This is a genomic window from Kribbella italica (assembly GCF_014205135.1).
In the GTDB taxonomy this organism is placed as follows: Bacteria; Actinomycetota; Actinomycetes; order Propionibacteriales; family Kribbellaceae; genus Kribbella; species Kribbella italica.
This window is the reverse complement of the sequence record NZ_JACHMY010000001.1, coordinates 5399423-5514765: the sequence shown is the minus strand read 5'-3', so window position 1 is coordinate 5514765 and position 115343 is coordinate 5399423. Positions and strand designations below refer to the sequence as shown.

Below are 115343 nucleotides of genomic sequence, written 5' to 3'. Positions count from 1 at the left end.
CGATCGGCTGCAGCGAGCCGATGGCCAGCCGCTTCATCGAGCAGTACGAGACCGAGCACGACCTGGTCTCACAGAACTAGTTCTTTTGTAGTGCTGAGGAGCCCGCGCCGGTTGGCGCGGGCTCCTTTCAGTGTCCGAGGTTGACCGGGAGTTCGGCGAGGCCGCTGACCAGGACTCTGCGCCATTCGAGTTCTTCGGCGGGCTTGGCCAGTGACAGCTTCGGGAAGCGGCGGAGCAGGGCGAGCAAGGACTCCTGGAGTTCGATGCGGGCCAGCTGGGCGCCGAGGCAGAAGTGCGGGCCGAAGCCGAAGGAGAGTTGCTGGTTCTCCTTGCGGTCCAGCCGTAGCTCGTCGGGATCGGTGAACACCCGCGGGTCCCGGTTCGCCGAGTTGAGTGCGGCCATCACCCCTTCACCGGCCTTGATCTGTACGCCGTGCAGCTCGAGGTCCTCGACCGCGACGCGCAACTGACCGACCTCCGAGAAGCGGTTGAAGCGCAGCAGTTCCTCCACCGCCGACGGCACCAGCGCGTGGTCGTCGACGAGCCGCGCCCAGTTCTCCGGCCAGCGCAACAACGTCGCGACGCAGCTGGAGATCTGGTTCGCCGACGTCTCGTGCCCGGCGACCAGCAGGTTGACGCCGAAGGCAATCAGTTCCTCCTGGCTCAGCCGGTCGCCCTGCTCCCGCGCCCGGACCAACTCGTCGAGCAGGTCCTCGGCCGGCTGGTCCGCGGTCGCGAGCTTCCGCTCGACGAGCGCTTCGATGTACGCCGTCAGCTCGGTCATCGCGTTCTCGACGAGGTCCTTCTCGGCCATCTTCATGCTGTAGCCGAGCTCGGTCCACTCACGGAACTGCTCGCGGTCCTCGTACGGGACACCGAGCAGCTGGCAGATCACCTGGATCGGCAACGGCAACGCGACCAGCTGCCGAATGTCGGCGCCGTCCCCGGCCTTGGCGACGTCGTCCGCAAGCTGCGCCGACAGCTCCGCGACCCACGGCCGGGTCCGCTCGATCCGCCGGTGCGCGAACGTCGTCGACACCAGCTTGCGCAGCCGGCTGTGCTCGGGCGGGTCGGTCGTGGTCAGGCTGTTCGGCATCGGCTTGGCCAGCGCGACCCGCGGCGCGCCCTGCTTGACCACCGCGGCCCGCGAGAACCGCGGGTCGGCCAGCACGAGCTTCACGTCGTCGTACCGGGTGACCAGCCAGACCTCGGCCCCGGCCAGCGTCCGCACCCGCGCGACCGGACGGTTCTCCCGCAGCTCCGCGAAGGTCGGTGAGGGGTCGAACCGGAACGCGTCGTCGAACGGGATGTTCAGCACGGTCTCCGTCATGCTCCCGACCCTACGGACTGAGGTAACCCTTCGCTCGCCGGGTCAGCGGGTCGCCGGGCGGCCGACGCCGTGCAGCAGGGTGTCGATCAGCTGGGTGGCGATCGTGTCGATGTCGGCCTCGTCGAGCCGCCCGGCGCTGACGTCCTGACAGGCCTCGTGGATCAGCGCGTAGTACACCCGGCGGGCCCAGACCGGGTCGACGTCGGCCCGCAGGTCGCCGGTGTCGCGCAGCTTGGCGAAGAGCCGGTCGCAGGCGGCCTGTACGCCGGCCTGGATCGCGGCCACTTCGTTGCCCTGGGCAAGGTTCACGTTCATCGAGAAACCCCAGGAGATCTTCACCCGGAGCACGTTCACGGTCGCCTGGTACAGCGCGACCATCGGCGGGCTGGTGTCGGGCCGGGCCTGCTCGACGGCGGCCGCCAGCTGCTGCGACGCCCAGGTCGCCAGCGCGAGGATCAGCGCCTCCCGGGTGGCGAACCGGCGGTGCACGGTCGTCCGGGCGACCCCGGCGGCCGCGGCGATCTCCTCCATCGTGGCGGCCGGATCGCGCCCAAGGGTCCGCTCGGCCGCCTCCAGGATCGTCCGCACGGTCCGCTCGGCGTCGGCGCGCAGCGGGCGGGCAGAGACGTCGGTCATGTCCCGAATACTACAGGAGCGTCGCTGTTGACCAGCTACTTGCGTCAGAAATGATGCAAGTAGTACGGTTTCGAGGTCAGCAACGACGCAACTAGCGAAGGTGTGACCATGGATCTCCAGTTGAAGGACAAGACCGCGCTCGTCACCGGAGCCAGCCGGGGGATCGGGCTGGCCGTCGTCGAGCAGTTGGTCGAGGAAGGCGTTCGGGTGGTCGCGGCGGCCCGGACCAGTACGCCGGAACTGCGGCAGACCGGCGCGTACGTCGTACAGGTGGACCTGGCGCAGCCCGACGGGCCCGCGCGACTGGTCGAGGAAGCGCTCCGGGAGCTCGGCGAGCTCGATCTGCTGGTGAACAACCTCGGCGGTGGCGACGGGGAGGTCGCGGGCGGATTCCTCGGGTTCGACGACGCGACCTGGGAGCAGGTCTTCGCAGTGAACTTCTTCGCGACCGTGCGCGCGACCCGGGCGGCGCTGCCGAGCCTGGTCGGCCGGCGCGGGGCGATCGTGAACGTCTCGTCGAACAGCGCGCGGATGCCTACCGCCGGGCCTGTTCCCTACACGACGGCCAAGGCCGCGCTGACCGCGTTCGGCAAGGCGCTGGCCGGCGAGTTCGGCCCGCAGGGCGTCCGCGTCAACACGGTCTCACCGGGCCCGGTGAGGACAGCGCTCTGGGAGTCCTCCGAGGGGTACGGCGGTCAGCTCGCGCGCCAGCTCGGCGTACCGCAGGAGGACCTGCTCGCCGGACTCCCCGCCCAGCAGGGCATGCTCACCGGCCGCCTGATCGAGCCGGCCGAGATCGCCGACCTGATCGTGCAGCTGTGCTCACCGCGCGCCGCCAGCATCGTCGGCGCCGACTACCTGATCGACGCGGGCATCGTGAAGAGCGCCTGACCCGGACCGGATCGTCGGGAGGCCGTGGGGGCTCGTGAGTTTCAGGTGCCGCGTTGGGTGATCAGGACGGCGAGGCCGTCGAGGATGCGGTCGATGCCGAACTGGAGGGCGTTGCCGGTGTGGCCGGCGGTGGCTTCCTCGGCGAAGGCGGCGGTGGCGGCGGGGTAGAGGTGTCCGACCTCGGCCATCGTTTCGGCGAGTTGGGTCGAGTAGGTGTCGGGGGACGCGTTGGGCGGGGCGAGTTGCTCGACCAGGCTGCGGACGTGGCCGTTGAGCAGGACGATCGTGTCGAGGCGCTCTGAACCGGTGAGCCCGGTGCCGGCCAGGGCGGTGAGGGCGGTTTCCATCCAGCCGAGCTCGTTGGGGCCGACGTGGCGTTGGCCGGTGGTGAGGTCGATCGTCCAGGGGTGAGTGCTGTAGCGGGCGAAGATCGTGTCGGCCCAGATCTGCAGGCCGGCGCGCCAGTCGGGGGTCGGGGCGGGCGGCGTACCGATCGCGGTGTCGAGCATCAGCGCGGTCAGCTCGGCCTTGCCGGGGACGTACCGGTACAGCGACATCTTGGTGAAGCCGAGCCGCTCGGCCAGCCGCTGCATCGAGAGGTTGGCCAGCCCTTCCGCGTCGGCCAGCGCGATCGCCTCCCCGACGATCCGTTCCAGGGACAGCGCGGGCTTCGGTCCCCGCCGGGCGCGCTGCTGCGTGCCCCAGAGCAGTTCGACCGCCGTCGGTGCCGGCATCGCGGGCCTCCTCGAATCACTGTTGACGTCGAACTGTGTCTACCATACTCTAATTCGTGTCCACCGGAAACAGATTCCATCAGACACAGTTCCAGAGGAGGCCGCCATGTCCCAGTCCGTCCTGATCTCCGGCGCCAGCATCGCCGGACCCGCACTCGCGTACTGGCTGAACCGGTACGGGTTCGACGTCACCGTCGTCGAGCGTGCGCCGGAGCTGCGCCGCGGCGGCCAGGCCGTCGACTTCAAGGGCCGCACCCACTTCGCCGTGCTCGAGCGGATGGGCATCCTCGACGCGGTCCGGGAGCGCCGGACCGGCACCACCGACACCGTGTTCGTCGACGAGAACGACGAGCAGCTGATGGTGATGTCCGGTGACTTCACCGGCGGCGACCTGGAGATCCTGCGCGGCGACCTCTCGGAGATCCTGTACGAGCGGACCGCCGGCGACTGCGAGTACCTCTTCGGCGACTCGATCAGCGCGCTCACCGACACCGAGGACGGCGTCGAGGTCGCCTTCGAGCACGGTCCGGCCCGGACCTTCGACCTCGTGATCGGTGCCGACGGCATCCACTCCCGCGTCCGGAAGCTCGCCTTCGGCCCCGAGCGGGACTTCGTGAAGTACCTCGGCCACTACTACTGCGTCGCCGGCGCGAGCCCGTGGAGCGGCGCCGGATCGCGCGACCGACAGGTTGCCCACGGCCACAACGCGCCCGGCAAGCTCGCGGTCACCGGCGGCTCGAAGGCCCAGCAGCTGTACATGTTCGCCTCGCCGGAACTCGACTACAGCCGCGACGACACCGCGGCGCAGCGCGACATCCTGCGCACCGTCTACGCCGACGTCCGGTGGCAGGTCCCGCGGATGCTCGACGAGCTGGACGGCTTCGACGACGTCTACCTCGACTCGCTCAGCCAGGTCCGGCTGAACGGCAGGTACACCAAGGGCCGGGTCGCGCTGGTCGGCGACTCGGCGTACGGGAACACTCTCGGCGGGTTCGGCACCGGGCTCGCCGTCGTGGGCGCGTACGTCCTGGCCGGGGAACTGGCGGTTGCTCAAGGCAACCATAGCCAGGCCTACGCGCAGTACGACGAGATCATGAAGCGCTACGCCAAGATCGCCGGCAACAGCAATGCCGGCCGCTTCCTCGCCCCGAGGACCGCGACCGGCATCAAGCTGCGTAACTGGTTCCTGGGCTCGCGGATGTTCCAGCTGATGACCAAGTACGCCGACAAGGCCGCCAACGACATCGAGCTCCGCGACTACCCGGCTGCGTCTTCGGTGGATCGCGCGAACGTCCGGCGATAGCGGCTCGGCGTGGTGCTGAGCACGCGGGCGAAGTGCTGGCGCAGGATCACCGGACTGCCGAATCCGGCGGCCGCGGCGATCTGGTCGACGCTCAGGTCTGTCGTCTCGAGGAGTTCGCGAGCACGGTGGAGGCGCTGGTTGATCAGCCACCGCAGCGGTGTGGTGCCGGTCTGGGCGCGGAACCGCCGGCTCAGGGTTCGGGTGCTCATGGAGGCCTGGGCAGCCAGGGTGGCCAGGGTCAGAGGTTCGGCCAGGTGTTCGGTCATCCAGTCCTGTAAGGGATTCAGCGATTCGTTGCCGGAGACAACAGGCGCGGGAACGTACTGCGCCTGGCCGCCCCGTCCAGGACGCCGGCCGCGCCGGGCACGAAGGCGCCGGTGCAGATCGAAGCGATCCGTACGCCGCACCGATGCGCCTCGCGGATCACCGCGACCGCCTCGGAGGCCGGCTCATGGGCAGCCGGTACGACGATGGTGTCCGCGCTCAATGCGGCCGTCAGCCCGTACGGCGCCTCAGCGCGGAAGACGGGCCGGTCGTAGGCCAGCACGCTGGTCCCGTCGCGATCGCCGCACACGCGGACGTCGTACAGGCGCTCCCCGCGGACCGGACCGGCCGCGGTGGCGAAGATCTGGCAGGCGCCGGTGAGTTCGAGACCGATCACGCCGTCGAGCGCGAGGATCGCCACGGTGTGCATGGCTCGAATCTAGCCAATGCTGTCTCTCCCGCGACTGGGTTTCGCTGCTCCGCCGGAACGACGATGGCCAGATGCGGATCGACGTACTGATGTTCGAAGGAGTCGCCGAGCTCGACGCGCTGGCGACGTACACGGTGTTCGCCAATGCTCGGCGGCGCGGGCTGGCGGTGGAGCCGTACCTCGTGACGGCGGACGGCCGCACCCAGGTGACCGGCTGTTACGGGACGACGTTCGGGGACCTGGTGCCGTGGTCGCCGGAGACGGCCCGCGTGCTCGCGGTGTCCGGCGGCTGGATCGTGGAGGAGATCGCGAGCGGGGTCATTCCCCGGCAGCTGGCCGAGGCGAAGGCCGTCGGTGGGGACCGACTCGTCCTGGCGGGGATCGACTCCGGCGCACTCCTGCTCGGCGCGGCCGGGCTGATCGCCGGTCGGCCGGCGACCACCCATCGGGTGGATCTCGAGCGGCTGGCCGAATGGGCCGAGGTGATCGACGCGCGGGTCGTCGACGACGGGGACCTGGTCACCTGTGGCACCGGGTGGTTCGCTGGCGTCGACCTTGCGTGCTGGCTGCTGGAACGCGAGCTCGGTGCGGCCGCCGAGGTGGTGGCGCTGGAACAGTGGATCGGCCGGGACCGGCAGGGCACCGTCTGGCGCCGATGACGGATCGGTTGCCTCATGAAGCGCTGCGCCAAGATCGTCGGCAACAGCGATGCCGGCCGCCTCCTCGCCCCGAGGACTGCGACCGGCATCGACATCGAGCTCCGCGACTACCTGGTCAAGGTGGGCGCCTGGCTCACCGCGGCTCGGCGTCGGCCGTGCAGTGGTAGTCGCGCTGCGGGCGTTCGCCGGTGGTGAGGAACGTCGTCACCGCGTGATTCGCGCACCGGTTCTTGCCCAGCGGGTAGACGCCGTGGCCGCCCTGGTCGGCGGTGACCATCACGGCTCGGTCGCCGAGGGCCTTGCGGAGTTGCTTGGCTCCGGCGAGCGGGGTGGCAGGGTCGCGGAGGTTCTGGACCATCAGGACGTTGGACGGGCCGCGGTCGGTGATCCGGACGGGCTTCTCGGCCGGGTCGGGCCAGTAGGCGCAGGGGGTGATGTTGGCGCCGGCCGCGCCGAACAGCGGGTACTTGATCCGGTCGACGGCGACGTTGCGCTGGTAGGTCTTGACCGATTGCGGCCAGCGGGAGTCGTTGCAGATCATGTAGTAGCGCCCGGAGATGAGGCTTTCGGCGCCGGCGGGGTCGCCGGGCAGTGGGGGCGGCGGCTGGTTCGCGTCGACGGCTTTCCAGATCCCGGCCAGGAGCGGGGCCTGGGTGGGGCCGTAGAGGAGCCCGAAGTTGATCAGCCGGAACGCGATCGCGTCGAACGGGCCGTCCGGTGTCTGGATCGGGTTCTTCTCCAGCCGCGCGGCGAGTTCGTGGAATTTCGCGGTCACCTGCGCCGGCGTACGGCCGAGACCGTACTCGCGGTGGTTCGCCGCGGCGAACTTGGCGAAGTCCGGGAAGCGGTCCTGGACACCTTGGGACCAGAGCCTGTTGCTGGGATAGTCCCAGCCGCCGGGGCCGAGGTTGCTGTCCAGCACGATCCGGTCGCTGTGCTGGGGGAACATCGTGGTGTAGACCGCGCCGAGGTAGGTGCCCCAGGAGGCGCCGGCGTAGGAGATCTTGGACTCGCCGAACGCGATCCGGATGCTGTCCAGGTCGCGGGCGGTGTTGGCAGCGCTGATGTGCGGCAGCATCCACGCGGTCTTCGAGGTGGCGCACTGTTTGGCGACCTGCTGCATGACCGCGGCGTGCTTGGCCACGTCCGCGGCGTTCTTCGCGTACGGCGGGATGTTGCCGGTTCCCAGCTGGCTCGGTGTGAGATCGCAGGTCACCGGGGTGCTCTTGCCGAGGCCACGGGGGTCCATCCCGATCACGTCGTAGCTGTCGCGCACGCTCTGCGGGAGACCGGTCGCGACCAGGAAGGCCGGGTAGTTCTGCCCGGCGCTAGGGCCGCCGGGGTTGGTCAGTAAGATGCCGCGCCGCGCGCCGGGTTTCGTGCTGGGCAGGCGCGAGACGGCGAGGTCGATCTTCCGGCCGTCGGGCTTGCTGTAGTCCAGCGGAACCTTCAGCGTGCCGCACTGCATCCCTTCCGGGATCGGCACGGGCGCGATCTCGGGCGGACACTTCTCCCACTGGATGCCACCAGGTGGTGCCTGCGTCGCGGCGGAGCTCGCGGGCGAGATTCCCGGGACCAGAGCGACCGCCAGCGAGGCGACGGCGACGGTCAACGGTACGGCTGTGCGTTTCATGGGTCCCTCCGGACGATTCTGTGGACGCGACCAACTCTTCGCGAACCACACCCTCCGGCACGTCCCCCGGGCGGCCCTTTCCCCGTCCACCGAAAGTTGCGGCCCCGGGACCCGCGCGAGTCCCGGGGCCGACGGACTACTTGGTGCCGAAGGAGTAGATCGTGCGGGTCGAGTAGGTCTGGCCGGGGCGCAGGACCGTCGACGGGAAGTTCGGCTGGTTGGGGGAGTCGGGGAAGTGCTGGGTCTCGAAGGCGAACGCGTCGCCCTGGCGGTAGGTCTTGCCGCCGATCCCCTGGAAGGTGCCGTCGAGGAAGTTGCCGCTGTAGAACTGCGCGCCCGGCTCGGCCGTGCGGACCGAAACCGTCCGGCCGCTCCCGGGATCGGTGAACCGGCCGGCGAACCGCAGCCCGTCGTGGCCGGCCTTGCCGCCGAGCACGAAGTTGTGGTCGTAGCCACGCCCGATCACCAGTTGGGGGTGGTCCTCGCGCAGCCGCTTGCCGATCGCGGTCGGCCGGCGGAAGTCGAACGGCGTACCGGCCACCGGCGCGATCTCGCCGGTCGGGATCAGGCCCGAGTCCACCGGCGTGTACGACGGTGCGTTCAGCTCCAGCACGTGGCCCTCGATCGAGCCGCTGCCCTCACCGGCCAGGTTGAAGTAGACGTGGTTGGTCAGGTTCAGCACGGTCGGCTTGCCGGCGACGGTCGCGTGGTAGTCGATCCGCAGGTCGTCGTCGAAGTCGAGCGTGTAGGTGACCGTGGTGGTCAGCGTGCCGGGGAAGCCCATCTCGCCGTCCGGGCTGACGTAGGTGAACGCGACCCCGACGTGCGACGAGGTCTGCACGACCTTCGCCTTCCAGACCTTCTTGTCGAAGCCGAGGGTGCCACCGTGCAATGCGTTCTCGCCGTCGTTGACCGGGATCTGGTACTTGTTCCCGTCGATCGAGAACTGACCCTTCGCGATCCGGTTGCCGTAGCGGCCGATGGTCGCGCCGAAGTACGGACTGAGCTTGGCGTAGTCGGGCAGGTTGTCGAAGCCGAGGCTGATGTTCTCGGTGCGGCCCCGGCGGTCCGGGGTCTCGACCCGCTGGATGGTGGCACCCCAGGTCAGCATCGAGACGGTCACTCGACCGTTGGAGAAGGTGTACACGTCGACGCCGGCCCCTTCTGGGGTGGTGCCGAACGGGTCCTTGCGGATGGACAGGCGGCCGTGGTGTGAACCCATGGACGCGACTGTAGTAGCCGCCGGTTCGGCGCCGGCGGGGCTGGTCAGTGCCCCGGCCGTGACGGCGCCGAGTCCGAGGGCGCCGGCGGTTCGCAGGACGTGGCGACGAGGCAGGTGGTCGGTCATGAAGTCCCCTCAGTCGGTTGGGCGGGTGGGCGGCGAGAGCGTTCTCACACCGCCTCGGGCACTGTAAGCACCGATGTCCGATGTTTGGAACAGTTCGTAACCGTTCGGATTCGTCCGATGACTGACGGCGTCGTGGCGTGATGGCCGATGGGTTGACCGGATCGGTCCGCCGCGGGTCGCGATGTTGCCTGTCGCCGCGAACGCCGTACAAGCAGGCTGGGGGTATGACACAGACAGCGCTGATCGTGATCGACGTCCAGGAGTCCTTCCGGGTCCGCCCGAACTGGCAGGCCGTGAACCACCCCGACATCGCCGACCGCGTCAACCGCCTGGTCGACGCCGCGCGCGACCGCGGCGACCTGGTCGTGTGGGTCCTGCACACCGAGCCCGGGACCGGTGGCGCGTTCGACCCGGCGAACGGGCACGTCCGGCTGATCGAGGGGCTCGAGCCTCGCGACGGCGAGCCGGTGATCCGCAAGACGTCGCACAACGCCTTCACCACCACGAATCTGCAGCAGCTGCTCACTCAGCACGGGATCCGCGAGCTGGTGATCAGCGGGATCCGGACCGAGCAGTGCTGCGAGACGACCACGCGGGTCGCGTCCGACCTCGGGTACGACGTGGTGTTCGTCACCGAGGCGACCGCGACGACGCCGCTGCCGCACTGGACGCTGCCGTGGGACACCTCGCTCGACGAGGTGCTGGCCGACCCGCGGACGCTGATGCCGGCGGTCGTCGTGGAGCGGACCGAGTACGCGCTGGCGGGACGGTTCGCCACCATCCGGACGCTCGACGAGCAGGCCGGCGTCCTTGTGGGATCCTGACCGGATCATGCGCAAGGTCGTCTTCTTCCTGGTCCCACGGCTGCACCTGCTCGATCTCGCCGGGCCGGCGCAGGTCTTCTCCACTGCCGCCGACCTCGGGTACGGCTATCAGCTGTACTACGTGGCGGAGACCGAGGAGGTGTCGACGGCGCAGGGGGTGCCGGTCAAGGCCTCGTTGGCGTGGCCGGAGCTCGGGCGGGACGACCTGATCGTCGTACCGGGATGGCGGTCGCCGCGGTTGTCGCCGTGGCCGCCGATCTCGGCGCGGTCCAAGCAGGTGCTGCGGACGCATCATGCGTCGGGTGGGTCGGTGGCGAGTGTCTGCTCGGGAGCCGACGCGCTCGGTGCCGCCGGGCTGCTCGACGGGCGGCGGTACACGACGCACCACGACCTGACCGAGGAGCTCGCGGCGCGGTACCCGAAGGCGAACATCGTGCGCGACGTCCTGTACGTGATGGACGAGCGGGTGATCACGTCGGCGGGGATCGCGAGCGGGATCGACCTCGCGCTGCACCTGGTCGCCGTCGAGCACGGCGCGGTCGCCGCGGCGCGGATCGCGCGCGAGATGGTCGTCTACGCCCGCCGCAACGGCGACGAGCTGCAGGAGAGCGCGATGCTGCGGCACCGCGGTCACCTCAGCGATCTCGCCCACCGCGTCCAGGACGTCATCGACAGCCGGTACGCCGACCGCCTGCCGCTGGCCGACCTCGCCCGCGCCGCCGGCGTCAGCGAACGCACCCTCACCCGAGTCTTCACCGCCGCCACGGGCCTCACCCCGCTCCGCTACCAGCAACTCCTGAGACTGGAACGAGCCGAACACCTGATAGCCCACGGCACCACCGTCGAATCGGCGTCGAGGGTAGTCGGCTTCGAAGACCCCAGAATGCTCCGCCGCCTCCGCTCCCGCACCCCCGCCGCCACGGCCTGACTCCCTGTACTCCGGGGTGGACTTTCCTCTACCCCCCTTGGGGAGTTGCGTCTCCTGAGAACCCTGCCTTTTGCCGACAGTCTCTTGGTAAGCGGGCAGAGAGCCCGGGCGGGGTTGGCGAGAGGGCAGCAATATGAGCAGGGGATCCGTGACCGTGCGGGCCGCGCGGTGGAGTGCTACCCATCCTTGGCGGGCGATCGGCTTGTGGCTGATCCTCGTCGCCGTCGCGGTCGGGTTGTCCGTGATGGTTCCGAAGCAGACGACGAAGGCCGCCGACACCTGGGTCGGGCAGTCCGGCCAGGCCGCGGAGCTGATTCAGCAGGCCGGTCTCGACGGCAAGCCGAGTGAGACCGTTCTGGTCACCGACCCTGATGGGCCGCTCAACCGCACCGAGGCGACCACCGCTCTGACGCAGCTGAAGCAGAAGCTGACCGCGCTCGACTCGGTCGCAGGAGTCGGCGAGCCCGTCTGGGCCGAGAACGGCAAGGCGGCCCTGCTCCCGATCGAGCTGAAGGGCAGTGCCGACGACGCCGCGGACAACGTCGAGAAACTCGTCGCCGCCACCGCCGACGTACAGCAGAACAACCAGGGCCTGAGCATCCAGCAGACCGGTGGCGCGTCTCTCGACGCCGGGATCTGGAAGCAGGTCGGCAGCGACCTGGCCAAGGCCGAGAAGCTCAGCCTGCCGATCACCTTCGCGTTGATGCTGCTCGTCTTCGGCGCCCTGATCGCGGCCGGAATCCCTGTCCTGCTGGCGTTCTCGGCCGTCGGCGCGGCGCTCGGCTTCTACGCGCCGCTGTCCTACCTGTTCCCCGACGGCGGCTCGGTCGCCAACGTCGTGCTGCTGATCGGCATGGCGGTCGGCGTCGACTACTCCCTGTTCTACCTCAAGCGCGAACGCGAGGAACGCCGTCGCGGCCACAGCACGGTCGACGCCGTCGAGATCGCCGCGGCCACGTCGGGACACTCGGTGGTTGTCTCCGGTCTCGCCGTCATCGTCTCGATGGCCGGCCTGTACGTCGCCCAGGACCCGGTCTTCTCCTCGATGGCCACCGCCACCATCGTCGTCGTCGCGGTCGCGGTGCTCGGTTCGCTCACCGTCCTGCCCGCCCTGCTGGCCAAGCTCGGTCACCGCGTCGACCGTCCCCGCGTCCCGCTCGTCTGGCGGCTCAACCGGCGGATCGGTCCCGGCGGCATCAGCCGTCGCCTGGTCGCTCCGGTCCTGCGCTTCCCGAAGGTCGCGCTGCTGCTGTCGGCCGTCGCGGTGGTCGCGCTCGCCGTACCGGCGCTCGGCCTGAAGACCGACCCGGGTGGCCTGAACACGCTGCCGGACAGCATCCCCGAGGTGAAGACGATGCAGCAGCTGCAGGCGAACTTCCCGTCCGAGGGCATGGCGTACGACGTCGTGGCGAAGGCCGACGGCAAGGCGCCCGTCGAGGCCCTGGCCACCCTGCAACGTGAAGCGGTCGCGAGCAAGCAGTTCGTCGTCCCGCCCGGCCAGGCCGTCCGGACTGCGGGCGACACCGCCGTACTGACCCTGGTCTCGGTCCTGCCGGACACCAGCGAGGACGCGAAGGTCGCGCTCAACCAACTGCGGGACACGCTCGTGCCGCAGGCGTTCGACACGATGCCGGGAGCAACCTGGGCGGTCGGCGGTGAGACCGCGAGCGGCGTCGACTACGGCGCGAACCAGCGCGACAAGCTGCCGTACGTGATCGCGTTCGTGCTCGGTCTGACGCTGCTGATGATGCTGTTCACCTTCCGCAGCCCGGCGATCGCGATCGTCACGACGCTGCTCAACCTGGCCTCGGTCGCGGTCTGCTTCGGGGCGCTGTCGCTGGTCTTCCAGCACACCTGGGCCGAGGGTCTGCTCGACTTCACCTCACCCGGGTTCGTCATCTCGTGGATCCCGCTGTTCCTGTTCGTGATCCTGATCGGGCTGTCGATGGACTACCACGTGTTCGTGCTCGGCCGGATCCGCGAAGCCGTGCAGGACGGGCTCGCCCCGGCCGAGGCGGTTCGCCGCGGAATCACCGAGTCGGCCGGTGTGGTGACGAGTGCGGCCGCGGTGATGGTCTCGGTGTTCGCGCTCTTCGCGACGCTCGGCATGATCGAGATGAAGCAGATGGGCGTCGGCCTGGCGGTCGCGGTCCTGGTCGATGCCACGCTGGTCCGGATCGTGATGCTGCCGGCCATCCTGGTCCTGCTGGGCCGGAAGGCCTGGTGGCCCAACAAGTTGCCAGTAGCAACAGCGGAACCAGAACGCGAGTTGGTCGCCGTCTGAGAAGTGGGGCCCGGCGCGAGCCGGGCCCCACTTTCTTGTCCTACTTCAGCTTGTACGCCGCCGCAAGCTTGGCGATCGCACCACCGAGATCACCGGTCAGCGCCAGGTGCTCGGCGTCCGCGGTGAGCTTGGACACCGCAGCGTCCAGGTTCTGCCCGATCTCGTCCTGCGCGATCCAGCGGGCCGCCGCGACGACCGCGTCGTCCTCGGCGAACCCGTCGACCCGGCTGCGCTGCAGCGCCTTGCCGGCCGCGGTGAGCGCGGCCAGCGCGGTCGTCGCCTGCGGCCCGGACCAGTCCTTCACGTGCAGCGCCACGTCGATCGAGATCGCCGCGATCAGCACGTTCGGGTCCAGCAAACCCTTGCGCAGCAGGGAGATCTTCGCGTCCAGCAACTTCTGCCGCGCCGCCGCCTGCGTCGTCAGACCCCATCCGTACGGGTACTGCGGGTCGTACGACGCGTCGCCGACGTTGATCGGCTGCTGCGTCTCCGCCTTCGGCCAGGTCACCGGGAGCCGCCCGCTGAACGGCTTCTTGCCGAACAGCACGTCCGCGACGCCGGCGCCCTCGGTACCGGGCAGCCACGACGCGACCAGCGCGTCGATCTCGCCCAGCTGGTCCGCGACCACCTGCGGGCGGCCGGAGACGACGAGGACCGCGCACTTCATCGCCGCGCACACCTTGTCGACCGCGGCCTTGTCGGCGTCGCTGAGCAGCAGGTCGTGACCGTTGCCGACGTCACCGATTCCTTCGGCGTACGGGCGTTCGCCGACCACCACGACACCGACGTCGTGGCCTTCGAGCGGAGCCGACGCGTCCTGGCTGAAGGTTGCCGTCGGCACGTTCTGCTTGATGCCGTCGAGGATCGTCGTACCGGTCGTGGTCGCACCGGAGCCGCCCTGCCAGCTGATACTCCAGCCGCCGAGCTGGTTGCCCAGGTCGTTCGCGTTGCTGCCGGCAACGTAGACCTTCGCGCTCGACTTGAGCGGCAGCACGTTGCCGTCGTTCTTCAGCAGCACCTGCGACTTGGCCGCCGCCTCACGGCCGACCGCCCGGTGCTTCGCGCCACCGATCTCCGCCAGCTTGCTGGTGTCGGAGTACGGCTTCTCGAACAGGCCGAGCTTGAACTTCTGCTCCAGGATCCGGCGCACCGCGTCGTCCACGCGGGACTGCGCAACGCGGCCCTCGGTGACCTCGGTGGTCAGGCCCTGGGTGAACTCCTGGTACCGGGTCGGCACCATGATCATGTCCAGCCCGGCGTTGATCGACGTCCGGATGTCGCTGTTGTAGTCGCCCGGCAGCTGGTCGATCGCCTGCCAGTCCGAGATCACGAAGCCGTCGAAGCCCATCCGGTCCTTCAGCACGCCGTTGATCAGCTCGGCGTTGCCGTGCATCTTCACCGCGGGCTTGTCGTCGCCGATGATGTCGACACTCGAGTACGACGGCATCACGGTCCCGACGCCCAGGTCGACCGACGTCTTGAACGGGTCGAGGTGGATCGCCTCGAGCTGCTGCTTGGTCACCTCGGTGACGCCTTGGTCGATCGTGTACGAGCCGGTCGTCGACGACCCGTACGTCGTACCGCCGTCGCCGACGTAGTGCTTCGCGCTCGCGAGCACGTGGTTGTTCTGCTTCAGCTGGCTGCCGTCGGCCTTGCCCTGCATGCCGGTGATCACGGTCGCCATCGCCTTGACCAGCGCCGGGTCCTCGCCGAAGCCCTCGTACGAACGGCCCCAGCGGTCGTCGCGCACCACGCAGACGCACGGTGCGAAGTCCCACGGGATGCCGGTCGCACGGACCTCGGTCGCGGCGACCTCACCGGTCCGCCGGGACAGATCCGGGTCGCGGGTGGCGCCGAGGCCGATGTTGTGCGGCAGGATCGTCGCGCCGATCACGTTGTTGTGCCCGTGCACCGCGTCGACGCCGTAGATCAGCGGGATCTGCAGGCGGGTGGCCTGCGCGTTCAGCTGGAAGCTGTCGATCATCGCGGCCCACGAGGCCGGGGTGTTCGGGGTCGGCACCGAGCCGCCGCCGGACAGCAACGAACCGAGCGCGTACGTCGCGATGTCGGACTTGGTCCGGACCGCGTTCCGCTCGGCCTGGGTCATCTGTCCGACCTTCTCGGCCAGCGTCATCCGCTTCAGCAGGTCGTTGACCCGCGTCTTCACCGGAAGCTTGGCGTTCAGGTACGGCAGGTCGTGCGCGTTGATCACGACGACCGGCTGGGTCGCGGGCGCCTTCGCGCCGGTGACGGTCAGCTCGACCGGGATCGTCTCGGCGGCCTCGGCCGACCGGTCCTTGCGGGTCGCCACCTGCACGGTGTGCGACGTACCGGACGGCGTACCGACCGGGAAGGTGAACGCGCCGGAGACCGGGGCGTAGTCGTCTGCTCCCGCCGTACCGGTGCCGCTGCGGTAGTCGACCGTGACCGGCTCCTCCAGAGGGACGCCGCCGGTGGTGGTCAGCCCGATCTTGACCGCCGCGGTGCCGCCCTCCTTGACCGGGTAGACGCCGGCGTCGGTGACCACGCTCGCCTTGAGCGCCGGGTCGGCCTTGCCGTAGATCTCGATCTGGTCGATCGCGAACTCACCAGGAGTCCCGACCGGCATCGTGAACGCGTAACCCCACATCTGGGTCAGGTTGAGTATCTGGTCGATCCCGCCGACCGGCTGGTAGTCACCGCGGTAGGCCAGGTCACTGAACGGGATCTCGACCAGGTGCCAGCCCTGCCAGTCGTCGGTGAAGCTGGTGTTCCACAGCTCCGACGCCTCGGCGTTCGCGCCGCCGTCCTTGATCTCGAAGAAGATCCGCTTGCCCGATCCCGGCGGCAGCGGCGCGGTGTTCTGCCCGTACCACCAGAACCGGATGCCCTTGTACGCCGACCAGTTGCCCGGGTTCTGGTCGAAGGTGATGTTGTGGCTGAACCCGCCGTACCCGCTGATGTCGTAGGACCCGTGCAGCACTTTGTCCCCGGCCGGGGCGTCGTCCCGGTCCTGCAGCTGCATCGTCGGTGAGTCGTCGGCATCGCTGCCGAACCCGAAGATGCCCGGGCCGGGCGGCGCGGCGAACGGCTCGGCTCCCTCGAAGGCCGCCAGCACCGTGGGTACCGGGTCATCCGCGGCCGCCTGCGACGCCACTCCCAACGGCAACAGTCCCGCGACCACCGCGAGAACCGTCACCCCGACCGTGCGACGCCGACGACGAATTCCTGGCCACCTGGGCATTGGCGACTCCCTGACTGTCCGCACAGGTGCCACGCACCCGTGTCGGGGCCGATGCTCAGTCCTTCCACTCTCCGGGTCAAGAGCCCACCGGTTCCGGAACTAGAGCGCTCTCACGGCACCGCCTCGGACCAGGGCGTCAGGTGAACGACTCTCCGGTATTCCTTGGGCTCGGTAGAAAAGCTCCCTAAGCTACCTGGCATTGGCCAAGGAGCCGGCGACGGGAGGGACCGACCGATGGGCGGGGCCCCAGGGAGCTCGCGAGGATTCCGGCTGCTGCTGACCGGCTACGCGGTTTCGTCGTACGGGAACTACCTGAATCTCATCGCGCTGGGACTGTTCAGCTACCACCTGACCGGCAGCTCGTGGGCGACCGGCATCGTGATGGCCGTCCGGCTGGGCGCCGGGTTCGTCGCCGGGCTGGGATCGGGGCGGGTGCTCGGCCGGTTCGGGCGGCGGCCGCTGCTGGTCGGCCTGGATCTGGTGCAAGCGGCGGCGATGGTGGCGCTGGTCGTTCTGCCGAGTCTGCCGATGCTGCTGCTGGTCGCCGTGGTGCTCGGGGTGGGAAACACGACGCTGGTCGTCGTACTGCGCAGTGGCGTGCCGGACCTGGTCGGCGAGGACGAGCGCGGACGGGCGAACGGCCGGCTGGTGACAGCGCGGTCGTTGGCGACCGTGCTGGGGTTCGGGTCGGCCGGCCTGGTGATCGACCTCGGCGGGTACGACGCCGCGTTCCTGCTGAACGGCGGGTCCTTCCTGGTGTCGGCGCTGGCCTTGTCGTTCGTCACCTGGCCCGATCAGGCAGAGCCGGTGGCGGACGAAGGCGGCCAACGGATCAGGGCGGTCTGGCGACTCGTGCCGTTGCTGGTGCTGGGCATGGTGGTGGTCCGGGGACTAGACGCGCTCGCGTCGGCGGGGCACAACGTGGCGTTGCCGATCTTCGCGACCGAGACGGCGCCGGCGAACCCGGCCGCGGTGATGACCCAGTTCATGACGGCCTGGGCGATCGGCAGTCTGTGCGCGCACCAACTCGTGTCCCGGCTGGTGAAGACGGTCGACCACCGCCTCTTCGCCGTGGCGACCTGTGTGATGTCGGCGGCCTTCGTACTGGCGTTCACGGGTCTGCCCGCGGGCTGGCTGATCGCTGTCTCGCTGCTCGCGGGAATCGCGGACGGCGTCTCGGAGATCGGCTACGTCTCGACGCTGCAGACGCTGCCGGCCGAGCGACGGACCCGTCTGTTCGGCCTGTCCGCGAGCGTCGAGACCTCGGCGTTCGGCGGCGGGATGGTGCTCAGCGCCGGACTGCTCGACGTCCTGCCGGTGCTGGTGGTGGTCGGTGGTCTGCACGGGGTCGCGGTGGCCGGCGTACTGGTCTTTCTGTTGCTCTCGAGGAGGAGAACACCCGATGGCGAACTCGTCGCTCACGCACGGTCCCCAGCTGACCCTGACCGGGGATGACCCGGCCGACGCGGTCGCGGCCCTGGTCCGGGCCGCCGCGGACTTCCCGGCCGCGGGCGTCCGGACCCCCGCGGGGCTGCTCACCTATCCGGACCTGCTCGACCGGGCGCGGCGGATCCTGACCGGACTCCGTGCCGCGGGGGCGTCCAGCGGGGATCGGGTGATCGTGCAGGGCCTGTCCTTGGACGACTTCTTCCCGGCGTTCTGGGCGTGCCTGCTCGGGGGCATCCAGCCGGCGGTGGTCGGTGAGCAGGTCTCGCCCGGATCCCCGGTCATGGATCGTCTCCGGCACACGTGGGACCTGCTCGACGCACCGATCGTGCTGACGGACCGCGCCGGAGCCGCCGTACTGGACGGTGACGGCTTCCTCCTCGCCGTGGTCGAGGATCTCCTCCCACTGCCACCTGCCGACGAGCTGCACCGACCCGGTCCGGGCGAGGTCGCGCTGCTGATGCTCTCGTCGGGCAGTACCGGCGCGCCGAAGGCTGCGGCGCTCACCCATCGCGGTCTGGCCGAGTTCGCCGCCGGTTCGCGGCGGCTGCTGGACGTGCGGCCGGGGGAGACGATGCTCAACTGGCTGCCGGTCGACCACAGCGGAGCCCTGTTGCTGTACCACGTCCTGCCGGTGTTCACCGGGTCGACCAATGTGCACTTGCCGACGGCCGACGTTCTTGCGAATCCCCTGCTGTGGTTGGAGAAAGCAGCCCAGTACGGCGTCGCGCACGCCTGGTCCCCGACGTTCGGGCTGCAGCTCTCGGCCGAGGCGCTGGCGGCCCGGCCCGACCTCGTACTGGACCTCGGCGGTGTTCGCTCGTTGGTGTCCGGCGGCGAGCAGATCGTGCTGCCGGTGGTCGACCGGTTCTTCGCCGCCACGGCGCGCGCGGGACTCGATCGGGAGAGTTTCCGGCCGGCGTGGGGGATGGCCGAGACGGTCACCGCGATCACGATCGGCAGCTTGACCTCGGACGGCGGAGTGGTCCGCGTACTCAAGTCCTCGGTGAGCGGTGAGCTGGTTGTCGCCGAACCATCGGTTCCGGACGCGGACTGTACGACGTTCGTCGCGGTCGGCCCGCCGGCTCCCGGGGCCACGGCCCGCATCGTCGACGCGGATGACCAGGTGCTGCCCGAGCTGCGGATCGGACGGCTGCAGCTCAAGTCCGCGCGGGTCACCGCCGGGTACGTGAACAACCCGTCGGCGACCGCGGCCGCGCTGCCCGATGGCGAGTGGTTGCGCACCGGGGACCTGGCGTTCGTCGCCGCGGGCCAGGTCGTCGTCACCGGCCGGGAAGGCGACACGGTGGTGCTCAACGGGCACACGCTCTTCTGCCACGAGATCGAGGAAGTCGTCGGTGGGGTCGAAGGGCTCAGCTTGCGGGGAGTTGGTGTCTGCGGGGTACCTAACTCGGCGACTGGGACCGAGGATCTGGTCGTCTTCTTCGAGGACTCTGGTCTGTCGGACGACGTGGTGCCGGCCATCCGCGCTGCGCTGTTTCGGCGGCTGCGGCTGACCGCTGGTGAAGTTGTCCGGGTGCCGGCTGGAGAGTTTCCGCGGACGGCGAGCGGGAAGGTTCGCCGTACGGAACTCCGCAGGCTGCACGAGGCTGGTCGCTACAGCGCGACGGACGTCCGGTCCGCGGGGGATCCGGCTGAGGGGGAAGCTCCGTCTGCGGCGGGGGTCGGCGTGGTGGTGCGTCGGGTGGTGGGGGAGCTGGTCGGGCGGCCAGTGGTGGGTGACATGCCGTTCTACGAGCTGGGGCTGACCTCGATCACGATCGCTCGCCTGCGGGCGCAGCTGGCCGGGCACTTCGGGATCGACGTACCGGCGACGGTGCCGTTCGAGCACCCGACGGCGAACGCGCTGACGAACTGGCTCGTCAGCCACCTCGGCGCCGAAGCGAACCTGCGGCCGGACACGGGTGAGGCGGTCACGCAGGAGTCGCCGCGGGTTGAGGTGAGGGCCGCGGGCGGTGAGGCGAAGGCCGTGGGGTTCGAGGTGGGAGCCGTGGATCGGCGGGTCGCTGTGGTGGGGATGGCTGCTCGGTTCCCGGGGGCGCGGACGGTGGCGGAGTACTGGGCGAACCTGACGGCCGGAGTGGACAGCGTGTCCACCTTCGATGTGGCCGGTGGGCCGGATCAGGTGGGCGTGGGTGGGGTGCTCGAGGACGCGGAGTGCTTCGACGGGGAGTTCTTCGGGTTGTCGCCGAAGGAGGCGGCGCTGACCGACGCGGCGCACCGGCAGTTCCTGGAAGTGGCGCACGAGGTGCTGGAGCACGGCGGGTACGCGTCTGCCGACCCCGGCCTCCGGATCGGCGTGTACGCCGGAACGGGGATGAACCTGTACGGTCATCAGGACCAGCTCGTCGGTGCGCCGGTGACCGACGTCCCGACGGCGATGCAGGCGACGATCGGTGCCACGGCGGACTTCCTCGCCACACGGGCGGCGTACCGGCTTGGGCTGACCGGTCCCGCGATCGGTGTTCAGACGGCGTGCTCGACGTCCCTGGTCGCGGTTCATCTCGCCGTCCAGGCGTTGCTCGACTCGGATGCCGATCTCGCGATCGCCGGCGCCGCGGCGGTCCGGTTGCCGCAGGAGGCCGGGTACCGGCACGTGCCCGGGTCGATCTTGTCGCCGACCGGCCGCTGCCGGCCGTTCGACGCCGCGGCGGACGGGACGGTCGGCGGCAACGGCGTCGCCGCCGTACTGCTGAAGCGGCTCGATCGTGCGCTGGCCGACGGCGACACTGTGCACGCCGTGATCCTCGGAAGCGCGGTCAACAACGACGGCACCAGCAAGGTGGGCTTCACCGCGCCGAGCGTCTCCGGCCAGGTCGACGTCGTCAGCCGGGCCCTGGACCGGGCAGGTGTCGGGCCGGAGACGATCTCGTACGTCGAAGCGCACGGGACCGGCACCGCGCTCGGCGACCCGGTGGAGTTCGAGGCGCTGTCGCGAGTGTTCGGGACGGCAGGGCGGACGGCCAAGTGTGCGCTCGGCTCGGTCAAGGCCAACGTCGGGCACCTGGACTCGTGTGCGGGAATGGCCGGGCTGATCAAGACGATCCTGATGCTCCAGCACGGCCGGTTGGTGCCGACTCTCAACCTGCAGCAGCCGCACCCCGAGTTGCGGATCGACGACAGTCCTTTCGAGCTGACCACGGCCGCCGGTCCGTGGACGGCCGGCGTACGGCGTGCTGGTGTCAGTGCCCTTGGCGTCGGTGGAACGAATGCGCACCTCGTCCTCGAACAACCTCCGCTGGTCGCCGCGAGCGCGGAGCCGGTCGAGGCCGTGGTGGTTCCGGTGTCGGCGAAGTCCGCCGAGGCGCTGGCGGAGCTGAGCGACTCCCTGCGATCGCATCTCCTGGACCGTCCTGAGCTGGCGGCCGTCGATGTCGCGACGACCATGGCGCGCGGGCGACGCCACTACACGCATCGCCGCGCGGTGGTCGGTGCCGATGCGGCGGACCTGGCCGAGGCCCTGGCCAAGCAGCCGGAGCAGACGGGCAGCGGACCGCTCACGTTTGCCTATACCGGGCAGGGGAGTACCTATCCGGGGATGTCCGACTGGTTGTACCGGAGGTTCGACCCGGCCCGGCGAGTGTTCGACGAGATCGAACGTGCGCTGGGCGTCCCGGTGCTGGAAGCCGACGGCGAACACGCGCAGGTCGCGCTGTTCGCGAACCAGGCCGCGTGGACGGAGGTCTGGCGATCGCTCGGGGTCGTCCCCGACTTCGTCGTCGGGCACAGCGTCGGCGAATACGCCGCGATGTATGCGGCAGGCGTGCTGTCGCTGGTGGACGGCGCTTCGCTGACGGCCCGGCGGGGTGAACTGATGTACGCCGGAGTGCAGCCAGGGGTGATGGTCGCCGTCGCGGCGGATCTCGCCCTGGCCGAGCGGATCGCTGCCGAGTCCGGAGTGGAAGTTGCTGCGGTCAACGGTCGCGACCGGGTGGTGCTGTCGGGGGCGGAGGACGCGATGGCGCGGGCGACCGGCGTACTGGATGTGGCCGGGCTGACCTGGCGGCGGATGGGAGTGGATCGCGCGTTTCACTCGGCGATGGTCGAGCCGATGCTGGACGAGTTGCGGGCTTGGGCGGACGGGGTGTCGTTCGGCGCGCCGCGGCTGCCGGTTTTCGGTGGGGTGGATGGGGCGTTGCTGACTGCTGTGGATGGTCGGTACCTGGTCGATCATGCGCGGCGGGCAGTGCGCTTCGACCTGGTGGTGGGAGCGGTCGGTGAGCGGGGAGGGAGCCGGTTCCTCGAGGTGGGGCCGGACGCTGTCCTGTCGGCGTTCGGGCGGCGCGCGTTGCCGGGCAGCACGTGGGTCGCCAGTCAGCGCAAGGAATCGGACGAGCAGTTCGCGCAGGCGTTGGCGGCCTTGTACGGCGGCGGCAGCGACGTCGACTGGTCGATGGTGTCTGCCGGGCGCCGCATTCCGCTTCCCGGTCACCCACTCGTTCGACGCCGGTATGACGGTGGGTCGGCGCAGCGCCCGGAGCCGGTCCAGGTCGCGGCTGCGAAGCCGGTTCTGGTCGAGGGGGTGGCTGTGCTGGATCGCGTCAAGGAGTTGGTGGCGCCGTCGCTGGGCATGGCGCCGGCCGAGGTCCCGGCGGACTCGACCTTTCTGAGTCTCGGCGCGGACTCGCTGTCGCTGATGCGCCTGGTCGGCGAGCTGGACGAGGTGTTCGGTGTGGCTGTTCCAGTTCGGCGCCTCTTCAGTGATGCCGATACTCCGGCCAAACTCACCGCGCTACTCGACGGGTCACCAGCGGCTGCTGCCCTCGCCCCCGCACCAGCCCCTGCGCCGGCCCCCGCTCTCACGCCGTCCCCTGCCCTCGCGCCTGCGGCGGCCCCGGCTGCTGCACTCGCTCTGACCCCCGCTCCGGCTCCGGCCACGAAGTGGTCGACGGCGGTGGCGTCGTCGCCGGTCGCGGCGACGCGCGGTGCGTGCGACTTCAGCTTGTACTTCTTCGGCGACTACCCCGATGCCGCCGCGCACGACAAGTACGGGCTGATCCTGCGCGCCACCGAGTTCGCCGACGAGCGCGGCTTCCACGCCGTCTGGCTGCCGGAGCGGCACTTCCACTCGTTCGGCGCCCTGTTCCCCAACCCGTCCGTCCTGGCCGCGGCGCTGGCCACCAGGACCCAGCGGATCAGGCTGCACGCCGGATCGGTGGTGCTCCCGCTGCACCACCCGATCCGGGTCGCCGAGGAGTGGTCGGTCGTGGACAACCTGTCCGGCGGCCGGGCCGGTATCTGCGTCGCCAGCGGCTGGCACGCGCGCGACTTCGTGTTCGCGCCGGACAGCTACGGCAAGCACCGCGAGCAGATGTACGAGCACCTGGACACCGTCCGCAAGCTGTGGGCCGGAGGAGCGATCACCGCGACCGCCGGCAACGGCGAACTGACCGAGGTTCGACTGCACCCGAGCCCGCTGCAGGACGAGCCGCCCTTGTACGCCGCGGTGGTCGGCAACCCCGAGTCGTACAAACTTGCCGCACGCAACGACATCGGCGTGGTCACCAACCTGATGGCGCAGTCGGTCGAGGACCTGGCGGCCAACATCGCGCTCTACCGGGCGACCCGCGCCGAGCACGGTCTCGACCCCGAGGCCGGCCGGGTCGTCGTCCTGGTGCACACCTACCTCGGCGACGACCTCGACGCGGCCCGCGAAGCGGCGTACCAGCCGTTCTGCGACTACCTCCGCTCGTCGTTGTCGCTGTTCGGCCAGGTCACCAACAGCCTCGGCTTCCAGATCGACCTCGACAAGACTCCGGACGACGACGTCGACTTCCTGCTCGGACAGGCCTATCAGCGGTACTGCGAGTCCCGCGCTCTGATCGGCACCGCCGACAGCTCGCGGCCGATCGTCGACGCCCTGCTCGCCGCCGGCGCGAACGAGGTCGCCTGCTTCGTCGACTTCGGGCTCTCGCCCGAGCAGGTGATGGAGAGCCTGACCGCCGTCGACGCGCTGCGCGAGGAGTACGGCGCCAAGCCGGTGGCGGACGATCCGGGCCGCGCGCTGACCCCGCCCGAGCGGCGGATCTGGTTTCTGGAGCAGCTGAACCCAGGGGCCAACACGTACCACGAGCCGAAGGCGATCGAGCTGCACGGACCGCTGGACCCGATCGCCTTGCACGGCGCGCTGCAGAAGGTGGTCGATCGGCATCCGGCCCTGCGGACGACCTTCCGGGAGGTCGACGGGGAGCCGCGAGCGTTCGTGGCCGAGGAGGTGACCATCGAGTGCCCGGTGGCCGAGGGCAACGACCTCGAGAGCGTGCTGCGCGACGTCAGGCTGGGGGACCTCGATCCGGCCGCCGGGCCGCTGGTACGCGCGCAGCTGGTGCGGCTCGCCGAGGACCACCACGTACTCCTGCTGGTGGCCCACCACATCGTCTTCGACTCGCCCTCGACCCCGGTCCTGGCGCGCGACCTGGGCGCCTTCTATCGGAGCTGGCCCCAGGATCCCGATCTCCCGCCCGCCGTCGACGGCCTGACCGTCACGAGCCCCCAGAGCACTGACGTGGACTTCTGGGTCGAGCACCTGGCCGGTGCGCCGGAGCTGCAGTTGCCGAGCGATCGGCTGCGGCCGCGAAAGCGCAGTGGACAAGGCCGATCGGCGACCCACGATCTGGATCGCCGGTTGACCGAGCAGGTCACCACGTTCTCCGGCCGGACCGGTGTCACCGTTTTCAGTACGCTGCTGGCCGGCCTGTCCGTCGTACTGGCGCGGTTCAGCGGTCAGAGCGACTTCGTCCTCGGCACCGGGGTCTCTGGTCGCGGCAAGCACGCCGCCGACTCGATCGGCATGTTCGTCGACACCCTCCCGCTGCGGGTCCAACTCCCGGCGAACGGCCAGTTCGCGGCCTTCACCCGCGACCTCGGACTCGCCCTCATGGATGCTGTCGACCACCGCGACCTGCCGTTCGAGGACATCGTCGCGGCCCTCAATCCCGACCGCTCGGCGGGCCGCAACCCGCTGTTCGGGGTCGCCGTCGAGTTCGAGAGCGGCAGCGAGCAGGTCTCGTTCGCACCGCCGACGGTGGCGGCGACCCTGCTCGACCTGCCGAGCGAACGCGCCCCGCTCGACCTCGTGCTCTACCTGACCTACCAGGCCGGCGGGATCAAGTGCGTCGTCGAGTACGACACCGACCTGTACGACGAGACGACGGTCAGGCGCCTGCTCGACTACTTCGAGACCACCCTCGACCTGGCCACCACCGGACCTGCGGTGCCGATCACGGACCTGGCCGTGCTCACCGCCGGCGACCGGCGGTTGCTCGCCCAGCTCGAGGGCGAGTCGGGCGAAGCCCCGACGATCTGCCTGCACGAACTGTTCGAGCAGCAGGCAGACCGTCAGCCGGAAGCGATCGCGATCACCGGCGCGTACGGCGATTCGACGTACGCCGAGCTCGAGCAACAGGCCAACCGGATCGCGGCGGAGCTGCTCAACCGCGGTGTCCGCCCCGGGCAGCTCGTGGCGATCTGTCTGCCGCGAGGACCGGGCCAGATCGCGGCGCTGCTCGGCGTACTGAAGTCTGGTGCGGCGTTCCTGCCCCTCGATCCGGCCGTGCCCACGGAGCGTTTGCGCTTCCTCGTGGACGACGCGGGAGCCGTCGTTGTGGTGACGGCCGAGGGAATGCCGGAGCTCGGCGACCAACTGCGCATCGACCGGCTGGACGGCACCTCGGACCGGCCGGTGACCGGCGTCACCGCCCACGACCTGGCCTACTGCATCTACACCTCCGGCTCGACCGGCACTCCGAAGGGAGTCCTGGTCCCGCATCGCGGCACGGTCAACCATGTGCTCCAGTACGTCGCCAAGCACCCGGGAACGACCACGCTGCAGTGGGCCTCACCGCAGTTCGACAGCAGCCTGCACGAGATCTTCACGGCGCTGGCGGCGGGACAGGCGCTCGTCCTGATCGAGGACGCGACCCGGTACGACGTGGAGGTGCTGGCCGCGACGATCGACAAGTACCAGGTGCAGCGGATCGTGATGCCCTTCAGTGCGGTGCACTCGCTGCTCGCGGCCAAGCCGTCGTTGCCGTCGCTGCGGGAGATCTACGCCGCCGGCGAGGCGACCACGCCGACCGCGACGGATCACGAGTTCCTCGCCGCCCATCCGGACTGCGTTCTCTACAACGGGTACGGGCCGACCGAAGCCTCGGTCGGGGTGACCGAGCATCGCAGCGGGACCGGCGAGACCGCACCGCCGATCGGCCGGCCGATCCCCGGCGTACGGCTTCGGCTGCTGGACGGCGACCGGCGCCCCGTGCCGGTCGGTGCCGTCGGCGAGATCTGTGCCGAGGGCAACTGTGTGACGGACGGGTACCTGAACCGGCCCGCGGAGACCGCGGCCGCCTTCTTCGCGCCGGACAGCTACGCCACCGGCGACCTCGGGCGCTGGCGGGCCGACGGTGCGCTGGAGTTTCACGGTCGCCGCGACGACCAGGTGAAGATCCGGGGTGCCCGGATCGAGCCCGGTGAGATCCGCGCGGCGGTGCTCGACCACGCGCTGGTGACGGATGCCGCGGTCCTCGCGATGGACGGTGAACTGGTCGGGTACATCGTCGGGCCGGTCGGCTTCGCGGAACTGACCGAGCACCTGTCGGCGCGCCTGCCGCAGTACTTGGTGCCCCGGCGATGGGTCCGGCTCGATCGGTTGCCGTTGGCAAGTACCGGCAAACTGGACCGGGCCGCGCTGCCGGCTCCGGACCGGCCGCGGGGGAGTGCGGCACCGAGTACGCCGACGGAGCACGCGCTGCATGCGGTGTGGTGCGAGGTGCTCGGGGTGGACGCCGTGGGGGTCGACGACTCGTTCTTCGCGCTCGGTGGGCACTCGCTGCTCGCCGTACGACTGCTCAACGGCGTACGGGAGACGACCGGAGCCGAGCTGACCTTGACCGAGTTCTTCCGCGAACCGACCCTGCGCGCCGTCGCCAGAGCCGGAGTGGAACCGTCGCCGCGCGAGGAGGCGGTTGTGCGGTCGGAGGAAGCCGGGCCGTTGACCTTCGCGCAGCGACGGGCGCTTGGTCGGCACCGGGCGCGCACCGACGCGACGGTCTACAACGGCATCACCCGGGTCGACGTGACCGGGGACCTCGACCCGGAAAGACTCCGAACGGCCCTGCAAGCCCTGACCGATCGCCACACCGCCTTACGAACAAGGGTTTTCGACGACCAGCAGATGGTGCTGGCGACCGTTCCCATCGCGTTGCCGGTCCACGACCTGCCCGACGACGAGGAGCAGATTCAGGCCTGGTGCGTCGCCGCCGCGCAGCCGGCGATGGATCCCGAACAAGCGCCGCTCTGGCGAGTCCGTATCGGCCGGGTGTCGGCGGATCGCTGGGTGCTGGTGGTCGTCGTCCACCACCTCGTCTACGACGGCTGGTCGTCACGTCTGTTCTGGCAGGAGCTGAGCGCCCTGTACGCCGGCGACGAGCTAGCCCCGGCGACCGCCCAGTTCACCGACTACGCCCGCTGGGAGCGCGACACTCTCACCGGGGAGACCAGGACCCGCCTGGAGACGTTCTGGCGCACCACACTGGCCGGTGCAACGCTCCGGCCGAACCTCCCGCTCGACCACTCCCGCCCCGCCGCCCTGTCAGGCGAAGGAGCAACCCACCACGTCACCCTCCCCCACGAACTGGCCGCCCACCTCAGAACAAGAGCAGCCCAGGCCGGCACCACGCCGTACGTCGTCATCGCCGCCGCTTTCGCCCGCTGGCTGGGCGGAATCTCCGGGGACGACGAGGTGGTCCTGCCCGCCTCCAGCGCCCGCCGCAGCCGCCCGGAGCACGACGGCGTCATCGGCTACCTCGGCGAAGCCGTCCTGGTCAGAGTCCGGCTCGACGCCCCGGACCTGCTCACCGAAACAGCCGAAGCCCTGTACGCCGCCCTCGACCACGAGGCGCTACCTCTCTCAGAGGTCGTCCGCACAGCGTTCCCGGACCAGACGACGTCGCCGTACCCAGCCGTCCTGTTCACCGTCATCACCACGCCACCCGCGACGCTGACCCTGCCGTCGGGCGAGTTCCAGACCCAAGGCCTGAACGTCCCGGGCCACGCCCGGACGGAGCTCTACGTCGTCTTCACCCTCACCGACGAGTCCTTCACCCTCGACATCGAGTACGCCACCGACCTCTTCACCCCCACCACCATCGCCACATGGGCAGCCGCGCTTGTCGCCACCCTCACCAACCAGTAACCACCGCCTGAGATCATCGGCGGGTGAGAGTCCTGGTCACCGGTGCGTCCGGATTCGTCGGGTACGCCGTGGCCCGTCGCTTCGCCGAGGTCGGTCATGAGGTCCACGGCCTGACCCGTCGTGCGTCCGGGCTGCCGGTCGGTGTCGAGCGGGTCGACGGCGACCTGCTCGATGAGATCTCGGTCCGGAAGACGGTGGCACAGATCGAGCCCGAGGTGGTGTGCCACCTGGCCGCGGTCGTGCGGGTTCGCGAGTCCCGGACCGATCCGGTGAAGTACTGGCGGACCAACGTCGGCGGAACGTTGGCTCTGCTCGACGCGCTGGCCGAGACGAGAACGCCGTCGAAGGTGATCCTCGCGTCGACCTGCGCGGTGTACGGCGAACCCGCGCGACAGCCGATCCGGGAGGATGCGCGCCCCGAGCCCAGCACCCCGTACGGCGCCGGAAAGCTCGCCGCCGATCGTGCGGCGGCGGACCTGGCGGCGACGGGCGCGATCGGAGCGGTCAGCCTGCGATCCTTCAACGTCGCCGGCGGTCTTCCGGGCCATCCCGACCGGGACGAGTCGAGGCTGATCCCCAAGGTCGTCGCGGTGGCGCAGGGCCGGGCACCGGAACTGGTCGTCAACGGCGACGGTACGACGGTCCGCGACTACGTCCACGTGCTCGACATGGCGGACGCGTTCCTGGCCGCGGTCGGGGTGTGCGAGCCGGGCACGTGGCAGCCGTACAACGTCGGCAGCGGCCGCCGGACGAGCATCGTCGACGTCATCGCGACCACCGAGCGGCTGACGGGCAGGCCGCTGACCGTCCGGCATCAGGTCGCCGCCGCCGAACCACCGGAGCTGACCGCCGACTCCACGGCGTTCCAGCAGGCCACCGGATGGTCCGCCCGCCGTTCGGGACTCGACCAGATCATCGCCGACGCGCTGGAGGCGGGCCGGTCCGGGGATTCGCCGGACGGTGGTTGACGGCCGGGCCGATGGGGACGGTGGTCAAGGTCTCGGGACGCAAGTACGGGCGAAGCCCCGGGGTGTGGCGGAAGCGGACCAGTTCGGTGGTGTCGACGGTGAGTTCGCCGATCGGGAGGTTGCGGCGGGTGGTGACCCAGTCGATCAGGGTGGTGGGGGTCGGGAGGGGGCCGGCGAAGTGGATGAGGTTCACGTACCAGATGTCGCGTGGCTCGTTGCCTTCCAGCCAGCCGTCGGGGCCCAGGGTGGCGGCGTACAGCTTCTGCAGGTGGTCGGCGTGGTCGTCGAGCGGGTGCGCGCAGACCATCACGGTGCCCCGGGTGAGGATCAGGCCAGTGAGGGCGAAGGTCGTCGGCGGGATCTGCGCGGCGGCGGTGCGGAGGGCCTCGGTGTAGCGCAGGAGGGCGGGGTCGTCGGGTGGGACGAGCTCGCGGTAGCGCTCGAGGGCCCGGACGGTGAGATGGGCGGAGCCCAGTTGGCCGGTTTGGAAGTGGCCGGGACCGGCGATCGCGGCGGCCTCGCGGGTCAGGTCGTCGAGGCGTTCGGCGACAGGATCAGCTGGGTCGAGGCGGAAGACGGTGCTGACGGGCCAGCGGTCGCCGTTCTCGACGGGTGGGGTGTCCACGCCGTGGTGGCCGGTGGTGATGAGCGGCTGGGCCGCGGCGAAGAGCTGGTCGAACTTGTTCACGATCTCGTACGACGTCGCCTGGAAGCCCTGGGTTCGGGCTGATTGAGAAGCCGTGGTGCTGGAACTGAGAAGGAATCCCGTCCGTCAGGTGGTGGACCGGTTCAGTGGGCCGGGAAAGGATGGGGGTATGACTTCACGTTTCGGGATTTTTGTTCCGCAGGGCTGGAAGATGGATCTGACCGAGATCGCCGACCCGGTCGAGCAGTGGGAGGCGATGACGAACGTCGCCAAGCGGGCCGACGAGGGATCCTGGGACTCGATCTGGTTGTTCGACCACTTCCACACGGTGCCGGAGCCGAGTGACAACACGACCTTCGAGTGCTGGTCGGCGACCGCCGCGCTGGCCCGCGACACCAAACGCGTGAACATCGGCCAGATGGTCGGCTGCAACGGCTACCGCAACCCCGCGCTCTACGCGAAGATCGCGTCCACCGTCGACGTCGCCAGCCACGGCCGCCTGTACGCCGGGATCGGCGCGGGCTGGTACGAGCACGAGTGGAAGGCCTACGGCTACGAGTGGACCGACGTGAAGCCGCGGATGGCCGCGTTCCGGGAGGCCACCGAGATCATCTGGAAGATGTGGACCGAGGACAAGCCGGTCTACGACGGCAAGCACTACTCGATCGACGCCCCGATCAACCTGCCGAAGGGCGCGAACAACACCCGCCCGCGGTTCTGGATCGGCGGCGGTGGCCCGCAAGTCACGCTGAAGCTGGTCGCCCAGTACGCCGACGCCGCGAACATCGGCGGCGGCAACCCCGAGGTGATCAAGGAGAAGGCCGCGATCCTGCGCGGCCACTGCGAGAAGGTCGGCCGCGACTACGACGAGATCACCAAGTCGACCGGCCTGAACGTGTTCCCGATCGACGCCGGCGACGACCCGAAGAAGGCGACCGAGAAGGCACGCGGCCCGCAGAACTGGGACAAGTTCAGCAAGGACAACACGATCGCGACCGAGGACGAGATCGCGCTCAAGGTCGAGGCCGCCCTCGAGGCCGGCGCCGACTACGTGATCTTCTACGTCCCCGGTGTCGCCTACGACCTGGACCTGGTCGACCGCGTCGAGCGGGTGGCGAAGCGTTTCGCCTGATCCACGGCGAACAGCGGCCCGGATCCCACCCAGGGATCCGGGCCGCTGCGTTCTGCCCGCGGAACAACCCGGACGACGACCCAACCGAACGGCCGGAACCCGTTGGGCCGCCCGGCCCCCACTGACCGGAACCAGTCATGGCGGGTACCCGTCAGCAGAACCGATGGACCGTGGCCGAAGGCAACTGCGAGGCTCGCCAACGGTGGCCCCGCGCCCGTCGGGCCCCGGTGAGGAGCCCATGATGCGGTGGTCACGACGCGCGACCTGCCTGCTCAGCTCGGTGATCGTCGGAACACTGGCGGCCGCCGTACCGATCCAGGCGCAGGCAGGTCCACAGTTCACCGGTGGCGCCGGGACCCCTCCCAGCACCGGCGCCACCGGTTCCGCGACACCAGGGGCCTCGACGCACCGGATCACCCTGGTCACCGGTGACGTCGCCGAGCTGACCACCTCCGCCGACGGCAGCCAGTCGGGCCGGCTGGTCGACGGCTCCAACTACTACTTCGGCAACTTCGACGGTGAGACCACCGTCGTCCCGGCCTCGGCGTACGCGCTGTTCACCGCCGGCCAGGTGGATCGCCGCCTCTTCAACCTGAGCCTGCTCGCTGAGCAGCGGTACGACGACGCGAGCACCGCCAAGCTCCCCGTCCTGCTCAGCGGGCCCAGCGCCCCGGCCGCCCCCGAGGGCAGCACCCAGCGGATGACGCTGGCGAGCGTCGGCGCCACCGCGGTCTCGGTCGACAAGTCCGAGGCCAAGAAGTTCTGGCAGGGCATCGCGGGCAACCGGACCCTGAGCAGCGCCAGCGGCGTCGGCAAACTCTGGCTCGACGGCCGCACGCACGCGACGCTCGACCGCTCGACCCAGCAGATCGGCGCGCCGGCCGCCTGGCGTTCGTCGTACGACGGACGCGGGGTCAAGGTCGCCGTCCTGGACACCGGGTACGACGCCGCCCACCCCGATCTGAAGAAGCAGGTCGTCGGCGAGGCCAGCTTCATCCCTGAGCAGTCGGTCCAGGACGGTCACGGTCACGGGACGCACGTCGCCTCGACCGTCGCCGGACTCGGTACGGCGTTCGGCGGCAAGCGCAAGGGTGTCGCCCCGGGCGCCGACCTCCTGATCGGCAAGGTCCTCGACAACAGCGGCAGCGGGCTCGACTCCGAGGCGATCGCCGGGATGGAGTGGGCCGTCCAGCAGGGCGCCAAAGTGGTCAGCATGAGCCTCGGCGGTCAGCCGAGCGACGGCACCGACCCGATGAGCGCGGCCGTCGACCGGTTGTCGAAGTCCAGCGGCGCGCTGTTCGTCGTTGCCGCGGGCAACGCCGGGATGGAGGAGTCGGTCGGTACGCCGGGAGTGGCCGCGGCCGCGTTGACGGTCGGCGCGGTGGACCGCGACGACAAGCTCGCGCCGTTCTCCAGCCGCGGACCGCGCCTCGGTGACGGCGCGCTCAAGCCCGAGGTGACCGCGCCGGGCGTCGAGATCGTGGCGGCGCGCGCGGCCGGGACCGACCAGGGCCACGTGCTCGACCAGTACTACACGGCGATGAGTGGTACGTCGATGGCGACGCCGCACGTCGCCGGTGCCGCGGCGATCCTGGCGCAGCGGCACCCGGACTGGACCGGACCGCAGCTGAAGGCCGCGCTGGCGACGACGGCGGTCCCGGCCAAGGGCACGGCGACGTCGGCGCAGGGCCTTGGCCGGATCGACATTCCGCGGGCGCTGGACCCGAAGATCCTGGCCGACACGGCGAACGTGTACTTCGGTGATGTCTCGTGGACCGGCACCGCGCCGGCGCCGGTCGACCGAAAGGTTGTCTACAGCAACAACTCCACGAAGCCGGTGACGCTGGAGCTGTCGGTCGAGGCCAAGTCGCCGGCCGGTGTGAGCGCAGCTCTTGCGGTCACACCGAGACGATTGGTGGTTCCGGCCGGCGGGTCTGCCTCGGCGACGGTTCGGCTCGATCTGGGGAAGACCGGGCCGGCGAAGTATGCGGGTGAGCTGGTGGCCCGGGCCGGCAGTACGTCGTACCGGACCGGCCTGGGCTTCGCCGCCGGTGGGCGGCTGCACCAGGTGACGGTGAAGGGCATCGGCCGGGACGGCAAGCCCGCGCGGCCGACCTCGGTGGCGAACAGTGGCGTCCAGCTGTGGAATCTCGACACCGGCGACGTCAACGGCATCATCTTCGACGGCAACGGGCAGCGCACGCTGAGTGTGCCGACCGGCCGGTACGCCGTGATGGTGTACGTGATGGGCGCCGACGAGGCCGACTGGGTCGAGAGCGTCGCCCTGCTCGGTGCGCCGGAGGTGAAGATCAGCGGCGACCGGACGTTCGTCTTCGATGCCCGGACGGCACATCCGGTGACCGTGAAGACGCCGCAGCGCGCCGAGCTGGAGAATCTCGGCATCGCCTGGCACCGCAGGACCGGTGAGCGCGAGGCCGTGTCCGGGTTCGGCTACGACCGGGAAGTCAGTGGCCGCGTGTACGTCGGTGACTTCGGCAAGGTGCAGGACGGTTCGGCCCGCGCGGTCCAGCGCTGGGACCTGGCGCAGCCGAGGCTGACCGCCGACGTCCTCGGCGCCGGTGGCTTCCGCCTTCCGAGCCCGCGCAGCGGCGCCGAGGTCGACGGGTTCGTCGGCACGGAGACGCTCTCGCTGGTCGACGCCGGCGACGGGCGGCCGGAGGACCTGAAGGACGCCCGCGGCAAGATCGCGCTGATCCGCTACGTGGACTTCCTCCACACGACACCGCAGGTCCAGGCGGCTAAGGACGCCGGCGCGAAGGCGGTCTTCATGTACAACGAGCTGCCGGGCTTCTGGGCCGACAGCGTGTGGGAGCTCGGGATGCCGTTCTACCTGTTCCGGCAGGAGGAGGGCGCGCGGCTGCTGCAGCTCCTCGAGCAGCGTCCGGTGCAGGTCAAGCTGACCGGTCTGAAGGACAGCACCTACCGCTACGACCTCGTGGTCGGCCCGCAGCAGGTCAAGGCCCCGGTCACCTACGACTTCGCCAAGCTGCGTCCGGCCGTCGTCACCACCGACTTCGCCCGGGTGGATGCCAACGTCCTGCACGTCGACCAGCGCTCGGCCCACCTCCCCGGGGTGACTGCCGCCCTGGGATCGACCCGGCTGGTGGCCGGCCCGGTGACCCGGACCGACTATCTGGCGTCCGACGCACCGGGCACGACCTGGGACGAGAAGACGTCGGCCGGGGAGTGGAACGAGTCGGGCTTCGAGTACACCGTGGCCCGGAGCTACCGGCCGAACGAGCGGCTGACCCGCGAGGTGTGGGCGCCGATCGCGCGCCCGGCGATCCCGGATGCGACCGGGAGCGAGATCGACGGGCTGCCGGTGGCGCGGTTCGAGAACGCGCTGCGGATCGCGATCCCGCAGCACGTGAACGGCGACCGGACGATCTACGGCTGGAGCGACATGCGGGGCGACGAGACCCTGCTGAAGCTCACCAGTGGTGGGAAGGAGATCGGACGGAAGGACTGGTCGGTCGCGCAGTTCGCCGTACCGGCGAAGAGCGCCTGGTACGAGCTGAGTCTCGACGTACGCCGGGACCCGAACAGCTGGGCGAAGACGTCGACGGCGACGCAGACCGAGTGGCGCTTCCGGTCGGGGCAGGCGAAGGGGCGCGAGGTGCTGCCGCTGGTCCAGGTCGACTACAAGCTGTCCGGCCGCCAGCTGGAGCTGAAGCCCGGCTACCAGCCGGGAGCCCGCGGCCTCGGCTTCTTCCGGACGACGGCCGAGGTCAGCGTGGACGGCAAGCGCTGGCAGTCGCTGCGGCTGTGGCCGAGCGGCCTCAGCGGCAAGGTCGTCACCACGGTGCCGTCCGGTCAGGTCGCGAAGCTCCGGGTCACCTCGACGGATCTGCTGGGCAACAAGCTCACCCAGACCATCGGCACCCCCTGGGCGGCAAAGTGAGGAAGTCTCAAGTAAGCGCTTGACCAGAAAAAGGGCGACGCCACGAAGCTGGGGGGGAGGTGCTTCGTGGCGTCGCCGGGGGCGCGCCAAGGGAGGGGTGGGGGCGGCGCGCCGTCTAGGGGGTGGTCAGCTGCCGAGCAGTCCTCCACCGAGGACGCCGAGCAGTCCGAGCAGGGACAGCAGGTTGCGGATCACCTGGTCGACCGCGGCGGTGCCACCGGTCTGGAAGGCGGTCACGCACTTCTGCAGCTGGGCCTGCGTCGGGTTCTTGATGGTGACCTTGGACATCTCGCTCTGGCAGTACTGCGTGGCCTTGGTCAGCTCGGTGAGCGTGCTGCCGACGGTCCCGACGACCAGGCCGGCCGCGGTCTGCAGCGTGGCCACGCCGTTCGGGGTGCTCGGCGGCGGCGTGCTCGGCTTCGTCGGAGTCGGCTTGCCGGGAGTCGGCTTGGTGGTGGGCTTGCCCGGGGTGGGCTTGCCGGTCGGCCTGCCCGGCGTCGGCTTGGTGGTCGGCTTGTCCTGACCGCCGTCCTCGGGCGTCGGCTTCGTCGTACTGCCCGGCTTGCCCGGCGGGTAGACCGGCAGGTCGATCGCCTTCGGCAGGTCCTGGTCGGCCGGGGCGTCGATGGCGTCGTCACCGGTCTTGCCGTCGGCCCGAACCACGCCCTGGTCGTCGTCCTCGGTGCCGTTGCCGACCACGATCCAGCTGCCGCCGGCGTACGCCTTGGCGATGCTGACCACGAGATCGACGTACGCCTGGGAGTGGTTGTAGCGCAGGACGGCCTGGTTCAGGTCGCCGGCCCGGGTCAGGTCGACCCCGCCGGAGCACAGGTAGACCCCGGTCGACATCGCCGCGTCGTCGATGTCCTGCGGGTTCTTCACCCCGTCGCCGTCACCGTCGACGCCCATCGCCTGCCAGGTGGCCGGGATGAACTGCATCGGCCCGACCGCACGGTCGAACGCGCCGTCGCCGTCGAGCCGGCCGGCGTCGGAGTCGCTGATCCGGGCCGTGGTCACGCCGTCGAGGCGCGGGCCGTAGATACCCGGGGTCGCGACCCCGTTGGTGCTCAGCGAGTTGCCGCCGAAGCGGCCGTGGTTGGACTCGACCCGGCCGATCGCGGCCACCAGCGTCCACGGCAGGTGACACGTCGGGTCGGCCTGCGCGAGCACCTGCTGGGCCCGCGAGTACGCCTTCAGCGCGGCCGTCGGGATTCCGTTGCGGGAGAGCCCGGAGACCACCTGGGTCGGTTCCTCGGTCTTGTCCACGCCGTTGCCGACCGAGCCGTTGACCGGCACGTTGGCCGGGTCGCTGATCGGTTGCTTCGGTACGACGACCGGAACGTTCGGGCCGAGGCCCTGCTCCAGCGCGGCGGTCGCGACCGCCGGGTCGTCGGTCGCACTGACGGTGAACGCGCTCGCGAACAGCGCCAGCGGAACCAGCGGCGCCACCTGACGCCACCCGCCCGCAGTGGCGCGGCGCTTGCCCTTCGCCATCGATGATCCCCTCCGTGACTCATCGAGATGCCCCGCCCCACGCTGCGACGGCCTCACTTGTTCGGTTCTCTTCGTCGGCCCCGTTTACCGCGTTCACTTCGTCTAACGCCTGTCCCGTGCGTGGGTTACGCAACGGGCGTCGACTGTGCACATGCGGTCACCAGGTACCCATACTGGCCCGTAACAACGCTTAGCGGAACCCCCCGCGCCCTGCCCGCCCGCTCTGTTGCCTGACGGGTCGGGGAGAATGGCGGCCGTGTCAGACCACACCAAGCTTTCCGCCGCCCTGTTCGATCGCGCCTCGGCCGTCACCCCGGGCGGAGTGAACTCGCCGGTCCGAGCCTTCCGCGCCGTCGGCGGTGTACCGCGTTTCATGGCATCCGGTGACGGATGTCACATCACTGACGTCGACGGCAACACCTACGTCGACCTGGTCTGTTCCTGGGGCCCGATGCTGCTGGGCCACGCGCACCCCGAGGTGACGGCGGCCGTCCAGGCGGCGGTCGGCCGCGGTACGTCCTACGGAACGCCGACCCAGCCCGAGGTCGAGCTGGGCGAGGAAATCGTCGCCCGGACGCCGGTCGACAAGGTGCGGCTGGTCTCGTCGGGCACCGAGGCGACAATGTCCGCGCTGCGACTGGCACGCGGCGCGACCGGCCGGGCCAAGATCGTGAAGTTCGCCGGCTGCTATCACGGCCATGTCGATGCGCTGCTGGCCCAGGCGGGCTCCGGGGTGATCACCCTCGGCATCCCCGGTACACCGGGGGTCACCGAGGCGACCACGGCCGACACGATCGTGCTGCCCTACAACGACCAGGCCGCCGTGACGCAGGCCTTCGCCCAGTACGGCGATCAGATCGCCGCGGTGATCACCGAGGCATCGCCGGGCAACATGGGTGTGGTTCCGCCGGTAGGCCACTTCAACGACTTCCTCGCCAGGACGTGCAAGGACAACGGCGCGCTGTTCATCTCCGACGAGGTGATGACGGGCTTCCGGATCACCAGGTCCGGCTTCTGGGGTCTGGGCTCTGACACCGTCGCGCCGGACCTGATGACCTTCGGCAAGGTCATGGGCGGCGGCTTCCCGGCCGCGGCTTTCGGCGGCCGGGCGGACCTGATGGCCCAGTTGGCGCCGGAAGGCTCGGTCTACCAGGCTGGGACGTTGTCGGGGAACCCGGTGGCGACCACGGCCGGTCTGACCACGTTGCGGCTGGCAACCGACGAGGTGTACGCGCAGCTCGACCGGACCGCCGAGACGATCCGGCGGATCGTCGGCATGGCGCTGAGCCGTGCGGGTGTGCCTTACCGCACACAGAACGCCGGGAACCTCTTCAGCTTCTTCTTCGTGGAGTCTTCGGACGAGGTGACGCGTCGGATCACGGACTTCGCCGGGGCGGGAGCCCAGGTACTGCCCAGATATGCCGCGTTCTTCCATGCGATGCTGGACAACGGCGTCTACCTGCCGCCGAGCGCCTTCGAGGCGTGGTTCGTGAGCGCGGCCGTCGACGACGACGCTCTGGCCACCATCGAGAAAGCAGCGTCGGTCGCCGCGCGCGCCGCCGCCGCAGTACAGAACTGAAGGGAACGGCTCGGTGACCGAGACAACGGTCGTGCACCTCATGCGGCACGGCGAGGTGCACAACCCCGCGGGCGTGCTCTACGGCCGGATCCCCGACTACCACCTGTCCGAGCTCGGCCGGAAGATGGCCGATCAGGTCGCCGAGCACGTGGCCGGGCGCGACATCGTGCACCTGGTCAGCTCCCCGCTGGAGCGTGCCCAGGAGACGATGGAGCCGATCGCCGCCACGTTCGGGCTGACCCCGGACATCGACGAGCGGGTGATCGAGGCGGCGAACCTGTTCGAGGGCAAGAAGTTCGGTGTCGGCGACGGTGCCCTGCGCCGGCCGAGCGCGTGGTGGCTGCTGCGCAACCCGTGGAAGCCGTCCTGGGGTGAGCCGTACAGCCAGCTCGTCCGCCGGATGCGCGACGCGATCGAGACCGCCCGGCAGAAGGCCGCCGGGCACGAGGCGCTGATCGTGTCCCACCAGCTGCCGATCTGGATCGTCCGGTCCGCGATCGAGAACCGCCGAATGCTGCACGACCCGCGCAAGCGGCAGTGCAGCCTGGCGAGCCTGACCAGCTTCACCTTCCACGGCGACCAGATCGTCTCGGTCGGGTACGCCGAACCGGCCAAGGACCTGCTGCCGGTCAAGCACCCGAACAAGTTCGTGGGCGGTGCGTGATGCGCCGTACGGCGGTAGTGGTCGCCGCGGTCGCGCTGCTGGCGACCGCCTGCAGCTCGGGTGAGTCGACCAACGAGAACCGCAGCGGCCAGACCGGCTTCGTCAGCGGCAACGGTAACGTCTCCAGCTTCGCCGCGGCCGACCGCAAGCCGGCGCCCGACTTCGGCGGCGACACCCTGGACGGCAAGGCCTGGAAGCTCGCCGACCACAAGGGCAAGGTCGTCGTCCTGAACGTGTGGGGCTCGTGGTGCCCACCGTGCCGCAAGGAAGCGCCCGACCTGGTCGCCGCGCACCAGCAGCTCGGGGCGGGCGTCGAGTTCATCGGGCTGAACACGCGCGACCTGGACAAGGCCCCGGCGAAGAAGTTCGTGCAGGAGTTCGGCGTCGGCTTCCCGAGCCTGTACGACCCGAGCGGCAAGCAGCTGCTCGGCTTCCGCGGGCAGATCTCGCCGAGCTCGATCCCGAGCACGCTGGTGATCGACAAGGACGGCAAGGTCGCGTCGCGGGTGATCGGCTCGGTCACCACCCAGACGTTGCTCGGCATGGTCAAGGACGCCACCGGCTGATGGGTGACTGGTTCGCCCAGTCGATGACGGGCTCGATGCTGGTGGCACTGCCGATCGCGGTGCTGGCCGGTGCGATCTCGTTCTTCTCACCGTGCGTCGTCCCGCTGCTGCCGGGCTACCTCTCGTACGTCACCGGTCTGTCCGCGGCCGAGCTGGGCTCGAAGCAGCGCGGGCGGATGCTGGCCGGGACGAGCTTGTTCGTGGCCGGGTTCTCGGCGGTGTTCATCCTGACCGGCGTGCTGTTCGGTGCCATCGGCAACGCGATGCTCGATCACCAGTCGCTGATCACCAAGGTGCTGGGCGGGGCGACCGTCGTACTCGGGCTGATCTTCCTCGGCGGGTTCGGTTTCCTGCAGCGCGACGTCCGGGTGCACCGGGTGCCGGCCGTCGGGATCGCGGCCGCGCCGTTGCTGGGCGTGCTGTTCGGCTTCGGCTGGACGCCGTGCATCGGCCCGACGCTCGGCACCGTGATGAGCCTGGCCACCACCGAAGGCAGTACCGGTCGTGGCGCGGTGCTCGCGCTGGTGTTCAGTCTCGGGCTGGGCATTCCGTTCATCGTCGCGGCGCTGGCCTTCCGCCGGATGCTCGGCGCGGTCGCCTGGGTCCGCAAGCACCAGCTGCTGGTGATCCGGATCGGCGGCGTACTGATGATCGCGGTGGGTCTCCTGCTGCTGACAGGAGTGTGGGACGCGATGACCGCAGACCTTCGCCAGTGGGTCGCCAACTTCGGATCGGCGGTCTGACGTGAGCGACGTCAAGGAACAGGTCGAGCCCGAGGCCACCATGTCCGGCGGCAAGCCGCCCGAGCGCCAGGACCCGCCCGCGATGGGCCTGGTCGGCTGGCTGCGCTGGGCCTGGCGCCAGCTGACGTCGATGAAGACCGCGCTGATCCTGCTGTTCCTGCTGGCGCTCGGCGCGGTGCCCGGCTCGCTGATCCCGCAGATCCCGGTGGACCCGATCAAGGTGTCGGACTTCTACGACGCGAACCCGGGGCTGGCGTCCTGGTACGACAAGTTCGGGCTCTTCGACGTCTACAAGTCGGTCTGGTTCTCCGCGATCTACCTGCTGCTGTTCATCTCGCTGATCGGCTGCGTCGTGCCGCGCCTGCAGGTCTACCTGAAGGCCCTGCGGGCCCGCCCGCCGAAGCCGCCGCGCAACCTGCACCGCCTGCCGGGCCACCAGCGGTTCGAGACCGACGCGACCGAGGCCGAGGTGCTGGCCGCGGCCACCCGGGAGCTGCGCAAGCGCCGCTTCCGGATCGAGACGTACGACGGCGCGGTCGGCGCCGAGCGCGGCTACCTGCGCGAGGCCGGCAACCTGCTGTTCCACTTCTCGCTGATCCTCGCGCTGGTCGGGATCGCCTGGGGCTCGCTGTTCGGCTACCGCGGCACCGTGCTGGTCGTGGTCGGTGGCCAGGGCTTCTCCAACGCGGTCGCCCAGTTCGACGACTTCACGCCCGGCCGGGCGTTCACACCGGACGACCTGCCGCCGTTCACGCTGAAGGTGAACACCTTCAAAGCGACCTTCGCGACCGACGGCCCGCAGCGGGGCGCGGCCCGGTCCTTCGACGCGGGCGTCACCTACCAGGTCACGCCGGAGTCGCCGGAGCAGTCGTACGACCTGAAGGTGAACCACCCGCTGTCGGTCGACGGCACGAAGGTCCACCTGCTCGGCCACGGCTACGCGCCGAAGGTGACGGTTCGCGACGGCAAGGGCGACGTCGCCTACTCCGGCCCGTCGCCGTTCCTGCCGCAGGACGCGAACTTCTCCTCCTTCGGCGTGATCAAGGCGCCGGACGCGCGGCCCGAGCAGCTCGGCTTCGAGGGCTTCTTCCTGCCGACCGCGGTGATCGACCAGCGCGGCCCGGTCTCGGTCTTCCCCGACGCGGTGAACCCGGCGCTCGTGCTCACGGCGTACTACGGACGCCCGTCCGACGAGACCGGCAAACCGCAGTCGGTCTACCAGCTGGACAAGACCAAGCTGACCCAGTTCGACGACGGCAAGGGCGACAAGCTGCGCTTCCAGCTGGCGCCGGGCCAGAGCATCGACCTGCCGGACGGTCGCGGCTCGCTGTCGTTCGACTCCTACGACCAGTGGGTGAAGCTGCAGATCAGCCACACCCCCGGGCTGAACCTGGCGCTGGCCGGGATCCTGCTCGCGATCCTCGGGCTGATGGGCTCGCTGTTCGTCCATCCGCGCCGTACCTGGGTGCGGGTCCGCACCGAGGACGGGCGTACCGTGGTCGAGGTCGCCGGCCTGGACCGGGGGCCGGAGCGTGGTCTCGGCGACGAGATCGACGCGATCTCCACCATTCTGAAGAAGAAGCGGGAGCAGGCATGAACTCCTCGACCCTCGCCTCGGTGTCGAACCTGTTGGTCCCGACCGCGACGGTGATCTACACGCTGGCCCTGCTGGCGCACACCGTGGAGTGGTCGAGCGGCCTGCGGGTCCGCAAGCCGGCCGAGCAGAAGGTGCTGGTCGGTGCCGACGGCGCCGAGGTCCCTTCCGACACCCCCGCGGTGGACGAGGACCGGTCAGAGCGCTGGGAGCAGGCCAGCCGGATCGGCGTACTGCTGACCGTGCTGGCGTTCGTGATGCACGCCGGTGGCGTCCTGACCCGCGGCCTGGCCGTGAGCCGGGTGCCGTGGGGCAACATGTACGAGTTCGCGATCACCGCGTCGCTCGCCGTTGCCGCGGTCTACCTGTTCCTGCTCACCCGGCAGCGGCTGCAGTGGCTCGGGCTCCTGGTCACCTTCGTGATCGCCGCGACGCTGGGCGTCGCCGTACTGGCGTTGTACGTACCGGCCGCCGACCTGCTGCCCGCGCTGCACTCGTACTGGCTGGTGATCCACGTGTCGGCCGCGGCGGTCGCGGGCGGCGGCTTCACCGTCGGTGCGATGGCGTCGATCCTCTACCTGGTCAAGAACCGCGCCGAGTCCCGCGAGACCGACGGCAAGCCGATGCCGGCCGCGCTGCGCCGCATTCCGACCTCGGCCCGGATGGACGCCGTCGCGTACAAGGTGCACGCGTTCGCCTTCCCGCTGTGGACCTTCGGCGTCCTGGTCGCCGGCCCGATCTGGGCGTACTACGCCTGGGGCCGCGCCTGGGGCTGGGACCCCAAGGAGGTCTGGTCGCTGGTCACCTGGGTCGTGTACGCCGCGTACCTGCACGCCCGCGCGACCGCCGGCTGGCGGGGCCGCCGCGCCGCCTGGGTCGCGATCGCCGGCTGGGTGGTCTTCCTGTTCAACTTCATCGGCGTCAACCTGCTGCTCTCGGGCTTCCACGCCTACTCGGGTCTGTAGGAGAGTGCCGGTATGAAGGAATTCGCTGTCTACACCGGGTTGCGGCTGGCCTTGTTCGCCGCGTCGTTCGCGGTGCTGTGGTTCGCGTTGAGCACCTGGCTGTCGGTGTTCCCGCTGCTGCTGATCGCCCTGATCGTGTCGTCGATCCTGTCGATCTTCGTGCTGCGGGCCTGGCGGGACCGGCTGGCGGCGCGGATCGAGACGCGCGCGGCCCGGATGACCGAGCGGCTGGAAACGGCCCGGAAGGCCGAGGACGAGGACTGATCCACGGGCCTACGACCCCGTCGACCTGCTGGTCGGCGGGGTCTTCTGTTTTTCGTACCAGCTGATCGAGTGGTACGCAGAGTGACCCAGGCCACGTCGAAGTTTGCCCGAAAATCGCTTGTGCACTTCTTCACATGAGTCGTAACGTGGTGGATGAAACGAAACCGTTTCGTTCTATCTGTCGCTTTCCGATCACACAGGGTGAACATGACCGAAGTTGCCGAGGCCGGACCCCGTCAGCGTCCGCGGGTCGAGGGTGGGCGTGAGGACGAGATCCTCGACGCGACCGTCGAGCTGGTCGCGGAGCTGGGGTACGACCGGCTGACGATGGACGCGGTGGCCACCGCCGCCAAGGCCAGCAAGGCGACGCTGTACCGGCGCTGGACGAGCAAGGCCGAGCTGGTCGTCGACGCGATCAGCCGGGCCAAGGGGTGCCCGATCCCGGAAGAGGTCGACACCGGCAGCCTGCGCGGCGACCTGATCGCGCTGTCGTGCAACGAGGGCGGGTTCACCGACGAGATGCCGATGTCGGTGATGGCCGGGCTGCTGACCGCTCTGCACCGCGACGACGACCTGCAGCTGGCCTTCAAGGAACGCTTCCTGAAGCCGCGGCTCGGGCTGACCGCCCGCGTCTACTCCCGGGCCGTCGAGCGCGGCGAGATCGCGGCCGACGTCGACGTCGAGCTGCTGTCCCAGACCTTGCCGGCCGTCATCATCCACCACGCGTTCGTGCTCGGGGTCGAGCCGACCGAAGACCTGATCCTGCGAGTGATCGACCACGTGATCCTGCCTGCGGCGCGGGGGTCGCAGGCGCGCTGACCGGTGTGGGGCCGGTCGGCGACCCAGACAAGCCAGTACCACCCAAGAGGGGATTTCCAGTTATGTCCGAAGACGTCGTCAAGGCCGATCCGCCCGAGGGGCGGCCGGTCGACACGGGCGCCGAGCCCGCGGCTCACGGTCACCGCAACCTCGGGATCGCGCTCGCGCTGATCAGCATGGCGCAGCTGATGGTGGTGCTGGACGGCACCATCGTCAACATCGCGCTCCCGCACATCCAGACCGATCTCGGTTTCAGCAACGGCTCCCTGCCCTGGGTGGTCAACGCGTACGCGCTGGCCTTCGGCGGGCTGCTGCTGCTCGGCGGCCGGATCGGTGACATCCTCGGGCGCCGCAAGGTGTTCATGTTCGGCGTCGTGCTGTTCGGTGTCGCGTCGTTCATCGGGGGCATCGCGCAGAACGAGACGATCCTGCTCGCCAGCCGGATCCTGCAGGGCGTCGCGGCCGCGGCCGCCTCGCCGAACGCCCTGGCCCTGATCACCACCACCTTCCCGGCCGGCAAGGAGCGCAACCGCGCGATGGCCGTGTACGCCGCCATGTCGGGCGCGGGGGCCGCGGTCGGCCTGATCCTCGGTGGGGCCCTGACCGAGGCGTCGTGGCGCTGGACCTTCTTCATCAACACCCCGATCGGCCTGATCGTCGCCGTACTGGCAATCCGGTACCTGGGAGAGTCGGCCCGGCAGCACGGCAAGTTCGACCTGCCGGGTGCGGTCACGGGAACGCTGGGTCTGACCTCGCTGGTCTACGGCCTGACCCACGCGGGCTCCGCCGGGTGGGGGGACCGTTACACCCTGCTCTTCATCATCGGAGGCCTGTTGCTGCTGGCCGCCTTCCTGGTGATCGAGGCGCGGTCGAAGCACGCGCTGATGCCGTTCCGGATCCTGGCCAATCGCACCCGGGGCGTCAGCTTCTTCGTGATGCTGATCGTGGGTGCGGCGATGTTCTCGATGTTCTACTTCCTCGGGATCTACATCCAGAACATTCTCGGCTACAGCGCGCTGAAGACCGGGTTCGCCTTCCTGCCGTTCAGCCTCGGCATCGTGGTCGCGGCCCAGGTCGCCTCGACCCTGATCGCCCGGATCGACCCACGCTGGATCGCCGGCACCGGTGCGGTCCTGGCCGGCCTCGGCATGTGGGGCTTCTCCCGGCTCGAGGTCGACTCGTCGTACCTGACGCACGTGCTGCCGTTCGTCCTGCTGCTGTCGTTCGGGATGGGCCTGATCTTCGTACCGCTCACCCTGACCGCGGTCTCCGGTGTGGCCGACGAGGACTCGGGAGTCGGTTCGGCGGTGCTGAACACGGTCCAGCAGATCGGTGGCGCGGTCGGCCTGGCGCTGCTGGGCACGGTCTCGGCGAACGCGATCAAGGACAAGTTCACCGAGCTCGCCCCGGGCCTGCAGAAGGCCGCAGAGTCCGGTCAGTCGCCGGCTCAGCTCAAGCAGCTCGAGGGCCAGTTCACCGCGGTCGCCACTACGCACGGGTTCACCCAGGCGTTCACGGTGTCGGCGTTCATCATCCTCGGCGCGGCGCTGATCACCCTGCTGGGGCTGTCGGTCAAGGCCAAGGACCTGGCAGGAGACGGCAAGCCGGGCGGCGTCCACATCGGCTGACGCTCGCCACAGACAGAAGGGCCGTATCCCCGGGGGCGGGAGATGCGGCCCTTCGTCGTTTCCTGGTCAGCCCTTGAAGGGACCGTTGGTGAAGGCCTCGGCGACGAAGCGCTCGGCGATCCGCTGGTGGGTGGCGGTGTCGGGGTGGAGGCGGTCGGGCAGCGGGAGCTCGGTGTGGTCGGCTTCGCCGTACAGGGTGAGGCCGTCGAGGTAGTGGAGATTGGGGTCGTCCTCGGCGCGGGCGGCGGTGATGCGGGCCAGCTCGGCGCGGACGACGGTCAGCGTGAGCTTGCCGGCGGCAACTTCTTCGGGGTTGCCGGTGGCCTTGAAGGCGACCGTGCCGTCGGCGAAGTCGGGTGCCAGTGGGCCGGGGGTGTGCTCCTGGATCGGGCAGTAGATGGACGAGATCACCAGCAGCGGTGTGGTCGGGTGACCCTCGCGGACGAGGTCGAGGAAGTTGTGGACGGCGGGGCCGAGTGCGCGCAGACGCATCAGGTCGGCGTTCACGAGGTTGATGCCGAACTTGACGCTGATCAGGTCGGCCGGGAGGTCACGCATCGTCCGGGCGGTGAACGGGTCGAGCAGGGCGCTGCCGCCGTAGCCGAGATTGGTCAGTTCGACGCCGGCGAGGCGAGCGGCGACGGCGGGCCAGATCCGGGTCGGGCTGTCGGCGTTGGAGCCGTGCGAGATCGAGCTGCCGTGGTGCAGCCAGACGCGCCGGCCGGTGGCGGTGGCCGGCTCGACCGGCGCATTGGTGCGGAGGGCAACGAGTTGCGTGATCTCGTTGTGGGGCAGCCAGATCTCGATGTCCTTGGCGGCGGTCGGTAGGTTGCTGAAGCGAACGGACCCGACCGGTCCGGGCGTGGTCTCCCTGCTGCCCGTGGCCAAGTCGATGGTCAGCACGTTGCCGCCGCCGACCGTCCCTTGCGCGGCGAGCTCGCCGTCGACCAGGAGATCCCAAAGACCGTCCGGTCGCGGAGGTGCGCCGACGAACTCCATCTTCGTCGGGAGTGCGTCGAGCTCGATCTCCGTCGCCGTACTCCTGAAGGCCAGCCGGACACCGGACGGCTGAGCCTCCGCCATCGCCAGCTGGCCGTCGACGTTCTGCTTCCGGCCCAGTGCCCCGAGCCGGTGCGGCAGCACGCCGTACGGCGTCTGCTCCAGCTCGACGGCGCCGCGCACGAGCTCAGGGGTGATGGGCGTGCTGATCCAGTCGGCCATACCCAGCAGCCTGCCCAGTCCTCAGCCGGGGAGCAACTTCATAAAGTCTTGCGGAGCACCAACTCGCGGTGGATGCCGTCGGGCATCAGGTCGCCGGGCTTGTCGGTGAGGGCGTAGCCGTGGCGCAGGTAGAGGGCGTGCGCGTTGTCGTTGCCCTGGACAACGGACAGCTCGACGGCGTGAGCGCCTTCAGCGCGCGCCCAGTTCTCGACGGCACCCATCAGCCGGTCACCGAGTCCGTGTCCCCGGGCGGCGGGGGAGACCCACATCGACACCAGGTGGCGCACTTCGTCCTCGTCGGCCGGCATGCCACCGGCCATCCCCGACGGCACACCGTCGAGCGACACGATCACGCAGTACGAGCCCGGCACCGACAGCCGGGCCCGCCAGCGGTCCTCCTCGGCGTCCACCCAGTCCTCGTACCGGGACCCGAAAGCGGCCGGCGCCTCGGAGAGAGCCGCCAGCCGCAGCTCGCGCCAGGCCTTCCAGTCGTCCGGTGTGAGTACCTGCAGTTCCGTCACCGGCCAAGCATCTCGTACGACGGCCTCAGCGCGGGGGGAATTTCGAGCTGACCCAGTCGCGGACGCCGCCGAGGCCGTCGCCGAGGTCGCGGAGGAACTTGGCCAGCGGGTCCTGGGAGCGGGCGAAGGCGTCGGAGTACGACTTGGCCGCGTTCTTCGCCTCCTGGGTCATCGAGGCGTCGCCGTCGTCCTGGCGCTTGGGGTAGTCGCCGGACACGATCGTCGTGTACTCGCCCTCGTCGACCCAGCGGCGCAGCTCGTGCGCACGGATGACGGCCAGCGGGTGGGTCTGGGCCTCGAGCAGCAGCAGCTTGAGGACCGAGTCGCGCAGGTCGCCGGAGCTCTCGTACTCGGTGCCCTGGGCCAGGAACGCGGTGGTGTCGAGCTGGTCGAGCTGACCGCCGGACGCGAGCTTCATCTGCACCCGCAGCGCGACCGCCGGGTCCTGGACGGCGAGCAGGCCGGCGCGGTCGCCGGACAGCTCGGCCTTGCGGGACCACTCGTGCAGGGCGGCGATGATGGCCCGGATCCCGAGCGCGCCGATCGGCATCCAGTTGATCGCGCCGGTCAGCCGCATCAGCCAGAGCAGGAGCGACTGGTACAGCGCGTGCCCGCTCTGGGCGTGGCCGAGCTCGTGGCCGAGGATGAAGCGCAGCTCCTCCTCGTCCAGGCCCTGGACCAGCGAGCTGTTCACGACGATGAACGGCCGGTCCATGCCGATCGTGACGGCGTTCCAGATCGGGCTGTTGGTGACGAACAGCTCGGGCAGCTGCCGGACGTCGAGGGTGGCGGCCGCCTCGGTGTAGAGCCGGTGCACCTTCGGGAACTGGCGCTCGTCGACCTTGATCGCCGAGCCGAGGAACTGCAGCCGGAAGGCGCGCTCGTTGATCAGCCCGGACATCTTCCGGAGCACGAAGTCGAACCCCTTGAGCTGCCGCAGCGCGACCAGGGCTCCGCGGTCGGCCGGGTGCTCCCAGGCCCGCGAACTGATGTCGGTCAGCGTCACCCGCTGGCGGGTCGGCCGTTCGTCGTTGTCGGTCATCGTTCCCCCACGGGTCGGCGTGCTTCCTCCCAAAGTACCGGGCCCGAGGGTCCGGGCCGTAACAGCCAAGCGGCCACCAGCCCCGGCACCCACCCGCAAGGCACCGCCCACCAGCCCAGTTGCAGGTTGTGGCAACCGATCATCGTCGCCCAGCTCAGCGCCGTACCGCAGGCCCAGAACCAGACTCCACGCCCAGCCGCCGACCGCCCGTCCCGCCGGGCCCTGAGCACCCCCACGGCAGCCAGCGGCACGCTCGCCGGCACCGCCGCGGCGGTCGCCAGCAACCCCAGTACGACGAGCAGCACGACCTGCTCCGTCGCCGACAGCTGCAACTCGAAACCCAGTGGGATCATGACCCGATCGTGCCGGGGGCGGCCCTGGTTGCAGAGAGTAGGAATACTCAAGATCCGGCGAGTAGCCCTAGGGCATGTCTCCCGCTTCCCCGCCTACTGCGCGGCACCCGGCACGGCATCTCGCTGCACGGGAGCCAAGCTCACGATGCTTCGCATCGCAGCGCTCGTCTCCCGCGCACCGAGCTACCGCGCCGGGCACCTGCTCGCTACGGCGGGGAAGCGGGAGACATGCCCTAGCCTGTGGCCATGAGTGAGCTGTTGGCGTGCAGGGAAGTTGACCGGCGGGACGACAAGCAGCGGGCGTGGGTGTCCGAGGCGGTCAGGGTGGTCGACGCGGATGCCAACCGGAGTGCGGACACGCATCTGCACGTGTTCCCGATGCCGGCGATGAGCGGGGTCGACCTGTACCTGAAGGACGAGTCCGTGCATCCGACCGGCTCGTTGAAGCACCGGCTGGCGCGGTCGCTGTTCCTGTACGCACTGTGCAACGGGTGGATCCGCGAGGGGACGACCGTCATCGAGGCGTCCAGCGGGTCGACCGCGGTCAGCGAGGCGTACTTCGCGCGGCTGCTCGGGCTGCCGTTCGTGGCGGTGATGCCGGCGTCGACGAGCCCGGAGAAGATCCAGCTGATCGAGTTCCACGGCGGGCGGTGCCACTTCGTCGAGCGGTCGGGGCAGATCTACGGCGAGGCGAAGCGGCTGGCCGAGGAGACCGGCGGGCACTACATGGACCAGTTCACGTACGCCGAGCGGGCGACCGACTGGCGGGGCAACAACAACATCGCCGAGTCGATCTTCGGGCAGCTCGCGCTCGAGCAGCACCCGGTGCCGACCTGGGTCGTGGTCGGCGCGGGGACCGGCGGTACGTCGGCGACGATCGGGCGGTACGTGCGCTACCAGCGGCACGAGACGTCGGTCGCGGTGGTAGACCCGGAGGGGTCGGCGTTCTTCCCGGGGTTCGAGGCCTCGGACAGCGACTTCGCGACCGGGCGGCCGTCGCGGATCGAGGGCATCGGCCGGCCGCGGGTCGAGCCGTCGTTCGTGCCGGGCGTGGTGGACCGGATGATCGCGGTCCCGGACGCGGCGTCGATCGCGGCGATGCGGTTCTGCTCGCGGGTCACCGGGCGGCTGGTCGGCGGTTCGACCGGGACCAACCTGTGGGGCTCGCTGCGGCTGGCCGCCGAGATGCGCCGGATGGGGCAGCGCGGGAGCATCGTCACGCTGCTGTGCGACGGCGGCGAGCGCTACACGAACACGTACTACGACGACGACTGGCTGCACGGCAACAGCATCGACATCACCCCGTACGAGGACACCCTCCGCGGCTTCGCCGAAACGGGGTTGTGGAGGGAGTAGTTCTCAACTGCCGAGGAAGAGACCAGCAGTCAGACCAACGGCGTACACCAGTTCGGTGAGGCCGGTGCCTTTCAGCACTGGAATGAGGGCTGGACCTACAGCGTCGCTGACTACTACCCGGACTGACTTGACCGCCAGGGGGAGGGCGATCAGGGCCAGGAGGGTCCAGGGGGTGGCCAGTGCGGACAGGGCCGCCAGGATGAAGGCCAGGGCGATCAGTCCGGCGTACAGCTGGCGGGAGCGGGCCGCGCCGATCACCACGGCCAGCGTGCGCTTGCCGGTGGTGCTGTCGGTGGGGATGTCGCGCAGGTTGTTGGCGACCAGCAGCGCGCAGGCGATCGCGCCGATCGCGACAGCCCCGGCCACGGCCGTCCAGTGCAGCCGCTCGGCCTGCACGTACGTCGTACCGAGCACTGCGACCAGCCCGAAGAACAGGAACACGCTGACCTCGCCCAGCGCGCGGTACCCGTACGGCGACTTGCCGCCCGTGTAGAACCACGCACCGACCAGCGACGCGGCCCCCGCGACCAGCAGCCACCAGGTGGACGTCGCGCAGAGCACGATCCCCAGCGCGGCGCCCACGCCGAAGCAGGTGAACGCAGCGGTCTTCACCGCGCGCGGCGTGGCCACCTTCGACCCGACCAGCCGCAGCGGGCCGACCCGGACCTCGTCCGTCCCGCGGATGCCGTCGCTGTAGTCGTTGGCGTAGTTCACGCCGATCTGCAGCGCCAGGGCGACCCCGAGGGCCAGCAGCGCCTTCCACCAGACGAACCCGTCCAGGTAGGCCGCCGCGCCGGTGCCGACGAGGACGGGGGCGACGGCGGCAGGCAGTGTCCTGGGGCGGGCACCCTCGATCCACTGAGAAAGGTTGGCCATGGCTGGGATTCTGTCAGCCGTTGGATCGACGAATGAGCGTCGGGGCTACGCTCAGCGGAGTATGTCTAGTCTGCGTCTGGTGCCCGGCACGCCTGAGGCCGTCCTCGCCGCGCTGTCCGAGGTCCTGGACGGCACTGGCCGGCCCTTCGCTCCGGTGCCCCCGGACCCGGCCGCCGCCGAGCGCGTACGCCGGGCGACTGCGCCGGACGAGCCGCTCGAAGACGGCTGCGCCGTCGTACTGACCACGTCGGGGTCGTCCGGTGAGCCAAAGGGCGTCCTGCTGTCCAGGGAGGCGCTGGTCGCCTCTGCCACGGCCACGCACGACCGGCTCGGCGGACCGGGCCAGTGGCTGCTCCCGATGAAGCCGTACTTCGTCGGCGGGCTGCAGATCCTCACCCGCTCGCTCCTGGCCGGTACGACGCCAGTAGTGGCTGACGACCTGGCAGCGGCGGCGGCGATGACCGGCGCCAGGCGCTACACCGCCATGGTCCCGACCCAGCTGACCCGCTACCTGGACACCGCACCCGACGCGCTGCGCGGCTTCGACGCGATCGTGATCGGCGGGGCGTCGATGGGCGCCGAGCTGAAGGCCCGCGCCGCGGCCGCCGGCGTGACGGCGGTTCCGGCGTACGGGATGACTGAGACGGGCAGCGGCTGTGTGTACGCCGGCCGCCCGCTCGACGGGACCGAGCTGGCGCTGGACGACGGCCGCATCCTGATCAAGGGGCCGACGCTGTTCTCCGGCTACCGCCTGCAGCCCGCGCTGACCAAGGAGGTGCTGCAGGACGGCTGGTTCCGGACGCAGGACCGCGGCCGGTTCGTCGACGGGCGGCTGGAGGTGGTCGGCCGGGTAGACGACGTGGTGATCTCCGGTGGGGTCAACGTGACGCTCACTGCGGTGCAGGCGCGGCTGCTGGAGCACCCGGAGGTGGCGGACGCCGTCGTACTCGGTGTGCCTGACCAGGAGTGGGGCAGCCGGGTGGTGGCCTTCGTGGTCGGCAAGGCTGAGCTGGAGACCCTGAGAGACCACGTGGCCGAGACACTGCCGCGCACTTGGGCTCCGCGTGAGCTGGTCCGGCTGGACGAGCTGCCGATGCTCGGCTCGGGCAAGGTCGACCGGCAGCGCCTGCTGGACGGTGTGCGGTGATCACCTACTCGCTCGGGCTCAAGAACAAGTTCCGCGGCATCACCGTCCGCGAGGGCATGCTGTTCGAGGGCCCGGCCGGCTGGGCCGAGTGGAGCCCGTTCCTGGACTACGACGACGCCACCTGCGTCGCCTGGCTCCGCGCCGCGCAGGAAGCGGCTGTCGACGGTTGGCCCGAGCCAGTACGCCAGCAGATCCCGGTGAACTGCACAGTGCCCGCACTGGGACCAGAGCGAGCCGCTGAGATCGTCAGAGCCTCCGGCTGCCGTACGGCGAAGGTGAAGGTCGCCGAGCCCGGTCAGACCCTGGCTGACGACCTGGCCAGGGTCGAGGCGGTCCGGGACGCGCTGGGCGCCGACGGCCGGGTCCGGATCGACGCCAACGGCGGCTGGTCGGTCGACGAGGCTCTGGCCGCGCTGAAGGAGCTGTCGAGGTTCGACCTCGAGTACGTCGAGCAGCCGTGCTGGACGGTGGAGGACCTCGCGCTGGTCCGGCGGCGTACCGACGTACTGGTTGCTGCGGACGAGTCGATCCGGCGGGCCGAGGATCCCCTGCGGGTCCGGGAGCTGGAAGCGGCCGACATCGCCGTACTGAAGGTGCAGCCGATCGGTGGGGTCCGGGCGTGCCTGGAGATCGCTGAGCAGATCGGGCTGCCGGTGGTGGTCTCGTCGGCGCTGGAGACGTCGGTGGGGATCGCTGCGGGTGTCGCACTGGCTGCTGCGTTGCCGGAGCTGCCTTATGCGTGCGGGCTGGCGACGGTGGCGATGTTCACTCAAGAGGTGGTGGCCGAGCCGCTGCTGCCGGTGGACGGCTTCCTGCCGGTGAAGAGGCTGGAGCCGGACAGAGCCTTGCTGGCGGAAGCTGCTGCGTCACCAGAGACTGCAGCCGTGTGGGAAGCACGGCTGGCCAGAGTCGAAGCCTTGAAGAACCGTGCTCAATTGGAAAGAGGGGCTGGATGAACCCGTCCACTGCGTTCGCGACGGTCGTCGTCGACGAGCTGATCAGGTGCGGCGTCCGAGAGGTCGTGCTCGCCCCAGGCTCGCGCAGTGCGCCGCTGGCGATGGCACTGGCCGCTGCTGACCGCGAGGGCCGGCTCCGGCTGCACGTGCGGGTCGACGAGCGTACGGCGGGCTTCCTGGCGATCGGACTGATCCGCGGGACCGGTCTGCCGGTGCCGGTGGTCACCACGTCCGGTACTGCGGTGGTCAACCTGCACCCCGCCGTACTGGAGGCTTCGCACAGCGGCCTGCCGCTGCTCGTGCTGAGTGCGGACCGGCCGCCGGAGCTGCGGGGGAGTGGCGCGAACCAGACGACCGACCAGCTGAAGGTGTTCGGCGGTGCGGTGCGGCTGTTCCACGAGATGGGCGTGCCGCGACAGGAGGTCGGCCAGGTCGCGTACTGGCGGTCGCAGGTCGCGCGAGCAGTGGCAGCAGCCGTTGGAGTGCGCAGCAACGACCCGGGCCCGGTCCAGCTCAACTGCTCGTTCACCGAGCCGCTGGTGCCGACCGACGGGCCGGACTGGCCGGAGCCCCTGGACGGGCGGACCAGTGGGCCGTGGACGAGCGTGCGGGCCGCGGGTGGGCAGCCGTCGTCGCTCTCGCCCGGGCCGAAGACCGTGGTGGTCGCGGGGGACGGCGCTTCGCAGGCGGCCCGGCTCGCAGCGGAGGCGGGGAACTGGCCGCTGTTCGCGGAGCCGTCCAGCCGCGCGCGGATCGGTCCGTCGGTGATCCCGTCGTACCGGTTGTTGCTTGGGGCAAGCAAGCTGGCGGACGAGATCGAGCGGGTGGTCGTGTTCGGCCACCCGACGCTGTCCCGGCCGATCACCAAGCTGCTCGGCCGCCCGGACGTCGAGGTCGTCGTGGTCGCGCCGACCGGCTCCTGGCCGGACGCCGTACGACGAGCCGCGACCGTGGTGACCGGCCTGGAGGTCACCGGCGCCGACAGCACCGACTGGCTCGCCCGCTGGCAGCACGCCGACCAGCTGGCCCGGCCGGCGATCGACAAGCTGCTCGCTGGTGAGCTGACCGGCCCTGGCATCGCGGCGATCGTCGGTGAGGCTGTGGGCGCCGACGGGATGCTCGTGGTCGCGTCGTCGAACCCGGTGCGCGACCTGGACCTGGCGCCCGTCGTACCGATCCGGACGGTGGCCAACCGCGGGCTCGCGGGCATCGACGGGACGATCTCGACGGCGGTCGGTGCCGCGCTGGCGAACGCCGGGGCGACGTACGCGCTGATCGGGGACCTGGCGTTCCTGCACGACTTCACCGGGCTGGTGATCGGCCCGGCCGAGGCGCGGCCCGACCTGCGCATCGTGGTGGTCAACGACAACGGTGGCGGGATCTTCTCGACGCTGGAGCAGGCCGGGACGACCGACTTCGAGCGGGTCTTCGGGACGCCCCACGGGACGGACTTCGCCGCGCTGGCGGCAGCGACCGGTACGCCGTACACGCTGGTGACGACGGCGGACGAACTGCGGACCGCACTGGTCAGGACTGTTGCGGGTGTGGACCTGGTGGAGGTGCGGCTGCCACGGCCGACATCGCTGCATCAGGAGCTGCAGGCTGCGGTGAACGCGGCGCTTTAGCCGGCTGCAGCGTGCGGAGCCGGCCCAGCAGGGTGCCGACGACCACGAGCACCAGCGACGTCGTCACCAGGATGGGGATGACCGCACCGCGCAGCGACGAGTTGAGCGGTGCGGCGATGGTCAGGATCATGCTGACCCCTACCAGCGCCGTCATCAGGCGCCGGCCTGGCCTGGCAACGGCCAGGAACGGCAGGCACCACAGGAAGTACCAGTCGTGCGCCGTCGGGCCGAGCAGGACGACCGCCAGCATGGCTACACCGACCGCACGCGCTGCCGCGTGGATGTGCGAGCGCAGACCGAGTACGGCGATCAGTCCGAGCGCCGCGAGGATGCCCAGCAGCCGGATGATCACCAGGGCTTGCTGAGCCGCGTCCTCCGCGCCCAGCCAGTCCAGTACGCCGGAAGTGCCCAGGCCGATCAGGTTGGCGATCGACAGCGGAGACATCACCAGACCGGGGACGTCCAACGCGTTGAGCCAGCCCGAGCCGATGCCTGTCAGCTCGCCAACAGTCACCAGGGTCAGCACAGACACGACACCGGCGATCGCCAAGCTGGCCAGGCGTTTCAGGGCTCTGCCGGCCAGTGGACTCATCACTGCGGCGATGGCGATGACCACTAGGCCACCTGGCGCCTTGACTGCAGCCGCAGTGCCGGCGATGACAGCTGCCGTGCCCCAGCGACCAGTGAGGGCTACGGCGAAGGCGGAGCAGGCCAGGCCGAGCATGAGCACGTCGTTGTGCGCTGCGCCGAGCCCGTGGGTGATGAGGATCGGGTTGGCCACCACCAGCCAGGTGGCGACGCTCGGGTCGACCCGGCAGGCCACGGCGATCTTCGGCACGGCCCAGGCGATCAGGACGATGCCGAGCAGGGCCAGGCCGCGGTGGGCGAGCATGAGGAAGTACGGGTTGTCGGTGACGTGAGCCGCCAGGCCGCCGTACGCCAGAGGGATCGGGCCGTACGGCGCTGGTGTGTTCATCCACATCGGGTCGACGGCCTCGACCACACGGCCGGACAGGGCAGCCGGGCCAACCGTGTAGGGGTCGAAGCCGTTGGCGACCAGCGCTCCCTGCGCCGCGTAGCTCCACGCGTCCCGGCTGAACAGCGGCGGCGCCAGCAGCAGCGGCAGGCTCCAGAGCACGGTCATCCGGATCAGCCGGTGCCGTACGCCGGCCAGCACCTCGCGGCCGACCTCCAGCCAGGCCCACACCAGCAGCCCGAGCCCGAACACCATGAACGTCAGACCGGTCATCCGCCCGGCCAGCGAGTCCCGCAACGGGATCGAGGCGATCCACGAGGACTGCGGCACCACCGACGTCACCAACGCCGAGGCGGCTACGACCCAGCTCCCCACCACGCCACGCACCAAGGGTGAAGGAACCCGCATGGCCGGACCGTAACCGCCCCAGAAGAAGCGCTGATGAACGCTAGGCGGATTCCTTCTTGAACGTGCGCGCGCCGACCGCAAGACCAACTGCGGTGAGAAGCACGACCCAGAACAACCCCCACAGCGACGCGCTGCTGGAGATGTCCCCACGGAACAGCGCCCGAACCCCGGTGACGACGTGCTTGAGCGGACTGATGTCCGACAACCGCTGCAACCACGTCGGCCCGATCTGCATCGGCAGCAGGATCCCGGACAGAAGCAGCAGCGGCATCGCGATCCCGTTCAGCAGCGGGGCCAGCGCGTCCTCGCTCTTGGTGATCAGCGCCACGGAGTACGACAACGACGCGAACGTCGCACCCAGCAGAGCCACGATCACCAGCGACAGCAGCACCCCACCCCACGGCGCCCGCAGCCCCATCGGGATCGACACCACGAGCAGCAGCACCGACTGCACGACCAGGACGACGACGTCACGCAGTACGCGCCCTGCCATCAACGCCATCCGCGACGCCGGCGTGACCCGGTCGGCCTCGATCACGCCGGCCCGGTACTCCGCGATCAGCCCGAAGCCGACGAACATCGCGCCGAACATCCCGAGCTGCACGATCAGGCCCGGGATGAACACCTGGTACGCGTTGGTGGTCGCGCCCTGGCTGATCTGCGCGGTGATCGGCTTCAGCAGCGGGCCGAACAGGAACAGGTACATCAACGGCTGGCTGAGCATCAGAATCGACCACATCGGGTTGCGCAGCGACAGCCGCATCTGCCGGTGGAACACGATCCAGGTCTCTTCGAGCACGGTCACGCCACGGCCTCCTTCTGCTGCTCCGGCTCGTCGGCCGGCGCCGGGCTGTCGTCGCGCAACGACCGCCCGGTCATCGTCAGGAACACGTCGTCGAGCGTCGGCCGGTGCACCTCGACGCCGTCCAGCTCGATGCCCTCGGCATCGATCTGCCGCAGCAGCCCCGGCAGCACCGACCCGCCACGCGGGATCCGGAAGTTCACCCCGTCGGCGACCGCCTCGACCGAGGTCGCGCCGTCGAGCCCGCGAACGATCCGGATCACCGCGTCGGTCGCGTGCGTACGCCGCGCACGAGCGGCCTCGGTGTCGGTCGCGTGCGGACGCCGTGCGGGACCGGCGTCGGTGTCGGTCGCGTGCGGACGACCGGCCTCGGCGTGGGCACGGTCCGCGAGGGTGAGCCGGACGCTGTCGCCGGACACCTGCTGCTTGAGGGCTTCCGGCGTCCCGCTGCCGACGATCCGGCCGTGGTCGATGACCAGGATCCGGTCGCAAAGAGCGTCGGCCTCGTCGAGGTAGTGGGTGGTCAGGAAGATCGTGGCACCGCGGTCCCGCAGGCCGCGGATGTGCTCCCAGAGGTTGGCCCGCGCCTGCGGGTCGAGGCCGGTGGTCGGCTCGTCCAGGAAGATCAGCTTCGGGTCGTGGATCAGCCCCATCACGATGTCGAGCCGCCGCCGCTGCCCGCCCGACAACGTCTTGCACTGCCGCCGCCACAACCCCGGCAGGTCCAGCTCCTCGAACAGCCGCTGCCCGTCCGCGATCGCCTTCGCCTTGCTCACGCCGTACAGGCGAGCATGGTCGACCACTTCGTCCCCAGCCACCGCCTCCGGCAACGTCGACCCACTCTGCGGCACGTACCCAATCCGGCGGCGCACGCCGACCGGGTCCTTCGCCAGGTCGCACCCCGCGACCGTCGCCGACCCACTGGTCGGCGTGATCAACGTCGCCAGCATCCGCATCGTCGTGGTCTTACCGGCCCCGTTGGGCCCCAGGAAGCCGACGATCTCCCCGTCGGCGACATCAAGATCTACCCCCTGCACGGCCTGCACAGGCCCGCGCTTGGTCTTGAAGGTGCGGACAAGTCCGCGAGCTTCGATCATCATGCCGACCAGGATGAGTGATCAATTTTGAATAGTCAACATTGAACAAGTACGTTACAGGCCAATGGAAAGATTGCAGGTTGATGCAATTTCTACCTCTCGACTGTCTGCACTTGGTAAGTTACCCGGCGCCACTGGAGGGGTCGGGGGACCCCAGAGCCTGTTCTAGGTCGTCCACGCCCCTGGGGGTTGCACCGTCATGCCGAAATTCCTGTCGCCCGTTCGCGGGATTCGCCCCATCGCCGCAGTGGCAGCGATAGCCGCAGTGGTGAGCGTGGGCGGACTCCACGCGCGGCCCGTCGACGCGGTAACACAGCCGACGGTAAGCGCGGCACAGCAACCGGAGAAGTCGGCTACTCAGCGTGCAGCGGAGTCCGGACAACGCGTAGAGGTCGAGGACGAGCGCACCGAGACCGCCAAGACGTACGCCAATCCGGATGGCTCGATGACTCTCGAGCAATCGGCGTCACCGGTTCGCAAACGCCGAGACGGCCGCTGGGTCGAGCTCGACCCGGCCATGTCGAAGAGCGGAGACAAGATTCGGCCGGCCGCGACCGCGATCGACATGGAGTTCTCCGCTGGAGGCGACCACGAGCTGGTGTCGTTCACCGACAGCGGTGAACGGCTGAGCCTGTCGTGGCCCGAGCCGCTACCGGCGCCGGTCATCGACGGTGCGAAGCTCGTGTACCCGTCGGTCTATCCGGATGTCGATCTCCAGATCAACGTCACCAAGGAAACCTTCGCGCAGGTGCTGGTGGTCCGTACGCGGGCGGCTGCCGCATCGCCCGAGCTCCAGCAGATCGAGATGGGCCTCGAGGCGCCAGGAATGACGGTGCGCCGCACTTCGACCGGTGGCGTCGAGGCGGTCGGTGATTCCGGCGAGGTGGTGTTCAACGCTCCCCGACCGACGATGTGGGACTCCTCGGGTGCTCGATTGGCGCAGCCCGAGACGGCTGATCGCACAGCGGAGCCGCTCGAAGGCGACACCGTGGCGCCGATGGCCGTTGAGGTGAGCTCGAGCAGCCTTGTGATCCAGCCCGACCAAGCCCTTGTCAAGGATCCGCAGACGAAGTATCCGCTGCACATCGATCCCCCTTTCAGCGGTCCTCGGATCGCCCGCGCGATGATCAACGAGCACTACCCGGCAACTCCGACCTGGAACTGGGGCGGCGACGAGGGGGTCGGGTACCAGGCGTTCGAGCCGTGGAGCCGTAAACGGCTGTTCTTCGGTTTCAGTACCGCGAAGATCGCGAATTCACAGATCATCTCGGCGAACTTCATCGCTTTCGAAACTTGGTCGGCCAGCTGCATCCCGAAGGTCGTCGAGGTCTGGAAGACGGCGCGACCGACCGAGAACACGACCTGGAACTCGGGCTCGGGATCCACCGTGTGGCAGCAGAAGCTGGCGCAGGCCACGGTTGCTTACGGCCGGGACGGTTGTGAGCCCGGTGGCTTTCCGGTTCCGTTCAACGTCAAGTCAGCCGTGGCCGCAGGCGCGGCAGCGAACTCGGCCTCGATCTATCTGGGGTTGCGAGCCGCCGACGAGTCGGATCAGAACGCCTGGAAGCGATTCCGGTACGACGTCGTTCTGACCGTCAATTACAACTTCGCGCCGGTTCTGCACAACAGGCACATCGCAGATCCAGAAGCGCCCTGCACGACGAGCATGACCGGCCAGCCTTACATCGGCGCTGTCCGGCCCAAGCTGACGGTTGCGGTCACCGACTCCGACAGCAACTCACTTCAGGCACAGTTCGAGATCCGGCGAGCGATCGACGAGGGGCCGTCGTTCACGGGAACCACTGCTTCCAAGGCAGGTGGGGTGTCGTCCGAGTTCGACTTCACGCCGACCACCGACCTCTGGAACAAGACCACGTACGTCTGGCGGGTTCGCGCCACCGACGGCAGCGCCTACACCCCGTGGAGCACTGACTGCTACTTCTTTCTCGACACGACCAGACCTCCGTCGCCCACGATCACTGCTGTTACTGCCGGGCCCTACACCGTCGGCAGTCCCATCACGATCCGGTTCGGCACCAGCACCAGCGATGTGGTGGCCTTCAAATACACCGTCAACGTCGACGCGGTCCCATCAGCCTCGATCCCGCGGTCGCCGGGTACGGCAACGTTCACCTCGACCCATTTCGGTCCTCAGGTGGTGCGAGCGTGGGCTGTTGATCAAGCAGGTAACACATCGTTCGCCCCCACCTCGCTCAAATTGGTCGCTGCCGATCGGCCGGCGACAGGTCACTGGCGAATGGACGAGGGCGCCGGTACCAGTACGGCGGATGTTTCGGCGAACAGCCGCACGATGTATCTCGGCCCGACCGTGAGCTGGGGCGACGGTGACCAGGGTGTTTGGGCACTGCCGGTCCCGGACAAAGCTCTGTTCATACCAGGCCTGCAAACCGAGGGTGGCACGACGGCGACCACCGCGACGGATCTCGTCGACTCGACCGAGAACTTCTCCGTCGCAGTCCGGGTCAGGCCGGACATCAAGAGCAATGAGCAGGTCGTCGTCAGCGAGGATCGCCCCGGGAACAGCGGTTTCACCCTCGGGTCCACCTCGATGACCTGGACTGGCAAGAACACTCCGAACGATCCGACCGATGACGATCCCACCAATCGGAAGATTGTCTGGGCCTTCACCCTGGCGACCTCGTCGGGCGTGTTCCGGCTGGAAACGATCCCGCTCTCCTACAACGCGGCAGCGGTAGCGGAGACCGAGCGGTGGGTGGATCTCGTCGCGACGTACAACAAGGGAACCAAGACAGCCACGCTCTACGTCAACGGCAGCTGGCGTGCCGCTCAAGTGACCGGCACGGTCGTTGACGGCGCGGGCCCGTTGCGCACCGGCCTCGGTATCGAGGGGGGAGCCGTGACCAACTTCTACCGCGGCTACCTCGACGACCTGATCATCTACGACGGCTCTGTGAGCGATGCCCTGATCCGCTCCTACACCGATGGAGACAGCTGATGGCCAAGACGATCTCGCGGGGGTCACTCGTGCGGCGTGGAACGGCTGGGCTGGTTCTTGCCCTGAGCATCAGTCTGCTCATCGGCGTGGTTGCTGGTGCTGGGGAGGCCGGAGCAACCCGCTCGGAGACGCCCCGCCTACCAGAACTGGCGTTGCAGAAGGTCGCCTCGGTGTCTGGGGCCGACTTCACAGCTGACTCGCCGAAACAACCTCAGCGCAAGCCCAGCGCATCGATTGCAGCACCGACGTGGCCGAAGGCGATGTCGGAGTCGGTCGTGCTCAGCACACCCGCGTCGTCGGCGATGCTTGCTGGCAAGAGCACGCCCGGTGGGCGTCAGGTCGGCGATTCGCCGGTGTCGGTCGCTCCGGTAGGCACCCCTGGCGCTGCGCCGGCCTCCGTTCGGGTCGATCTGCTGGATCAGTCGGCCTCGCAGCAACTCGGGGTCAACGGCGTTGCTGTCCGCGTAGCGCGGAACGACGGCTCGGCCTCGGCCGGGCGGGTCAAGCTTCAGATCGACTACTCCAAGTTCCGCTATGCCTTTGGTGGAGACTGGGCCAGTCGATTGCGCCTGGTTCAGGTGACTTGCCCGGCGCCTGGCCGATGTGTGTCGACGCCCGTGGCTGAGGGGTCGAACGACAGCAAGGCAGCGCGTTACACCGCTGAGGTCACCGCGTCCTCGGCGATGTCGACCTTCGCCCTGACCGCAGGTGCGTCAGGAGACAACGGCACCTACGCCGCCACCTCGTTGGCTGCGTCCTCCGCCTGGTCCGTCGGTGCTCAGACAGGTGAGTTCAACTGGAGCTACCCGATGCGGGTGCCACCGGGAACGGTAGGGCCGAAACCCGATCTCGCCATCAAGTACTCGTCCGGGTCGGTGGACGGGCAAGTTGCCTCGGCCAACAACCAGACCTCCTGGCTCGGTCAGGGGCAGGATCTTCAAGCCGGCTTCGTCGAGCGCAAGTACATCGCCTGCTCCGACGACATGGGTGGTAACGCCAACAACACGGTGAAGACCGGTGACCTGTGCTGGAAGTCCGACAACGCGACGCTGTCGCTGGACGGCCACTCGAGCGATCTGCTCTGGGACCCCGAGAAGAAGCAGTGGAAGCTCGCTGATGACGACGGCTCGCGTATTCAGCGAGTCCTCGTCGGCGAAGATGTCAGGAACGGTGGGTACTGGTTGCTGACCACCACCGATGGCACGCGGTACTACTTCGGCTTCAACCCCGTGGCGGACGGCAGCGCCAAGACCAATTCCGTCTCGAAGGTCACGGTTTTCGGCAACAACACCGACGAACCGTGCAACGCAACGACCTTCGACACTTCGTCGTGTCAGCTGCCGTGGCGCTGGAGCCTCGATCGCGTGGTGGACACGTCGGGAAATCAGGTGACGTATCGCTACGCGCAAGAAACCAACAACTACGGTCGGAACAACAACGCTCACGTCTCGACCTACGACCGCGCCAGCTACCTGACGACGATCGAGTACGGCGAGCGCGAGGGGGCGGATCAGGGAACGCCGCCCGCACAAGTGACGTTCGCCGTCGCCGAGAGGTGTTTGCCGAGCGGGGCGATCACCTGTGATCCCAGCCAGCTCACGTCGGCCAACGCGAACTCCTGGCCGGACGTGCCGTTCGACCAGATCTGTACCTCGTCCACGACCTGCCCGGACAAGGTCTCGCCCACCTTCTTCACCCGGAAGCGGCTGACGTCCCTCACCACGCAGATCCGATCCGGCACCACGACGACCGCCGTCGACAGCTGGACCTTCGGGCAGAGCTACGAGGATCCAGGGGATGGTTCCGGCAAGATCTTGTGGTTGAACTCCATCACCCACAAGGGACTTGTCGGTGGCACGGTGACCGACCCGTCGACCACCTTCGACTACGTGTCGTTGCCCAATCGCGTGGACGGCGTCCTGGGTGGCGCGTTGGCCATGAACAAGCTGCGAATGCACATCATCAAGACCGACTCCGGTGCCCAGACGACCGTGAACTACCTGCCGGCCGAGTGCAGCGTCAACAGCAAACCGTCGGCACCGGCGAGCAACGGCATGCGTTGCTTCCCGGTGTGGTTCACCCGGGACGGCGGCTCGGCGCCACAGATGAACTACTTCCAGAAGTACGTCGTCTCGAACGTGGTGGACGACGACCTCGTCACCGATGCTCCGGACCAGGTGACGAGCTACACCTACAGTGGATCGCCGGCCTGGCGGTACTACGACGACGCCTTCGCGAAGCCTGAGCACCGGACCTGGGGTGATTGGCGAGGCTACAACTACGTCACTGTTCTCAAGGGGTCGCCGGGCCATCAGACGGCGACCAGGTACCTGTTCTTCCGCGGGATGTACGGAGATCGGGACGGTAGCGGCGGCACGAAGTCTACGTCGATCCGCGACACCACCGGTGCCGACTACGACGACTTCGATCGTCTCAACGGCTACGTCCGTGAGCAGATCACCTACAACGGCAGTGGAGGCGCTGAGGTCTCCGGAACCATCAGCACTCCCTGGTTGCTGCAGACCGGAACCGGCGGAGGACGTGCGGCAGTGCTGCTCGGGACGTCGTACACACGCTCTCGGGTTCGGCTGTCCGACGGTACGTACCGCACGGGCGGCGTCAACACGACGTACGACGACTACGGCATGCCGACCGAGGTCAGCGACCTCGGGGACGTGAGCCGTGATGACGACGACCGCTGTACTCGCACGACCTACAACCGGAACTCGGCGGCCTGGATCATGGACACGGTCAGCCGCGAGGAGACGGTGTCGGTCAGTTGCGCCAGTACTCCAAGCCGCCCGAGCCAGGTGGTCTCTGACAACCGCACCTATTACGACCAGAACAACACTACGATCACGGCCACTCCCACCGATGGCATTCCGTCCCGCACCGAAGTGATGAACGGGTGGAACAGCGGGCCGGTGTACGAACAGGTCGAGCGGACAGTTCACGACACCCTGGGACGCGTCGTCGAGTCCTACGACGGCCTCGACAGACTGGTCAGCAAGACCGCCTTCACACCGGCGACTGCGGGACCGGTCACCGGAACCTCGGTGACTGATGCCGCGCAGAACGTCGTGACCACAACCCTCCAGCCGGCCTGGGGTTTGCCGACGACCAAGGTCGACGTCGGCAGCAAACGGACCGACCTCACCTACGATCCGACTGGTCGTCTCACCGCGGTGTGGCTTCCCGATCGGTCCAAGGCCGGAGGACAGACCGCCTCGTCGACCTATGCCTACAAACTGTCGAACACCGCGGCGCAACCGAGCGCGATCACCACACAGTCGCTGACCCACACCGGGTCCTATCGGCCATCCACCGCACTTTTCGACGGCTTCCTTCGTGAGCGACAGGCACAGGCTGTTGCCGGTAACGGTGTCGGACGCATGATCACCGAGACCCGCTACGACGAGCGGGGTGGTAAGGCCAGCACGACGGCCCCCTACTACAACGACGCGAGCGGGCCCACGACCTCCCTCTTCAAGGTCGTGCAAACCGAGCTGCCCGCGCAGACCGTCTACGAGGTTGACGGTGCGAACCGGGTCACTGCCTCGATCTTCCGCAGCATGGCGGTGGAGAAGTGGCGGACGACAACGACGTACGGCGGCGACCGGGTCGCGATCGATCCTCCGGCCGGCGACACCCCGACGCTGACGGTTGAAGACGTCCGCGGAAACACCACCGAGCTGCGGCAGTTCCAGGGCGCTTCACCGTCCGGGACCTACGACAGTACTTTCTACACGTACACAGATGCTGATCAGTTGGCGAGCGTGAAGAACGCGGGTGGGAGCACCTGGAGCTACACCTACGATCAGCGCGGTCGGCAGATCGCGACGAGCGATCCGGACAAGGGCGCCAGCTCGACGACGTACGACAAGGCTGGTCGCGTCGTATCCGTCGTCGACGCACGCAACCAGTCGGTGTTCTTCGGCTACGACGACCTGGACCGGAAGACGGCAGTTCGTAGCGGCAGCGCGACCGGTCCGGTGCTGGCGTCCTGGGTGTACGACACCGTTGCCAAGGGCCTGCTGACCTCGTCGACTCGCACGGTGGGCGCCAACAACTACAAGTCCGAGGTCACGAGTTACGACGCGTTGGGACGACCGACCGCGACGAAGACCACAATTCCCGCGGTGGAAGGCAAGCTGGCCGGCACCTATGTGTCGTCGACCAGCTACCTGCCGAACGGCGCGATCGACAAGGTGACAACTCCGACGGTGCCCGGTCTGCCGACCGAGGCGCTGCAGATGCACTACAGCTCCAACCCGCTCATCGATGCGCCCGTCGGTATGGGTGGCGGCTATGGGTCCTACCTGGCCGACGCCCAGTACTCGCCGTACGGTGAGCCACTCATTTACACCATGGGTGACGTCGTGAACGCGAAGGCCGTCTCGCAGTTGTTCACGTACCAGCTCGGCACCCGAAGGCCCGAGACGATGCAGGTGCAGCGCCAAGGGCAGTCTGTGGCGGACGACACCTTTACCTACGGCTACGACAACGCGGGGAACGTCCTGTCGATCGGTCAGTCGTACAACCAGGGCACCGGTGGTGACCGCCAGTGTTTCACCTACGACTACCTCCGGCGCCTGACCCAGGCACGGACGACGTCCGGTGCATCGTGTGCGACCCCGCCGTCGACGACCACCTTGGGCGGCACCTATCCGTACTGGCGAGACTACGAGTACTGGAAGTCGGGCAACCGGTCGAAGGTCGTCGATCACACCACTGCCGGCGACGTCACTCAGACATACGCCTACCCTTCGGGCGCTTCGCCTCGGCCGCACGCCGTCACAGGAGTGACGACGAGTGGGCCGTCGGGTTCCTCCGCCAGCACGTACGGCTATGACGCGGCAGGCAACATGTCGAGCCGGACCCGTGGCGGCGACACCGAGACGCTCACCTGGGATGTGGAAGGCGAACTGGCCAGCCTGAGCGGTGCCGGCGGCACCAATCCGACCTCGTTCATCTACGGCGCCGACGGCGACCGGCTGATCAAGCACGACCCGGACGGGGCGACGCTGTATCTCGGGCAGGACGAGGTCAGATGGACCAAGTCGACCAACACGGTGACCTCGACGCGCTACTACCAGTTCAACGGCGCCACGGTTGCCATGCGAAACGGGGCGCAGGTCGAGTTGCTGCTCTCTGACAACCACGGCACGGCAACGGTCAGCGTCAATCGATTCTCATTGGCGGTCACACGGCGTTGGCTCGATCCGTTCGGGGCACCACGAGGTCAGTACACGGGCTGGCAGCCGACGATTCGTGGCTTCGTCGGCGGTCAGATCGACACGTCGACGAACCTGACACACCTCGGAGCACGCGAGTACGACACCGGCCTCGGGCGGTTCATCTCGGTCGATCCGCTGGCCGATGTGAGCAACCCCCAGCAGCTCAACGCCTACGCGTACGCGAGCAACAACCCGGTCACGGCCTCGGACCCCGACGGCATGATGGAGATGCTCGAGCACTACTCCGGGGGGACGCTGCCGACCAGCAGCGGTGGGAATCAGCCGCCGCCGGCCGCCGACCCGCCGAAGAAGACGAGCCCGCTTCACAAGATCGGAAGCTTCTTCAAGAAGGCGAGCAAGGCCCGTGGCGACGCCGAAAGATGGCTCGGCCACGCCGCCGAGGCCAAGGCCCGCGACGTCGGCGAGTACATCGGCACGCACGGCAGCGACTGGCTCCAGGACTACGGCAAGGAGCAGTTGGCCGACTACGGCCACAGGTTCGCCGACAACTGCATGGGCCCCCGGAGCCCGAGCGGTCAGGCCGCCTGCAACCTGACCGTTGCCGAGGGGGCGTCGTGGTTCATCCCTGGTCTGGGACCGGAGGCCGGAGTCACCGCGAAGGCCGTGCTGCCGACCGTGGGACGCGCTGCCGCGAGGAAGGCAGAAGCGGAGGCCGCCGAAGCTGCAGCCCGCAACGTAACCGGCAAAGAGTTGGCAGAAGTAGTCGGAAAAAACTGTAGGATCGGGAACTCCTTCTTGCCAGGCACCATGGTCCTTTTGGCAGACGGCGTCAGTAAACCAATCGAGAAACTAAAGCTTGGTGACAGGGTCTTGGCTGCAGATCCGGTCTCCGGAAAGACTGCCGGCCAGACTGTCGTCGGAACGATCCTTGGCCAGGGCAACAAGAGTCTGGTTACGCTTACACTCGCAATCGAAAGCGCTACTGCGAAAAATACGTCGGCGTTGACCGCAACCGAGGGTCATCCCTTTTACCTGCCCAAGAGTCGGCGCTGGGTGCATGCAAATGACCTTCGAGTAGGTGATGAGCTGCAATCTCTGAGAGGGGAGTCTGTGCGTGTGGCGGCAGTGCTCGATTACGACGAGGTGGCAACTGTACGCAACCTCACTGTTAGTGGCTTCCATACCTTTTTCGTGGTTGTAAACGATGCACCTGTATTGGTCCATAATCAGGATGGCATTGACCTTACGAATGCAGTCGAATGGCCAAAGGGTGACTTCCCGATCGGCGGGGCTATCGATGAGGGAGGGCCGAAGGGTGGGGTCTACATTCGTAGGCGAGATGGTGCTGTCACTAATTATGCTGTCTATGATTCCGAAGGGACGATCCTCCGTCGCGTCGATTTGACGGGCGCCGCTCACCGGGGTGTGGAAACGCCTCACGTTCAGGAGTACAGTCGAAATGTTGCGCCGAATGGTAAGATCTATCCAAAGCCGACCGGTCATGCGTACTCGGCCGGCCCTGGCGATCTTCCGAGAGGCTGTTGATGGTGAGTGAGGGCTTAGGCGCTCAATGGAGAGATGTTGCCTTCGAAGCATTCCCCAAGGTTCGAGAAATGTTTCATCCAGGCGAATTTGAGTTACGGACATACGTTATCGCGAATTTGACTCCGATTGATGCAGTCGCATTAGCGGCGCTGGTTTGGCCTGATTTCCGAGAGTATCGAGGCGGCGTATTTTTGCGCTTAGGATTCGACGAGGCCGGGGTGGACGCCTGGTTCCTCAGCGATGGAGCGACCGTCTCTTCGGTGGAAAGCATGGTGAACCACTTTCATCTTTGGGAGGCGTTCTCGGCTCGGAGCGATGAGGACAGAGGTGCGCTGACTTCGGTTGGTCTCGTGATGAGGGAGACCTGGGCAGCTGCGCTGGCGTCGAGGTTCCCGAGCCGAGTGTTCGAGGTGGTTTTTTCGGACGATCCTGTCGAGTACGGCCCGACGGTGACCTTTTTTTCGAGTGAAGGTTAGCGGCGAGCCACTACCCGATGAAGGCGAAGAACGGTGCTGCCTATGTCCAAAGTTCGTGCTGTGAGCGAGATGTCACTGCGGGTGTATGACGTCTCGAGTGAGGCCGGGACCTTCCGCCTTCCTACCCGGCCGCCCGAACGTCACCGAAGAGCTCAGTCCGGGGGCTCAGGCAGGTTGCGCCACTGTTCGGCGGCCTCTGGGCCCGGGATCCAGTCGGGGGTTTCGCCGGCGAAGGAGTACTCGCCGGCGAGGACGCGGGTGCGGAAGGAGCGGGTCCAGTCGAGTTCGCCGCGGTTGCGGGCGTCGGCGATGCGGAACATCTCGACGACGTGGTCGGGGGTGCCGGGGTCCTGCTCGATCTGGCGTTCGTGGAAGGGGGCGGCCTTCTCGTGCTGTTCGAGCTGGACGATGCGGGACTCGAGGGCGGCGACGACCTCGTCGCGTTTGAGGGACCACAGGAAGCTCAGGGCGGCCTGCATCTGGCCGGGCTGGAAGCCGTCGACGGTCCACAGGGCCTGGCGCAGGAGCGTGAAGTACTCCGTTTCGCCGTCGGCGGTGAGCTTGTACGACGTACGGCCGGGCTTGTAGCCCTTGCCCTCGGCGAGCTCCTCCAGGAATCCGTGCTTGGCCAGCGTGCGCAGACCGGTGTAGATCGAGCCGGGATTGATGTTCGCCCACTGCTGCACGTTCCAGGTGAGCAGCTCGCGGCGCAGCTGGTACCCGTAGGCCGGCTGGAAGATCCGGACGACGCCGAGCAGCAGCAACCGCGTGGTGGACATGAGACGCAGTGTAATTCGCGCCCGCTTGTCGGTGGGCGGCACTAGCTTTAGCCCATGACGATGCGCGTGACCGACGATCCGGCCGAGTTCAGGGCCACGGTGTTTCCCTTCCTGGAAAGGGATCCCGTGCTGCACACCATCATCCTGAGCAATGTCGAGCAGCGCGCTGAGGGCAGCTACCGCCCGGAGGAGGGCGACTCGGTCTTCGTCTCGGTCCACGACGACGCGGGCGCGGTCGTCGGCGCGGCGATGCGGACGCCGTCCCGGCCGATCTACCTCGGCGCCCTGGAGGCGCAGTACGCCGGAGCCGTCGCCGAGGTCTACGCGGAGAAGCTCCCGGGCGCCGGCGGGGTCGCGGGTGCGCTGGAGGCGACCGACGCGTTCATGAGCCGGTGGACCGAGCTGCGCGGAGTCGGCGCGAGTCAGACGCGCGGGACGAGGTTGCACAAGCTCGACGAGCTGCTCCGGCTGCAGGCCGAGGGCGGCCCGCGCCTGGCGACCGAGGACGAGGCTCAGCTGGCGGCCGAGTGGATCTCGATCGACTTCGACGACGAGATCCCGGGCAGCAACCTGGTCTGGGCGGAGCAGAAGATCGCCGACGGGACGCTGTGGTTCTGGGAGGAGGACAGTACGCCGGTGAGCATGGTCGGCCACCACCTGCCGATCTTCGGGGTGTGCCGGGTCGGTCCGGTGTACACGCCGGACGAGTTCCGCCGGAACGGGTACGCGGGGGCGCTGACGGCGTACGTCACCGGCGAGATCCTGGCGGCCGGGAACCAGGCGTGCTTGTTCACGGACCTGGCGAACTCGACGTCGAACAAGATCTACCGCCTCGCCGGGTACAAGCCGCTGGCCGACTTCGTCGATCTGGCCTTCGACCGATGAAGGTGCGGGTGACCGGGGATCCGGCGGCATTCAAGGCGCTCGCTTTCCCTTACCTGCAACGGGATCCGGTGCTCAACTCGGTGCTGATCAGCAACATCCAGGGCCGGGTCGACAGCTTGCTGTACGACCCGGCGCCGCCGGTCTTCGTCTCGGTGCATCGTGACGGCGAAGTGGTCGGCGTCGCCTGTTGCACCGCGCTGCGCGGAGTGATGCTCGGCGAGCTGGACGAGGAGTTCCTGCCGCTCGTGCTCGCCGCCGTGGTCGAGTCCGGTGCGGCGGTGAAGTTCGTCGAGGGGGTGCCGGAGGTGACGCTGGCCTTTGCCGAGCAGTACGCCGATCAGCTGGGCCGGCAGCTTGTCGAGGACCGGCTGACGCGGCTGCACCGGCTGGTCGACTTCTCGCCGCTGGAGGCCGAGGGGCACGCGCGGTTGGCGACGGAGGCGGACCTTGCCGCGACGGTCCGGATGATCGGCGGCTTCGGCGACGCCATCGGCGGCCGGATCACCGTCGAGGAGGAGGAACGCTGGGCCTGCGACCGGATCAGACTCAGGCGGCTCTGGGTCTGGGAGTACGACGGCCGCGTGGTCAGCATGGCCGGCCACAACGGCGACGTCTTCGGCGCCGCCCGGATCGGCTCGGTCTACACCCCACCCGAGGACCGAGGCAACGGCTACGCCGGCGCCCTGACCGCGGCCCTCACCCGCCACCTGCTCGACGAGGGCACCCAGCCCTGCCTGTTCACGGATCTGGCCAACCCCACCTCCAACAAGCTCTACGCCCGCATCGGCTACCGCAAGGTCGTCGACTTCGTGAGGTACGCCGTGAGCTGAGCCGGAGCGGGGGAGAGGAGCGGGGCGAGCACCCGCGAGCCTTGGCGGTGCCGGGCGGCCGGCAGCACCTGGACGCCTACCCGCAGTTCCCGTGGGGGCCGGGCGGCCGGGCGCCGGCTCGGCGAGCGCCCGCAGATCCCGTGGGGCCGGGCGGTCGGGCACCGCTCGGCGAACACCCGTAGATCCTGGGGGACCGGCACCGGCCGGGCGAGCGCCCGCAAGTCCCGGCGGGGAGCGGGGTGCTAGATCCAGCCGTGGGTGCGGGCTACCCGGACTGCTTCGTGGCGGTTGGTGGTGCCGAGTTTCCCGGCGGCTGAGGAGAGATAGTTCCGGACAGTCCCGGGTGAGAGTGCTGCCCGGCGGGCGATCTCCTCGATGGGGGCGCCGTCGGCGGCCAGTTCCAGGACGTCGGCCTCGCGGGCGGTGAGCGGGCTGTCGCCGGAGCTGATCGCCTCGGCGGCGAGCTCCGGGTCGACGTACCGGCCGCCGGTGTGCACGGTGCGGATGACGTCGGCCAGCACCTGGGCCGAGACCGTTTTCGGGAGGAAGCCCCGCGCGCCGGCGGCGAGGGCGTGCTTCAGGTGGCCCGGTCGGCCGTGCCCGGTGACGATCAGCGCGGCGCACTCCGGCAGGTCTTCGCGCAGCGCCTCGACGACGCCGATCCCACCGGTCGTCGTTCCGGGCAGGCTCGGCATCTGCAGATCCAGTACGGCGACCTCAGGCCGGTGCAACCGAGCCATCGCCAGCGCCTCGCTCGCGGACGCGGCCTGCGCGACCACCTCCAGGTCGTCCTCCAGCGAGAGCAACGCGGCCAGCGCCGACCGAATCAGGTTCTCGTCGTCCGCCAGCAACAGCCGAATCACGCGACCCCCGGCAACTGGGCCCGCAGCACGAACCACCCGGAAGGCATCTCCACAGTCAAAGTTCCCGCCACTCCCGCCAGTCGTTCCCGCAGGCCGACCAGCCCAGTTCCTTCGGTTGACGATGCCTGACCGACACCGTCGTTCGACACCCGAAGGACCACCGCCTGCTGGTCGGCTTCGAGCTCGATCTTGCAGGTGGTCGCGTTGCTGTGACGGAGGACGTTGGTGGTGGCCTCCAGGACGACCCACGCCAGGGCGGTCTGCGTGGCGGCCGGGAGGCTGCTGCCGTCGCCGATGACACGGCAGGTGATTCCGGCCGAGCGAAGAACCGACTGGGCGCCGGCCAGCTCCGTGCCCAGGTCAGTGGCTCGGTAGCCGCCGACGACTGCGCGCATCTCCCGCAGCGACTCGTGGGCGATTCGGCGTACGTCGAGCATCTGGCCGGACGCACCGGCATCGCCACGCTCGGCCAGCCGGGCCGCGAGTTCGCTCTGGACAGCGACCAGCGACAGGTTGCGGCCGAGCGCGTCGTGCAGGTCGCGGGCGAAGCGCAGGCGCTCCTGCGCGACGGCGAGCTGCGCGCTGACCTCGCGCGACTTGTCGATCTCCCAGACGAGCCGCAGCATCCACACCGAGATGCGGCAGGTGAACGCCAGCAGCCCGACCCCGTAGAAGTAGCTGAACCCACCGGCGACGCCACCGCCGAGCAACCCGACCAGCACAGCACCAACCACCATCAGCCCGAACATCGCCGACAGCCAGAGCACCGGGGTGAGGACCAGCGTCAGCGCGCCGCCCATCACCACCAGCCCGAGCGCCCAGTCCGGTGACAGCAGTACGCCGACCGCACCGAGACCGACGCCGAGAGCAACCATCCGACGACTCGGCCCGGTACCACCCAGGTACGCCGCAACTGCAGCCCGCAGCAGCAGTAGCCCGACGACGGCATGAGCGAGCGCCACGATCAGAAAGCCGACCAGCCTCATTCCGACCGGCTCGGCCGCCGACATGAACAGCAGCAGCGCGAACAGCGGCTCCATCCCGATCAGCGAGTACAGCGGCCACCGGAGGCTGACGTCGAAGCGCTCGGCTCGACTCAGCCCGCTCCACCACCCCCGGACAGACCTCATGGGCGCCAGCCTGTCACCGACGCGGCTCCCAGCGGAACCACCGGCGAGTCGCCCAGGCACCGACGATTACCCAGCCCAACAGCACGAGCACAGCCGGTACGGCGTGCGCGAACGACCCGGCAAGCCCCACTGTGCCGCCGTCGCGAGTAGTGCCCGACAGGCCGAGCCGGAGCAGGTCGACCACCGGAGACAACGGCAGCGCGCGGCCGACGTACTCCATCGGCCCGTTCAGTGGCAGGTAGAGCCCGCTGAGCGTCAGTACGACGAACATCACCGGCGCGGTGACGACCTGTGCGACCTCCACGGTCGGAGCGAGCGCCGTACTGGCTGTTGCCAGGAGCACGAAGACGAGCGTGCCGAGCAGTACGGCGACGAGTACCAGCAGGAGGTTCACCGGAGCGTCGAGCGTGAACCAGACCGCCGCGGCCGCGGCGGACAGGACGATCTGCGCCCAGGCGATGACGATCGACGGCGACGCGGCGCCGACCAGGATCTCCCAGTCGGACAGCTCGCCGGTCCGGAGGCGTTTGAGCACCAGCTCCTCGCGGCGGGCTACCAACGCCGTGACCAGTTGGTAGTAGACGAAGAGATCCAGCGTCACCACGGTCACGGCCGTGATGACGGCCGCGCCGCTTCCGGCGCCGACGACGTCGCGCAGCTCCGGGGAGGACTGGAGGACGAGGATCGCGCCGACCGGCAGGAAGAGGGCGGTGAGGAGCATCATCGCGTTGCGGAGCAGGAGGGTTCCCTCGGCTTTGCCGACGGCAACTACTCGAGTCATGCCGCAACCTCCTCGGACGAGCCGGTGATGGCGAGGAAGGCTTCTTCGAGGGATGCGGGCCTGGCGGTGAGGTCGTGCAGGTGGAGGTTGTTGTCGCGGGCCCAGGCGAGGACCTCGGTCAGGGTGCTCTGTAGGTCGGGGGTCTCGAGGGTGACGAAGGAATCGTTGATGGTGGCAACTACTTGGGGGAGGTGGGGGAGCGGGGTGGAGGTGGGGTGGTGGGGAGGTGAGGCCGCGGTCGGGAGGTGGAAGGTGATGCGGGCGGGGCGGGTGGCGGCGAGTTGCTCGGGGGTGCCGAGGCCGACGATGCGGCCGTGGCGCAGGATCGCCAGGCGGTCGGCCAGGGCGCTCGCCTCGATCAGTTGGTGCGTGGTCAGCAGGACCGTCGTACCGGACAGCAGCAGGTCGGAGATCAGTGCCCAGGTCTGCTTGCGAGCGGCCGGATCCAGTCCGGCGGTGGGCTCGTCGAGGAAGAGGACCTCGGGTTTGCCGAGGATCGCGAGCGCCAGGCCGAGGCGCTGCTGCTCGCCGCCTGACAGCTGCCGGACGCGGACGTTGCGGCGGGTCAACAGACCGACCAGCTCGAGTACTTCGTCCACAGGGCGGGGAGACGTCAGCGTCCCGGCCCACGTACTGACGGTCTCGGCGACGGTCAGGTCGGCGGCAAATCCCCGCGACTGCAGCATGATCCCGATCCGCGACCGGACCAGCCGCCGCGAGCGGAACGGGTCCTGACCGAGCACGCGCACGGTCCCGGAGGTCGGCTGCGCGAGCCCGGCGAGGACCTCCAGCGCGGAGGTCTTGCCGGCGCCGTTGGTGCCGAGCAGGGCGAAGAGCTCACCCCGGCGTACGGCGAGATCGATGCCGCGGACGGCGTCGTGACCGGGCCTGCCGCCGAAGCGGCGGGTGAGCCGCTCGGCGGTGATGACAGCTGACTGGTCCATAGCAACCAGCCTGCGGCGCCGAGCGGCCTTCGGGGTGTGCAGGCGTCACCAGGAGTGGTGACAAATGTCAGTTGATCTCGATCGAGTCGCCGGGCTGAGCGAGGTGGTACGGACGGTCCGCCTGGCCGTCGAGGAAGCGCTGCATCATGCCCTGGCCGATCGGGCTGAGCAGCGCGTCGTGGATGCCGAGGGTCTGCTGCGCGTTCACGGCGCGGGCGTACTCGACCGCTGCCGGCAGCGCGAACCACGGGCCGGAGACCGGTACGAGGTTGGTGTGCACCTGGCGGTCCGGCTGGGTGAACGAGTCGCCCGGGTGGTAGACGGCGTCGTCGACCAGGAAGCCGATGTTCTGGCAGGGAACCCCCAGCTCCGGCAGGATCACCGCGTGGTCCTTGCCATAGGCACGGATCGCGAACCCGGCCGCGTCGAAGGCCTGACCGCCCTCGACCACCTGCACCCGGTCACCCAGCTCACCGAGCTGCGAGGCAACACCGGCGTTGGTGTAGACCGGCACGTCGAGCCCCTTGATCCGCTCGACGTCCAGGTGGTCCGGGTGCTCGTGGGTGACCAGAACCGCGTCCGCGGCCTCGAACACCGCGTCCTCGCTGAAGGTCCCCGGGTCGATCAGCAGCACCTTCCCGTCCTTGTCGATCCGGACACAGGCATGCGTGAACTTGGTCAACTTCACAGTCGGACTCCCAACGAAAGTGTCAGCTTCCTGGCGCGTCGGGAATCTTACGCCGGGACGAGAACGGAAATTCGGCGATGGGCCGGTGGTTTCTTGGTGAGAAGGTGATCGCGGGCCTGCTGCTGGTACGACGAACAGGTGCTGTTGTCGCGCAGCCGCCGCGGAGCCGACTACGCGGCGCTAGCCGCACCACTCCGGCGCCAGCCGGAAGAGGTCGCACGGCGCTAAGCCGGGGGTGGGCGGAGGGAGCGTGGGCTGGAGGCGGTCAGATGCCCAGCGCGTCGCGCATGGGGACGAGTTTGGCGTTGGTTTCGGCGAGTTCGGCGTCGGGGTCGGAGCCGGCGACGATGCCGGCGCCGGCGAACAGGCGCATGCGGGTCGGGTCGTCTGGATCGGCCTGGCCGCAGCGGAGGGCGATGCACCACTCGCCGTCGCCGGAGGCGTCCATCCAGCCGACGGGGCCGCTGAAGCGGCCGCGGGACATGCCTTCGACCTCGGCGATCAGGTCGCGGGCCACGCTGGTCGGCGTACCGCAAACCGCCGCCGACGGGTGCAGCGCGGCGGCGAGGCCGAGGGCGGAGGCGCCGTTGGCGGCGACGCCGGCGACGTCGGAGGCGAGATGCATCACGTTCGGCAGGTGCAGGACGAACGGCGTCTCGGGCACGTTCATCGACTTGCAGTGCGGCTCGAGCGCCTCGGCGACGGACCGGACGGCGAACTCGTGCTCCTCGAGGTCCTTGCTCGACCGCGCCAGCGACGCCGCCAGCGCCAGGTCGTGCGCGTCGTCGCCAGTACGGCGGATGGTCCCGGCCAGCACGCGGGAGGTGATCAGGCCCTTCTCCCGCCGTACGAGTAGCTCGGGAGTGGCGCCGATCAGGCCGTCGACGGAGAAGGTCCAGCAGTTCGGGTACGCCGACGCGAGCCGCTTCAGCGGCCAGCGCAGGTCGATCGGCTGGTCCGACTGCGCGACCAGGTCGCGCGCCAGCACGACCTTGTCGACCTCGCCGGACGTGATCCGTTCCACCGCGTCGGCGACGATCGCGGACCACTCGGTCCCGGACCGGGCGCCGTCGGCGAACGCGATCTCGCCGACCGGAGCCGGGTCGTTCACGGTCAGCTCGGGCGGTGCGGCCAACGACGAAGCAGGCGAGATCGTGGTCACCCAGGTCGTGCGTCCGCGACGCCCGACGATCACCTCGGGCACCACCAGCCCGGCCGGGTCCTGGTCGGTGAAACCGAACGATCCGAAGCAGACCAGTCCCGACCCTGGTACGCCGACATCATCCCGTACGACGGCCGCCGCGGTGAGTGCTCTCCACCACTCCTGGGCCGTCGCGAAGCGGTTGCTCCCGGCAACGTCGAGCCGGGCCGCGACGCCCCAGCCGACCTGGCCGTCGCCCCGGCGTACCCAGGCGAGTGCTCCGTCGGCCGGCAGGTGGTCCAGCAGGTGCTTCGCGACGCCCTCGACCGGGTGGCTGCGCACCACCAGGTGCGGGACCGCCTCGGCACCGGGGTGGACCGGGTCAGGCAAGCTCACGACAACGCTCCTCGCTGCTCGGCTCGGTCCCGGGTCACGGTGGCCGATCTGGCTGGTTGACGCTCCCTCACGGCACGCAAGCGTATGCCCGTCCGATGTCCAGCGAATTTCGGTGCCCGCACGAGCCGTGTTCCACCAGACAACCCGGCCCCGTTCGGCCGAACAAGCCGCCGTGATGAACTAGACACGTGACCCGCGCAGATCTCACCAAACAGCCGCACGACGTCGCCGCGATGTTCGACAACGTGGCCGAGGGCTACGACCGGACCAACGCGGTGGCGACGGTGGGCCTGGAGAAGCTGGTCTGGCGGCCGGCGACGCTGGCCGAGATCGCGCCGCGCAAGGGGATGCGCATCCTCGACCTGGCCGCCGGGACCGGAGCGTCCAGCATCAAGCTGCGCGAGGCCGGTGCCGAGGTGGTGTCCTGCGACTTCTCGGTCGGCATGCTGCGGGTCGGCAAGCGGCGGTACCCCGAGCTCGACCTGATCGCCGGCGACGCGCTGCACCTGCCGTTCGCGGACGACAGCTTCGACGTGGTGACCATCTCGTGGGCGCTGCGGAACGTGAACGACGTCACAGTCGCGCTGCAGGAGATGCTCCGGGTGACCCGGCCGGGCGGGCGGCTCGTCGTACTCGAGCAGTCGCACCCGACCTGGAAGCCGTTCCGGGTGGCCTACCTGGAGTACATGATGCGCGCGGTGCCGGTGGTCGGGCGGCTGGTGTCGTCCAACCCCGAGGCGTACGAGTACCTGGCGGAGTCCACCCGCGCCTGGCTGCCGCAGGAGCCGCTGGCCCGCGCGATCGAGGCGTCGGGCTGGACCCACGTGCAGTGGGCCAACCTCACCGGTGGTCTGGTAGCCATCCACCGAGGCGTGAAGCCGAGTTAATTACGCAAGGAAATCAGGACCTAAATCGCTTGCGGGCAAGGGAGTCCGGGCCGGTTTCGCGTCCTCGTCAGGCAGTCCTAGACTGTCGGGTGACCAGACCTCGTGAAGCGATTCACGATCGTCCGGAGACCAACTGCCCCAACTCCAGGCCGGGATGAGATGAGCCAGAGCGTGCCGCACAGGCAGCAGGCCGAGACCGCTGATGTGATCGTCGTCGGCGCCGGGCCCGCAGGCTCGGCCGCGGCGTACCACCTGGCCAACGCGGGCCTCGACGTCCTGCTGCTGGAGAAGACCGCGTTCCCGCGCGAGAAGGTGTGTGGCGACGGCCTCACCCCGCGCGGGACCAAGCAACTGATCAACATGGGGATCGACATCTCCGAAGAGGCCGGCTGGATCAAGAACTACGGCCTGCGGATCCAGGGCGCCGGGCACCAGTTGCAGCTGGACTGGCCCGACCTGGCCAGCCACCCGAACTACGGGCTGACCCGTAACCGGATGGACTTCGACGACATGCTGGCCCGCCAGGCCGTCAAGGCCGGCGCCCAGTTGCGCGAGCGGACCAACGTGACCGCGCCGATCCTCGACGACAAGGGCTTCATCGTCGGCGTCACCGCCAAGCCGGTCGACGACAACGGCCGCCGGGCCGGCGAGGACGTCGAGTTCCGCGCCCCGCTGGTGATGGCCGCCGACGGCAACTCGTCGCGGCTCAGTGTCTCGATGGGCCTGCACAAGCGCGACGACCGCCCGATGGGCGTGGCCGTGCGCACCTACTTCACCAGCCCGCGCCACGACGACGACTACCTCGAGTCGTGGCTGGAGCTGTGGACGGACGACCCGAACAACCCCGGTCAGCGCAACCTGCTGCCGGGGTACGGGTGGATTTTCGGGATGGGCGACGGCACGGTCAACGTCGGCCTCGGCATCCTGAACACCTCCGACGCCTTCGGCAAGGTCGACTACGCCGACCTGCTCAAGCAGTGGCTGAAGAACACGCCGGAGGAGTGGCAGTTCCGCGACGAGTTCCAGACCATCCCGATCCGGGGCGCGGCGCTGCCGATGGGGTTCAACCGGCAGCCGCACTACACCCGCGGCCTGATGCTGCTCGGCGACGCCGGCGGCATGGTGAACCCGTTCAACGGCGAGGGCATCCCGTACGCGATGGAGTCCGGGGCGTTCGCCGCCGAGGTCGCCGCGCAGGCGCTGCGCCGGCAGCCGAACCAGCGCGAGCGCGCGCTGTCGGCGTACCCGAAGGCGCTGAAGCAGGAGTACGGCGGCTACTACACGCTCGGCCGGGTGTTCGTGAAGCTGATCGGAAATCCGGAGGTGATGCGGCTGTGCACGAAGTACGGTCTGCCGCGCACCACGCTGATGAAGTTCACGCTGAAGTTGCTGGCCAACCTCACCGACCCGCGCGACGGCGACGTGATGGACAAGATCATCAACGGCCTCACGAAGGTTGCCCCGGCGGCGTAAAACCGGCGGGGCGAGTGACGTGAGCCACAGCGGTACTGATAACACAGTGCTGACTCGCAACAGGTAAATCAGGCGGCAGGACGACGCAAGAAGGAGGGAGCACCGACCGATGCACCCTTACGTACCGATCCTCGTGCTCGGCGTACTGGCGGCGATCTTCGTGGCGGGCACCTTGGTGACCAGCGCGGTGGTCGGACCGAAGCGCTACAACCGGGCCAAGCTCGACAGCTACGAGTGCGGGATCGAGCCGACCCCGCAGCCTGTCGGCGGTGGCCGTTTCCCGGTGAAGTACTACATCACCGCGATGCTGTTCATCGTGTTCGACATCGAGATCATCTTCCTCTACCCCTGGGCCGTCGCCTTCGACCAGATGGCACTGTTCGGGCTGATCGAGATGGTCATCTTCATCGCAACCGTCTTCGTCGCCTACGCCTACGTGTGGCGCCGCGGCGGACTGGAGTGGGACTGACCTATGGGTGTTGAGGAACAGCTTCCGGCCGGCGTACTGCTGACCACCGTGGAAGGCCTGTCCGGCTACATGCGGAAGGCCTCGTTGTGGCCGGCAACCTTCGGGCTGGCCTGCTGCGCGATCGAGATGATGACGACGGGTGCGCCGCGCTACGACGCCGCCCGGTTCGGCATGGAGGTCTTCCGGGCGTCGCCGCGGCAGGCCGACCTGATGATCGTGGCCGGCCGGGTGAGCCAGAAGATGGCCCCGGTGCTGCGCCAGATCTACGACCAGATGCCGAACCCGAAGTGGGTGCTGGCGATGGGCGTCTGCGCCTCGTCCGGCGGCATGTTCAACAACTACGCGATCGTCCAGGGCGTCGACCACGTCGTACCGGTCGACATGTACCTGCCCGGCTGCCCGCCGCGGCCCGAGATGCTGCTGGACGCCTTCCTGAAGCTGCACGAGGACATCCAGAACGGCAAGCTCGGCGCGAACAAGAAGGCGCTGCAGGCCGAGCAGGAGGCCGCCGCGCTGACCGCGTCCCCGACGCTTGAACTGAAGGGTCTGCTCCGGTGAGCGACACCCAACCCGAGAACCTTCCCGCGACCACGACGGGCGGCGACGCCCAGACGCCGGCGGCGGAGATCGTCGACCAGCGCGAGGGCATGTTCGGTGTCCGTGGCACCGGTGACACCTCCGGCTTCGGCGGTCTGCGCCGCCAGGTCGCGCTGCCCGGTGGCAGCGCGAAGCCGTACGGCTCCTGGTTCGACGGCGCGACCGAGCGGCTCGAGGGCCTGGTCGGTGACCAGGCGCTGGAGAAGGTCGTCGTCGACCGCGGCGAGCTGACCTTGCACGTACGCCGGGAGCGCCTGGTCGAGGTCGCGCAGCACCTGCGCGACGACGAGGCCCTGCGGTTCGAGTTCTGCTCCGGCGTCAGCGGGGTGCACTACCCGAACGAGACCGGCCGTGAGCTGCACGCGGTCTACCACCTGCTCTCGATCACCCACAACCGGCGGATCCGGCTGGAGGTGTCCTGCCCGGACACCGACCCGCACATCCCGTCGGTGGTGAGCGTCTACCCGGCCAACGACTGGCACGAGCGCGAGACCTGGGACTTCTTCGGCATCATCTTCGACGGACACCCGGCGCTGACCCGGATCCAGATGCCCGACGACTGGCCGGGCCACCCGCAGCGCAAGGACTACCCGCTCGGCGGCATCGACGTCGAGTACAAGGGCGCCGTCATCCCGCCGCCCGACACGCGGAGGTCTTACAACTGATGACCACTACCGACCCCTACGCCGACGCTCGCGACACCACCGAGGGCAAGGTCTTCACCGTCACCGGTCAGGACTGGGACTCCGTGGTCGCCGGCCTCGCCGACGAGCCCGAAGAGCGCATCGTCGTCAACATGGGCCCGCAGCACCCGTCGACGCACGGCGTGCTCCGGCTGATCCTCGAGATCGAGGGCGAGACGGTGACCGAGGCCCGCTGCGGCATCGGCTACCTGCACACCGGTATCGAGAAGAACATGGAGTTCCGCTCCTGGACGCAGGGCGTCACGTTCTGCACCCGGATGGACTACCTGTCGCCGTTCTACAACGAGGCCGCGTACTCCCTGGCCGTCGAGCGCCTGCTCGGCATCGAGGACCAGATCCCCGAGAAGGCCAACGTGATGCGGGTGCTCCTGATGGAGCTCAACCGGATCAGCAGCCACCTGGTCTGCATCGCCACCGGTGGGATGGAGATCGGCGCGCTGACCGTGATGACGATCGGGTTCCGCGAGCGGGAGATGACGCTGGACCTGTTCGAGCTGATCACCGGCCTGCGGATGAACCACGCGTTCATCCGGCCGGGCGGGGTCGCGCAGGACCTGCCGCCGGGTGCCCTGGACAAGATCCGGGACTACATCACCTGGATGAACAAGCACCTGCCGGAGTACGCCGAGCTCTGCAACGCCAACCCGATCTTCAAGGCGCGGCTGCAGGACGTCGGGTACCTGGACCTGGCCGGCTGCATGGCGCTGGGCATCTCCGGCCCGCCGCTGCGCGCCGCGAACTACGGTCTGGACCTGCGCAAGACCCAGCCGTACTGCGGCTACGAGACCTACGACTTCGACGTACCGACCTGGGACACCGCCGACTCGTACGGCCGCTTCCGGGTCCGGCTGCAGGAGATGTGGGAGTCGCTGCGGATCGTCGAGCAGTGCGCCGAGCGGCTGGCCAAGATGGAGGGCGAGCCGGTGATGGTGGCCGACAAGAAGATCGGCTGGCCGAGCCAGCTGGCCGTCGGCAACGACGGGATGGGCAACTCCCTCGACCACATCAAGCACATCATGGGCGAGTCGATGGAAGCCCTGATCCATCACTTCAAGCTGGTCACCGAGGGCTTCCGGGTACCGGCCGGCCAGGCGTACGTGGCGATCGAGTCGCCGCGCGGCGAGCTGGGCTGCCACCTGGTCTCCGACGGCGGTACCAAGCCGTACCGGGCGCACTTCCGTGACCCGTCCTTCGCAAACCTGCAGGCGATGCCGATCCTGTGCGAGGGCGCACAGGTCGCCGACGTGATCGTGGCCGTCGCCAGCCTTGACCCGGTGATGGGTGGAGTGGACCGCTAAATGGCCGAGAACCACGCTACGGCGACCGACAAGCAGGTGCCCTACAGCACCGGCGACTCGAAAATCACAGAGACCACGATCGCGGAGATGCGCGAACTGGCCGCCCGGTACCCGGTCGGCCGTTCCGCGCTGCTGCCGATGCTGCACCTGGTGCAGTCGGTCGAGGGCCGGGTCACCCCCGAAGGCATCGAGGCCTGCGCCGACGTGCTCGGGCTGACCGGTGCCGAGGTCTCCGCGGTCGCCACCTTCTACACGATGTACAAGCGCCGCCCGGTCGGCGACTACCACGTCGGGGTCTGCACCAACACGCTGTGCGCGGTGATGGGCGGCGACCTGATCTTCGAGCGGCTCAAGTCCCACCTGGACGTCGGCAACGACGAGACCACCGAGGACGGCAAGATCACCCTCGAGCACCTCGAGTGCAACGCCGCCTGCGACTACGCGCCGGTGATGATGGTGAACTGGGAGTTCTTCGACGACATGACGCCGGAGTCGGCCACCCAGCTGGTCGACGACCTGCGCGAGGGCACCGAGGTGAAGTCGCCGCGCGGCGCCACCATCTGCACCTGGCGTGAGGCCGAGCGCGTGCTGGCCGGGTTCCCCGACGGCCGGGCCGACGAGGGCCCGACGGGTGGCAAGGCGACGCTGGCCGGTCTCCGGCTGGCCCGCGAGCGCAACTGGACCGCGCCGAACGGCAACCACGGTGGCGGCGGTGCGGCCGCCGAGCAGACGGTCTCGCCCGAGGCCGCCGCCGGCCCGCGGCCCGAGGACCAGCCGGGCAAGGAGTCCGGCACCGGTTCCCCGGCCACCCCCGACTCCCGGAAGGAGGACTGACCATGCTGACCCCGGTACTGTCCGACAACTGGGACCAGATCCGCGCCTGGCAGCTCTCGTCGTACCAGCGCTCCGGCGGGTACGACGCGTTGCAGACCGCGCTGCGGATGCAGCCGGCCGACGTGGTCACCGCCGTCAAGGACTCCGGTCTGCGCGGCCGTGGTGGCGCGGGCTTCCCGACCGGTATGAAGTGGTCGTTCATCCCGCAGGACAACCCGAAGCCGAAGTACCTGGTCGTCAACGCCGACGAGTCCGAGCCGGGCACCTGCAAGGACATCCCGCTGATGATGGCCTCGCCGCACACGCTGGTCGAGGGCGTCATCATCTCGTCGTACGCGATCCGCGCGTCGACCGCGTTCATCTACGTCCGCGGTGAGGTCCTGCACGTCGTACGCCGGTTGCAGCAGGCCGTCGAGGAAGCCAAGGCCGCCGGTTTCATCGGCACCGACATCCTCGGCAGCGGCTACGACCTGGACGTCGTCGTGCACGCCGGCGCCGGCGCCTACATCTGTGGCGAGGAGACGGCGCTGCTCGACTCGCTGGAAGGCCGTCGCGGTCAACCCCGGCTGCGTCCCCCCTTCCCGGCCGTGGCCGGTCTGTACGGCTGCCCCACTGTCATCAACAACGTCGAGTCGATCGCGTCCGTTCCCGCCATCATCAAGAACGGGCCGGACTGGTTCGGCACGATGGGCACCGAGAAGTCCAAGGGCATGACGCTGTACTCGCTGTCCGGGCACGTCGTCCGGCCGGGCCAGTACGAGGCGCCGCTCGGCATCACGCTGCGCCAGCTGATCGACCTGGCCGGTGGGGTCCGCGAGGGCCACGAGCTGAAGTTCTGGACCCCGGGCGGTTCGTCCACGCCGCTGCTGACCAGCGAGCACCTCGACGTACCGCTGGACTACGAGGGCGTCGGCGCGGCCGGCTCGATGCTCGGCACCAAGGCGCTGCAGATCTTCGACGAGACCGTCTGCGTGGTCCGCTCGGTGCTGCGCTGGACCGAGTTCTACAAGCACGAGTCCTGCGGCAAGTGCACGCCGTGCCGTGAGGGCACCTGGTGGCTGGTCCAGATCCTGGAGCGGCTGGAGAAGGGTCAGGGCAGTGAGGCCGACCTCGAGACGCTGCTGGACCTGAGCGACAACATCACCGGCCGCTCGTTCTGCGCGCTGGCCGACGGTGCGACCGCGCCGATCACCAGCTCGATCCAGCACTTCAAGGACGAGTACCTCGCGCACTTCACCCACGGCGGCTGCCCGTTCGACCCGATGGCGTCCACCGTCTTCGCGACCGCTGGAGCAACCGCATGACCATCCAAGCCAACCCCCCGTCGGGCGCCGAGGTCGAGAAGGTCGACCTCGTCACCGTGACCATCGACGACATCGAGGTCAAGGTCCCGAAGAACACCCTGCTGATCCGGGCGGCGGAGAAGGCCGGGATCCAGATCCCGCGGTTCTGCGACCACCCGCTGCTCGACCCGGTCGGCGCCTGCCGCCAGTGCCTGGTCGAGATCCCGGACGCCGGCAACGGCCGGGGGATGCCGAAGCCGCAGGCCTCCTGCACGATCACCGTCGCCGACAACATGGTGGTCCGGACGCAGGTGACCTCGCCGGTCGCGGACAAGGCGCAGCACGGGATCATGGAGTTCCTGCTGATCAACCACCCGCTGGACTGCCCGGTCTGCGACAAGGGCGGCGAGTGCCCCCTGCAGAACCAGGCGATGACCAACGGGAACGGCGAGAGCCGCTTCGACGCGGTCAAGCGGACCTTCCCCAAGCCGATCAACATCTCCGCCGAGGTGCTGCTGGACCGCGAACGCTGCGTGCTCTGCGCCCGCTGCACCCGGTTCTCCGAGCAGATCGCCGGTGACCCGTTCATCGCGCTGATCGAGCGCGGCGCGCTGCAGCAGGTCGGGATCTACGAGAAGGAGCCGTTCGAGAGCTACTTCTCCGGCAACACGATCCAGATCTGCCCGGTCGGCGCGCTCACGAGCGCGGCGTACCGGTTCCGCTCGCGGCCGTTCGACCTGGTGTCGGTTCCGTCGGTGGCCGAGCACGACGCCTCCGGTGCGGCGATCCGCGTCGACTACCGGCGCGGCAAGGTGATGCGGCGGCTGTCCGGCGACGACCCGGCGGTCAACGAGGAGTGGATCTCCGACCGCGACCGGTTCGCGTTCAACTACGCGACCACCGGCGACCGGCTGACCCACCCGCAGATCCGCGAGGACGGCGAGCTGCGGCCGGCGTCCTGGCCGGAGGCGCTGACCTTCGCGGCGGAGAAGCTGGCCGCGGCGCGCGGCAACGCCGCCGTACTGACCGGTGGCCGGCTGACCCTCGAGGACGCCTACGCGTACTCGAAGTTCGCCCGCGTTGCCCTGGGCACCAACGACATCGACTTCCGGGCCCGCCCGCACTCGCCGGAGGAGGCCGACTTCCTGGCCGCCGCGGTGGCCGGTACGGGCATCGGTACGACGTTCGCCGACCTAGAGCGCGCCGGCGCGGTGCTGCTGGCCGGGTTCGAGCCCGAGGAGGAGGCGCCGACGGTGTTCCTCCGCCTCCGCAAGGGCGTGCGCAACCGCGGGACCAAGGTGTTCACGCTGGCGGCGCTGGCTTCCCGAGGGGTCGAAAAGCTCGACGGTGTGGTCGTTTCGACGACACCGGGGACGGAAGCCGCGGTTCTCGGCGATCTGGCGAACCAGGGCGACACCGGTGCGACGGCCAAGGCCGCGCTCGGACCGGACGCCGTGATCATCGTCGGTGAGCGGCTCGCGACCGTGCCCGGTGCACTGTCCGCGGCGCTGCGGCTGGCGCTCGACACCGGCGCCCAGCTGGCCTGGATCCCGCGTCGCGCGGGGGACCGGGGCGCGCTCGAGGCCGGTTGCCTTCCGGGTCTGCTGCCCGGTGGCCGTCTGGTCTCCGACGCTCAGGCCCGGGTCGACCTGCAGGCCGCGTGGGGCGTCGAGAACCTGCCCACCGCGGCGGGCCGGGACACCGGCGAGATCCTGGCCTCGGCCGGATCGCTGCAGGCCCTGGTCGTCGCGGGCGTCGAGATCGACGACCTGCCGGACCCGGCGGCCGCGCTGGCCGCGCTCGAGGCCGCGCCGTTCGTGGTCAGCTTCGAGGTCCGCAGCTCGCAGGTCACCGAGCACGCCGACGTGATCTTCCCCGTCGTACCGCCGGCCGAGAAGGACGGCACCTTCGTGAACTGGGAGGGCCGCGAGCGGCCGTTCCCAGTCGTGCTCAAGGTGCCGGCCGCGATGCCCGACGTCCGCGCGCTGGCCGCGCTGGCCCAGGAGATGGACCTGTCGCTCGGGTTCAGCACCCCGGCCGGAGCCAAGCGTGAGTACGACGAGCTCGGCCGCTGGGACGGCGACCGCGCGCAGGAGCCGACGTACCAGGCCGGTCCGTCGCTCGGCGCGTTCGACTCGACCCGGCTGGCGACCTGGCGGATGCTGATCGACGCCAGCCGCGGCAACGACGGTGAGCCGCACCTGGTCGCGACCGCGCGCATGCCGGTCGCCCGGCTGTCGCTGACGACCGCGACCCGGGTCGGCGTGACCGAGGGCGACGAGCTCGTGGTGAGCACCGACGCCGGCTCGATCCGGCTGCCGGTCGCGATCACCCCGATGACCGACAACGTGGTCTGGCTGCCGACGAACTCGGCCGACTCGCACGTCCGGCGCGCGCTGCACGCCGACCACGGTTCGATCGTGACCATCGCCGGAGGAAACTCATGAGCCTCGTCGTCCCGATGGCCGACGTACCGGATGCCGGGTTCGGCAACGACCCCTGGTGGGTCGTCGGCATCAAGGTGCTGCTGGTCTTCGTCTTCCTGGTCGTGCTCACCCTGTTCAACATCTGGTGGGAACGCCGGGTCGTCGCGCGGATGCAGCACCGGGTCGGCCCGAACGTGCACGGCCCGTTCGGTCTGCTCCAGTCGCTGGCCGACGGTATGAAGCTGATGTTCAAGGAAGACCTGACGCCGAAGGGCGTGGACAAGTTCGTCTACGTCGCGGCGCCGGTGATCGTGTCGATCCCGGCCTTCCTGACCTTCGCGGTGATCCCGTTCGGCCCGACGGTGAAGATCCCGTTCACCGACACCTACACCCGGCTGCAGATCACCGACCTGCCGGTCTCCGTGCTGTACGTGATGGCGATCGCCTCGATCGGCATCTACGGCATCGTGCTCGGCGGCTGGTCGTCCAACTCGACGTACTCGCTGCTCGGTGGCCTGCGCTCCAGCGCCCAGATGATCTCGTACGAGGTCGCGATGGGCCTGGCCCTGGTGACGGTGTTCCTGTTCGCCGGCTCGATGTCCACCTCGGAGATCGTCGCCGCGCAGGGCTCCAACCAGTCGGTCAACCTGTTCGGCGCCGAGATCCCGATCCCCGGCTGGTACGCGTTCCTGCTCTTCCCGTCGTTCGTGATCTACGTGATCTCGATGGTCGGCGAGACGAACCGGGCGCCGTTCGACCTGCCGGAGGCCGAGGGCGAGCTGGTGGCCGGCTTCCTGACCGAGTACTCGTCGATGAAGTACGCGATGTTCTTCCTGGCCGAGTACATCAACATGGCGACCGTGTCGGCACTGGCCACCACGCTGTTCCTGGGCGGGTACCGGGCGCCCTGGCCGATCTCGATCTGGGACGGCGCGAACTCCGGCTACTGGCCGGTGCTGTGGTTCGTCGGCAAGATGATGTGCTTCATCTTCTTCTACATCTGGCTGCGCGGAACGCTGCCGCGACTGCGCTACGACCAGTTCATGAAGCTGGGCTGGAAGATCCTGATCCCGGTCTCGCTGGGCTGGATCGTGCTGGTCGCCACCGTGCGCGCGGTCGGCCGTGAGGTCGAGTTCCAGCGCAACTGGCTGCTGCTGGCCGCCGGTGCGGTCGCGCTGGTCGCGGTGATCACGATGTTCCTGCCGCAGAAGAAGACCGAACCCGAGCCCGAGCCGGACGACGCCGACTTCGACGCGTTCGCCGGCGGGTTCCCCGTGCCACCACCGCTCGTCAGCACTCCGAGCGCGAGCGAGACGGACAGTCGTAGCAAGACTGATAGTCGGAGCAAGGAAGGCAGCCGTGGCTAGCGTCAAAGAATCCCTCTGGGACCCGGTAGCGGGTTTCGGTGTCACCTTCCGGACGATGTTCCGCAAGGTGTTCACCGAGGAGTACCCGTTCGAGAAGAAGCCGACCGCGCCGCGGTTCCACGGCCGGCACCAGCTGAACCGGTGGCCGGACGGCCTGGAGAAGTGCATCGGCTGTGAGCTGTGCGCGTGGGCCTGCCCCGCGGACGCCATCTACGTCGAGGGCGCCGACAACGAAGAGGGTGGGCGGATGTCGCCCGGCGAGCGGTACGGCCGGGTGTACCAGATCAACTACCTGCGCTGCATCCTCTGCGGACTCTGCATCGAGGCGTGCCCGACCCGGGCGCTCACGATGACCAACGAGTACGAGCTGGCCGACCGCAGCCGCGAGTCCCTCATCTACGAGAAGAAGGACCTGCTGGCGCCGCTCCTGCCGGGGATGGAGGAGCCGCCGCACGCGATGCTGCTCGGCACCACCGACAAGGACTACTACCGCGGCCTGACCGGCGCGGCGGTTCCCGCCGAGGGTGGTGGCGACCAGTGACGAGCCTCGTCACCGGCGGCCAGGTCGCGTTCTGGATGCTGGCACCGGTCATGGTGCTGGCCGCGATCGCGATGATCCTGGTCCGCAAGGCGGTGCACTCGGCGCTGCTGCTGGCCACGGTGATGGTCTGCCTGGCCGTCCAGTACGCCGCGCAGGACGCGCCGTTCCTGTTCGCCGTCCAGATCATCGTCTACACCGGCGCCATCCTGATGCTGTTCCTGTTCGTGCTGATGCTGGTCGGTGTCGACGCGTCCGACTCCTTGGTGGAGACGATTCGCGGACAGCGCCTGCTCGCCGGCCTGGCCTTCCTCGGGATCGGCGTACTGCTGGTCTTCGCGGTCGGCAATGCCGTGTACGGCGACCCGGTCGGACTGGGCCAGGCCCAGCCGGACGGCAACCCGAAGGGGATCGCCCAGCTGCTGTTCGGCAAGTACGTGTTCGCCTTCGAGGTGACCTCGGCGCTGCTGATCACCGCGGCGATGGGCGCGATGATGCTGGCCCACCGCGAGCGGCTGACCCGCAAGAAGACTCAGCGCGACCTGTCCGAGGAGCGGATCCGCAAGTACGCCGACCACGGCGTACACCCCGGCCCGCTGCCGACGCCCGGCGTACTGGCCCGGCACAACGCCGTCGACACCCCGGCGCTGCTGCCGGACGGGTCGATCGCGCCGACCTCGGTTTCGCGCGTCCTGCAGGCCCGTGGCACCGTGTTCCCCGAGTCGGAGGAGCGTGACGAGGTGAACGCGGTCCGCCGGATCAGCGAAGGCGACCCCGGTGACCAGGTCCCGACCGAGCCCGAAGGCACGGATCTGAGCGGCTACGGCGAAGGAGACAAGCTGTGACGACCGAGCCGTACATCATTCTGGCGGCGATCCTCTTCAGCATCGGTGCTCTGGGTGTTCTCGTACGCCGCAACGCCATCGTCGTGTTCATGTGTGTGGAACTGATGCTGAACGCGTGCAACCTGGCGTTCGTCAGCTTCGCCCGCCAGCACGGCAATCTCGACGGCCAGATCGCCGCCTTCTTCGTGATGGTGGTGGCCGCGGCCGAGGTCGTGATCGGCCTGGCGATCATCATGGCCATCTTCCGCACCCGTCGTTCGGCCTCGGTCGACGACGCCAACCTGCTCAAGTACTGAGGTAATCACCGATGAGTCATGAGCTCGCGTGGCTGCTGGTCGCGATCCCAGCGGTGTCGGCGGCGATCCTCCTGCTCGGTGGCAAGGCCACCAACGCCTGGGGTCACCTGCTCGGCACCGCGGCGTCGCTGGCCTCCTTCGTCTGCGGTGCTGTCCTGTTCGTCCAGATGCAGGGCAGCGGCGCCGAGGAGCGGTCCGAGACGGTCAAGCTGTTCGAGTGGTTCTCGGTCGGCAGCGTGCACGTCGACGTCACCCTGCTGGTCGACCAGCTGTCCATCCTGTTCGTCCTGCTGATCACGGGTGTCGGATCACTGATCCACATCTACTCGATCGGCTACATGTCGCACGACCCGCGGCGGCGCCGCTTCTTCGCCTACCTGAACCTGTTCATCGCGGCGATGCTGCTACTGGTACTGGCGGCGGACTACCTGCTGGTGTTCGTCGGCTGGGAAGGCGTCGGCCTGGCGTCGTACCTGCTGATCGGGTTCTGGCAGGACCGGCACTCGGCCGCCACCGCCGCCAAGAAGGCGTTCGTGGTGAACCGGGTCGGTGACATCGGCCTGTCGCTCGCGGTGATGAGCATGTGGGCGCTGTTCGGCTCGTCGGCCTTCACCACGGTGAACTCCGGCGCCGAGGGGATGTCGTCGACCTGGGCCACGCTGGTCGGCCTGATGCTGCTGCTCGCGGCCTGCGGCAAGTCGGCCCAGGTGCCGCTGCAGTCCTGGCTGCTGGACGCGATGGAGGGCCCGACCCCGGTCTCGGCCCTGATCCACGCGGCGACCATGGTCACCGCCGGCGTCTACCTGGTCACCCGGTCGCACGCGATCTTCGAGCAGACCGAGGTCGCCTCGACCGCGGTCGTCATCGTCGGAACCGTGACGGTCCTGGCCGGTGCGATCATCGGGTGCGCCAAGGACGACATCAAGAAGGCGCTGGCCGGTTCGACGATGAGCCAGATCGGCTACATGATGCTCGCCGCCGGTCTCGGCCCGGCGGGCTACGTGTTCGCGATCTTCCACCTGATCACCCACGGCTTCTTCAAGGCCAACATGTTCCTCGGGGCCGGCTCGGTGATGCACGGCATGAACGACGACGTGAACATGCGCCACTACGGTGCCCTGCGGACGTCGATGAAGATCACCTTCGCGACCTTCCTGATGGGCTACCTGGCGATCATCGGGTTCCCGGGCTTCGCCGGCTTCTGGAGCAAGGACAAGATCATCGAGGCCGCCTTCGCGGACAACTTCGTGATCGGGTTGTGCGCCCTGCTGGCGGCCGGCATCACCGCGTTCTACATGACCCGGCTGATGATGATGACCTTCTTCGGCAAGAAGCGCTGGGCCGAGGACGTGCACCCGCACGAGTCGCCCAAGGCGATGACGGTCCCGCTGATCGTGCTGGCGATCCTGTCCATCGGCGGCGGTGCGCTGTACTTCGCCGGCGAGTGGATCGTGCACTGGCTCGAGCCGGTGGTCGGGCACGAGGAGCACCACCCGCCGGTCAGCGCGCTGGTGATGACGCTGATCACGGTCGCCGTGGTCCTCGTCGGCGCCACCATCGGGTACCTGCGCTACCGCCAGGAGATCCCGCGCGAGGCGCCGGTCAAGGTCTCGCCGGTCACCACGTTCGCCCGCCGTGACCTGTACGGCGACGCGCTCAACGAGGCGGTCCTGATGCGTCCGGGCCAGTACCTCACCCGGACGCTGGTCTGGCTGGACAACCGGGGCGTGGACGGCTCGGTGAACGGCCTGGCCGCACTCTTCGGCGGTCTGTCCGGCCGGCTCCGCCGGTTCCAGACGGGCTTCGTCCGTTCGTACGCACTCAGCATGGTCTTCGGCGCCGCTCTCGTGGTCGTCGCCCTCCTCGCGGTGAGGTTGTCGTGAACATCGGTTGGCTGACGTATCTGTTGCTCCTGCCTCTCGTGGGAGCCCTGGTCACCCTGGCGGTGCCCAAGGCCAAGGCCCTGCTGGCCAAGCAGGTCGCCCTGGTCTTCTCCCTGCTCACGCTCGTCCTGACCCTGGTGATCGCCGTCGGCTACCACCAGAACGGCGCGGCGGACTACGCGGAGACGCACACCTGGATCGCGGCCTTCGGCGCGCACTTCGCGCTCGGCCTCGACGGCGTCGGACTGGTGCTGCTGGTGCTCACCGCGCTGCTCACCCCGATCGTCCAGCTGGCCTCGTGGAACGACGCGAAGACCGGTCGCTGGAGCGAGAAGTCCTTCTTCGTCTGGCTGCTCGTGCTCGAGGCGCTGTCGCTGGGGGTCTTCGCCGCCACCGACGTGTTCCTCTTCTACGTGCTGTTCGAGGCCACGCTGATCCCGATGTACTTCCTGATCGGTGGCTTCGGCGGCGCGCAGCGCTCGTACGCCGCGGTGAAGTTCCTGCTCTACTCGCTCCTCGGCGGCCTGCTGATGCTGGCCTCGGTGATCGGCCTGTACGTCGTGTCGGCCAAGGCCGGCGACCCGTCGTACCTGCTGACCGACATGATCCAGCTGGACATGTCGCAGAACACCGAGCGCTGGCTGTTCCTCGGCTTCTTCTTCGCCTTCGCGGTGAAGGCGCCGATGGTGCCGTTCCACACCTGGCTGCCGGACGCCGCCGCCGAGGCGACGCCGGGTACGTCGGTGCTGCTGGTCGGCATCCTGGACAAGATCGGCACCTTCGGGATGATCCGGTTCTGCCTGGGCCTGTTCCCGGAGGCCTCGAAGTGGGCCACCCCGGTGGTCCTGGTGCTCGCGCTGATCAGCGTCCTGTACGGCGCGCTGGTGGCGATCGGGCAGACCGACATCAAGCGGCTGATCGCCTACACCTCGATCTCGCACTTCGGCTTCATCGTGATGGGCATCTTCGCGCTCACCTCGCAGGGGCTGACCGGGTCGACGCTCTACATGTTCAACCACGGCCTGTCGACGGCCGCGCTGTTCCTGGTCGCCGGGTACCTGATCTCGCGCCGCGGGTCGGCCCGGATCGCCGACTACGGCGGGGTCGAGAAGGTCGCGCCGGTGCTGGCCGGGACGTTCCTGTTCGCCGGCCTGTCCAGCCTCGCGCTGCCGGGGCTGTCGCCGTTCATCAGCGAGTTCATGGTGCTCGCCGGCACCTTCAGCAAGCACAAGGTGATCGCCGTGATCGCGGTGCTCGGTATCGTGCTGGCCGCGCTCTACATCCTGATCATGTACCAACGCCTGATGACGGGCCCGGTGCGGGACGGGATCGAGAAGCTGAAGGACCTGAACTTCCGCGAGGTGTTCGCGATCGCCCCGCTGGTGCTGCTGATCGTCGGCTTCGGGATCTACCCCAAGCCGGTGGTCGACATCATCAAGCCGGCGGTGGAGTCGACGATGCAGATCGTGGGCGTCACCGACAAGGCCCCTGAGATCCCCGTGACGGAGGGACAGAAGTGAGTGCAGTGCTGACGGCGCAGGTTCTGCCGCTGGCGGACTTCGTCGCGCCGAAGATCGAGTACAACGAGCTGATGCCGTTGTTCGTGGTCTTCGGTGCGGCCTGCCTCGGCGTACTGGCCGAGGCGTTCCTCCCGCGCACCTGGCGTCACCTGGTCCAGGTCGCGATCGCGATCGTCGGCGTGGTCGTGGCCGGCGTACTGACCGTGCTGCTGATGGCCGACGAGAAGAAGCTGGTCGCGGCCGAGGGTGCGATCTCGGTCGACGGCCCGGCGCTCTACACCTGGGTGATCCTGCTCGCGCTGACGCTCATCAGCCTGCTGCTGTTCGCCGAGCGCTCGGTCGACGGAGGCCTGTCGGCGTTCGCCGGCCAGGCGGCCGCCGTACCGGGCAGTGAGGCCGAGCGCGAGGGCACCGCGGCCAAGGTCGAGCACAGCGAGGTCTTCCCGCTGACGATGTTCGCGATCGGCGGCATGATGCTGTTCGCGTCGGCCAACGACCTGCTGGTGCTGTTCGTCGCGCTCGAGGTCTTCTCGCTGCCGCTGTACCTGCTCTGCGGACTGGCCCGGCGCCGCCGGCTCATCTCGCAGGAAGCGGCGATGAAGTACTTCCTGCTCGGCGCGTTCGCCTCGGCGTTCCTGCTGTTCGGCATCGCCTTGATCTACGGGTACGCCGGCACGATGTCGCTGGGCGGCATCGCCGACGCGCTGACCACCCAGACCGGTGGCGACGCGATCCTGCTGGCCGGGACCGGTCTGCTCGGGGTCGGCCTGCTGTTCAAGGTCGGCGCCGTGCCGTTCCACTCGTGGACGCCGGACGTCTACCAGGGCGCACCGACGCCGGTCACCGGGTTCATGGCGGCCTGCACCAAGATCGCCGCGTTCGTCGGCCTGATGCGGGTCTTCTACGTCGCCCTCGGCGGGACCCGCTGGGACTGGGCGCCGATGATGTGGATCGTCGCGATCCTCACCATGGTGGTCGGCTCGATCGTCGCGATCACCCAGACCGACGTGAAGCGGATGCTGGCCTACTCCTCGATCGCGCACGCGGGCTTCCTGCTGACCGCGTTCATCGGGCTGGCCCAGGCCGGCAGCGGCGTCCTGAACGGGATCACCTCGACCCAGGCGGTGCTGTTCTACCTGGTCACCTACGGCTTCCCGACCATCGGTGCCTTCGCCGTCGTCACGCTGGTGCGCGACGCGGGCGGCGAGGCGACCCACCTGTCCCGGTGGGCCGGACTGGGCAAGAAGTCGCCGCTGCTCGGCGGCATCTTCGCCTTCTTCCTGCTCTCCTTCGCCGGCATCCCGCTGACCGCGGGCTTCACCGGCAAGTGGGCCGTGTTCACCGCGGCCTGGACCGGTGGCGCGTGGCCGCTGGTCGTGATCGCCGTGCTCTGCAGCCTGGTCGCCGCGTTCTTCTACGTCCGCGTGATCGTGCTGATGTTCTTCTCCGACCTGCCGGACGACGCTCCGGACGTGGTGCTGCCCGGGTGGCAGACCACGACCGCCGTCGCCCTGGGTCTCGCCGCCACGGTGGTGCTCGGTCTGGTTCCCGGACCGATGCTCGACCTGGCGGCCCGTGCGGGTGAGTTCATCCGTTGAGTCCGACTCCGCTGCCGGCCGAGAGCCTGGGATTCGCGTTCGCCGACGAGGCGCTCGAGTCCCGGGTTCGTGCCGGGCTGGAACGGGTCGAGCAGGCGCTGCGCGACTCCACCCAGTCCGAGGCGCCGTTCGTCACCCAGGCCGCCCAGCACGTCATGGTTGCTGGAGGCAAGCGGTTTCGGCCGCTGCTGGTCCTGCTGGCCGCGGAGTTCGGGCCTCACCCTGAGGCCACCGAGGTCGTCGACTCGGCCGTCGTGGTCGAGCTGACCCACGTCGCGACGCTGCACCACGACGACGTGATGGACGAGGCCGCGCTGCGTCGCGGTGCGTCCACGGCCAACGCGGCCTGGGACAACTCGGTCGCGATCCTGGCCGGGGACTGGCTGTTCGCCCGCGCCTCGGACCTGGTCGCTTCGCTCGGGCCGGAAGCGGTCCGGATCCAGGCCCGGACCTTCGGCCGCCTGGTCGAGGGCCAGATCCGGGAGACGCTCGGCGTCGGCGAGGGACAGGACCCGCTGGCGCACTACCTGTCGGTGGTCGCCGACAAGACCGGCTCGTTGATCGCGACGTCCGCTCTCTTCGGGGCCCGGTTCGCCGGTGCGTCGGACGAGGTGCAGGAGGCGCTGCGGGCCTTCGGCGAGGTGATCGGCGCGGCGTTCCAGCTGGCCGACGACATCCTCGACATCACGGCGGAGTCCGGCCAGTCCGGCAAGACTCCCGGTACGGACCTCCGCGAGGGCGTTCCCACGCTTCCGGTGCTGATCTTCGAGGCGCAGGCCGATCTGTCCAAGCCCGAGGACGCCCGCCTGGCCGAGCTTCTGGCCGCCGACCTCACCGACGACGACCGCCTGGCCGAGGCGTTGGCTGCCCTGCGGGCGCATCCGGCGCTGCAGCAGGCCGAGGACGACGTACGCCGTCGAGCTGACGAGGCCCGCAAGCTCCTGGCCGGCCTCCCCGAGGGCATCGCCCGCGACGCCCTCGAATCCCTCTGCGACTTGGTCGTCACGCGCTCGGTCTGACCCCTGCCGGAGTGAGCAGTGCCTCCTCTACCCGGGCACGCCGCTGCTGTCCGTCTGCGTGACGATCAGCAGTCCCACTTTCCGTCGTGAAGACGATCTCGCGCACCTGATCGGCCTGCCCTCGGCTCAGCACCACGGCGGTCACTGCACCCGGCACCACCAGCCCAGGATCCTCGGCCGCCTGCTTGACCAGCTCCGGCCACCGCCGGCTGTGGTTGGCCATGCTGGCCTCCCGGACGACCCGCTTCCGGTCCTCCTGCCCGCGCCGCGCGACCTCCTCCGGCACGTCGAGCATGATCAGGTGGACGGGGAGGCCCGCCGTACGGGCAGCCCACCCGATCAACCGCCGCGCCACCGGCCGGGTCGCGCAGTCGTGGATCACCAGCGGGCCACCCCGCCGGATCGCCAGCACCACGCGCACGTAGTACGTCAGGTGCACGAGCGGCCGCCACACGCCGTACGGCACACCCCCGAGCACCGGCCGCCACTCGTCCCGCGTGGTCGCGGAGTCCAGCACCCGCACCGCGCTGGCCGCCGGAAACACCCGCCGCAGCAACGTGCTCTTCCCGGCCCCCGGAATCCCCGCCAGCACCACCACCGACTCCGCCGGGTACGCCAACACCCCGGCCGCCACCGCCGTACTCGTCACAGCACCTCCCATCACCGCTTTGCACGATGGTGACGCACAGCTCTGAGAACTTCCTTGGAATCAACTGAGAGTGGCTTTCGCCGGACGACGCCCCGGTCACACCGACGCCGTCCGGCTGCCCTGCTGCTGAGCTACCGCGCGATCCAGGTGGGGCTTTCGACGTAGTGGTTGTCGTAGGTGTCGGAGGTGGTGGCCAGGACGGCGGGGTCGGTGTCGCCGCGGTAGACGCCTTCGAGGAGGCGGTAGTAGTCGAAGCGGGGCTTGGCGTGGGTGAGGACGAAGAGCACCTCGGCGGTCGAGTCGCCGGCGGCTTCGAAGGCGTGCGGGGTGTTCGGCGGGACGACGAGGAAGTCGCCCGCGTGCAGGGTGGTGAGGGTTTCGCCGGTGAGGACGCGGAGGTTGCCGGTGAGGACGTAGAAGAGTTCGGACGCCTCGCGGTGCAGGTGCGGGGGAGCGCCTTCCTTGCCGGGCTGGAAGGTCGAGCGGTGGCTGGTCAGGTGGCCGTTGGTGGCGGGGGTGTCGGCGAGCAGGGTGACGCCGCTCGCGGACAGGACCTCGGCGTCGGTGCTGCGAACGATGATCGGTGCGGACATGGTGTACTCCTGATCTAGATGATTGATGTCCAGAATTGGACGATGACTCGATGGTGCGTCGAGCGCCGTACGGACGACGCTCAGGACCTCAGGTTGGCGAACCAGGCGCGGGTGCTCTCCGGCGTCCGCGGGAACGTGTGCTCGACCTCGGCGACGATGTCGGCGATCGTGCGGGCCGCCAGCTCGCGGCGGTAGACGAGCTCGGCCTGGCGCATCGCGGTCGAGACCAGGCAGGTCTTGCGGTAGTCGGCCTTCGGGTCGGCGCCCGGTCCCGCCTTGAGGATCTCGGTGCAGCGGAAGGCGTCCTCCGGTCCGTCGATCGCGACCACGACGTCCAGGAGTGTGATGTCATCCGGCTGCTTGGCCAGCTGGAAACCGCCCTTCGGTCCCGAGGTCGACGACATGATGCCGGCCCGGGAGAGTGCCTGGAGCTGCTTGTTCAGGTAGGCCGTGGGGAGGTCGTAGAAGGCGGCGAGCTTCTTCGCGGTGACGGTCTCACCGGGGATCCAGCACAGGTTCACGCAGCTGTGCAGGGCCCACTCGACGCCCTCGTTCATCTTCATAACCTAGATCCTAAATGTCCAGAATAGGCGTGTCAAGATCGCTGCATGGGCTCCGACGTAGCAGACATGAACGCACAGACGAGGTATCCGCGGGTGGTCGACCGGGCCACCTTCCAGGAGCAGATCGACGAGCTGCGGGTGCGGGAGAAGGCGCACCAGCGGGAAGGCGACGCGATCGCGGCCGCGCGGCGGCGGTTGCCGATGGTGGAGGTCGACGCCGGTGCGCAGCTGACCGGCCCCGACGGTCCGACCACGCTGCTCGACGCCTTCGAGGGGCGGAATCAGCTGATCGCGTACTACTTCATGTGGCATCCCGGGCATCCGGCGTCCTCGCAGTGTGAGGGGTGCACGTGGTGCACGACGCACGTCGCGGAGCTGTCGTACCTGCACTCACGGGACATCACGTTCGCCGTCCTCGCGCAGGGCCCGTACGACGAGAGCCGGCGCTACCGGGACTTCATGGGGTGGACGATGCCGTGGTACTCCGCCGATCCGTCCAAGGCCGAGCTGCTCGTCGGGCGGACGGTCGGGATGATGCACCTGGTCTGCTACGTCCGCGACGGCGACCGGGTCTTCGAGACCTGGTGGACGACCAACCGTGGGGTCGAGGTGATGGACAACAGCTACTCACTGATGGATCTCACGGTGTACGGGCGGCAGGAGCAGCACGAGGACTCGCCGGAGGGCTGGCCGCGGGAGTGGGGCGCCGAGGAGAAGCCTGACCTGCATCAGGTCAACGGCCGCCCGACCGCCCAGTGGTCTCGCTTGGAGGCTGGGCGATCGGACGACCTCACGAACTGACTCGTTGCCTTCGGCAACCTCGTGCCAGAAACAGAGGCGAGGTTGCCGAGCAGCAATTCTCCGAAGGGACGTCAGCTGCCGACGCGGCCGTTGTCCTTGCGCCAGACGCAGGCGATCGCGGGGCGCGGGTAGTTGTGGGTGTGGGGCCAGGTGGAGGCCGGCTTCTCGAAGGTCGCGTCGTCGGTCTCGCCGGGGTGCTGGACGGCGACGAAGGCGGTCTTGTCGTCCTCGGAGATCAGCGGGCCGCAGGCCTCGGAGGCGAAGGGGACGGACAGGAACTGCTTGACCTGGCCGCGCTTCGGGCCGGCGACCGGGACGGTGAAGATGCCGTCGTTGGAGCCGAGCACGTTGCCGTCGGTGGAGATCCACAGGTTGCCCGACCCGTCGAAGGCGACGTTGTCGGGGCAGGAGATCGGGCTGACCTTCGACTTGTCGTAGCCGCCGAAGTAGGTCTCCTGCGCGGCCGGGTCGCCGCAGACCAGGAACAGGGTCCAGAAGAAGCCGGTCTTGGCCGCGTCGTCGCCCTCCTCGCTGAGCTCGAGGACGTACCCGTTGCGGTTGCCGGCCTTCTCGATCAGCGGGCCGCCGAGGGTCTCCCGGACGTGGGACTTGACGATCGGGTTCGGCTCGTCGCCGGGGAACTTCGCGCCGCGGTTGTCGTTGTTGGTCAGCGCCGCGTAGACCCGGCCGTTGACCGGGTTGCGCTCGATGTCCTCGGGCCGGTCCATCCGGGTCGGGGCGACCTTGTCGGCGGCGAGCCGGGTGTTGATCAGGACCTCGGCCACCGACATCCCGTCGACGAACGACTTCTTGTCCGTGGTCAGCGGCAGCCAGGTGCCGGTGCCGTCGTACAGGCCGTCCTCGGCGCCGTCACCGGTGAACTTGGCGACGTAGAGGGTGCCCTCGTCGAGCAGCTTGAAGTTGCGCTTGCGGTTGTCCGGGTCGTACTTGCCGGCCGAGACGAACTTGTAGATGTACTCGCCCTTCTCGTCGTCGCCGAGGTACGCCGCGATCCGCCCGTCGGCGGTGATCGTGGTGGTCGCGCCCTCGTGCTTGAGCCGGCCGAGCATGGTGCGCTTCTTCGGCGCCGCCTGCGGGTCGTACGGGTCGACCTCGACGATCCAGCCGGCCCGGAACACCTCGGTCGGCGTCTTGGTCAGGTCCCAGCGCTTGTCGACCTGGCTCCACTCACGGGCCGACTTGGTCACCGTGGTCGGGACGCCGTACCGCTTGTAGCTGTCGACGTACTCGGCCGGGATCGCGCCGGTGACGTCGTAGTAGCCGTTGAAGTTCTCCTCGCCGGACAGGATCGTGCCCCACGGGGTGACCCCGCCCGCGCAGTTCCCGAAGGTGCCGTAGGCAACCTTCCCGACGCGCTTGTCGGCGGCGGCCGGGCCGGTGACCTCGAACTTGGTGTTCGCGGTGATCCGGCGGTTGTAGCGGCCGCCGTCGGGGTCCCGGCGCCAGCGGCCGCTGCGGCCGACGCGCTCGATCTGCACGACCGACATACCGTGCGCGGCCAGTCCGATCTCGGCGATCGTCTTGGTGCCGTACCGGCCGGTCGGGAACATCAGGTACTCGTCGGTGTACTCGTGGTTGCAGACCAGCAGCGCCTTCCGCTCGTCCTTGAGCGGCACGATCATCGTGTAGTCGTTGTTGTAGCCGAACTGCTTGGCCTGCGCCTCGGGCGTCTGCTTGTTCACGTTGAACTTCGGCGCGTTGCGCTCGACCGGGTCGCCCCAGGCGATGATCACGGCCTGGTCGTAGCCCTTCGGGACGACGATGTCGTCCTTGCGGTTCGGCGGTACGACGCTGTGGCTGAGCTCGCCGTGCGGTCCACCGAAGCCGGGGAAGGCGCCGTTGCCGCGGTCACCGCTCAGGGCCGAGGAGAAGTTGGCCGCGGCGGGCAGGTTCGCCGCGAGCGTCGCGACCCCGGCGCCGGCCACTCCGGCCGCGCCGAGCTTCAGCATGCCGCGCCGGGAGAAGCTGCTGCGGGCAACGGTCTGGAAGTCCTCGTTGTCCGAGGTGTTCGGCGTTGCGTGGTCGCACTGGTTGGCACACTTCAGCGCGCAGGTGCGGTAGGTGCGCGACCCGTGACGGGTGCCGATCTGGCTGATCAGCGGCAGGAACTTGGGGCTCACTTCGCGGCTCTCCGGTTCTCGCGGGGGATGTTCGGCAGTCGCCGCGAGGCTAGGGATCCGAAACGGGAGCGGGGTGAAGGTCAGGTGAACGTCACAAGGCTTAGGTTGCCCTTAGTAGCCAGCAGGAGTCGAAGCGTCACGCAGCGGTAGCAGCGACATCCGGTACGACGGCCCGCCGGCGCCGGACCAGGCCGTCCCACGTGAACAGCGCCAGCGCGATCCAGACCAGCCCGAACCCGGCCCAGCGCATCGTCGACATGTGCTCGTTGAACAGCGTCACTCCGACCACGAACTGCGTGATCGGCGCGATGTAGTTCAGCAGCCCGAGCGTGGTCATCGAGACCCGCGTCGCGGCCGACCCGAACAGCAGCAGCGGTACGGCGGTGATCGGCCCGCTCAGCAGCACCAGCGCGAGGTACCCGCCGCCGTGCTCGGTCACCGTCGAGTGGCCCTGCAGCGACATCACCACGATCGCGATCACCGCGACCGGCGCCATCGTCGCCGACTCCACCGCCATGCCCTCCAGGGCACCGGCACCGGCCTTCTTCTTGAGCAGCCCGTAGAACCCGAACGAGAAGGTCAGCGCGATCGCGATCCACGGCGGCCGTCCGGCCTCGACGGTCAGCCCGACCACCGCGACGAACGCGATCGCGAGCGCGGTCCACTGGATCGCCCGCAGCCGTTCGCCGAGCACGAAGACGCCGAGCAGGACGGTGAACAGGGGCGTGATGAAGTACCCGAGCGAGGTCTCGACGACCCGGTTCTGCTCGACGCCCCAGATGTAGACGCCCCAGTTGACCGAGATCAGGACCGCACCGCCGACCAGCGGCCAGCGGCGCCGCGGCTCGGCGAGGAGCGCGCGGACCTGCCCGTAATGCCGCAGTACGACGACCAGCAGGGCGATCGAGACCAGCGACCAGACGATCCGGTGAGCGAGCAGCTCGATCGCGCCGGAGTGGTCGAGCTCGCGCCAGAAAAGCGGGAAGAGTCCCCACAGCACGTAGGCGGCGAAGCCCTGGAGGAAACCCTTGCGCTGCTCTGACACGTCGTGAGCCTAAGGTGTGTCGCCCGATTCCGCGCCTACTGCGGGGCACTCGGCACGGCATCTCGCCGAGCACCTCCTCGCTACGGCGCGGAATCGGGCGACACACCTTCGCCCTGAGTCAGGATCGTACAAAGACTTTGCTCATGACGTGAGATCGATGCCGGGGCCGCGCTGGTGTGATGCGGTTGGATGGAGCCGAGCACAGGAGGCGCTAGTGGGTGTGAGGACCGGTCTGGTCTCGGTGACGTTCCGCCAGTTGGGTGTCGAGGAGGTCGTCGACGTCGCCGCGGGGGCAGGGCTGGCGGCGATCGAGTGGGGTGGTGACGTGCACGTCCCGCTCGGCGATCTGCCCGCCGCCCGGAAGGCGCGGGCGCTCTGCGAGGAGCGTGGGCTGGCGATCGCGGCGTACGGGTCCTACCTGCGGGCCGGCAGCGTCGACCGCGAGGAGATCCGGACCGCGGTGAGCACCGCCGCCGAGCTCGGCGCGCCCCGGATCAGGGTCTGGGCCGGCACCGTCGGTACGGCGGACGCCGGCGTCGGCGACCGGATGGCGGTCACCCGCGGCCTGGCCGAGCTGGCCGACGTCGCGGCCGGGGCCGGGATCGAGATCGCGATGGAGTTCCACCGCGGCACGCTGACCGACGAGGTCGACTCCACGATCACGCTGCTGCTGGACGTCGGCGCGCCCAACCTCACGACGTACTGGCAGCCCCCGGTCGACCTGGACGAAGCGGCCTGCCTGGAGCAGCTGGAGGCGCTGATGCCGTGGCTCAGCACCGTCCACGTCTTCTCCTGGTGGCCCTCGAACCACCGCCTCCCGCTGACCGGTCGCGAGTCCTTGTGGCGCCCGGTCCTGCAACGCCTGGCGCGCGAGGACCGCGAGATCAACGCCCTGCTCGAGTTCGTCGCCGACGACTCGACCACCCAACTCGCCACGGACGCCGCGAGCCTGCACGCCTGGGTCTGAGCCGCTGCCTCACTTGGCCGGGGTGTAGACGGCCAGGATCAGCTTTCCCTTCTTCGGTGTGCCTTCCGTCCGCGTGAGGGTGACGGTGTTGCGGGGAGCGGCCGTCCAGGCGTCGGTGGTCAGGCGCCAGTTCCCGCCAGGCGAGTCGCCACTGTCCAGGAGGTTGAAGCCTCTGATGGCGCCGGACAGGTGGATGGGAGTGTCGACCGAGCCTTTGACCGAGGCGGCGCCGAAGTCCGAGCTGCCGTAGCTGATCAGGAACGGCTGCCCGTCCGGAGTGTCGACGGCAACCTCGCGGGCGGTAGTGGCATCCACGGCCCTCAACTCGGCGAGGCGGTAGACGCTGCCTTTGTACTCGGTCACCTCGTCCAGGGCGACGCCGTCCACGGTCCGTTGCGCGCCCTTCTCGTAGACCGCAGCGGCGATCCGGGCCCCCGGGACCGAGGCCGGCCGACCCTTGGGATCGACCAGCCGTGCGACCACGCTCACGGTCTCCCCGGCCCTGGCAGGGCTCGGCAGGGTGACGCCCGCGCTACCTCCGACATCGATGCTGTCGGCGAAGCACGACATCGTCCTGACTATCCCGTTGATCCTCACCTCCAACTGGTACTGCGGATCGTCCGGGCCGTCGTTGGCGGTGCAGAAGTCGCGCAGGGTGATCGGACGGCCGGTGGAGACGAAGCTGGTGGTGAGCTGGTTCTGGCCGGGCCGTCCGGCGGCCGCGGCGAGACGGGTGTCACCGCCGACCCTGGTGCGGAACGCGAGGCCCTCGATCTCCAGGTCGGCCGGATCGGGCGCGGGTGCGACTCGGCCACCGGCGTTCGGGCCCTGTCCGTCGTCGCCCACTCGGTAGAGGCCGACGGCGAGTTGTGCGGAGCTGTCCTCGACCGCTCGCCCACGGGAGTCGACGATCCGGACGGAGACAGTGGTGACCTGGTCGAGCGGCAGGTCGAGCCAGAGCGGTGAGTTCGGGCGGACCCGGTGAACGCCGTACTGCTCGGGCGACGCCGGTGCCGGACCCTGCGGCGCATCGAAGGTCTGCCCTTGCGGGCTGCAGGTTGCCTCGGTGACCACCCGGCCACCGATCCGGACCTGGTACTTCGGGACGCGTGGCGAGTAGCAGTAGACGTAGACGCCGAGGTCGCGCGTGGTCGGTGTCCAGCTGAAGTTCAGGTTGGTCTGTCCGACGATGCCGATCAGCGGATGGTCGAGCCGGCTCGTGCCGAGGGTGCCCGGGACGGTGAGGCCCTCGCGGACGTGGTCCGCCGGACCGGGCGCCGGCGCGCCGGGCAGCAAGATCATGCCGAGGGCAACCATTCCGGCGACGACGGCCGCGGCGAGCGAGCCGCCCACCCGACGGCGGCGGCGGGTGCGGATCCGGCCGGCGCGGCGGCGCAGGGTGTCGAGCGGCGCGGGCTCGGCCAGGTCGATCTCGTCGGCCTGGTCGTGCAACCGGTCGCGGAGTTCGTCGAGGTTCATGACCGCTCCAGGGCCTGGTCGAGGACAGCGGGATCGATGCGGAGCTTCGCCAGGGCGCGGCTGGTCTGGCTCTTGACGGTGCCGACGGAGCAGCCGAGCAGGTCGGCGGTCTCGGCTTCGGACAGGTCCTCGTAGAAGCGCAGGACGACGACCGCGCGCATCCGGCGGGGGAGCCTGCGGAGTGCGCCGCCGAGGTCGGTGCGCAGATCCGCGCCGGTCTCGCCGCCGTCGGCGGCGTACTGGGGGAGCTCCTCGGTCGGGTACTCGGCGTTCCAGCGGCGACGCCACCAGGCGGTGTAGGTGTTCACCATCGTCCGGTGGACGTACGCCGCGGGGTCCTCGATCCGGTGCCAGGCGAGCCAGCACTTGGCCAGCGTCGCCTGCACCAGGTCCTCGGCCAGCGCCCTGTCCTGGGTCAGCAGGTACGCGGTCCGCAGCAGGCTGCCGTACCGGGTGGAGGCGAAGTCCTCGAACTCCACCCGGCCTTCCTTGGTCATCCGCACACTGTCACGAGCGGCTGGACCGTTCAGGAGGTTGCATCACTTCACAGGGGTGTATAGCGCGAGGATCAGTTTGCCCTTGGTCGGGGTGCCCTTGGTGATCTTGAGGGTGACGGTCCTGCTGGGGCCGGCCCAGTTGCCGTCGGTGTACATGCCCCAGCTCTTCATCGCGGCGTCGCCGTGATCGGTGGAGAGCATTCCCTGACCGGAGAGGCCGTCGAGGGTGCCGTCGACGTTCGCGCCCAGTGCGGTGCTGCCGTAGCTGACCAGGAACGGGGTGTCCGCGGAGGTGCGGAGCGAGACCTGCCGGGCGCTCTTGGCGTCGACGGCTTGGATGTCGGCGAGCTGGTACGTCGTACCGGCGTACTCCGTCCGCTCGTCGACCGCCGTTTCGTCGTAGACCCGCTGAGGGCCCTTCTCGTAGATGGCGAACCCGATCCGGGCGCCGGGGACGGTGACCGTGCGGCCGGACTTGTCCGTGAGTCGCGCGGTGACCTCGACGGTCTTGCCGGGTCGGCCGATCCCCGAGAAGTCGCCGCCGCCTCCGCTGCCGACGTCGGTGCTCAGGGCGACGCACCCCGAGACGCGTTCCTTTCCGCCGACGTTCACCCGCAGGTCGTACGGGTAGTTCGGGACGCCGTCGTTCGCGGTGCAGAAGGCGTCGACCTGGATCGTGCGGCCGGTGGCCTGGTAGCTGCCAGAGAGCTCGTTGACGCCGGGCTTGCCGCCGGCCGCGGTGAGCAGCGTGTCGCCGCCGATCGTGGCGCGGAACTTGAGGCCGTTCTCCTCGCGGTCGCCCGGCGCGGGTTTCGGCGTCGCGCCGGTCGCGCCGGGGATCGGGTCGCGGTGGCCGGCCTGGTAGATGCCGACGCCGAGCTGGGCGCTGCGGTCGTCGATCACCTTGCCGGCGTTGTCGGTGAGCTGGACGTTGACGGTGGTGGCCTGGTTCAGCGGGACGTCGAGCCACACGGCCGCGTCGGGGCGGATCTGGAGGCCGTCGACCGGGTCGCTGTAGGCCACGTTGCACGGGCCGGACGCGGCCTCGCGGCCGCCGATCCGTACGGCGTACCGGGTCTCGCCCGGGGCGGCGCAGTAGGAGTAGACGACGACGTCGTTGGTGGTCGGCGTCCAGCTGAAGCTGCCGCGGGGCTCGCCGACGGCGCCGATCCACGCCTGGTCGAGCCGGTCGGTGCCGACCATGCCCTTGAGGGTGACGGAGTCGCGGGTGTAGTCGTCGGGAACGGTGTCGGCCGGGTCGGGGGCGCCGGTGGTCAGGCTCGGCGCGATGGCGATGCCGAGGGCAACGACCGCGGCGACGGCGGTGAGCGAGCCGGCCACGCGGCGGCGCTTGGTGCTGCGGATGCGGCGGCGTACGCCGGGCAGCAGGTCGCTGGGTTCGACGGTGCCGGCGCGGTCGGAGAGCTCGTCGCGCAGGTCGGTGAGATTCATCGCGAGGTCTCCTTGTCGGCGAGTTCGGCGGACGGGACGGCGGACTCGCCGTCGGTGGTGCCGACTTGGTGGGTGGGCACGGCGGCTGCGCGGGTGGGCGGTGGTGGGTCGATCAGGTTCGGATCAAGGCGCAGCTTGGCGAAGGCCTTGCTGGCCTGGCTCTTCACGGTCCCGACGCTGCAGCCGAGGATGCGCGCCGTCTCGGCCTCGCTCAGGTCCTCGTAGTACCGCAGGACGACGACCGCCCGCTGCCGCCGCGGAAGCTGCTGCAGCGCCCGCCACAGATCCGTCCGCTCCGCGGCGCCCGTGCCTTCCGGCCCAGCGGACTCGGGCAGCTCGTCGGTCGGCTGCTCACCGTTCCACCGGCGTCGCCACCAGGTGGAGTAGGTGTTCACCAGCACCTTGCGCACGTACGGCTCGGGATCCCCGCCCTCGATCCTGGACCACGCGAACCAGACCTTGGCCAGCGCTGTCTGCAACAGGTCCTCGGCCAGGGCGTGATCCTGGGTCAGCAGGTAGGCGGTCCGCAGCAATCTGCCGGACCGCGCGAGCACGAACGCGTCGAAGCTGTCTGCAGTCGTCACCGATCGCTCCCCGTCGTCAGTGCGCACAGTGCCGCCACGCACAGTGAGCGTGCTCTCATCGATGGTCACATCATGGCTGACCAGTCGGTCCGCACAATTGGTTGCCTGTTGGTCAAAAAGTTTCCGCCGAGGTCTGGCCAAGCGGCAGATGATGCCGCAAAACTGGCCGGTGACAGCGCGTTTTCGCCCCGATCGCGTCCCCCGGAGGTTCTCCGATGTCCGTTCGCACCTTCTTGTCCAAACCCCTGCCGAGGATCCTCGCGATCCTCGCCCTGTTCGCCGCCGTCGCCGGTACGGCGGTCACGACGCAGGTCGTCACCGCGACCAAGGCCCACGCCGACGGCTGCTACACCTGGAACCGCACGCTCAGCCAGGGCGCCAGCGGTGAGGACGTCCGCCAGCTCCAGATCCGGATCGCCGGCTACCCGGGCTACGGCGCCCACCTCGCCACCGACGGCGCCTTCGGCCCGGCCACGAAGGCCGCGCTGCAGCGCTTCCAGTCGGCGTACGGGCTGGGCTCGGACGGCATCGCCGCGGCGGCGACGTACACCAAGCTCTACTCGCTGCAGGACGACGACTGCACGCCGATCCACTTCACCTACGCCGAGCTCGACGACGGTTGCGGGGGTTCCGGGTACGACGGCGGCCCGCTGTCCGAGGCGGCGACCCGGGCGAACGCGCTGCAGACCATGTGGCAGCTCGAAGCCATGCGGCACGCACTCGGCGACCAGCCGCTCAGCATCAGCAGCGGATTCCGCAGTACGCCGTGCAACGCCTCCGTCGGCGGCGCGAGCAACAGCCAGCACCTGTACGGGCGGTCGGCCGACCTGACCGGCGTGCACTCGTTCTGCAAGCTCGCCCAGCAGGCCCGCAACCACGGCTTCGGCGGCATCCTCGGTCCGGGCTACCCGGGCCACAACGACCACACCCACCTCGACATCCGGACCAGCAACTTCTGGTCCGCACCCAACTGCGGGATCTAGCGCACCGGCTTCACCAGCTGAGCCAAAGTGATCCCCGCCGGGCGATCCAGGTGCTCGGCGCTCAGCCCAGCGGCTCGAGCGCCGAGCACGTCCAGCTCGAAGTTGTCGCCGATCATCAACGTGTCGGCCGGCTCCACGCCGAGCAACCCGCAGGTCGTCAGGTACGCCTCGGGGACCGGTTTGCCGAAGCCCAGCGACTCGGTGGTCGCGACGACCTCGACGAACGGCGCCAGGCCGATCGCCGCCAGCTTCGCGTTCTGCTGGACCGTGCTCCCGTTGGTCAGTACGCCGATCCGCCATCCGTTGCCCCGAGCAACTTCCAGGGCGGGCCGGGCGTCCGGGAACGCCGCCCAGTTCGACCGGTAGTGCCGCAGGTAGCCCTCGAAGATCTCGTCGAGCTCCTCGTCCCCGCCCGGCACAGGTCGTCCGAGCACCGGCAGGAACGCGTGCAACCGCGCTCGTCGCTGCCCCTGGTGGGTCAGCTGCCCGGTCACGAAGCGGTCGTAGCAGTCCTGCTCGATCTCGAACCACCGCACCGACAGCTCGTCGGACCAGTCGACGCCGAGGTCGGCGACCCAGCGCCTGAGCGCCGTACCGGCGGAAGTGGTGTGGTCGAAGAGCGTGTCGTCCAGGTCGAAGATGACCGCCTTCATCCCTGCGTCACCGAGTCCCGGTTGAGCTCGCGGTGGTTCGCGTACCCGGACAGCGCGAGCGTGAGGTCCAGCTCGGCGAGGAAGCAACGCAGGACGTGCTCGACGCCGGCCTGGCCGGCCAGCGCGAGACCGTAGAGCAGCGGACGTCCGAGCAGCACGGCCTTCGCGCCCAGCGCGAGGGCCTTGGCCGCGTCCGACCCGGTCCGTACGCCGGAGTCGAACAGGACCGTGAGCTGCTCGCCGACCGCGTCCGCGATCGCGGGCAGTGCGTCGAGCGAGGCGATCGCGCCGTCGACCTGGCGGCCGCCGTGGTTGGACACGACCACGCCGTCGACGCCGTGCTCGGCGGCCAGCTTCGCGTCGTCGACCGACGTGATGCCCTTGAGCACGATCGGGCCGTCCCAGTTGTCGCGCAGGAAGGACAGTTCGTCCCAGCCGAGGCCGACGTTCGGGAACATCTGCGCCCAGTGCATCACCGCCGCGCCCGGGTCCTCCGCGACCGGCTTGGCCAGCTTCGCCTGGAACGCCGGGTCGCTGAAGTAGTTCGCGAGGCCTTCACCCTTGAGGAACGGCAGGAAGCCGCGGTCGAGGTCGGCCGGGCGCCAGCCGATCGTGCCGGTGTCCAGCGTGACCACCAGGACGCCGTACCCGCTGGCCTTGGCGCGCTGCAGGAAGCTGAGACAGACGTCGCGGTCGGTCGGCCAGTACAGCTGGTACCACTTGCTGTCGGCCTCGATCTGCTCGAACGCGTGGCTGGCCTGGGTCGAGTGCGTGTAGGTCAGCCCGAGCGCGCTCGCGGCCCGCGCCGTGGCCAGCTCGCCCTCGGGATGCGCGAGGGTCTGGACGCCGATCGGCGCGACCAGCACCGGCGCGGGCATCTTCGTCCCGAGGATCGTGCAGGACAGGTCGCGCTCGGTCGATCCGCGCAGCATCCGCGGCACCAGCCGCCACCGCTCGAAGGCCGCCAGGTTCGCCCGCGCGGTCGAGCCGCTGCCGGCGCTCGGGACGATGTAGCCCATCGCCTCGGCGGACAGGTTCGCCGCGGCCTGCGTCTCCAGCCGGGACAGATCGGTGGTGATCTCCGGCCGGGTGTCCTGGAACATGCCCTGCACGTAGATCGCCAGCTGATGATCACCGAAGTTGGCCATGCCGGATGTTTTCACACAGCCATGACATTCGTCAGCGGCTGATCCGGCCGTCCGGCACCTGCTTGTTCGGTGGTCCGGCGTGATGCTGACGGGGTGACCAGACGAATCCTTCCCGCCCTCGGGCTGTTCTTCCTGTCTCCGCTGGTGGCCGAGTTCCTGCTGGGGAACCTGCCGGTCACGTCGCTGTACGCGTTGTTCGCCCTCGCACCGCTGTGCGGCGGGGGAGCGGTGCTGATCCGTGAGCTGGTCCGGCATCGCGGGTGGGGGTATCCGAGCGTGGTGCTGCTGGCGCTCGCGTACGGCGTACTGGAGGAGGGGGTGACGACGCAGTCGCTGTTCAACCCGAACTACGCGGATCTGCGGTTGCTCGATCCGGGGCATGTCGGGTGGTTGGGGATGGGGGTGCCGTGGACGTTGTTCGTGCTCACCTTGCACACGGTCTGGAGCGTCACGGTGCCGATCGTGCTGGTGGAGTCGTTGTCGTCGCGGCGGCCGTGGTTCGGCCGTCGAGGGTTGGTGGCTTTTGGGGTGATCTTCGGTTTCGGGCTGGTGGTGACGACCGCGTTCCAGTTGCAGAGCGACTCGTTCATGGCGTCTGCGGGGCAGTTCGTGGGGGTCGCGGTGGCGATCGCCGTTCTGGTCGTGCTCGCTGTCCGGGCCGGTCGGCCGGCGGTCCGTGGGGCCGGAGGGGTGCCCGCGGACTGGATGGCCGGGGTGTTCGGGGTGGTGGTGTCGTCGGCGTTCATGGTGGTGGACGACGTCGAGCTCGGTGCTTGGGTTCGGGTCGGAGCGATGCTGGTGCTGTTCGCGGTCGCGGTGGTCGTCGTACGGGGGTGGTCACGGCGCGCCGCGTGGTCGGGGCGGCACTCGATGGCGCTGGCGGGTGGGACGTTGCTCACGTACGCGTGGCACGCCTTCCCGGAGCACCCGGTCGTGGATGCCTCGAAGGGTGTTGATCTGGCCGGGAACGTGGTGTTCGGGGTGCTGGCGGTGGGTTTGGTGCTGGTCTGCTGGATTCGGTCGGGCCGGTCGGTGGATGCGACAATTCAGGTGTGACATCTTCGGTGACTCCTGACACTCGCTACCGCCACGTCGGGCTGGCGCTGTTCGCGCTGGCGACGGGTGGGTTCGCGATCGGGACGACGGAGTTCGTCACGATGGGGCTGCTGCCGCAGATCGCCGAGGGGGTCGACATCTCGATCCCGACCGCCGGGCAGGTGATTTCGGCGTACGCCGTGGGGGTGGTGGTCGGTGCTCCGGTGATCGCCGCGCTGGGCGCCCGGACCGGGCGGAAGCGGCTGCTGCTCGGGCTGATGGGCGTGTTCGTGCTCGGCAACGTGCTGTCGGCCGTTGCCGGCAGCTACGAAATGCTGATGGCCGCGCGGTTCCTGTCCGGGCTGCCGCACGGTGCGTTCTTCGGGATCGGCGCGGTGGTCAGCGCGTCGCTGGTGCCGGCCAACCGGCGGGCCTGGGCGGTCTCGATGATCATGGTCGGGCTGCCGATCGCGAACATCGTCGGCGTACCGGCGTCGACGCTGCTCGGGCAGCGTTTCGGGTGGCAGTTGCCGTTCGTGCTGGTCGGCGTACTGGGGTTGCTGACGCTGGTCGCCGTGTGGTTCTGGGTGGCGCCGCAGCCGGTCGGCAGCGAGGTCAACGTGCGCAGCGAGCTGAGCGCGCTGGCCCGGCCGCAGGTGTGGATGGCGCTGCTGGTCGGGATGGTCGGCTTCGGCGGGATGTTCGCGACGTACACGTTCATCACGCCGACGATGACCGAGCTGGCCGGGTTCAGCGAGGGCGCGGTGACGATCGTGCTCGCGGTCTTCGGCGTCGGCATGACCGGCGGCACCCTGGTCGGCGGCCGGCTCGCCGACCGCGCCCTGATGCCCAGCCTGTACGGCGGCCTGGTGGCGATCACCATCATGCTCACCACCTTCGGCTGGCTTGCCCACACCCGTCCCACCGCGCTGCTCGCGGTCTTCCTACTCGGCTTCTCCTCCAGCCTCCTGATCCCCGCGCTCCAGACCCGCCTGATGGACGTAGCCCACGAGGGCCAGTCCCTCGCCGCGTCCCTCAACCACTCCACCCTCAACATCGCCAATGCTCTCGGCGCCTGGCTCGGCTCCCTGGTCCTGGCCGCCGGCTACGGCTACGAATGGCCCAGCCGCCTCGGCGCGGGCCTCGCGATTCTGGGCCTCCTGCTGGCGATCACCTCGGGCCTGATGGACCGCCGTACCGCACGCTTGGTCACCCCTTCAGGGGAGAACCAGGTGGTTTCCTGACCTGGTTTTCACCACCGGGTTGGTTGGATAGGGGTATGGCGACGATGACCCTGAGTGGGCCTGATCTGGTGCGGCGGCGTGGGCTGCGGCAGATGCGGCTGGTGGCGCTCTCCCTGCTGGTCCTGGCCGCGATCGTCTACCTCGTCACGCTGCACCGCGAGGGCGCCTGGGGGTACGTGAACGCGGCCTCCGAGGCCGCGATGGTCGGCGCGCTGGCGGACTGGTTCGCGGTGACCGCGTTGTTCCGGCACCCGCTGGGGCTGCCGATCCCGCACACCGCGATCGTGCCGACCCGCAAGGACAGCCTCGCCGAGAGCCTCGAGCAGTTCGTCACCGAGAACTTCCTGTCCGAGCAGGTGGTGGCCGAGAAGATGGCGTCGGCCGAGGTGAGCCGGCGCGCCGGTGAGTGGCTCGCCGACAGCAACCACGCCGAGCGGATCGTTGCCGAGGGCGCCCGTACGGTCGGCGTCGTCCTGCCCAAGCTCGGCGACTCCGACGTCACCGCGTTCGTCCGCGGCTCGCTCCTCCCGCGGTTCGCCGAGGAACCGCTGAGCCCGATCGCCGGCCACTTCCTGGAGTCGGTCGTCGACGACGGCGCGCACCACGCGCTGCTCGACCTGGTCTTCGACGAGGCGTACGACTGGCTGCGCGACAACCGCGACGTCCTGGCCGAGGTCGTCGGCCCGCGCGCCCCGCGCTGGTCACCGCGCTGGGTCGACTCGCTGGTCGTCGACCGCATCCACCGCGAGGCGCTCACCTGGCTGGCCGGCGTACGGGACGACCAGAACCACCCGGCGCGCCAGGCCGTCGACCGCCTGCTCGGCAAGTTCGCCGCCGACCTGCAGCGCGACCCCGAGATGATGGAACGCTTCGAGGCGTTCAAGCGCCGCATGCTCGACCACCCCGACCTGGCCCCCAGCCTCACCGCCGTCTGGGACGCCGTCCGTACGGCGCTGATCGGCGCGATCACCGACCCCACCAGCCCGCTGCAGACCCGCGCCGTCCAAGCCATCAAGGACCTGGGCACCCGCCTCCAGACCGACGACCCCCTGCGCGCCAAGGTCGACGCCCGAGCCACCGAGGCCGTCGCGTACGTCGTCCGCACCTACGGCAGCGAGATCGTCTCCGTCATCTCCGACACCATCGAACGCTGGGACGGCCGCGAAGCCTCGGCCCGCATCGAACTCCACGTCGGCCGCGACCTCCAGTTCATCCGCATCAACGGCACGGTCGTCGGAGCCCTGGTAGGCCTCATCATCCACACCGCCAGCCAGTGGTTGTGAAGTAGCACATGTGCTACCTTTGACGTATGGATGCACTGGGACTGCGCGAGCTGCGGCAGAACGCGAGCGATCTGGTCCGCCGGGCCGAAGCCGGCGAGCACCTCGTGATCACCGTGTCCGGCCGTCCCGCCGCCGTGCTCGGGCCGGCTGAGCGCGACCACTGGCGTCAGTACGACGACGTCGCGGACGTCCTGCGGGTCCGGACCGACGAGGACTGGGCCACCGATAGGGACCTGGTCGATCACGACCTGCGGGACCCGTGGGCCGAGGGTGACCAGTGAGAGCGGTTCTCGACACCAGCGTGCTGATCGGCGGTCTCGCCGAGCCGGTCGACGCCGAGCTGGCGATCAGCACGATCAGCCTGGCCGAACTGCACTTCGGCGTACTCGTTGCCAAGAGCCCGCAGGTCCGGGCCGAGCGTTTGCGCAGGGTGGCGGCGATCGAGCGTGCCTTCGAACCGTTGCCGGTCACCGATGCTGTCGCTCGCACGTACGGCGCTCTGGCCGCGGCTGTGGTCGCGGTCGGGCGTCAGCCGCGCAGCCGGGCGTTCGACCTGGTGATCGCCGCCACCGCGGCCACGCACGAGGCTGTGCTGTACACCCGCAACCCGAAGGACTTCGTCGGTCTTGACGACCACCTGCAGGTCATCGCCGTCTGAGGAGATCACATGTCGGAGTACCCGCCGCGCATCGGCAAAGTCGCTACGCGGGAGCTCGCGTTGAACGGCTTCACGACGTACGAGCAGTTGACGCACGTGACGCCCAAGGAGTTGCTGGCGATTCATGGGGTCGGGCCCAAGGCGGTCAAGATCCTCGGGGAGGAGCTGACCGCCTTGGGGTTGCGCTTCAGGAGCTAGGCGACGGTCCAGGTGTCCGAGCCGGTGATGAGGGACTGGAGGTCGCCGGTGCCCTGGGTTTCCTTGGCGGTGTCGACCTGCTGGCGCACCAGGTCGTCGTACGCCGGGCGGTCGACCTGGCGGAAGACACCGATCGGTGCCTGGTGCAGGACGCCGGCGTCGGTGAGCCGGGACAGGGCGAACGCGTACGCCGGGTCGTCGGTGTGGGCGTCGTGCACGACCAGGTCGGCCTCGCCGCCGGGGAGTTCGGCGACCTCGCGGACCGCGAGGGACGCGAAGCCGTCGCGGACGACGCCGAGGTGGCCGTCGGTGCCGAAGCGGATCGGTTCGCCGTGCTTGAGCGGGATGATCGCGTCGTCGCGGGTCTCGGGGTCCTTGATCGCGTCGAAGGCGTGGTCGTTGAAGATCGGGCAGTTCTGGTAGATCTCCACGAACGCCGTCCCGCGGTGCTCCGCGGCCGCCTTCAGCACCGACGTCAGGTGCTTGCGGTCGGAGTCGACCGTCCGGGCCACGAACGTCGCCTCCGCGCCGAGCGCCAGCGAGACCGGGTTGAACGGGTTGTCGACCGACCCCATCGGCGTCGACTTGGTCACCTTGCCGGGCTCCGACGTCGGTGAGTATTGCCCCTTGGTCAGCCCGTAGATCCGGTTGTTGAACAGCAGGATCTTCAGGTTCACGTTGCGCCGCAGGGTGTGGATCAGGTGGTTGCCGCCGATCGACAGCGCGTCGCCGTCACCGGTCACCACCCACACGCTCAGGTCCGGCCGCGCCACCGCGAGCCCGGTCGCGATCGCCGGCGCACGCCCGTGGATCGAGTGCATGCCGTACGTCGACAGGTAGTACGGGAAGCGCGACGAGCAGCCGATCCCGGACACCATCGCGACGTTCTCGCGCTTGATCCCGAGCTCGGGCAGGAACCCCTGAAAGGCAGCCAGTACGGCGTAGTCGCCGCACCCCGGGCACCAGCGAACCTCCTGGTCCGAGACGTACTCCTTGCGGTTCTGCGGCTCGGTCGCCGCCGGTACGCCGCGCAGACCACCCGGCAGACCGGGCAGCCCAAGGTCGACGGTGCTCATCGTGCTCCCTCCGACTGCTCCAGTTGTTCACCGTGCTTCAGATTCGCCGCGTCGAGCCCCAGGTGCCGCGCGTCGTCGTCGATCCCCGCGGTCTCCTCGACCAGGTTCCCGATCACCTCGGCCAGCTCCGCGGCGCCCAGCGGCATGCCCCGGACCTGCGCGTACGAGACGACGTCGACCAGGTACTTGGCGCGCAGCAGCATCGCCAGCTGACCCAGGTTCATCTCCGGGACGAGCACCTTGTCGTACGACTTCAGCACGTCGCCGAGATTCGCCGGGAACGGGTTCAGATGCCGCAGGTGAGCCTGTGCGATCTTGCCGCCGACCCTGCGCACCCGCCGTACGCCGGCCCCGATCGGCCCGTACGTCGAACCCCAGCCGAGCACCAGCACCTTCGCGTCGCCGTCCGGGTCGTCGACCTCGAGCAGCGGGACGCTGACCCCGTCCACCTTGGCCTGCCGGGTCCGGATCATCAGGTCGTGGTTGGCCGGGTCGTAGGAGATGTTGCCGGTCTTGTCCTCCTTCTCCAGCCCACCGATCCGGTGGTCCAGCCCCGCCGTACCGGGAACTGCCCAGGCACGGGCGAGCGTCTCCGGGTCCCGCAGGTAGGGGAGGTACGTCGGCTTGCCGTCATCGGTCGTCGCGTTCGGCTCGGTCGTGAAGTTCGGGTCGATCTTGACCAGGTCGTCGACCGCCGGGATCTGCCACGGCTCGGAGCCGTTGGCCAGGTACCCGTCGGACAGCACGAACACCGGCGTCCGGTAGGTGACCGCGATCCGGGTCGCCTCGACCGCGATCGCGAAGCAGTCCGCGGGGGACTGGGCCGCGAGCACCGGCAGCGGCGCCTCGCCGTTGCGGCCGAACATCACCTGCAGCAGGTCGGCCTGCTCGGTCTTGGTCGGCATCCCGGTCGACGGACCCGCGCGCTGGATGTCGCAGACCACCAGCGGCAGCTCGAGCATCACGCCGAGCCCGATCGTCTCGGACTTCAGGCTGATCCCCGGACCGGACGACGTGGTCACGCCGAGCGCGCCGGCGAACGACGCACCGAGTGCCGCGCCGACACCGGCGATCTCGTCCTCGGCCTGGATCGTCGTCACGTCGAACCGCTTCA

At 69.1% G+C, this 115343-nt stretch carries 94 protein-coding genes (2 of these 94 running past the window's edge); 56 read left to right on the top strand and 38 right to left on the bottom strand.

From position 1 onward, the window contains the following. A protein-coding gene (locus HDA39_RS25655) for a hypothetical protein (protein WP_184799210.1) crosses the window boundary here: on the top strand, nucleotides 1–80 show its final stretch. 1348 nt of this gene lie to the left of the window's left edge; the window shows 80 of its 1428 coding nt (coding positions 1349–1428); its start codon lies beyond the left edge, outside the window; its stop codon occupies nucleotides 78–80. A gap of 47 nt (nucleotides 81–127) precedes the next feature. On the opposite strand, the gene HDA39_RS25650 is transcribed toward HDA39_RS25655, so the two are convergent. Together HDA39_RS25650 and HDA39_RS25645 are read right to left on the bottom strand one after the other, a co-directional pair. Beyond that, nucleotides 128–1330, bottom strand: a complete 1203-nt coding sequence (locus tag HDA39_RS25650; protein WP_184799208.1) for a cytochrome P450 — start codon at nucleotides 1328–1330, stop codon at nucleotides 128–130. A gap of 42 nt (nucleotides 1331–1372) precedes the next feature. Next, nucleotides 1373–1966, bottom strand: a complete 594-nt coding sequence (locus HDA39_RS25645) for a TetR/AcrR family transcriptional regulator (RefSeq protein WP_184799206.1) — start codon at nucleotides 1964–1966, stop codon at nucleotides 1373–1375. Between the two features lie 108 nt (nucleotides 1967–2074). Between HDA39_RS25645 and HDA39_RS25640 the strand changes: the two genes are divergently transcribed. Then, nucleotides 2075–2857: an SDR family NAD(P)-dependent oxidoreductase gene (locus HDA39_RS25640; RefSeq protein WP_184799204.1), complete on the top strand. Its 783-nt coding sequence runs from the start codon at nucleotides 2075–2077 to the stop codon at nucleotides 2855–2857. Nucleotides 2858–2898: 41 nt separating this feature from the next. Here HDA39_RS25640 and HDA39_RS25635 read toward each other — a convergent pair whose 3' ends face one another. After that, on the bottom strand, nucleotides 2899–3591 hold the full coding sequence (locus tag HDA39_RS25635; protein ID WP_184799202.1) for a TetR/AcrR family transcriptional regulator: 693 nt from the start codon (nucleotides 3589–3591) through the stop codon (nucleotides 2899–2901). Between the two features lie 106 nt (nucleotides 3592–3697). Between HDA39_RS25635 and HDA39_RS25630 the strand changes: the two genes are divergently transcribed. Beyond that, nucleotides 3698–4894 (top strand): FAD-dependent monooxygenase, encoded by a 1197-nt coding sequence (locus tag HDA39_RS25630; RefSeq protein ID WP_184799200.1) that lies wholly within the window; start codon nucleotides 3698–3700, stop codon nucleotides 4892–4894. Here the strand turns inward: HDA39_RS25630 and HDA39_RS43820 are convergent. Together HDA39_RS43820 and HDA39_RS43815 are read right to left on the bottom strand one after the other, a co-directional pair. Next, the gene (locus HDA39_RS43820) at nucleotides 4849–5160 is read right to left on the bottom strand and encodes a helix-turn-helix domain-containing protein (protein ID WP_337925891.1); all 312 of its coding nucleotides are present in this window, start codon (nucleotides 5158–5160) and stop codon (nucleotides 4849–4851) included. The two genes, HDA39_RS25630 and HDA39_RS43820, sit on opposite strands and share 46 nt — an antisense overlap. Nucleotides 5161–5177: 17 nt before the next feature. Further along, entirely contained in the window at nucleotides 5178–5588 is a 411-nt protein-coding gene (locus HDA39_RS43815) for a helix-turn-helix domain-containing protein (RefSeq protein ID WP_337925890.1), read from the bottom strand. Between the two features lie 71 nt (nucleotides 5589–5659). On the opposite strand from HDA39_RS43815, the gene HDA39_RS25620 reads away from it, so the two are divergent. Continuing rightward, nucleotides 5660–6247: a DJ-1/PfpI family protein gene (locus tag HDA39_RS25620; protein ID WP_184799198.1), complete on the top strand. Its 588-nt coding sequence runs from the start codon at nucleotides 5660–5662 to the stop codon at nucleotides 6245–6247. A 133-nt stretch (nucleotides 6248–6380) separates the two neighbouring features. Here the strand turns inward: HDA39_RS25620 and HDA39_RS25615 are convergent, their stop codons facing one another. Together HDA39_RS25615 and HDA39_RS25610 are read right to left on the bottom strand one after the other, a co-directional pair. Beyond that, the gene (locus tag HDA39_RS25615) at nucleotides 6381–7880 is read right to left on the bottom strand and encodes an alpha/beta hydrolase (protein WP_184799196.1); all 1500 of its coding nucleotides are present in this window, start codon (nucleotides 7878–7880) and stop codon (nucleotides 6381–6383) included. Nucleotides 7881–8016: 136 nt separating this feature from the next. Then, nucleotides 8017–9102, bottom strand: a complete 1086-nt coding sequence (locus HDA39_RS25610; RefSeq protein ID WP_238356143.1) for an aldose epimerase family protein — start codon at nucleotides 9100–9102, stop codon at nucleotides 8017–8019. A gap of 350 nt (nucleotides 9103–9452) precedes the next feature. Here HDA39_RS25610 and HDA39_RS25605 point away from each other — a divergent pair, with 350 nt between their 5' ends. The 3 genes from HDA39_RS25605 (at nucleotide 9453) to HDA39_RS25595 (ending at nucleotide 13264) form a co-directional block, all read left to right on the top strand. Further along, nucleotides 9453–10052, top strand: coding sequence for a cysteine hydrolase family protein (locus tag HDA39_RS25605; protein WP_184799192.1), 600 nt, complete (start codon nucleotides 9453–9455; stop codon nucleotides 10050–10052). 7 nt (nucleotides 10053–10059) lie between these two features. Continuing rightward, nucleotides 10060–10980 carry a GlxA family transcriptional regulator gene (locus HDA39_RS25600; RefSeq protein WP_184799190.1) on the top strand — a complete coding sequence of 307 codons (921 nt, stop codon included), beginning with the start codon at nucleotides 10060–10062 and terminating at the stop codon, nucleotides 10978–10980. 133 nt (nucleotides 10981–11113) lie between these two features. Continuing rightward, the gene (locus HDA39_RS25595) at nucleotides 11114–13264 is read left to right on the top strand and encodes an MMPL family transporter (RefSeq protein ID WP_184799188.1); all 2151 of its coding nucleotides are present in this window, start codon (nucleotides 11114–11116) and stop codon (nucleotides 13262–13264) included. Nucleotides 13265–13304: 40 nt separating this feature from the next. Here HDA39_RS25595 and HDA39_RS25590 read toward each other — a convergent pair whose 3' ends face one another. Continuing rightward, nucleotides 13305–16487 (bottom strand): glycoside hydrolase family 3 N-terminal domain-containing protein, encoded by a 3183-nt coding sequence (locus tag HDA39_RS25590; RefSeq protein ID WP_184799186.1) that lies wholly within the window; start codon nucleotides 16485–16487, stop codon nucleotides 13305–13307. Nucleotides 16488–16721: 234 nt separating this feature from the next. Here HDA39_RS25590 and HDA39_RS25585 point away from each other — a divergent pair, with 234 nt between their 5' ends. From HDA39_RS25585 to HDA39_RS25575, 3 genes are read left to right on the top strand one after another with little or no spacing between them, the layout of a single operon-like run. After that, nucleotides 16722–17942, top strand: coding sequence for an MFS transporter (locus HDA39_RS25585; protein WP_184799184.1), 1221 nt, complete (start codon nucleotides 16722–16724; stop codon nucleotides 17940–17942). Next, a complete protein-coding gene (locus HDA39_RS25580; RefSeq protein ID WP_184799182.1) occupies nucleotides 17890–28146 on the top strand; it encodes a non-ribosomal peptide synthetase/type I polyketide synthase in 10257 nt (3418 codons plus the stop codon). The genes HDA39_RS25585 and HDA39_RS25580 overlap by 53 nt, the downstream gene beginning before the upstream one ends. Nucleotides 28147–28169: 23 nt before the next feature. Continuing rightward, nucleotides 28170–29114, top strand: coding sequence for an NAD-dependent epimerase/dehydratase family protein (locus HDA39_RS25575; RefSeq protein ID WP_184799180.1), 945 nt, complete (start codon nucleotides 28170–28172; stop codon nucleotides 29112–29114). On the opposite strand, the gene HDA39_RS25570 is transcribed toward HDA39_RS25575, so the two are convergent. After that, complete coding sequence (locus HDA39_RS25570; protein ID WP_184799178.1) at nucleotides 29059–29802, bottom strand: hypothetical protein; 744 nt, start codon at nucleotides 29800–29802, stop codon at nucleotides 29059–29061. The two genes, HDA39_RS25575 and HDA39_RS25570, sit on opposite strands and share 56 nt — an antisense overlap. A gap of 127 nt (nucleotides 29803–29929) precedes the next feature. Between HDA39_RS25570 and HDA39_RS25565 the strand changes: the two genes are divergently transcribed. Both HDA39_RS25565 and HDA39_RS25560 read left to right on the top strand, forming a co-directional pair. Further along, a complete protein-coding gene (locus HDA39_RS25565) occupies nucleotides 29930–30892 on the top strand; it encodes an LLM class F420-dependent oxidoreductase (protein ID WP_184799176.1) in 963 nt (320 codons plus the stop codon). 241 nt (nucleotides 30893–31133) lie between these two features. Then, complete coding sequence (locus HDA39_RS25560; RefSeq protein ID WP_184799173.1) at nucleotides 31134–34814, top strand: S8 family serine peptidase; 3681 nt, start codon at nucleotides 31134–31136, stop codon at nucleotides 34812–34814. A 126-nt stretch (nucleotides 34815–34940) separates the two neighbouring features. Here the strand turns inward: HDA39_RS25560 and HDA39_RS25555 are convergent, their stop codons facing one another. Further along, nucleotides 34941–36308 (bottom strand): lytic transglycosylase domain-containing protein, encoded by a 1368-nt coding sequence (locus HDA39_RS25555; RefSeq protein WP_184799172.1) that lies wholly within the window; start codon nucleotides 36306–36308, stop codon nucleotides 34941–34943. Between the two features lie 247 nt (nucleotides 36309–36555). Here HDA39_RS25555 and hemL point away from each other — a divergent pair, with 247 nt between their 5' ends. The 9 genes from hemL to HDA39_RS25510 all read left to right on the top strand — a co-directional run bounded on the left by hemL (nucleotide 36556) and on the right by HDA39_RS25510 (nucleotide 45130). Further along, entirely contained in the window at nucleotides 36556–37887 is a 1332-nt protein-coding gene (gene hemL / locus HDA39_RS25550) for a glutamate-1-semialdehyde 2,1-aminomutase (protein ID WP_184799170.1), read from the top strand. Between the two features lie 40 nt (nucleotides 37888–37927). Then, nucleotides 37928–38551, top strand: coding sequence for a histidine phosphatase family protein (locus HDA39_RS25545; RefSeq protein ID WP_202894101.1), 624 nt, complete (start codon nucleotides 37928–37930; stop codon nucleotides 38549–38551). Next, the gene (locus HDA39_RS25540) at nucleotides 38551–39117 is read left to right on the top strand and encodes a TlpA family protein disulfide reductase (RefSeq protein ID WP_184799166.1); all 567 of its coding nucleotides are present in this window, start codon (nucleotides 38551–38553) and stop codon (nucleotides 39115–39117) included. Before HDA39_RS25545 ends, HDA39_RS25540 begins: the two co-directional genes overlap by 1 nt. Next, a complete protein-coding gene (locus HDA39_RS25535) occupies nucleotides 39117–39860 on the top strand; it encodes a cytochrome c biogenesis CcdA family protein (protein WP_184799164.1) in 744 nt (247 codons plus the stop codon). Before HDA39_RS25540 ends, HDA39_RS25535 begins: the two co-directional genes overlap by 1 nt. Nucleotides 39861–39900: 40 nt before the next feature. Continuing rightward, entirely contained in the window at nucleotides 39901–41457 is a 1557-nt protein-coding gene (resB, locus tag HDA39_RS25530) for a cytochrome c biogenesis protein ResB (RefSeq protein WP_184806549.1), read from the top strand. Continuing rightward, a complete protein-coding gene (ccsB, locus tag HDA39_RS25525) occupies nucleotides 41454–42419 on the top strand; it encodes a c-type cytochrome biogenesis protein CcsB (protein WP_184799162.1) in 966 nt (321 codons plus the stop codon). The genes resB and ccsB overlap by 4 nt, the downstream gene beginning before the upstream one ends. Nucleotides 42420–42431: 12 nt before the next feature. Then, nucleotides 42432–42683 (top strand): DUF4229 domain-containing protein, encoded by a 252-nt coding sequence (locus HDA39_RS25520; RefSeq protein WP_184799159.1) that lies wholly within the window; start codon nucleotides 42432–42434, stop codon nucleotides 42681–42683. A 207-nt stretch (nucleotides 42684–42890) separates the two neighbouring features. Further along, nucleotides 42891–43502 (top strand): TetR/AcrR family transcriptional regulator, encoded by a 612-nt coding sequence (locus HDA39_RS25515; protein ID WP_184799157.1) that lies wholly within the window; start codon nucleotides 42891–42893, stop codon nucleotides 43500–43502. Nucleotides 43503–43564: 62 nt separating this feature from the next. Continuing rightward, the gene (locus tag HDA39_RS25510) at nucleotides 43565–45130 is read left to right on the top strand and encodes an MFS transporter (RefSeq protein WP_184799155.1); all 1566 of its coding nucleotides are present in this window, start codon (nucleotides 43565–43567) and stop codon (nucleotides 45128–45130) included. A gap of 66 nt (nucleotides 45131–45196) precedes the next feature. On the opposite strand, the gene HDA39_RS25505 is transcribed toward HDA39_RS25510, so the two are convergent. The 4 genes from HDA39_RS25505 to HDA39_RS25490 are packed head-to-tail and all read right to left on the bottom strand — an operon-like array spanning nucleotide 45197 to nucleotide 48267. Next, a complete protein-coding gene (locus HDA39_RS25505; protein ID WP_184799153.1) occupies nucleotides 45197–46351 on the bottom strand; it encodes an SGNH/GDSL hydrolase family protein in 1155 nt (384 codons plus the stop codon). Between the two features lie 38 nt (nucleotides 46352–46389). Then, nucleotides 46390–46872, bottom strand: a complete 483-nt coding sequence (locus HDA39_RS25500) for a GNAT family N-acetyltransferase (RefSeq protein WP_184799151.1) — start codon at nucleotides 46870–46872, stop codon at nucleotides 46390–46392. 25 nt (nucleotides 46873–46897) lie between these two features. Beyond that, entirely contained in the window at nucleotides 46898–47914 is a 1017-nt protein-coding gene (locus HDA39_RS25495) for a M48 family metallopeptidase (protein ID WP_184799149.1), read from the bottom strand. Then, nucleotides 47911–48267 carry a hypothetical protein gene (locus HDA39_RS25490; protein ID WP_184799147.1) on the bottom strand — a complete coding sequence of 119 codons (357 nt, stop codon included), beginning with the start codon at nucleotides 48265–48267 and terminating at the stop codon, nucleotides 47911–47913. The genes HDA39_RS25495 and HDA39_RS25490 overlap by 4 nt, the downstream gene beginning before the upstream one ends. Nucleotides 48268–48513: 246 nt before the next feature. Between HDA39_RS25490 and cds1 the strand changes: the two genes are divergently transcribed. Continuing rightward, the gene (gene cds1, locus HDA39_RS25485) at nucleotides 48514–49623 is read left to right on the top strand and encodes an L-cysteine desulfhydrase Cds1 (protein ID WP_184799146.1); all 1110 of its coding nucleotides are present in this window, start codon (nucleotides 48514–48516) and stop codon (nucleotides 49621–49623) included. Nucleotides 49624–49626: 3 nt separating this feature from the next. Here the strand turns inward: cds1 and HDA39_RS25480 are convergent, their stop codons facing one another. Then, complete coding sequence (locus HDA39_RS25480; protein WP_184799145.1) at nucleotides 49627–50499, bottom strand: 1,4-dihydroxy-2-naphthoate polyprenyltransferase; 873 nt, start codon at nucleotides 50497–50499, stop codon at nucleotides 49627–49629. Between the two features lie 61 nt (nucleotides 50500–50560). On the opposite strand from HDA39_RS25480, the gene menE reads away from it, so the two are divergent. The 3 genes from menE to menD are packed head-to-tail and all read left to right on the top strand — an operon-like array spanning nucleotide 50561 to nucleotide 54227. Continuing rightward, complete coding sequence (menE, locus tag HDA39_RS25475) at nucleotides 50561–51646, top strand: o-succinylbenzoate--CoA ligase (RefSeq protein ID WP_184799143.1); 1086 nt, start codon at nucleotides 50561–50563, stop codon at nucleotides 51644–51646. Further along, a complete protein-coding gene (locus tag HDA39_RS25470) occupies nucleotides 51643–52602 on the top strand; it encodes an o-succinylbenzoate synthase (RefSeq protein WP_184799141.1) in 960 nt (319 codons plus the stop codon). The genes menE and HDA39_RS25470 overlap by 4 nt, the downstream gene beginning before the upstream one ends. Continuing rightward, entirely contained in the window at nucleotides 52599–54227 is a 1629-nt protein-coding gene (gene menD / locus HDA39_RS25465) for a 2-succinyl-5-enolpyruvyl-6-hydroxy-3-cyclohexene-1-carboxylic-acid synthase (protein WP_184799139.1), read from the top strand. Before HDA39_RS25470 ends, menD begins: the two co-directional genes overlap by 4 nt. Here the strand turns inward: menD and mptB are convergent. From mptB to HDA39_RS25450, 3 genes are read right to left on the bottom strand one after another with little or no spacing between them, the layout of a single operon-like run. Continuing rightward, on the bottom strand, nucleotides 54130–55611 hold the full coding sequence (gene mptB / locus HDA39_RS25460) for a polyprenol phosphomannose-dependent alpha 1,6 mannosyltransferase MptB (RefSeq protein WP_184799137.1): 1482 nt from the start codon (nucleotides 55609–55611) through the stop codon (nucleotides 54130–54132). The two genes, menD and mptB, sit on opposite strands and share 98 nt — an antisense overlap. A 40-nt stretch (nucleotides 55612–55651) precedes the next feature. Next, entirely contained in the window at nucleotides 55652–56416 is a 765-nt protein-coding gene (locus HDA39_RS25455) for an ABC transporter permease (RefSeq protein WP_184799135.1), read from the bottom strand. Next, nucleotides 56413–57513 (bottom strand): ABC transporter ATP-binding protein, encoded by a 1101-nt coding sequence (locus tag HDA39_RS25450; RefSeq protein ID WP_184799133.1) that lies wholly within the window; start codon nucleotides 57511–57513, stop codon nucleotides 56413–56415. The genes HDA39_RS25455 and HDA39_RS25450 overlap by 4 nt, the downstream gene beginning before the upstream one ends. 196 nt (nucleotides 57514–57709) lie before the next feature. Between HDA39_RS25450 and HDA39_RS25445 the strand changes: the two genes are divergently transcribed. The 3 genes from HDA39_RS25445 (at nucleotide 57710) to HDA39_RS25435 (ending at nucleotide 67706) form a co-directional block, all read left to right on the top strand. Beyond that, a complete protein-coding gene (locus HDA39_RS25445) occupies nucleotides 57710–60487 on the top strand; it encodes a LamG domain-containing protein (RefSeq protein ID WP_184799131.1) in 2778 nt (925 codons plus the stop codon). Next, a complete protein-coding gene (locus HDA39_RS25440) occupies nucleotides 60487–67230 on the top strand; it encodes a polymorphic toxin-type HINT domain-containing protein (RefSeq protein ID WP_184799129.1) in 6744 nt (2247 codons plus the stop codon). Before HDA39_RS25445 ends, HDA39_RS25440 begins: the two co-directional genes overlap by 1 nt. 68 nt (nucleotides 67231–67298) lie before the next feature. Beyond that, nucleotides 67299–67706, top strand: a complete 408-nt coding sequence (locus HDA39_RS25435; protein ID WP_184799128.1) for a hypothetical protein — start codon at nucleotides 67299–67301, stop codon at nucleotides 67704–67706. Nucleotides 67707–67858: 152 nt separating this feature from the next. On the opposite strand, the gene HDA39_RS25430 is transcribed toward HDA39_RS25435, so the two are convergent. Next, nucleotides 67859–68485, bottom strand: a complete 627-nt coding sequence (locus HDA39_RS25430) for a PadR family transcriptional regulator (protein WP_184799126.1) — start codon at nucleotides 68483–68485, stop codon at nucleotides 67859–67861. A 54-nt stretch (nucleotides 68486–68539) separates the two neighbouring features. Here HDA39_RS25430 and HDA39_RS25425 point away from each other — a divergent pair, with 54 nt between their 5' ends. Further along, entirely contained in the window at nucleotides 68540–69370 is an 831-nt protein-coding gene (locus HDA39_RS25425; protein WP_184799124.1) for a GNAT family N-acetyltransferase, read from the top strand. Next, nucleotides 69367–70200 carry a GNAT family N-acetyltransferase gene (locus tag HDA39_RS25420; RefSeq protein WP_184799122.1) on the top strand — a complete coding sequence of 278 codons (834 nt, stop codon included), beginning with the start codon at nucleotides 69367–69369 and terminating at the stop codon, nucleotides 70198–70200. The genes HDA39_RS25425 and HDA39_RS25420 overlap by 4 nt, the downstream gene beginning before the upstream one ends. Nucleotides 70201–70442: 242 nt before the next feature. On the opposite strand, the gene HDA39_RS25415 is transcribed toward HDA39_RS25420, so the two are convergent. The 6 genes from HDA39_RS25415 to HDA39_RS25390 form a co-directional block, all read right to left on the bottom strand. Then, nucleotides 70443–71063, bottom strand: coding sequence for a response regulator (locus HDA39_RS25415; protein WP_184799119.1), 621 nt, complete (start codon nucleotides 71061–71063; stop codon nucleotides 70443–70445). After that, on the bottom strand, nucleotides 71060–72193 hold the full coding sequence (locus HDA39_RS25410; RefSeq protein ID WP_184799117.1) for a sensor histidine kinase: 1134 nt from the start codon (nucleotides 72191–72193) through the stop codon (nucleotides 71060–71062). Before HDA39_RS25410 ends, HDA39_RS25415 begins: the two co-directional genes overlap by 4 nt. A 13-nt stretch (nucleotides 72194–72206) precedes the next feature. Continuing rightward, a complete protein-coding gene (locus HDA39_RS25405; protein ID WP_184799115.1) occupies nucleotides 72207–72974 on the bottom strand; it encodes an ABC transporter permease in 768 nt (255 codons plus the stop codon). Further along, a complete protein-coding gene (locus HDA39_RS43395; RefSeq protein WP_184799113.1) occupies nucleotides 72971–73918 on the bottom strand; it encodes an ABC transporter ATP-binding protein in 948 nt (315 codons plus the stop codon). Before HDA39_RS43395 ends, HDA39_RS25405 begins: the two co-directional genes overlap by 4 nt. Before the next feature lie 67 nt (nucleotides 73919–73985). After that, complete coding sequence (locus HDA39_RS25395) at nucleotides 73986–74606, bottom strand: MBL fold metallo-hydrolase (protein ID WP_184799111.1); 621 nt, start codon at nucleotides 74604–74606, stop codon at nucleotides 73986–73988. A gap of 265 nt (nucleotides 74607–74871) precedes the next feature. Then, nucleotides 74872–76143 carry an isochorismate synthase gene (locus HDA39_RS25390; protein ID WP_184799109.1) on the bottom strand — a complete coding sequence of 424 codons (1272 nt, stop codon included), beginning with the start codon at nucleotides 76141–76143 and terminating at the stop codon, nucleotides 74872–74874. A gap of 188 nt (nucleotides 76144–76331) precedes the next feature. On the opposite strand from HDA39_RS25390, the gene HDA39_RS25385 reads away from it, so the two are divergent. From HDA39_RS25385 to HDA39_RS25305, 17 genes are all read left to right on the top strand, one after another. Next, nucleotides 76332–77030: a demethylmenaquinone methyltransferase gene (locus tag HDA39_RS25385; protein ID WP_184799107.1), complete on the top strand. Its 699-nt coding sequence runs from the start codon at nucleotides 76332–76334 to the stop codon at nucleotides 77028–77030. 159 nt (nucleotides 77031–77189) lie between these two features. Continuing rightward, nucleotides 77190–78503, top strand: coding sequence for a geranylgeranyl reductase family protein (locus HDA39_RS25380; RefSeq protein WP_184799105.1), 1314 nt, complete (start codon nucleotides 77190–77192; stop codon nucleotides 78501–78503). Between the two features lie 109 nt (nucleotides 78504–78612). Further along, nucleotides 78613–78972, top strand: coding sequence for an NADH-quinone oxidoreductase subunit A (locus HDA39_RS25375; RefSeq protein ID WP_184799103.1), 360 nt, complete (start codon nucleotides 78613–78615; stop codon nucleotides 78970–78972). A gap of 3 nt (nucleotides 78973–78975) precedes the next feature. Beyond that, nucleotides 78976–79530 carry a NuoB/complex I 20 kDa subunit family protein gene (locus HDA39_RS25370; RefSeq protein WP_184799101.1) on the top strand — a complete coding sequence of 185 codons (555 nt, stop codon included), beginning with the start codon at nucleotides 78976–78978 and terminating at the stop codon, nucleotides 79528–79530. Further along, nucleotides 79527–80234, top strand: coding sequence for an NADH-quinone oxidoreductase subunit C (locus tag HDA39_RS25365; RefSeq protein WP_184799099.1), 708 nt, complete (start codon nucleotides 79527–79529; stop codon nucleotides 80232–80234). Before HDA39_RS25370 ends, HDA39_RS25365 begins: the two co-directional genes overlap by 4 nt. Further along, complete coding sequence (locus HDA39_RS25360) at nucleotides 80234–81571, top strand: NADH-quinone oxidoreductase subunit D (RefSeq protein WP_184799096.1); 1338 nt, start codon at nucleotides 80234–80236, stop codon at nucleotides 81569–81571. The genes HDA39_RS25365 and HDA39_RS25360 overlap by 1 nt, the downstream gene beginning before the upstream one ends. Then, nucleotides 81572–82405: an NADH-quinone oxidoreductase subunit NuoE gene (gene nuoE / locus HDA39_RS25355; RefSeq protein WP_202893119.1), complete on the top strand. Its 834-nt coding sequence runs from the start codon at nucleotides 81572–81574 to the stop codon at nucleotides 82403–82405. It abuts the gene before it with no gap. 2 nt (nucleotides 82406–82407) lie between these two features. Next, nucleotides 82408–83709, top strand: a complete 1302-nt coding sequence (gene nuoF / locus HDA39_RS25350) for an NADH-quinone oxidoreductase subunit NuoF (RefSeq protein ID WP_184799094.1) — start codon at nucleotides 82408–82410, stop codon at nucleotides 83707–83709. Then, complete coding sequence (locus HDA39_RS25345; protein WP_184799092.1) at nucleotides 83706–86135, top strand: NADH-quinone oxidoreductase subunit G; 2430 nt, start codon at nucleotides 83706–83708, stop codon at nucleotides 86133–86135. Before nuoF ends, HDA39_RS25345 begins: the two co-directional genes overlap by 4 nt. Then, nucleotides 86132–87481: an NADH-quinone oxidoreductase subunit NuoH gene (nuoH, locus tag HDA39_RS25340; protein WP_238356142.1), complete on the top strand. Its 1350-nt coding sequence runs from the start codon at nucleotides 86132–86134 to the stop codon at nucleotides 87479–87481. The genes HDA39_RS25345 and nuoH overlap by 4 nt, the downstream gene beginning before the upstream one ends. Further along, nucleotides 87474–88022, top strand: a complete 549-nt coding sequence (gene nuoI, locus HDA39_RS25335) for an NADH-quinone oxidoreductase subunit NuoI (protein WP_184799090.1) — start codon at nucleotides 87474–87476, stop codon at nucleotides 88020–88022. The genes nuoH and nuoI overlap by 8 nt, the downstream gene beginning before the upstream one ends. Before the next feature lie 35 nt (nucleotides 88023–88057). Further along, entirely contained in the window at nucleotides 88058–88864 is an 807-nt protein-coding gene (locus HDA39_RS25330; protein ID WP_202894094.1) for an NADH-quinone oxidoreductase subunit J, read from the top strand. Next, nucleotides 88861–89160, top strand: a complete 300-nt coding sequence (nuoK, locus tag HDA39_RS25325; RefSeq protein WP_184799086.1) for an NADH-quinone oxidoreductase subunit NuoK — start codon at nucleotides 88861–88863, stop codon at nucleotides 89158–89160. Before HDA39_RS25330 ends, nuoK begins: the two co-directional genes overlap by 4 nt. Before the next feature lie 11 nt (nucleotides 89161–89171). Next, a complete protein-coding gene (nuoL, locus tag HDA39_RS25320; protein WP_184799084.1) occupies nucleotides 89172–91043 on the top strand; it encodes an NADH-quinone oxidoreductase subunit L in 1872 nt (623 codons plus the stop codon). Beyond that, nucleotides 91040–92563, top strand: a complete 1524-nt coding sequence (locus tag HDA39_RS25315; protein ID WP_184799082.1) for an NADH-quinone oxidoreductase subunit M — start codon at nucleotides 91040–91042, stop codon at nucleotides 92561–92563. The genes nuoL and HDA39_RS25315 overlap by 4 nt, the downstream gene beginning before the upstream one ends. Further along, nucleotides 92560–94161: an NADH-quinone oxidoreductase subunit NuoN gene (nuoN, locus tag HDA39_RS25310; protein ID WP_184799080.1), complete on the top strand. Its 1602-nt coding sequence runs from the start codon at nucleotides 92560–92562 to the stop codon at nucleotides 94159–94161. Before HDA39_RS25315 ends, nuoN begins: the two co-directional genes overlap by 4 nt. After that, the gene (locus HDA39_RS25305) at nucleotides 94158–95180 is read left to right on the top strand and encodes a polyprenyl synthetase family protein (protein ID WP_273482248.1); all 1023 of its coding nucleotides are present in this window, start codon (nucleotides 94158–94160) and stop codon (nucleotides 95178–95180) included. The genes nuoN and HDA39_RS25305 overlap by 4 nt, the downstream gene beginning before the upstream one ends. Here the strand turns inward: HDA39_RS25305 and HDA39_RS25300 are convergent. The 3 genes from HDA39_RS25300 to HDA39_RS25290 form a co-directional block, all read right to left on the bottom strand. Further along, nucleotides 95164–95829, bottom strand: a complete 666-nt coding sequence (locus HDA39_RS25300) for an AAA family ATPase (RefSeq protein WP_337925888.1) — start codon at nucleotides 95827–95829, stop codon at nucleotides 95164–95166. The genes HDA39_RS25305 and HDA39_RS25300 overlap by 17 nt on opposite strands. A 131-nt stretch (nucleotides 95830–95960) precedes the next feature. Then, entirely contained in the window at nucleotides 95961–96422 is a 462-nt protein-coding gene (locus HDA39_RS25295; protein ID WP_184799076.1) for a cupin domain-containing protein, read from the bottom strand. Nucleotides 96423–96502: 80 nt separating this feature from the next. Continuing rightward, nucleotides 96503–96985: an RrF2 family transcriptional regulator gene (locus HDA39_RS25290; protein ID WP_184799074.1), complete on the bottom strand. Its 483-nt coding sequence runs from the start codon at nucleotides 96983–96985 to the stop codon at nucleotides 96503–96505. A gap of 66 nt (nucleotides 96986–97051) precedes the next feature. Here HDA39_RS25290 and HDA39_RS25285 point away from each other — a divergent pair, with 66 nt between their 5' ends. Beyond that, the gene (locus tag HDA39_RS25285) at nucleotides 97052–97786 is read left to right on the top strand and encodes a DUF899 family protein (RefSeq protein ID WP_184799072.1); all 735 of its coding nucleotides are present in this window, start codon (nucleotides 97052–97054) and stop codon (nucleotides 97784–97786) included. Between the two features lie 71 nt (nucleotides 97787–97857). Here the strand turns inward: HDA39_RS25285 and HDA39_RS25280 are convergent, their stop codons facing one another. Continuing rightward, nucleotides 97858–99927 carry an alkaline phosphatase PhoX gene (locus HDA39_RS25280; protein WP_184799070.1) on the bottom strand — a complete coding sequence of 690 codons (2070 nt, stop codon included), beginning with the start codon at nucleotides 99925–99927 and terminating at the stop codon, nucleotides 97858–97860. Nucleotides 99928–100063: 136 nt separating this feature from the next. Next, complete coding sequence (gene rarD / locus HDA39_RS25275) at nucleotides 100064–100972, bottom strand: EamA family transporter RarD (RefSeq protein WP_184799068.1); 909 nt, start codon at nucleotides 100970–100972, stop codon at nucleotides 100064–100066. A gap of 214 nt (nucleotides 100973–101186) precedes the next feature. Here rarD and HDA39_RS25270 point away from each other — a divergent pair, with 214 nt between their 5' ends. Further along, nucleotides 101187–101939 (top strand): TIM barrel protein, encoded by a 753-nt coding sequence (locus HDA39_RS25270; RefSeq protein WP_184799066.1) that lies wholly within the window; start codon nucleotides 101187–101189, stop codon nucleotides 101937–101939. A 9-nt stretch (nucleotides 101940–101948) separates the two neighbouring features. On the opposite strand, the gene HDA39_RS25265 is transcribed toward HDA39_RS25270, so the two are convergent. From HDA39_RS25265 to HDA39_RS25250, 4 genes are read right to left on the bottom strand one after another with little or no spacing between them, the layout of a single operon-like run. After that, nucleotides 101949–103418 carry a hypothetical protein gene (locus tag HDA39_RS25265; RefSeq protein WP_184799064.1) on the bottom strand — a complete coding sequence of 490 codons (1470 nt, stop codon included), beginning with the start codon at nucleotides 103416–103418 and terminating at the stop codon, nucleotides 101949–101951. Further along, complete coding sequence (locus HDA39_RS25260; RefSeq protein ID WP_184799062.1) at nucleotides 103415–103915, bottom strand: SigE family RNA polymerase sigma factor; 501 nt, start codon at nucleotides 103913–103915, stop codon at nucleotides 103415–103417. The genes HDA39_RS25265 and HDA39_RS25260 overlap by 4 nt, the downstream gene beginning before the upstream one ends. Before the next feature lie 42 nt (nucleotides 103916–103957). Continuing rightward, nucleotides 103958–105367 (bottom strand): hypothetical protein, encoded by a 1410-nt coding sequence (locus tag HDA39_RS25255; protein WP_184799060.1) that lies wholly within the window; start codon nucleotides 105365–105367, stop codon nucleotides 103958–103960. Continuing rightward, entirely contained in the window at nucleotides 105364–105951 is a 588-nt protein-coding gene (locus HDA39_RS25250) for a SigE family RNA polymerase sigma factor (protein ID WP_337925887.1), read from the bottom strand. Before HDA39_RS25250 ends, HDA39_RS25255 begins: the two co-directional genes overlap by 4 nt. 215 nt (nucleotides 105952–106166) lie before the next feature. Here HDA39_RS25250 and HDA39_RS25245 point away from each other — a divergent pair, with 215 nt between their 5' ends. Next, nucleotides 106167–106934, top strand: a complete 768-nt coding sequence (locus HDA39_RS25245) for a D-Ala-D-Ala carboxypeptidase family metallohydrolase (protein WP_184799056.1) — start codon at nucleotides 106167–106169, stop codon at nucleotides 106932–106934. Here the strand turns inward: HDA39_RS25245 and HDA39_RS25240 are convergent. Both HDA39_RS25240 and HDA39_RS25235 read right to left on the bottom strand, forming a co-directional pair. Next, nucleotides 106931–107587 carry an HAD family hydrolase gene (locus tag HDA39_RS25240; protein ID WP_184799054.1) on the bottom strand — a complete coding sequence of 219 codons (657 nt, stop codon included), beginning with the start codon at nucleotides 107585–107587 and terminating at the stop codon, nucleotides 106931–106933. The genes HDA39_RS25245 and HDA39_RS25240 overlap by 4 nt on opposite strands. Continuing rightward, entirely contained in the window at nucleotides 107584–108750 is a 1167-nt protein-coding gene (locus HDA39_RS25235; RefSeq protein WP_337925886.1) for an alpha-hydroxy-acid oxidizing protein, read from the bottom strand. Before HDA39_RS25235 ends, HDA39_RS25240 begins: the two co-directional genes overlap by 4 nt. Nucleotides 108751–108828: 78 nt before the next feature. Here HDA39_RS25235 and HDA39_RS25230 point away from each other — a divergent pair, with 78 nt between their 5' ends. Genes HDA39_RS25230 through HDA39_RS25205 form a run of 6 tightly spaced genes read left to right on the top strand, consistent with a single transcriptional unit; the run spans nucleotide 108829 to nucleotide 113153 of the window. Next, nucleotides 108829–109791: a hypothetical protein gene (locus HDA39_RS25230; protein WP_184799052.1), complete on the top strand. Its 963-nt coding sequence runs from the start codon at nucleotides 108829–108831 to the stop codon at nucleotides 109789–109791. Nucleotides 109792–109799: 8 nt separating this feature from the next. After that, the gene (locus tag HDA39_RS25225; RefSeq protein WP_184799050.1) at nucleotides 109800–111014 is read left to right on the top strand and encodes an MFS transporter; all 1215 of its coding nucleotides are present in this window, start codon (nucleotides 109800–109802) and stop codon (nucleotides 111012–111014) included. 35 nt (nucleotides 111015–111049) lie between these two features. Further along, nucleotides 111050–112297, top strand: coding sequence for a DUF445 domain-containing protein (locus HDA39_RS25220; protein ID WP_184799048.1), 1248 nt, complete (start codon nucleotides 111050–111052; stop codon nucleotides 112295–112297). Between the two features lie 26 nt (nucleotides 112298–112323). Next, nucleotides 112324–112578, top strand: a complete 255-nt coding sequence (locus tag HDA39_RS25215; protein WP_184799046.1) for a type II toxin-antitoxin system Phd/YefM family antitoxin — start codon at nucleotides 112324–112326, stop codon at nucleotides 112576–112578. Then, nucleotides 112575–112955, top strand: coding sequence for a PIN domain-containing protein (locus tag HDA39_RS25210; protein WP_184799043.1), 381 nt, complete (start codon nucleotides 112575–112577; stop codon nucleotides 112953–112955). The genes HDA39_RS25215 and HDA39_RS25210 overlap by 4 nt, the downstream gene beginning before the upstream one ends. A gap of 9 nt (nucleotides 112956–112964) precedes the next feature. Continuing rightward, nucleotides 112965–113153 (top strand): helix-hairpin-helix domain-containing protein, encoded by a 189-nt coding sequence (locus HDA39_RS25205; protein ID WP_184799041.1) that lies wholly within the window; start codon nucleotides 112965–112967, stop codon nucleotides 113151–113153. On the opposite strand, the gene HDA39_RS25200 is transcribed toward HDA39_RS25205, so the two are convergent. Then, on the bottom strand, nucleotides 113150–114229 hold the full coding sequence (locus HDA39_RS25200) for a 2-oxoacid:ferredoxin oxidoreductase subunit beta (RefSeq protein ID WP_184799040.1): 1080 nt from the start codon (nucleotides 114227–114229) through the stop codon (nucleotides 113150–113152). The two genes, HDA39_RS25205 and HDA39_RS25200, sit on opposite strands and share 4 nt — an antisense overlap. Beyond that, nucleotides 114226–115343: the 3' portion of a 2-oxoacid:acceptor oxidoreductase subunit alpha gene (locus HDA39_RS25195; RefSeq protein WP_184806539.1), read on the bottom strand. The gene runs 829 nt beyond the window's last position; 1118 of the gene's 1947 nt are visible here — the last part of the coding sequence; its start codon lies off the right edge, out of view; it ends in the stop codon at nucleotides 114226–114228. The genes HDA39_RS25200 and HDA39_RS25195 overlap by 4 nt, the downstream gene beginning before the upstream one ends.

Coding starts and splice junctions, on each gene's coding strand:
- HDA39_RS25440 (WP_184799129.1), top strand. CDS start 60,487: ATGGCCAAGACGATCTCGCGGGGGTCACTCGTGCGGCGTGGAACGGCT.
- HDA39_RS25370 (WP_184799101.1), top strand. CDS start 78,976: ATGGGTGTTGAGGAACAGCTTCCGGCCGGCGTACTGCTGACCACCGTG.
- nuoE (WP_202893119.1), top strand. CDS start 81,572: ATGGCCGAGAACCACGCTACGGCGACCGACAAGCAGGTGCCCTACAGC.
- HDA39_RS25615 (WP_184799196.1), bottom strand. CDS start 7,880: ATGAAACGCACAGCCGTACCGTTGACCGTCGCCGTCGCCTCGCTGGCG.
- HDA39_RS25240 (WP_184799054.1), bottom strand. CDS start 107,587: ATGAAGGCGGTCATCTTCGACCTGGACGACACGCTCTTCGACCACACC.
- HDA39_RS25245 (WP_184799056.1), top strand. CDS start 106,167: ATGTCCGTTCGCACCTTCTTGTCCAAACCCCTGCCGAGGATCCTCGCG.
- HDA39_RS25610 (WP_238356143.1), bottom strand. CDS start 9,102: ATGGGTTCACACCACGGCCGCCTGTCCATCCGCAAGGACCCGTTCGGC.
- HDA39_RS25510 (WP_184799155.1), top strand. CDS start 43,565: ATGTCCGAAGACGTCGTCAAGGCCGATCCGCCCGAGGGGCGGCCGGTC.
- HDA39_RS25380 (WP_184799105.1), top strand. CDS start 77,190: ATGAGCCAGAGCGTGCCGCACAGGCAGCAGGCCGAGACCGCTGATGTG.
- HDA39_RS25505 (WP_184799153.1), bottom strand. CDS start 46,351: ATGGCCGACTGGATCAGCACGCCCATCACCCCTGAGCTCGTGCGCGGC.
- HDA39_RS43395 (WP_184799113.1), bottom strand. CDS start 73,918: ATGGACCAGTCAGCTGTCATCACCGCCGAGCGGCTCACCCGCCGCTTC.
- HDA39_RS43820 (WP_337925891.1), bottom strand. CDS start 5,160: ATGACCGAACACCTGGCCGAACCTCTGACCCTGGCCACCCTGGCTGCC.
- HDA39_RS25560 (WP_184799173.1), top strand. CDS start 31,134: ATGCGGTGGTCACGACGCGCGACCTGCCTGCTCAGCTCGGTGATCGTC.
- HDA39_RS25360 (WP_184799096.1), top strand. CDS start 80,234: ATGACCACTACCGACCCCTACGCCGACGCTCGCGACACCACCGAGGGC.
- HDA39_RS25420 (WP_184799122.1), top strand. CDS start 69,367: ATGAAGGTGCGGGTGACCGGGGATCCGGCGGCATTCAAGGCGCTCGCT.
- mptB (WP_184799137.1), bottom strand. CDS start 55,611: ATGCGGGTTCCTTCACCCTTGGTGCGTGGCGTGGTGGGGAGCTGGGTC.
- HDA39_RS25405 (WP_184799115.1), bottom strand. CDS start 72,974: ATGACTCGAGTAGTTGCCGTCGGCAAAGCCGAGGGAACCCTCCTGCTC.
- HDA39_RS25220 (WP_184799048.1), top strand. CDS start 111,050: ATGGCGACGATGACCCTGAGTGGGCCTGATCTGGTGCGGCGGCGTGGG.
- HDA39_RS25290 (WP_184799074.1), bottom strand. CDS start 96,985: ATGAAGATGAACGAGGGCGTCGAGTGGGCCCTGCACAGCTGCGTGAAC.
- HDA39_RS25635 (WP_184799202.1), bottom strand. CDS start 3,591: ATGCCGGCACCGACGGCGGTCGAACTGCTCTGGGGCACGCAGCAGCGC.
- HDA39_RS25200 (WP_184799040.1), bottom strand. CDS start 114,229: ATGAGCACCGTCGACCTTGGGCTGCCCGGTCTGCCGGGTGGTCTGCGC.
- HDA39_RS25450 (WP_184799133.1), bottom strand. CDS start 57,513: ATGATGATCGAAGCTCGCGGACTTGTCCGCACCTTCAAGACCAAGCGC.
- HDA39_RS25480 (WP_184799145.1), bottom strand. CDS start 50,499: ATGGCCAACCTTTCTCAGTGGATCGAGGGTGCCCGCCCCAGGACACTG.
- hemL (WP_184799170.1), top strand. CDS start 36,556: ATGGCGGCCGTGTCAGACCACACCAAGCTTTCCGCCGCCCTGTTCGAT.
- HDA39_RS25205 (WP_184799041.1), top strand. CDS start 112,965: ATGTCGGAGTACCCGCCGCGCATCGGCAAAGTCGCTACGCGGGAGCTC.
- HDA39_RS25490 (WP_184799147.1), bottom strand. CDS start 48,267: ATGATCCCACTGGGTTTCGAGTTGCAGCTGTCGGCGACGGAGCAGGTC.
- HDA39_RS25565 (WP_184799176.1), top strand. CDS start 29,930: ATGACTTCACGTTTCGGGATTTTTGTTCCGCAGGGCTGGAAGATGGAT.
- HDA39_RS25445 (WP_184799131.1), top strand. CDS start 57,710: ATGCCGAAATTCCTGTCGCCCGTTCGCGGGATTCGCCCCATCGCCGCA.
- HDA39_RS25555 (WP_184799172.1), bottom strand. CDS start 36,308: ATGGCGAAGGGCAAGCGCCGCGCCACTGCGGGCGGGTGGCGTCAGGTG.
- HDA39_RS25590 (WP_184799186.1), bottom strand. CDS start 16,487: ATGCCCAGGTGGCCAGGAATTCGTCGTCGGCGTCGCACGGTCGGGGTG.
- HDA39_RS25580 (WP_184799182.1), top strand. CDS start 17,890: ATGGCGAACTCGTCGCTCACGCACGGTCCCCAGCTGACCCTGACCGGG.
- HDA39_RS25535 (WP_184799164.1), top strand. CDS start 39,117: ATGGGTGACTGGTTCGCCCAGTCGATGACGGGCTCGATGCTGGTGGCA.
- HDA39_RS25495 (WP_184799149.1), bottom strand. CDS start 47,914: ATGACCGACAACGACGAACGGCCGACCCGCCAGCGGGTGACGCTGACC.
- cds1 (WP_184799146.1), top strand. CDS start 48,514: ATGAGTGAGCTGTTGGCGTGCAGGGAAGTTGACCGGCGGGACGACAAG.
- HDA39_RS25630 (WP_184799200.1), top strand. CDS start 3,698: ATGTCCCAGTCCGTCCTGATCTCCGGCGCCAGCATCGCCGGACCCGCA.
- HDA39_RS25285 (WP_184799072.1), top strand. CDS start 97,052: ATGAACGCACAGACGAGGTATCCGCGGGTGGTCGACCGGGCCACCTTC.
- nuoL (WP_184799084.1), top strand. CDS start 89,172: ATGAGTCATGAGCTCGCGTGGCTGCTGGTCGCGATCCCAGCGGTGTCG.
- HDA39_RS25545 (WP_202894101.1), top strand. CDS start 37,928: ATGCGGCACGGCGAGGTGCACAACCCCGCGGGCGTGCTCTACGGCCGG.
- HDA39_RS25260 (WP_184799062.1), bottom strand. CDS start 103,915: ATGACCAAGGAAGGCCGGGTGGAGTTCGAGGACTTCGCCTCCACCCGG.
- HDA39_RS25430 (WP_184799126.1), bottom strand. CDS start 68,485: ATGTCCACCACGCGGTTGCTGCTGCTCGGCGTCGTCCGGATCTTCCAG.
- HDA39_RS25375 (WP_184799103.1), top strand. CDS start 78,613: ATGCACCCTTACGTACCGATCCTCGTGCTCGGCGTACTGGCGGCGATC.
- HDA39_RS25515 (WP_184799157.1), top strand. CDS start 42,891: ATGACCGAAGTTGCCGAGGCCGGACCCCGTCAGCGTCCGCGGGTCGAG.
- HDA39_RS25620 (WP_184799198.1), top strand. CDS start 5,660: ATGCGGATCGACGTACTGATGTTCGAAGGAGTCGCCGAGCTCGACGCG.
- HDA39_RS25215 (WP_184799046.1), top strand. CDS start 112,324: ATGGATGCACTGGGACTGCGCGAGCTGCGGCAGAACGCGAGCGATCTG.
- HDA39_RS25520 (WP_184799159.1), top strand. CDS start 42,432: ATGAAGGAATTCGCTGTCTACACCGGGTTGCGGCTGGCCTTGTTCGCC.
- ccsB (WP_184799162.1), top strand. CDS start 41,454: ATGAACTCCTCGACCCTCGCCTCGGTGTCGAACCTGTTGGTCCCGACC.
- HDA39_RS25585 (WP_184799184.1), top strand. CDS start 16,722: ATGGGCGGGGCCCCAGGGAGCTCGCGAGGATTCCGGCTGCTGCTGACC.
- menD (WP_184799139.1), top strand. CDS start 52,599: ATGAACCCGTCCACTGCGTTCGCGACGGTCGTCGTCGACGAGCTGATC.
- HDA39_RS25595 (WP_184799188.1), top strand. CDS start 11,114: ATGAGCAGGGGATCCGTGACCGTGCGGGCCGCGCGGTGGAGTGCTACC.
- HDA39_RS25265 (WP_184799064.1), bottom strand. CDS start 103,418: ATGAACCTCGACGAACTCCGCGACCGGTTGCACGACCAGGCCGACGAG.
- HDA39_RS25255 (WP_184799060.1), bottom strand. CDS start 105,367: ATGAATCTCACCGACCTGCGCGACGAGCTCTCCGACCGCGCCGGCACC.
- HDA39_RS25540 (WP_184799166.1), top strand. CDS start 38,551: ATGCGCCGTACGGCGGTAGTGGTCGCCGCGGTCGCGCTGCTGGCGACC.
- HDA39_RS25345 (WP_184799092.1), top strand. CDS start 83,706: ATGACCATCCAAGCCAACCCCCCGTCGGGCGCCGAGGTCGAGAAGGTC.
- HDA39_RS25330 (WP_202894094.1), top strand. CDS start 88,058: ATGCTGGCACCGGTCATGGTGCTGGCCGCGATCGCGATGATCCTGGTC.
- HDA39_RS25605 (WP_184799192.1), top strand. CDS start 9,453: ATGACACAGACAGCGCTGATCGTGATCGACGTCCAGGAGTCCTTCCGG.
- nuoF (WP_184799094.1), top strand. CDS start 82,408: ATGCTGACCCCGGTACTGTCCGACAACTGGGACCAGATCCGCGCCTGG.
- resB (WP_184806549.1), top strand. CDS start 39,901: ATGTCCGGCGGCAAGCCGCCCGAGCGCCAGGACCCGCCCGCGATGGGC.
- HDA39_RS25645 (WP_184799206.1), bottom strand. CDS start 1,966: ATGACCGACGTCTCTGCCCGCCCGCTGCGCGCCGACGCCGAGCGGACC.
- HDA39_RS25640 (WP_184799204.1), top strand. CDS start 2,075: ATGGATCTCCAGTTGAAGGACAAGACCGCGCTCGTCACCGGAGCCAGC.
- HDA39_RS43815 (WP_337925890.1), bottom strand. CDS start 5,588: ATGCACACCGTGGCGATCCTCGCGCTCGACGGCGTGATCGGTCTCGAA.
- nuoH (WP_238356142.1), top strand. CDS start 86,132: ATGAGCCTCGTCGTCCCGATGGCCGACGTACCGGATGCCGGGTTCGGC.
- HDA39_RS25425 (WP_184799124.1), top strand. CDS start 68,540: ATGACGATGCGCGTGACCGACGATCCGGCCGAGTTCAGGGCCACGGTG.
- HDA39_RS25295 (WP_184799076.1), bottom strand. CDS start 96,422: ATGTCCGCACCGATCATCGTTCGCAGCACCGACGCCGAGGTCCTGTCC.
- HDA39_RS25600 (WP_184799190.1), top strand. CDS start 10,060: ATGCGCAAGGTCGTCTTCTTCCTGGTCCCACGGCTGCACCTGCTCGAT.
- HDA39_RS25435 (WP_184799128.1), top strand. CDS start 67,299: ATGTTTCATCCAGGCGAATTTGAGTTACGGACATACGTTATCGCGAAT.
- HDA39_RS25410 (WP_184799117.1), bottom strand. CDS start 72,193: ATGAGGTCTGTCCGGGGGTGGTGGAGCGGGCTGAGTCGAGCCGAGCGC.
- menE (WP_184799143.1), top strand. CDS start 50,561: ATGTCTAGTCTGCGTCTGGTGCCCGGCACGCCTGAGGCCGTCCTCGCC.
- HDA39_RS25650 (WP_184799208.1), bottom strand. CDS start 1,330: ATGACGGAGACCGTGCTGAACATCCCGTTCGACGACGCGTTCCGGTTC.